At 69.1% G+C, this 112,049-nt stretch carries 115 protein-coding genes (2 of these 115 cut by a window edge); 67 read left to right on the forward strand and 48 right to left on the reverse strand.

Features of this window, described 5'->3' with window-relative positions; all coding sequences use genetic code 11:
- Both G7043_RS13725 and G7043_RS13730 read left to right on the forward strand, forming a co-directional pair.
- Window positions 1–1,566, forward strand: the 3' portion of a protein-coding gene (locus G7043_RS13725; RefSeq protein WP_313887853.1) for an AfsR/SARP family transcriptional regulator. It extends 1,194 nt beyond the left edge of the window; the window shows 1,566 of its 2,760 coding nt (coding positions 1,195–2,760); the start codon falls outside the window, past its left edge; its stop codon occupies window positions 1,564–1,566.
- A gap of 101 nt (window positions 1,567–1,667) precedes the next feature.
- The gene (locus G7043_RS13730) at window positions 1,668–4,670 is read left to right on the forward strand and encodes an AfsR/SARP family transcriptional regulator (protein WP_313887854.1); all 3,003 of its coding nucleotides are present in this window, start codon (window positions 1,668–1,670) and stop codon (window positions 4,668–4,670) included.
- A gap of 4 nt (window positions 4,671–4,674) precedes the next feature.
- On the opposite strand, the gene G7043_RS13735 is transcribed toward G7043_RS13730, so the two are convergent.
- Together G7043_RS13735 and G7043_RS13740 are read right to left on the reverse strand one after the other, a co-directional pair.
- Window positions 4,675–5,112 carry an HflX-like GTP-binding protein gene (locus tag G7043_RS13735; RefSeq protein WP_207311132.1) on the reverse strand — a complete coding sequence of 146 codons (438 nt, stop codon included), beginning with the start codon at window positions 5,110–5,112 and terminating at the stop codon, window positions 4,675–4,677.
- Between the two features lie 53 nt (window positions 5,113–5,165).
- Window positions 5,166–5,618, reverse strand: coding sequence for a hypothetical protein (locus G7043_RS13740; RefSeq protein ID WP_166045993.1), 453 nt, complete (start codon window positions 5,616–5,618; stop codon window positions 5,166–5,168).
- A 153-nt stretch (window positions 5,619–5,771) separates the two neighbouring features.
- Between G7043_RS13740 and G7043_RS13745 the strand changes: the two genes are divergently transcribed.
- Entirely contained in the window at window positions 5,772–6,626 is an 855-nt protein-coding gene (locus G7043_RS13745; protein ID WP_166045994.1) for a DUF4394 domain-containing protein, read from the forward strand.
- Between the two features lie 87 nt (window positions 6,627–6,713).
- Window positions 6,714–7,574 carry a DUF4394 domain-containing protein gene (locus tag G7043_RS13750; protein ID WP_166045995.1) on the forward strand — a complete coding sequence of 287 codons (861 nt, stop codon included), beginning with the start codon at window positions 6,714–6,716 and terminating at the stop codon, window positions 7,572–7,574.
- A gap of 24 nt (window positions 7,575–7,598) precedes the next feature.
- Here the strand turns inward: G7043_RS13750 and G7043_RS13755 are convergent, their stop codons facing one another.
- A complete protein-coding gene (locus tag G7043_RS13755; RefSeq protein ID WP_166045996.1) occupies window positions 7,599–8,477 on the reverse strand; it encodes a LysR family transcriptional regulator in 879 nt (292 codons plus the stop codon).
- 92 nt (window positions 8,478–8,569) lie between these two features.
- On the opposite strand from G7043_RS13755, the gene G7043_RS13760 reads away from it, so the two are divergent.
- The 5 genes from G7043_RS13760 (at window position 8,570) to G7043_RS13780 (ending at window position 14,659) form a co-directional block, all read left to right on the forward strand.
- Window positions 8,570–9,592: a pyridoxal-phosphate dependent enzyme gene (locus tag G7043_RS13760; protein WP_207311133.1), complete on the forward strand. Its 1,023-nt coding sequence runs from the start codon at window positions 8,570–8,572 to the stop codon at window positions 9,590–9,592.
- Window positions 9,589–10,719 carry a M20/M25/M40 family metallo-hydrolase gene (locus tag G7043_RS13765; RefSeq protein WP_166045998.1) on the forward strand — a complete coding sequence of 377 codons (1,131 nt, stop codon included), beginning with the start codon at window positions 9,589–9,591 and terminating at the stop codon, window positions 10,717–10,719. The genes G7043_RS13760 and G7043_RS13765 overlap by 4 nt, the downstream gene beginning before the upstream one ends.
- Before the next feature lie 73 nt (window positions 10,720–10,792).
- Complete coding sequence (locus G7043_RS13770) at window positions 10,793–12,826, forward strand: discoidin domain-containing protein (protein ID WP_207311134.1); 2,034 nt, start codon at window positions 10,793–10,795, stop codon at window positions 12,824–12,826.
- Between the two features lie 121 nt (window positions 12,827–12,947).
- Window positions 12,948–13,601 (forward strand): response regulator, encoded by a 654-nt coding sequence (locus G7043_RS13775; protein WP_166045999.1) that lies wholly within the window; start codon window positions 12,948–12,950, stop codon window positions 13,599–13,601.
- The gene (locus G7043_RS13780; RefSeq protein ID WP_166046000.1) at window positions 13,598–14,659 is read left to right on the forward strand and encodes a sensor histidine kinase; all 1,062 of its coding nucleotides are present in this window, start codon (window positions 13,598–13,600) and stop codon (window positions 14,657–14,659) included. Before G7043_RS13775 ends, G7043_RS13780 begins: the two co-directional genes overlap by 4 nt.
- 5 nt (window positions 14,660–14,664) lie before the next feature.
- Here G7043_RS13780 and G7043_RS13785 read toward each other — a convergent pair whose 3' ends face one another.
- The 5 genes from G7043_RS13785 to G7043_RS13805 all read right to left on the reverse strand — a co-directional run bounded on the left by G7043_RS13785 (window position 14,665) and on the right by G7043_RS13805 (window position 18,908).
- Complete coding sequence (locus G7043_RS13785; protein ID WP_166046001.1) at window positions 14,665–15,072, reverse strand: DUF5955 family protein; 408 nt, start codon at window positions 15,070–15,072, stop codon at window positions 14,665–14,667.
- A complete protein-coding gene (locus tag G7043_RS13790) occupies window positions 15,069–16,709 on the reverse strand; it encodes a hypothetical protein (protein ID WP_166046002.1) in 1,641 nt (546 codons plus the stop codon). The genes G7043_RS13785 and G7043_RS13790 overlap by 4 nt, the downstream gene beginning before the upstream one ends.
- Window positions 16,710–16,719: 10 nt before the next feature.
- Window positions 16,720–17,268 (reverse strand): hypothetical protein, encoded by a 549-nt coding sequence (locus G7043_RS13795; RefSeq protein WP_166046003.1) that lies wholly within the window; start codon window positions 17,266–17,268, stop codon window positions 16,720–16,722.
- A 103-nt stretch (window positions 17,269–17,371) separates the two neighbouring features.
- Window positions 17,372–18,136, reverse strand: coding sequence for an MHYT domain-containing protein (locus tag G7043_RS13800; RefSeq protein ID WP_166046004.1), 765 nt, complete (start codon window positions 18,134–18,136; stop codon window positions 17,372–17,374).
- A 220-nt stretch (window positions 18,137–18,356) separates the two neighbouring features.
- On the reverse strand, window positions 18,357–18,908 hold the full coding sequence (locus tag G7043_RS13805) for a DivIVA domain-containing protein (RefSeq protein WP_166046005.1): 552 nt from the start codon (window positions 18,906–18,908) through the stop codon (window positions 18,357–18,359).
- 90 nt (window positions 18,909–18,998) lie between these two features.
- Here G7043_RS13805 and G7043_RS13810 point away from each other — a divergent pair, with 90 nt between their 5' ends.
- The 4 genes from G7043_RS13810 (at window position 18,999) to G7043_RS13825 (ending at window position 23,492) form a co-directional block, all read left to right on the forward strand.
- Window positions 18,999–19,379, forward strand: a complete 381-nt coding sequence (locus G7043_RS13810) for a YchJ family protein (protein ID WP_390827114.1) — start codon at window positions 18,999–19,001, stop codon at window positions 19,377–19,379.
- Window positions 19,376–20,071, forward strand: a complete 696-nt coding sequence (locus G7043_RS13815) for a hypothetical protein (RefSeq protein WP_166046006.1) — start codon at window positions 19,376–19,378, stop codon at window positions 20,069–20,071. The genes G7043_RS13810 and G7043_RS13815 overlap by 4 nt, the downstream gene beginning before the upstream one ends.
- 119 nt (window positions 20,072–20,190) lie before the next feature.
- Window positions 20,191–22,638: a hypothetical protein gene (locus G7043_RS48280; RefSeq protein WP_242642244.1), complete on the forward strand. Its 2,448-nt coding sequence runs from the start codon at window positions 20,191–20,193 to the stop codon at window positions 22,636–22,638.
- Window positions 22,639–22,700: 62 nt separating this feature from the next.
- Window positions 22,701–23,492 carry a carboxylesterase family protein gene (locus tag G7043_RS13825; RefSeq protein ID WP_313887856.1) on the forward strand — a complete coding sequence of 264 codons (792 nt, stop codon included), beginning with the start codon at window positions 22,701–22,703 and terminating at the stop codon, window positions 23,490–23,492.
- Here the strand turns inward: G7043_RS13825 and G7043_RS13830 are convergent.
- Window positions 23,476–24,480: a GDSL-type esterase/lipase family protein gene (locus G7043_RS13830; RefSeq protein ID WP_166046008.1), complete on the reverse strand. Its 1,005-nt coding sequence runs from the start codon at window positions 24,478–24,480 to the stop codon at window positions 23,476–23,478. The genes G7043_RS13825 and G7043_RS13830 overlap by 17 nt on opposite strands.
- Before the next feature lie 81 nt (window positions 24,481–24,561).
- Here G7043_RS13830 and G7043_RS13835 point away from each other — a divergent pair, with 81 nt between their 5' ends.
- Together G7043_RS13835 and G7043_RS13840 are read left to right on the forward strand one after the other, a co-directional pair.
- Entirely contained in the window at window positions 24,562–25,524 is a 963-nt protein-coding gene (locus G7043_RS13835; RefSeq protein ID WP_313887857.1) for a GlxA family transcriptional regulator, read from the forward strand.
- Complete coding sequence (locus G7043_RS13840) at window positions 25,524–26,144, forward strand: DJ-1/PfpI family protein (protein WP_166046010.1); 621 nt, start codon at window positions 25,524–25,526, stop codon at window positions 26,142–26,144. Before G7043_RS13835 ends, G7043_RS13840 begins: the two co-directional genes overlap by 1 nt.
- Here G7043_RS13840 and G7043_RS13845 read toward each other — a convergent pair.
- Complete coding sequence (locus G7043_RS13845) at window positions 26,130–26,774, reverse strand: response regulator (RefSeq protein ID WP_166046011.1); 645 nt, start codon at window positions 26,772–26,774, stop codon at window positions 26,130–26,132. The two genes, G7043_RS13840 and G7043_RS13845, sit on opposite strands and share 15 nt — an antisense overlap.
- Window positions 26,775–26,940: 166 nt before the next feature.
- Here G7043_RS13845 and G7043_RS13850 point away from each other — a divergent pair, with 166 nt between their 5' ends.
- Window positions 26,941–28,122 (forward strand): RNA-guided endonuclease InsQ/TnpB family protein, encoded by a 1,182-nt coding sequence (locus tag G7043_RS13850; protein ID WP_313887858.1) that lies wholly within the window; start codon window positions 26,941–26,943, stop codon window positions 28,120–28,122.
- A gap of 29 nt (window positions 28,123–28,151) precedes the next feature.
- Here G7043_RS13850 and G7043_RS13855 read toward each other — a convergent pair whose 3' ends face one another.
- A complete protein-coding gene (locus G7043_RS13855) occupies window positions 28,152–29,201 on the reverse strand; it encodes a sensor histidine kinase (RefSeq protein WP_166046013.1) in 1,050 nt (349 codons plus the stop codon).
- A gap of 98 nt (window positions 29,202–29,299) precedes the next feature.
- On the opposite strand from G7043_RS13855, the gene G7043_RS13860 reads away from it, so the two are divergent.
- Together G7043_RS13860 and G7043_RS13865 are read left to right on the forward strand one after the other, a co-directional pair.
- A complete protein-coding gene (locus G7043_RS13860) occupies window positions 29,300–30,160 on the forward strand; it encodes an ABC transporter ATP-binding protein (protein ID WP_166046014.1) in 861 nt (286 codons plus the stop codon).
- Window positions 30,160–30,975: an ABC transporter permease subunit gene (locus tag G7043_RS13865; protein ID WP_166046015.1), complete on the forward strand. Its 816-nt coding sequence runs from the start codon at window positions 30,160–30,162 to the stop codon at window positions 30,973–30,975. Before G7043_RS13860 ends, G7043_RS13865 begins: the two co-directional genes overlap by 1 nt.
- A gap of 326 nt (window positions 30,976–31,301) precedes the next feature.
- Here the strand turns inward: G7043_RS13865 and G7043_RS13870 are convergent, their stop codons facing one another.
- From G7043_RS13870 to G7043_RS13885, 4 genes are read right to left on the reverse strand one after another with little or no spacing between them, the layout of a single operon-like run.
- Entirely contained in the window at window positions 31,302–32,345 is a 1,044-nt protein-coding gene (locus G7043_RS13870) for a molybdopterin-dependent oxidoreductase (protein WP_313887859.1), read from the reverse strand.
- Entirely contained in the window at window positions 32,342–32,941 is a 600-nt protein-coding gene (locus G7043_RS13875; RefSeq protein ID WP_166046016.1) for a class I SAM-dependent methyltransferase, read from the reverse strand. Before G7043_RS13875 ends, G7043_RS13870 begins: the two co-directional genes overlap by 4 nt.
- Entirely contained in the window at window positions 32,938–33,573 is a 636-nt protein-coding gene (locus G7043_RS13880; protein ID WP_166046017.1) for a TIGR04282 family arsenosugar biosynthesis glycosyltransferase, read from the reverse strand. Before G7043_RS13880 ends, G7043_RS13875 begins: the two co-directional genes overlap by 4 nt.
- Window positions 33,570–34,208 (reverse strand): glycosyltransferase family 2 protein, encoded by a 639-nt coding sequence (locus G7043_RS13885; RefSeq protein ID WP_166046018.1) that lies wholly within the window; start codon window positions 34,206–34,208, stop codon window positions 33,570–33,572. The genes G7043_RS13880 and G7043_RS13885 overlap by 4 nt, the downstream gene beginning before the upstream one ends.
- Window positions 34,209–34,329: 121 nt before the next feature.
- Between G7043_RS13885 and G7043_RS13890 the strand changes: the two genes are divergently transcribed.
- Entirely contained in the window at window positions 34,330–35,496 is a 1,167-nt protein-coding gene (locus G7043_RS13890; RefSeq protein ID WP_313887860.1) for a hypothetical protein, read from the forward strand.
- Here G7043_RS13890 and G7043_RS13895 read toward each other — a convergent pair.
- From G7043_RS13895 to G7043_RS13910, 4 genes are all read right to left on the reverse strand, one after another.
- Window positions 35,483–36,523 carry an NAD-dependent epimerase/dehydratase family protein gene (locus G7043_RS13895; RefSeq protein WP_166046020.1) on the reverse strand — a complete coding sequence of 347 codons (1,041 nt, stop codon included), beginning with the start codon at window positions 36,521–36,523 and terminating at the stop codon, window positions 35,483–35,485. The two genes, G7043_RS13890 and G7043_RS13895, sit on opposite strands and share 14 nt — an antisense overlap.
- Window positions 36,524–36,575: 52 nt before the next feature.
- Window positions 36,576–37,892 carry a HAMP domain-containing sensor histidine kinase gene (locus tag G7043_RS13900; RefSeq protein ID WP_166046021.1) on the reverse strand — a complete coding sequence of 439 codons (1,317 nt, stop codon included), beginning with the start codon at window positions 37,890–37,892 and terminating at the stop codon, window positions 36,576–36,578.
- Window positions 37,889–38,560, reverse strand: coding sequence for a response regulator transcription factor (locus G7043_RS13905; protein WP_166046022.1), 672 nt, complete (start codon window positions 38,558–38,560; stop codon window positions 37,889–37,891). The genes G7043_RS13900 and G7043_RS13905 overlap by 4 nt, the downstream gene beginning before the upstream one ends.
- A gap of 82 nt (window positions 38,561–38,642) precedes the next feature.
- Window positions 38,643–39,809: a beta-1,3-glucanase family protein gene (locus G7043_RS13910; protein ID WP_166046023.1), complete on the reverse strand. Its 1,167-nt coding sequence runs from the start codon at window positions 39,807–39,809 to the stop codon at window positions 38,643–38,645.
- Window positions 39,810–39,896: 87 nt separating this feature from the next.
- Here G7043_RS13910 and G7043_RS13915 point away from each other — a divergent pair, with 87 nt between their 5' ends.
- The 4 genes from G7043_RS13915 to G7043_RS13930 all read left to right on the forward strand — a co-directional run bounded on the left by G7043_RS13915 (window position 39,897) and on the right by G7043_RS13930 (window position 42,974).
- Window positions 39,897–40,868, forward strand: coding sequence for an alcohol dehydrogenase catalytic domain-containing protein (locus G7043_RS13915; RefSeq protein ID WP_166046024.1), 972 nt, complete (start codon window positions 39,897–39,899; stop codon window positions 40,866–40,868).
- 30 nt (window positions 40,869–40,898) lie between these two features.
- The gene (locus tag G7043_RS13920) at window positions 40,899–41,831 is read left to right on the forward strand and encodes a LysR family transcriptional regulator (protein WP_207311136.1); all 933 of its coding nucleotides are present in this window, start codon (window positions 40,899–40,901) and stop codon (window positions 41,829–41,831) included.
- Between the two features lie 107 nt (window positions 41,832–41,938).
- Window positions 41,939–42,640 (forward strand): SDR family NAD(P)-dependent oxidoreductase, encoded by a 702-nt coding sequence (locus G7043_RS13925; RefSeq protein WP_166046026.1) that lies wholly within the window; start codon window positions 41,939–41,941, stop codon window positions 42,638–42,640.
- A 1-nt stretch (window position 42,641) separates the two neighbouring features.
- The gene (locus G7043_RS13930) at window positions 42,642–42,974 is read left to right on the forward strand and encodes an SgcJ/EcaC family oxidoreductase (RefSeq protein WP_166046027.1); all 333 of its coding nucleotides are present in this window, start codon (window positions 42,642–42,644) and stop codon (window positions 42,972–42,974) included.
- 1 nt (window position 42,975) lies between these two features.
- Here the strand turns inward: G7043_RS13930 and G7043_RS13935 are convergent, their stop codons facing one another.
- From G7043_RS13935 to G7043_RS13950, 4 genes are read right to left on the reverse strand one after another with little or no spacing between them, the layout of a single operon-like run.
- Window positions 42,976–45,315 carry a glycoside hydrolase family 65 protein gene (locus G7043_RS13935; RefSeq protein WP_166046028.1) on the reverse strand — a complete coding sequence of 780 codons (2,340 nt, stop codon included), beginning with the start codon at window positions 45,313–45,315 and terminating at the stop codon, window positions 42,976–42,978.
- A complete protein-coding gene (locus tag G7043_RS13940) occupies window positions 45,312–45,989 on the reverse strand; it encodes an HAD family hydrolase (protein WP_166046029.1) in 678 nt (225 codons plus the stop codon). Before G7043_RS13940 ends, G7043_RS13935 begins: the two co-directional genes overlap by 4 nt.
- A 7-nt stretch (window positions 45,990–45,996) precedes the next feature.
- Window positions 45,997–46,215, reverse strand: a complete 219-nt coding sequence (locus G7043_RS13945) for a hypothetical protein (RefSeq protein ID WP_166046030.1) — start codon at window positions 46,213–46,215, stop codon at window positions 45,997–45,999.
- A 25-nt stretch (window positions 46,216–46,240) separates the two neighbouring features.
- The gene (locus G7043_RS13950; protein WP_166046031.1) at window positions 46,241–46,942 is read right to left on the reverse strand and encodes a VIT1/CCC1 transporter family protein; all 702 of its coding nucleotides are present in this window, start codon (window positions 46,940–46,942) and stop codon (window positions 46,241–46,243) included.
- 23 nt (window positions 46,943–46,965) lie between these two features.
- On the opposite strand from G7043_RS13950, the gene G7043_RS13955 reads away from it, so the two are divergent.
- The 3 genes from G7043_RS13955 (at window position 46,966) to G7043_RS13965 (ending at window position 49,264) form a co-directional block, all read left to right on the forward strand.
- Window positions 46,966–47,925 carry a zinc-binding alcohol dehydrogenase family protein gene (locus G7043_RS13955; RefSeq protein WP_313887861.1) on the forward strand — a complete coding sequence of 320 codons (960 nt, stop codon included), beginning with the start codon at window positions 46,966–46,968 and terminating at the stop codon, window positions 47,923–47,925.
- Window positions 47,926–48,025: 100 nt separating this feature from the next.
- Entirely contained in the window at window positions 48,026–48,670 is a 645-nt protein-coding gene (locus G7043_RS13960; RefSeq protein WP_166046032.1) for a hypothetical protein, read from the forward strand.
- A gap of 264 nt (window positions 48,671–48,934) precedes the next feature.
- Complete coding sequence (locus G7043_RS13965; RefSeq protein WP_166046033.1) at window positions 48,935–49,264, forward strand: iron-sulfur cluster biosynthesis protein; 330 nt, start codon at window positions 48,935–48,937, stop codon at window positions 49,262–49,264.
- A gap of 102 nt (window positions 49,265–49,366) precedes the next feature.
- Here the strand turns inward: G7043_RS13965 and G7043_RS13970 are convergent, their stop codons facing one another.
- The 6 genes from G7043_RS13970 to G7043_RS13995 form a co-directional block, all read right to left on the reverse strand.
- Complete coding sequence (locus G7043_RS13970) at window positions 49,367–50,311, reverse strand: C40 family peptidase (RefSeq protein WP_313887862.1); 945 nt, start codon at window positions 50,309–50,311, stop codon at window positions 49,367–49,369.
- Window positions 50,312–50,575: 264 nt separating this feature from the next.
- Complete coding sequence (locus tag G7043_RS13975) at window positions 50,576–51,544, reverse strand: C40 family peptidase (RefSeq protein ID WP_313887863.1); 969 nt, start codon at window positions 51,542–51,544, stop codon at window positions 50,576–50,578.
- A gap of 116 nt (window positions 51,545–51,660) precedes the next feature.
- Window positions 51,661–51,978, reverse strand: a complete 318-nt coding sequence (locus tag G7043_RS13980; RefSeq protein WP_166046035.1) for a hypothetical protein — start codon at window positions 51,976–51,978, stop codon at window positions 51,661–51,663.
- 30 nt (window positions 51,979–52,008) lie between these two features.
- Window positions 52,009–53,193 carry an MFS transporter gene (locus G7043_RS13985; protein WP_313887864.1) on the reverse strand — a complete coding sequence of 395 codons (1,185 nt, stop codon included), beginning with the start codon at window positions 53,191–53,193 and terminating at the stop codon, window positions 52,009–52,011.
- Window positions 53,190–54,257 (reverse strand): PLP-dependent cysteine synthase family protein, encoded by a 1,068-nt coding sequence (locus G7043_RS13990; RefSeq protein WP_166046036.1) that lies wholly within the window; start codon window positions 54,255–54,257, stop codon window positions 53,190–53,192. Before G7043_RS13990 ends, G7043_RS13985 begins: the two co-directional genes overlap by 4 nt.
- Before the next feature lie 97 nt (window positions 54,258–54,354).
- Window positions 54,355–54,702 (reverse strand): hypothetical protein, encoded by a 348-nt coding sequence (locus G7043_RS13995; RefSeq protein WP_166046037.1) that lies wholly within the window; start codon window positions 54,700–54,702, stop codon window positions 54,355–54,357.
- Between the two features lie 79 nt (window positions 54,703–54,781).
- On the opposite strand from G7043_RS13995, the gene G7043_RS14000 reads away from it, so the two are divergent.
- From G7043_RS14000 to G7043_RS14020, 5 genes are read left to right on the forward strand one after another with little or no spacing between them, the layout of a single operon-like run.
- Entirely contained in the window at window positions 54,782–55,774 is a 993-nt protein-coding gene (locus tag G7043_RS14000) for an ABC transporter substrate-binding protein (protein ID WP_166046038.1), read from the forward strand.
- A 4-nt stretch (window positions 55,775–55,778) separates the two neighbouring features.
- Window positions 55,779–56,978, forward strand: a complete 1,200-nt coding sequence (locus G7043_RS14005) for an MFS transporter (RefSeq protein WP_207311137.1) — start codon at window positions 55,779–55,781, stop codon at window positions 56,976–56,978.
- 12 nt (window positions 56,979–56,990) lie between these two features.
- Window positions 56,991–57,998 (forward strand): hypothetical protein, encoded by a 1,008-nt coding sequence (locus tag G7043_RS14010; RefSeq protein WP_166046039.1) that lies wholly within the window; start codon window positions 56,991–56,993, stop codon window positions 57,996–57,998.
- A gap of 14 nt (window positions 57,999–58,012) precedes the next feature.
- Window positions 58,013–58,930: a prolyl aminopeptidase gene (gene pip / locus G7043_RS14015; protein WP_166046040.1), complete on the forward strand. Its 918-nt coding sequence runs from the start codon at window positions 58,013–58,015 to the stop codon at window positions 58,928–58,930.
- Window positions 58,927–59,334: a DnaJ family domain-containing protein gene (locus G7043_RS14020; protein WP_166046041.1), complete on the forward strand. Its 408-nt coding sequence runs from the start codon at window positions 58,927–58,929 to the stop codon at window positions 59,332–59,334. The genes pip and G7043_RS14020 overlap by 4 nt, the downstream gene beginning before the upstream one ends.
- Here G7043_RS14020 and G7043_RS14025 read toward each other — a convergent pair whose 3' ends face one another.
- A complete protein-coding gene (locus tag G7043_RS14025; protein ID WP_166046042.1) occupies window positions 59,335–59,853 on the reverse strand; it encodes a lytic polysaccharide monooxygenase auxiliary activity family 9 protein in 519 nt (172 codons plus the stop codon). It abuts the gene before it with no gap.
- A 143-nt stretch (window positions 59,854–59,996) separates the two neighbouring features.
- On the opposite strand from G7043_RS14025, the gene G7043_RS14030 reads away from it, so the two are divergent.
- Window positions 59,997–60,179 (forward strand): hypothetical protein, encoded by a 183-nt coding sequence (locus tag G7043_RS14030; RefSeq protein WP_166046043.1) that lies wholly within the window; start codon window positions 59,997–59,999, stop codon window positions 60,177–60,179.
- A gap of 443 nt (window positions 60,180–60,622) precedes the next feature.
- Here the strand turns inward: G7043_RS14030 and G7043_RS14035 are convergent, their stop codons facing one another.
- The 3 genes from G7043_RS14035 to G7043_RS14045 all read right to left on the reverse strand — a co-directional run bounded on the left by G7043_RS14035 (window position 60,623) and on the right by G7043_RS14045 (window position 63,728).
- On the reverse strand, window positions 60,623–61,366 hold the full coding sequence (locus G7043_RS14035) for a class I SAM-dependent methyltransferase (protein ID WP_313887865.1): 744 nt from the start codon (window positions 61,364–61,366) through the stop codon (window positions 60,623–60,625).
- Between the two features lie 278 nt (window positions 61,367–61,644).
- On the reverse strand, window positions 61,645–63,000 hold the full coding sequence (locus G7043_RS14040) for a tetratricopeptide repeat protein (protein WP_166046045.1): 1,356 nt from the start codon (window positions 62,998–63,000) through the stop codon (window positions 61,645–61,647).
- A 71-nt stretch (window positions 63,001–63,071) separates the two neighbouring features.
- Window positions 63,072–63,728, reverse strand: a complete 657-nt coding sequence (locus G7043_RS14045; protein WP_166046046.1) for a DedA family protein — start codon at window positions 63,726–63,728, stop codon at window positions 63,072–63,074.
- 57 nt (window positions 63,729–63,785) lie between these two features.
- Between G7043_RS14045 and G7043_RS14050 the strand changes: the two genes are divergently transcribed.
- The 3 genes from G7043_RS14050 to G7043_RS14060 all read left to right on the forward strand — a co-directional run bounded on the left by G7043_RS14050 (window position 63,786) and on the right by G7043_RS14060 (window position 65,422).
- Window positions 63,786–64,544, forward strand: a complete 759-nt coding sequence (locus G7043_RS14050) for a cytochrome c biogenesis CcdA family protein (RefSeq protein WP_166046047.1) — start codon at window positions 63,786–63,788, stop codon at window positions 64,542–64,544.
- Between the two features lie 7 nt (window positions 64,545–64,551).
- Window positions 64,552–65,034, forward strand: coding sequence for a redoxin domain-containing protein (locus G7043_RS14055; protein ID WP_166046048.1), 483 nt, complete (start codon window positions 64,552–64,554; stop codon window positions 65,032–65,034).
- A 112-nt stretch (window positions 65,035–65,146) separates the two neighbouring features.
- The gene (locus G7043_RS14060; protein WP_166046049.1) at window positions 65,147–65,422 is read left to right on the forward strand and encodes an HPF/RaiA family ribosome-associated protein; all 276 of its coding nucleotides are present in this window, start codon (window positions 65,147–65,149) and stop codon (window positions 65,420–65,422) included.
- A gap of 46 nt (window positions 65,423–65,468) precedes the next feature.
- Here the strand turns inward: G7043_RS14060 and G7043_RS14065 are convergent, their stop codons facing one another.
- Window positions 65,469–67,697 carry a PEP/pyruvate-binding domain-containing protein gene (locus G7043_RS14065; RefSeq protein WP_166046050.1) on the reverse strand — a complete coding sequence of 743 codons (2,229 nt, stop codon included), beginning with the start codon at window positions 67,695–67,697 and terminating at the stop codon, window positions 65,469–65,471.
- A gap of 60 nt (window positions 67,698–67,757) precedes the next feature.
- Between G7043_RS14065 and G7043_RS14070 the strand changes: the two genes are divergently transcribed.
- Window positions 67,758–68,120, forward strand: a complete 363-nt coding sequence (locus tag G7043_RS14070; RefSeq protein ID WP_166046051.1) for a YciI family protein — start codon at window positions 67,758–67,760, stop codon at window positions 68,118–68,120.
- Between the two features lie 10 nt (window positions 68,121–68,130).
- Complete coding sequence (locus G7043_RS14075; RefSeq protein ID WP_166046052.1) at window positions 68,131–69,354, forward strand: RNA polymerase sigma factor; 1,224 nt, start codon at window positions 68,131–68,133, stop codon at window positions 69,352–69,354.
- Here G7043_RS14075 and G7043_RS14080 read toward each other — a convergent pair.
- Window positions 69,253–69,804, reverse strand: coding sequence for a copper resistance CopC family protein (locus G7043_RS14080; RefSeq protein ID WP_166046053.1), 552 nt, complete (start codon window positions 69,802–69,804; stop codon window positions 69,253–69,255). The genes G7043_RS14075 and G7043_RS14080 overlap by 102 nt on opposite strands.
- An 85-nt stretch (window positions 69,805–69,889) precedes the next feature.
- Here G7043_RS14080 and G7043_RS14085 point away from each other — a divergent pair, with 85 nt between their 5' ends.
- On the forward strand, window positions 69,890–70,399 hold the full coding sequence (locus G7043_RS14085) for a sigma-70 family RNA polymerase sigma factor (protein ID WP_166046054.1): 510 nt from the start codon (window positions 69,890–69,892) through the stop codon (window positions 70,397–70,399).
- Here G7043_RS14085 and G7043_RS14090 read toward each other — a convergent pair.
- Together G7043_RS14090 and G7043_RS14095 are read right to left on the reverse strand one after the other, a co-directional pair.
- The gene (locus G7043_RS14090) at window positions 70,340–70,840 is read right to left on the reverse strand and encodes a 2'-5' RNA ligase family protein (protein ID WP_166046055.1); all 501 of its coding nucleotides are present in this window, start codon (window positions 70,838–70,840) and stop codon (window positions 70,340–70,342) included. The two genes, G7043_RS14085 and G7043_RS14090, sit on opposite strands and share 60 nt — an antisense overlap.
- Window positions 70,837–72,006 (reverse strand): MFS transporter, encoded by a 1,170-nt coding sequence (locus tag G7043_RS14095; protein WP_166046056.1) that lies wholly within the window; start codon window positions 72,004–72,006, stop codon window positions 70,837–70,839. The genes G7043_RS14090 and G7043_RS14095 overlap by 4 nt, the downstream gene beginning before the upstream one ends.
- Window positions 72,007–72,143: 137 nt before the next feature.
- Between G7043_RS14095 and G7043_RS14100 the strand changes: the two genes are divergently transcribed.
- Window positions 72,144–72,539 (forward strand): ATP-binding protein, encoded by a 396-nt coding sequence (locus G7043_RS14100; protein ID WP_166046057.1) that lies wholly within the window; start codon window positions 72,144–72,146, stop codon window positions 72,537–72,539.
- Window positions 72,540–72,621: 82 nt separating this feature from the next.
- Window positions 72,622–73,023: an ATP-binding protein gene (locus G7043_RS14105; RefSeq protein ID WP_166046058.1), complete on the forward strand. Its 402-nt coding sequence runs from the start codon at window positions 72,622–72,624 to the stop codon at window positions 73,021–73,023.
- On the opposite strand, the gene bla is transcribed toward G7043_RS14105, so the two are convergent.
- From bla to G7043_RS14125, 4 genes are read right to left on the reverse strand one after another with little or no spacing between them, the layout of a single operon-like run.
- Entirely contained in the window at window positions 73,016–73,915 is a 900-nt protein-coding gene (gene bla, locus G7043_RS14110; protein ID WP_166046059.1) for a class A beta-lactamase, read from the reverse strand. The genes G7043_RS14105 and bla overlap by 8 nt on opposite strands.
- 4 nt (window positions 73,916–73,919) lie before the next feature.
- Window positions 73,920–74,288 (reverse strand): UTRA domain-containing protein, encoded by a 369-nt coding sequence (locus G7043_RS14115; RefSeq protein WP_166046060.1) that lies wholly within the window; start codon window positions 74,286–74,288, stop codon window positions 73,920–73,922.
- Window positions 74,177–74,440, reverse strand: a complete 264-nt coding sequence (locus tag G7043_RS14120) for an AfsR/SARP family transcriptional regulator (RefSeq protein WP_166046061.1) — start codon at window positions 74,438–74,440, stop codon at window positions 74,177–74,179. Before G7043_RS14120 ends, G7043_RS14115 begins: the two co-directional genes overlap by 112 nt.
- A 21-nt stretch (window positions 74,441–74,461) precedes the next feature.
- Window positions 74,462–75,580: an alpha/beta hydrolase family protein gene (locus G7043_RS14125; RefSeq protein ID WP_313887866.1), complete on the reverse strand. Its 1,119-nt coding sequence runs from the start codon at window positions 75,578–75,580 to the stop codon at window positions 74,462–74,464.
- A 133-nt stretch (window positions 75,581–75,713) separates the two neighbouring features.
- Here G7043_RS14125 and G7043_RS14130 point away from each other — a divergent pair, with 133 nt between their 5' ends.
- From G7043_RS14130 to G7043_RS14195, 14 genes are all read left to right on the forward strand, one after another.
- Entirely contained in the window at window positions 75,714–77,093 is a 1,380-nt protein-coding gene (locus tag G7043_RS14130; protein ID WP_166046062.1) for an extracellular solute-binding protein, read from the forward strand.
- Complete coding sequence (locus G7043_RS14135; protein ID WP_207311138.1) at window positions 77,086–77,964, forward strand: carbohydrate ABC transporter permease; 879 nt, start codon at window positions 77,086–77,088, stop codon at window positions 77,962–77,964. Before G7043_RS14130 ends, G7043_RS14135 begins: the two co-directional genes overlap by 8 nt.
- Window positions 77,961–78,782: a carbohydrate ABC transporter permease gene (locus tag G7043_RS14140; protein ID WP_166046064.1), complete on the forward strand. Its 822-nt coding sequence runs from the start codon at window positions 77,961–77,963 to the stop codon at window positions 78,780–78,782. The genes G7043_RS14135 and G7043_RS14140 overlap by 4 nt, the downstream gene beginning before the upstream one ends.
- The gene (locus G7043_RS14145; RefSeq protein WP_166046065.1) at window positions 78,782–79,765 is read left to right on the forward strand and encodes an ABC transporter ATP-binding protein; all 984 of its coding nucleotides are present in this window, start codon (window positions 78,782–78,784) and stop codon (window positions 79,763–79,765) included. Before G7043_RS14140 ends, G7043_RS14145 begins: the two co-directional genes overlap by 1 nt.
- A 4-nt stretch (window positions 79,766–79,769) precedes the next feature.
- Entirely contained in the window at window positions 79,770–80,456 is a 687-nt protein-coding gene (locus G7043_RS14150) for a phytanoyl-CoA dioxygenase family protein (protein ID WP_166046066.1), read from the forward strand.
- 98 nt (window positions 80,457–80,554) lie between these two features.
- A complete protein-coding gene (locus G7043_RS14155) occupies window positions 80,555–81,376 on the forward strand; it encodes an ABC transporter permease (RefSeq protein ID WP_313887867.1) in 822 nt (273 codons plus the stop codon).
- Entirely contained in the window at window positions 81,373–82,380 is a 1,008-nt protein-coding gene (locus G7043_RS14160) for an ABC transporter substrate-binding protein (RefSeq protein WP_166046067.1), read from the forward strand. Before G7043_RS14155 ends, G7043_RS14160 begins: the two co-directional genes overlap by 4 nt.
- Before the next feature lie 32 nt (window positions 82,381–82,412).
- Entirely contained in the window at window positions 82,413–83,201 is a 789-nt protein-coding gene (locus G7043_RS14165; protein WP_313887868.1) for an ABC transporter ATP-binding protein, read from the forward strand.
- Window positions 83,202–83,294: 93 nt separating this feature from the next.
- Window positions 83,295–86,201, forward strand: coding sequence for a PQQ-dependent sugar dehydrogenase (locus G7043_RS14170; RefSeq protein ID WP_166046069.1), 2,907 nt, complete (start codon window positions 83,295–83,297; stop codon window positions 86,199–86,201).
- Between the two features lie 162 nt (window positions 86,202–86,363).
- Window positions 86,364–88,367 carry a PQQ-dependent sugar dehydrogenase gene (locus G7043_RS14175; RefSeq protein ID WP_313887869.1) on the forward strand — a complete coding sequence of 668 codons (2,004 nt, stop codon included), beginning with the start codon at window positions 86,364–86,366 and terminating at the stop codon, window positions 88,365–88,367.
- Window positions 88,367–89,296 (forward strand): hypothetical protein, encoded by a 930-nt coding sequence (locus G7043_RS14180; protein ID WP_166046071.1) that lies wholly within the window; start codon window positions 88,367–88,369, stop codon window positions 89,294–89,296. The genes G7043_RS14175 and G7043_RS14180 overlap by 1 nt, the downstream gene beginning before the upstream one ends.
- A gap of 265 nt (window positions 89,297–89,561) precedes the next feature.
- A complete protein-coding gene (locus G7043_RS14185; RefSeq protein ID WP_166046072.1) occupies window positions 89,562–91,592 on the forward strand; it encodes a tetratricopeptide repeat protein in 2,031 nt (676 codons plus the stop codon).
- Window positions 91,593–91,679: 87 nt separating this feature from the next.
- Complete coding sequence (locus tag G7043_RS14190; protein ID WP_166046073.1) at window positions 91,680–91,916, forward strand: hypothetical protein; 237 nt, start codon at window positions 91,680–91,682, stop codon at window positions 91,914–91,916.
- Window positions 91,913–94,042, forward strand: a complete 2,130-nt coding sequence (locus G7043_RS14195; protein ID WP_313887870.1) for a TOMM precursor leader peptide-binding protein — start codon at window positions 91,913–91,915, stop codon at window positions 94,040–94,042. The genes G7043_RS14190 and G7043_RS14195 overlap by 4 nt, the downstream gene beginning before the upstream one ends.
- Window positions 94,043–94,046: 4 nt before the next feature.
- Here the strand turns inward: G7043_RS14195 and G7043_RS14200 are convergent, their stop codons facing one another.
- Window positions 94,047–95,222 carry an SGNH/GDSL hydrolase family protein gene (locus G7043_RS14200; RefSeq protein ID WP_166046074.1) on the reverse strand — a complete coding sequence of 392 codons (1,176 nt, stop codon included), beginning with the start codon at window positions 95,220–95,222 and terminating at the stop codon, window positions 94,047–94,049.
- Window positions 95,223–95,289: 67 nt separating this feature from the next.
- Here G7043_RS14200 and G7043_RS14205 point away from each other — a divergent pair, with 67 nt between their 5' ends.
- Together G7043_RS14205 and G7043_RS14210 are read left to right on the forward strand one after the other, a co-directional pair.
- Window positions 95,290–95,820: a class I SAM-dependent methyltransferase gene (locus G7043_RS14205; RefSeq protein WP_313887871.1), complete on the forward strand. Its 531-nt coding sequence runs from the start codon at window positions 95,290–95,292 to the stop codon at window positions 95,818–95,820.
- A gap of 97 nt (window positions 95,821–95,917) precedes the next feature.
- On the forward strand, window positions 95,918–96,310 hold the full coding sequence (locus G7043_RS14210; RefSeq protein ID WP_166046076.1) for a hypothetical protein: 393 nt from the start codon (window positions 95,918–95,920) through the stop codon (window positions 96,308–96,310).
- Here the strand turns inward: G7043_RS14210 and G7043_RS14215 are convergent.
- Window positions 96,307–97,125, reverse strand: coding sequence for a LysR family transcriptional regulator (locus G7043_RS14215; protein WP_166046077.1), 819 nt, complete (start codon window positions 97,123–97,125; stop codon window positions 96,307–96,309). The genes G7043_RS14210 and G7043_RS14215 overlap by 4 nt on opposite strands.
- 82 nt (window positions 97,126–97,207) lie before the next feature.
- Between G7043_RS14215 and G7043_RS14220 the strand changes: the two genes are divergently transcribed.
- Entirely contained in the window at window positions 97,208–98,077 is an 870-nt protein-coding gene (locus tag G7043_RS14220; protein WP_166046078.1) for an MBL fold metallo-hydrolase, read from the forward strand.
- A 27-nt stretch (window positions 98,078–98,104) separates the two neighbouring features.
- Here G7043_RS14220 and G7043_RS14225 read toward each other — a convergent pair whose 3' ends face one another.
- Both G7043_RS14225 and G7043_RS14230 read right to left on the reverse strand, forming a co-directional pair.
- Window positions 98,105–98,455, reverse strand: coding sequence for an MmcQ/YjbR family DNA-binding protein (locus tag G7043_RS14225; RefSeq protein ID WP_166046079.1), 351 nt, complete (start codon window positions 98,453–98,455; stop codon window positions 98,105–98,107).
- Window positions 98,455–99,612, reverse strand: a complete 1,158-nt coding sequence (locus G7043_RS14230) for a serine hydrolase domain-containing protein (protein WP_166046080.1) — start codon at window positions 99,610–99,612, stop codon at window positions 98,455–98,457. The genes G7043_RS14225 and G7043_RS14230 overlap by 1 nt, the downstream gene beginning before the upstream one ends.
- Window positions 99,613–99,973: 361 nt before the next feature.
- On the opposite strand from G7043_RS14230, the gene G7043_RS14235 reads away from it, so the two are divergent.
- Together G7043_RS14235 and G7043_RS14240 are read left to right on the forward strand one after the other, a co-directional pair.
- A complete protein-coding gene (locus G7043_RS14235; RefSeq protein ID WP_166046081.1) occupies window positions 99,974–100,669 on the forward strand; it encodes a carbonic anhydrase family protein in 696 nt (231 codons plus the stop codon).
- A gap of 133 nt (window positions 100,670–100,802) precedes the next feature.
- On the forward strand, window positions 100,803–102,029 hold the full coding sequence (locus G7043_RS14240; RefSeq protein ID WP_313887872.1) for an MFS transporter: 1,227 nt from the start codon (window positions 100,803–100,805) through the stop codon (window positions 102,027–102,029).
- Here G7043_RS14240 and G7043_RS14245 read toward each other — a convergent pair.
- A complete protein-coding gene (locus G7043_RS14245; RefSeq protein ID WP_166046082.1) occupies window positions 101,936–102,529 on the reverse strand; it encodes a DedA family protein in 594 nt (197 codons plus the stop codon). The genes G7043_RS14240 and G7043_RS14245 overlap by 94 nt on opposite strands.
- 186 nt (window positions 102,530–102,715) lie before the next feature.
- Between G7043_RS14245 and G7043_RS14250 the strand changes: the two genes are divergently transcribed.
- The 3 genes from G7043_RS14250 to G7043_RS14260 all read left to right on the forward strand — a co-directional run bounded on the left by G7043_RS14250 (window position 102,716) and on the right by G7043_RS14260 (window position 106,185).
- Window positions 102,716–103,498, forward strand: a complete 783-nt coding sequence (locus tag G7043_RS14250; protein ID WP_242642246.1) for a hypothetical protein — start codon at window positions 102,716–102,718, stop codon at window positions 103,496–103,498.
- A 91-nt stretch (window positions 103,499–103,589) separates the two neighbouring features.
- Complete coding sequence (locus G7043_RS14255; RefSeq protein ID WP_207311139.1) at window positions 103,590–104,942, forward strand: gamma-glutamyltransferase family protein; 1,353 nt, start codon at window positions 103,590–103,592, stop codon at window positions 104,940–104,942.
- A gap of 64 nt (window positions 104,943–105,006) precedes the next feature.
- The gene (locus G7043_RS14260; protein WP_166046083.1) at window positions 105,007–106,185 is read left to right on the forward strand and encodes a sugar efflux transporter; all 1,179 of its coding nucleotides are present in this window, start codon (window positions 105,007–105,009) and stop codon (window positions 106,183–106,185) included.
- Here the strand turns inward: G7043_RS14260 and G7043_RS14265 are convergent.
- Entirely contained in the window at window positions 106,163–107,269 is a 1,107-nt protein-coding gene (locus tag G7043_RS14265; RefSeq protein WP_166046084.1) for a hypothetical protein, read from the reverse strand. The genes G7043_RS14260 and G7043_RS14265 overlap by 23 nt on opposite strands.
- 361 nt (window positions 107,270–107,630) lie before the next feature.
- On the opposite strand from G7043_RS14265, the gene G7043_RS14270 reads away from it, so the two are divergent.
- A complete protein-coding gene (locus tag G7043_RS14270; RefSeq protein ID WP_166046085.1) occupies window positions 107,631–108,551 on the forward strand; it encodes a hypothetical protein in 921 nt (306 codons plus the stop codon).
- Window positions 108,548–109,078 carry a histidine phosphatase family protein gene (locus tag G7043_RS14275; RefSeq protein WP_313887873.1) on the forward strand — a complete coding sequence of 177 codons (531 nt, stop codon included), beginning with the start codon at window positions 108,548–108,550 and terminating at the stop codon, window positions 109,076–109,078. The genes G7043_RS14270 and G7043_RS14275 overlap by 4 nt, the downstream gene beginning before the upstream one ends.
- Before the next feature lie 53 nt (window positions 109,079–109,131).
- On the opposite strand, the gene G7043_RS14280 is transcribed toward G7043_RS14275, so the two are convergent.
- Window positions 109,132–110,286 (reverse strand): metallophosphoesterase, encoded by a 1,155-nt coding sequence (locus tag G7043_RS14280; RefSeq protein WP_166046086.1) that lies wholly within the window; start codon window positions 110,284–110,286, stop codon window positions 109,132–109,134.
- Window positions 110,287–110,486: 200 nt separating this feature from the next.
- Here G7043_RS14280 and G7043_RS14285 point away from each other — a divergent pair, with 200 nt between their 5' ends.
- The 3 genes from G7043_RS14285 to G7043_RS14295 form a co-directional block, all read left to right on the forward strand.
- Window positions 110,487–110,876, forward strand: a complete 390-nt coding sequence (locus tag G7043_RS14285) for a hypothetical protein (RefSeq protein ID WP_166046087.1) — start codon at window positions 110,487–110,489, stop codon at window positions 110,874–110,876.
- A gap of 18 nt (window positions 110,877–110,894) precedes the next feature.
- On the forward strand, window positions 110,895–111,332 hold the full coding sequence (locus G7043_RS14290; protein WP_166046088.1) for an SRPBCC family protein: 438 nt from the start codon (window positions 110,895–110,897) through the stop codon (window positions 111,330–111,332).
- 79 nt (window positions 111,333–111,411) lie between these two features.
- Window positions 111,412–112,049, forward strand: the start of a protein-coding gene (locus G7043_RS14295; protein WP_166046089.1) for an amidohydrolase family protein. Its footprint extends 2,383 nt past the window's final position; the window shows 638 of its 3,021 coding nt (coding positions 1–638); its start codon is at window positions 111,412–111,414; the stop codon falls past the right edge of the window.

Here is a 112,049-nt window from a genome sequence, read left to right on the forward strand (position 1 = left end):
CGTCCGCTGCTGCCCGGCACGTCGCGCAGCCTGACGCTGATCACGAGCCGGCGCCGCCTGGTCGACCTCGACGCCACCCAGGTCGTGTCGCTCGACGTGCTGCCGGAGGCGGACGCGGTCGCCCTGTTCACCAGCGTCGCCGGCGGTGACCGCGCGGACTGCCCGGTGCACGAGGTCGTCGCGTTGTGCGGGCATCTGCCGCTGGCGATCCGCATCGCCGCCGCGCGGCTGCGCGCGCGTCCCGCGTGGACGGTGGGCTATCTGGCGGAACGGCTGCGCCAGGCGCACTCTCCGCTCACCGAGTTCGCGGCGGGAGACCGCAGCGTGGCAGCCGCGTTCGCCCTGTCCTACGAACACCTCGGCGCACCGCAGCGACGCGTGTTCCGGCTGCTCGGCGTCCATCCCGGCCCGGACTTCGACGCGTACGCCACGGCGGCACTGGCGGGAGTGGACCTCCCCGAGGCCGAGCGGCTGCTGGAAAGCCTCGTCGACGACCACCTGCTGCAGGAACCCGCGCCCGGCCGGTACCGCTTCCACGACCTGGTCCGCCAGCACGCCCACGCCGTGGCGCTGACGGACGAGCCGGAACCGTTGCGGCACAAGGCACTGCGCCGAGTCGTCGACTACTACCTGCACACCGCGCACAACGGCAGCAGGCTGCTCGACCAGCAACACCCGCCGATCACCGTCGACCCGGCCGACTGCGTTCCGCACCCGCTGCCCGACAGCGCGGCCGCGATGGCGTGGTTCGACGCCAACCATCGCTGCGTGCTGGCGGCGCGGACGGCGGCCGAGGACGCGGGCTGGGACACGGTGGTGTGGCAGCTCGCCTGGTCGCTGGACAACTTCCACTACCGCCGCGGGCACCTGCACGACAACATCGCCTCCTGGCAGGTGGGGCTCGTCGCCGCCGAACGGCTGGGCGACCTGGCCGTGCAGGCGCGCGCCCACCGGCGGCTCGGTCTGGTGTACGCGCCGCTGGGCCGGGACGCGGAGGCGTTGCTCCACTTGCGACGGTCGCTGGTGCTGGCGGAGCAGGTCGGCGACACGCTCGGCCGGGCCGGCGCGCACCTCGTGCTGGCCCTGGCGCTGACCTGGCAGCAGGACGACCACGGCGTGCTCGCGCACCTCACCAGGGCGAGGGACCTGTACCACCGCATCGGGAACACCCAGTGGGAGGTCCGCGCCCTGAGCATGATGGGCGCCTCGTACACCCGCCTCGGCCACCACGCCCGCGCCCGCCGCTTCTGCGAGTCCGCGTTGACGTTGTGCTTGCGCCACAACGATGTCTACGGCCAAGCGGACACTCTCGACAGTCTCGGCGCGATCGCGGCCAACACCGGCGACCACCACCAGGCGCTGCACCACTACGGCCGCGCCCTGGCGTTGTGGCGCGACCTCGACAACACCTACCGGCAGGCGGGCACGCTCGCCGCGCTCGGTGACACGCATCGCGACCTCGGCGAACGCGAACAGGCGCGGCAGTGCTGGCAGGAGGCCATCGACCTGTACCGCAGGCAGAACCTCCACCTGGCGGCTGATCGCATCGCGCAGCGCTCGCAGTGACGGCGGAGGTTCGGTGATCGACGATGTTCGACCAATCAGACCGGTCGGTATGCGCGGAACAGTCCTTGTGGGGCCTTTGTCGGGGAATTAGTTTCGAACCAGTGGCGAACAAGGCTGTCCGGATCCAGGTGCTGGGTTCGACGCGGGCGTGGCGCGAAGGGGCGGAGCTGGAACTCGGCCCACCCGGACGGCGCGCTGTGCTGGGGTTGCTCGTGCTCGCCGAAGGGGAGTCGGTGGCCACGCCGGACCTCGTGGACGCGCTGTGGGGGGATCGGGCGCCGCGCAGCGCGGTGAACGTGTTGCAGACCCACGTCAAACACCTGCGGCAGATCTTCGAACCTGGTCGCACGTCACGCACCGGCAGTGATCTCCTGCCTTATTCGAACGGCGGCTACGCGGTCAACGTGGACGCCGTGGACGTCGATCTGATGTCCTTTCACCGGCTGGTCGCCGAGGCCAACGACGCCCAGCGGGACGAGAGTCAGGAGCGGGTCGCGGCGCGGCTCGGTGAGGCGTTGGGGTGGTGGCGCGGCCGGCCGCTCGCCGACCTGTCCGCGCTGACCGCTCATCCGCGGGTCGTGTCGCTGGTCGCGAAACACCGGGAGGTGCTGGCGCGGTACGGCGACGCGATGATCGCGATCGGCGCCGCCGCCGACGTGCTTCCCGGTATCGCCGAGGCCGCCGCCGACCAGCCGCTGGACGAGGCCGCCCAGGCCCGGCTGATCCGCGCCTACCACGCCGTCGGCCGCCGGGCGAAGGCTTTCCAGACCTACCACGAGGTTCGCGACCGGCTCGTGGAGGAGCTCGGCATCGACCCCGGTCCCGAACTCCGTGCGGCGCACGCGGCTCTGCTGCGCGACGACAGCGACGTGACGGTGGCGAGTGCGCGGTCCCGGCCCGCTCCGCGCGTGCCCAGACAGCTGCCGGCGCAACCGCACGGCTTCACCGGCCGGAGCACCCAGGTGTCCACATTGGACGATCTGGTGCCGGCGAGCACGAGCGGTGCGGTGACGATCGTCGCGATCTCCGGTACCGCGGGAGTGGGCAAGACGGCGTTGGCCGTGCATTGGGCGCACCGCGTCCGGGACCAGTTTCCGGACGGGCAGCTCTACGCGAACCTGCACGGGCATTCGAAGGGCGGGCCGACGTCGCCGATCGAGGTGCTCGCCCAGTTCCTCACCGCGTTGGAGGTGCCGGCCGAGCGCGTGCCCGTCGAGGTGGAGACGGCGGCGGCGATGTACCGGACGCTGACGACGGACCGCAGAGTGCTGGTGGTGCTGGACAACGCGGCCAGCCCGGACCAGGTGCGGCCGTTGCTGCCCGCCGGACCGGCGTGCGTCGTGGTGACCGCCCGGGACCGGATGACCGGCCTGGTCGCCCTGCACGGCGCCCGGCAGGTCACGCTCGACGTGCTCAGTCCCGAGGACGCCATGGAGTTGCTGGCGAGTGTCTTGGGACCCAAGCGGGTCCGGGCGGAACCGGTGGCGGCCGCGGAGCTCGCCAAGCTGTGCGCTCATCTTCCGCTCGCGTTGCGGATCGCGGCCGCGAACCTCGCCGACCACCCGCACCGCGGGATCGACGACCACGTCGCCGACCTGAGGGACAGCAACCTGTTGACCGCCCTTGCCGTGCAAGGCGATGAACACACCGCGGTGCGAACCGCTTTCGACCTCTCCTACGCCGCGTTGCCCGCCGAGACACGGCGGTTGTTCCGGCTGCTGAGCCTCGTGCCGGGAGCCGACGTCGGCGTCGAGGCGGTCGGGGCGCTCATCGGCGCGGAACCCGATCAGGCCGCGCGACTGCTGGACCGGCTGGCCGGCGCTCACCTCGTCGAACCGCGGGCGCCCGGCCGGTACGGGTTCCACGACCTGCTGCGCCGGTACGCCGCGGAACGCGCGGAGACCGACCAAGACCTGAGAGCCGCCCAGGACCGGTTGTACGACTGGTATCTGGGTGCGGTCGACGGTGCCGCCCGGCTGCTCTACCCGCACATGCTGCGACTGCCGGTGCCCGTCGCCGAGGCCAGGACCCCGGCGGGCGTCACGGCGCCGGCGGAGGCGTCGGCCTGGCTGGAGTCCGAACTGGGCAACCTCGTCGCGGCGGTCCGGACCGGGCCAAGACCCGCGGCCTGGCTGATCGCGGACGCCCTGCGCGGCTACTTCTGGATGTGCACGCGCCAGGTCGAATGGCTGGCCGTCGCGGAAGCCGCGCTGGCAGCGGCCGAGGAGGACGGCGGGGCGCGCGAACGGGCCGCCGCCCGGCTCAGCCTCGCCGACCTGTACTTCCGTCAGAGCAGGTACCGGGAGGCCGTCCACCACTACACGCACGCACAACTGGTGGCGCGGCAAGCCGGCTGGAGCGAGGCCCAGGCCGCCGTGCTCGGCAACCTCGGGTGCGTCTATTGGCAGTCCGGCCGGCTGGACGCCGCCGCGGTCCGCTTCAGCCGCTGTCTCGCGCTGAGCCGTGGCATGGGACTGCCCGCGGGCGAGGCCGTCGCACTCGGCAACCTCGGCCTCGTGCACTGGGAGATGGGCCGGCTGGCGCAGGCGGCCGAGCACTACACCCTTGCCCTGCACCGGTACCGGGAGATCGGGTCCCACTACGGCGAAGCGCTCAACCTCGGCAACCTCGGTGAGACGCAGCGCGCCCGCGGGCTGCACGCCGAAGCGGCCGAACTGCTCACCCGTGCGCTCGCCCTGCACCACGAGGCAGGCAACCGCAACGGCGAGGCCCTGGAGCGCAGCCGGCTGGCCGCGACGTTCCTCGATCTCGGCCGCCGCGCGGAGGCGCTCGACCACGCGCGTACCGGCCTCGCGCTGGCGCAGGAGACAGGTGATCCGCGGACCGAGGTGGAGGCGCTCGCGGCGTTCGCCGCCGTGGACCTCGCGCTCGGGCACCGGGCGGACGCGGTTCGCCGGTACCGCCAGGCACTCGAGGTGGTGCGCGGCACCGGCGACCGGTATCCCGAGATCGACATCCTCCTCGGTCTGGCGACGGCCACCGCGGACCTGGGAGTGGCGAGGCAGGCGCTCGTCCTGGCCGAGCGAGCGGGGTATCTCGGCCTGCGAGACCGGGCACTGTCCGTTCTCTCGGCTCTGGAGTGAGCGCTCAGTCGTCAGCGAGGACGTCGGAAAGACTCAAGGCGGGGCGGCCGAGCATCGCCGTGAGAGTGTGGCGCTGACGCTCGGTCAGCGCGGCAACGAAGATCACGGCTCGGGCGTCGGTCTGCTCGCAGGCCTCGGCCACCTCCCGGACCTTTCCGTAGCTCAGCAGCGTCCGCGACGAGAAGGGCAGGCTCATCTTGTGGACTCCGCCGTGCGAGACGCCCCGGCGCTGAACGAACTGCCCGACGACGTGCGCGCCGCGTGCTGCCAGTTGTTCGGCCGCCGACGCCATGAGCGTCGCGAAGTCCTTCTGCTTCGCGGAGAAGTAGCCCACCAGCACCACGCCCGCGCCCGCCGCGGTGAAGGGCGGAGCCTGGCGGCGGACCGGCTCCGATGGCGCCCGGCGAGCCGGGCGCCGGTCGCGCCTTCGCGGCTGATGCATGCGCCACAGGCTAGATGTCCGGTGTGCTGCGGCGACACGCGTTTTCGTCCGGTCTAGTCCACTACGACGTCACCGATGCCTTTGCGCATGACCTTGCTGGAGCCGTTCGGCCACACGTTGATGTAGGCCCAAGGATTGGCGGTTCCGTCGGTGCCGTCGCCGTTCTTGCACGAGAACTCGGACATGTTGAACGCCTCCCACGCCCCGGTGCCGTCGTCCAGCGGAACGTGCTTCTCCTCCGCGCTCGTGACCCAGTCGCACGTGGTGCCGTCGTCCGCATGCGTGATGTGCGGCGTGACGGCGGTGATCTCGCCTTTCACCACGCACCACGTCACGTGGTACTGGTAGGCCCACCGGCCGGGGTTGGCGAGCTGCGCGGACACGGACGTCAGTTCCGGCGTCGGACACTCGGCCTCGTCCGCGGCGCCCGCGGTACCCGTCGTGAGTCCGGTGGCGACCAGCATCGCGCATCCCACGACCGCTGTCGTTCTGCGGTTGAACCTCATCGCTGCCCCCTCGAACTTGCGTGCCTCCAATGTGGTGCCTGGGCCAGGGCGTCCGCAAGGTGCGTGCGCAGTAAGTCCAATCGACGTCCAACGGCCGTCCAGTCCAGCCGAATAGGTTGTGCCGCAAGGTTTTCCTACAGGGGAGCAGGACTGATGAAGGCACAGCTCAAGAGGGGTGTCGCCGCGGCGGCCGTGATGGTGTCGGTGCTGGCCGCGGTGGTCGGCGGCGGTGGGAGCAGCGCCGCGCAGCCCACGGGTCTGCGGGCGTTCGGGATCTCGGCCGACGGCACGTTGATGGCGACGTTCACGACCGATCGGCCGCAGGTGCTGGACTGGGTGCGGACGATCCAGGGTTTCTCGGGTGACACGGCGGCGATCGGCCTGGACCACCGGGTCCAGGACGGCCAGATGTACCTGGTGGGCAACCACGGCGGCGTCTACAAGGTCAAGCTCAACCCGCCCTACGACCCGGTCATCACGAAGGTCTCGCAACTGACCATCGCGCTGCACGGCACGAACTTCGGCGTGGACTTCAACCCGGCGGCCGACCGGCTCCGCATCGTCAGCGACCAGGGTCAGAACCTCCGCCACGACCTCAACACGAACACGACCGTCGCGGACACGACCCTGACCACTCCGCCGGCGGGGACGACCAAGGGCGTCACGGCCGCCGCGTACACCAACAACGACCTGAACGCGGACACCGCGACCACGCTGTTCGACATCGGCACGATGACCGACCAGGTGCTCATCCAGTCGCCGGCCAACAACGGCACCCTGGCGCCGACCGGCAGTCTCACCGTCGACGCCGCCGCCAACGCGGGCTTCGACATCTTCAGCACCCTGAGCAACGGGAAAGCGGTCTCCGCGGCGGGCTTCGCCACTCTCGTCGCACCCGACGGCAGCACGTCGCTCCACAGCGTCAACCTGCTCAACGGCTCGGCGACCGTCATCGGCAAGTTCCCGCTGTCGATCACCGACCTGACGATCTCGTTGAGCGGATACTGACACACGCTCTCACCACGGCCGTCCAGTCGACGTCCAGTCCCGATCAATACCTTGTGCCGCAGGCTTTTCCTACCGGAAGTGGGACTGATGAGGGCACAGGTGAAAAGGGGCGTCGCCGCGGCGGCCGTGGCGGTGTCGGTGCTGGCCGCGGTGGTCAGCGGCGGTGGCAGCAGTGCCGCGCAACCGGCCGGCCTGCGGGCGTTCGGCATCTCGGGCGACGGCACGTTGATGGCGACGTTCACGACGGACAAGCCGACGGTGCTGGACTGGGTGCGGGAGATCCAGGGTTTCTCGGGTGACACGGCGGCGATCGGCCTGGACTTCCGGGTCCAGAACGGGCTGATGTACCTGGTGGGCAACCAGGGCGGCGTCTACACGGTCAAGCTTCCGTCCACGCCGACTCAGGACCCGGTCGTCACGAAGGTCTCGCAGCTCAGCGTCCCGTTGTACGGCACGAAGTTCGGCGTGGACTTCAACCCCGCGGTCGACCGCCTGCGCATCGTCAGCGACCAGGGCCAGAACCTGCGGCACAACCTCGGGGACAACATGACGACCGAGGACGCGATCCTGTCCACCCCGCCCGCCCTCGGCCCGACCAGGGGCGTGACGGCCGCCGCGTACACCAACAACGACCTGAACGCGGACACCGCGACCACGCTGTTCGACATCGGCACGGCCACCGACGAGGTGCTGATCCAGTCACCGGCGAACAACGGCCTGCTGTCCGCCACCGGCAAGCTCACCGTGGACGCGGCCGACGCGGGCTTCGACATCTACAGCACCCTGAGCAACGGCAAGGCGACGTCCTCGGCCGGGTTCGCCACCATCGTCGCGGCGAACGGCGCGGCGACGCTGTACAGCGTCAACCTGCTCACCGGTGCGGCGACCAGCGTCGGCAAGTTCCCGGTGCCGATGGCGGACCTGACCATCTCGCTGACCGGCAGCTGATTTCCGTCCTGAAGGGACGGTCGCTCAGCCGTCCTGGCTCCGCAGGGCCGTGGTGAAGGCCTGGATCTTGGGCTGGCCGGTTGCGCCGCGCCGCACGGTGGCGAAGATCTGCCGCTCCGGACGGTCGGGCAACCGGCGCACCACGACGTCAGGACGGTTCCGGGCGCCGGCGAGGTCCGGGAGCAACGCCGCCGCGTGGCCGCGTTCGACCAGTCGCAGGTGGATCTGCAGATCGGTCGAGGTGTAGCGGACGTCGGGCTCGAAGCCCGCCTGCCGGCACACCGTGGTCGTCCAGTCCCTGGCGGTGGTGCCGACGGGTTCCATCACGAACGGGCGCGACGCCAGGCCGGCCAGTGATCGGCGGCTCCACCGGGCCGGGGTGACCAGGCGGAGTTCGTCGGTGAGCAGGTCCTGCCGTTCGGTCGCGTGCGGGCGGGGCAGGGGATGGCCCGGGTACTCCTCACCGAGGACGACGTCGAACTGGCCGGCCATGAGGGAGGGCAGGGCGACCTCGGGTTCCAGTTCGGTCACCTCGACGCGCAGGCCGGGGTGCTGGTGTTCCAACTGGGTGAGGGCGTTCGGCACGAGGGCGAGCACGGCGGTCTGGAAGGCCGCGACTCGCAGCGTGCCGACGTTCTCGCCCAGCGACTGGGCGAGTGCGGCTTCGGCCCGTTCCATCTCCTCCAGCAGCACCTCGGTGTGCGTGACGAGCAGGTCGGCCTGCGCGGTGAGCCGGACTCGGCGGCCGGCCGGTTCCAGCAGCCGCACGCCGGTCTCCTTCTCCAGTGCGGCGAGTTGCTGGGAGACCGCGGACGGGCTGTAGGACAACGCCTCGGCGACGGCGGCGATGGTGCCCCGGCGGGCCAGCTCGCGCAGCAGTCGCAGGCGCCGGAGGTCGAGCATCGCGGACTCCCTCAACGCAACAGTTCTGCTTCACATTATCGCGCTTGATTCCGCGCTGGACCTGTTGAGTCAACGGGCTGACGATGGTCCGCATGAAGTGGTACTGCTCGCCGTCCGCCCGGGACTGGACCAGCCCGTTCACACCGGGGAACGCCCACGCGTTCCACCGGTCGCTGCCGGGGTTCGCGCCGACGCCGCTGGTGTCCGTTCCCGAGATCGCGGCCGAACTCGGGGTCGGCCGCGTGCTGGTGAAGGACGAGTCGTGGCGGCTGGGACTGCCGGCGTTCAAGGTGCTCGGCGCCTCCTGGGCCTGTCACCAGGTGCTGGCGCGGCAGCCCGGCGTCGCGCTGGTGACCGCGACCGACGGCAATCACGGCCGTGCGGTCGCTCGCATGGCGGCGCACTTCGGTGTCGAGGCGATCGTGTTCGTGCCGGAGGTGACGCTGCCGCAGACCGCTGCCCGCATCGCCGAGGAGGGCGCGCAGGTCGAGCGGGTGGGCGGTGACTACGACGCGGCGGTCCGGCGGGCCGCCGAGTTCGCCGCCGGGCAGCCGGGCCGGGCGCTGGTCCAGGACACCGGCTGGGACGGCTACGCGCAGGTGCCCGCCTGGATCGTCGAGGGCTACCAGACCCTGCTGGAGGAGATCGACGCCGACCTCGGGGCGCCACCGGACCTGCTGGTGGTGCCGGTCGGGGTCGGGTCGCTGGCCGAGGCGGTCGTCCGTCACCACCGACGTCCGGGCGCCGCCCACCCCGGCGTCCTCGCCGTCGAACCGGACACCGCCGCGTGCCTGCTGGCCAGTCTGTCCGCGGGCAGGCCTGTGCGGGTGCCGACCGCGGCAACGGTCATGGCAGGCCTCAACTGCCCCACGGTCTCCAGTTCCGCCTGGCCCGTGCTGCGCGCGGGGTGCGACGCGGCGGTCGCCGTCAGCGACGCCGAAGCACTCCGCGCGGCCGACGACCTCGATCGGCTCGGCGTTTCCTCGGGACCGAGCGGCGCAGCCACCCTCGCCGGCGTCCGCGCCGCCCTCGCCGACCCACAGCGGCGGGCCGCTCTCGCCCTGGGCGATGACGCCGTCGTGGTCCTTCTCAACACGGAAGGACGCACCCGATGACCCGCACCGTTCTGGAGTTGCTCGACCGGCTGGTCCGGATCGACTCGGTCAACCCCGGCCTGGATCCGGCCGGCGCCGGTGAAGCGGAGATCGCGGGCTTCGTCGCCGACTGGGGACGAGCCGCTGGACTGCGGACCGAGATCATCGAGAACACCGCGAGCCGGCCCAGCGTCGTCCTGCACGGCGGGCGGAACACCGGTGGCCGCAGGCTGTTGCTCTGCGGCCATCTCGACACCGTCGGGCTGGCGGGCTCCCGTGACGCGCTCACGCCGCGCGTCGACGGCGACCGGTTCCACGCCCGCGGCGCGTACGACATGAAAGCCGGGCTCGCCGCCGCCCTCGTCGCCTGCCGCGACGCCGCGATCGCCGGCATCGACGGAGAGGTCGTCGTCGCCGCGGTCGCCGACGAGGAACTCGCCAGCCTCGGCGTCCAGGACGTCCTCGCCCACCTCGACCCGACCGGCATCGACGCCGCCGTCGTCACCGAGCCCACCGAACGACAGGCCGGCACCGCGCACCGCGGGTTCGTCTGGACCGAGGTCACCGTCACCGGCGTCGCCGCCCACGGCTCGCGCCCGCACCTCGGCGCCGACGCCATCCTGGCCGCCGGCCACCACCTCGTCGCCTTCGACCACCTGGACCGGCAGCTGCGCGACCGGCCGCACCCGTTCCTCGGTCCGGGCAACCTGCACGCCTCGCTGATCACCGGTGGCACCGAGGAGTCCACCATTCCCGACCGCTGCGTGTTCACGGTGGAACGCCGCACCCTGCCCGGAGAGACCCTCGAACGCGTCGAGGCCGATGTCGCAGATCTGCTCGAACGGTGCCGGCCCGCCGACCCGCGTCTTGAAGTCACCGCGCGAACCGTGCTGTACCGCCCCGCGATGGAGACACCGGTCTCCACCCCCGTCGTGCGCATGCTGCTCGACGCGGCGGGTCCCGGCACGACCGTGGCGCCGATGTCCTATTGGGCCGACTCGGCCTTCCTCTCCGACGCCGGCATCCCCACCGTCCTCTACGGACCGGAAGGGGAAGGAGCCCACGCCGACGTCGAATGGGTCAGCCTGTCGGGCACCAGCACGGTCGCGACCGTCCTAACTGGTCTCGCCCGGACGTTCTGCCGCTGAGCGGTGTTCGGCCGCATGATCAACTCCGAACGGCTGATTGAACGCGCGCAAGATCAAGATACGGTCTGCAGAAGTGAAGCGAAGACCACTGGTACGGCCCGTTTTCCTGGCGTTGATCGTGATCGCCGCCGCGGTCGTGCCCCAGGTCGCCAAGCCGGAGCACGGCGAGGGCGGCGCGCACGACCACCACCGGCACCTGGAAATCGCCGCGGCCGCAATGATTCCCACCGCGCCGAAGCTGCCGAGGGACGGCTGGGTCGCCACGGCGAGCAGCGAGGAGTCCACTGCGGACAACGCTGCCGCGCGGGTGCTGGACGGGGACCGGGCGACGATCTGGCACAGCCGGTGGAGGACGGCGTCGTCGTTGCCGCAGTGGCTGACGATCGACCTGCGGACGGCGCAACGCGTCTCGGGACTCGTCTACACGCCGAGGGCCGATCACCGGAACGGACGGATCGGCCGGTACGAGATCCGCCTGAGCCTGGACGGCACCGCTTGGGGCGCACCGGTCGTGACCGGCATGATGGCCGACGACGAGACGGTCAAGACGATCGGCTTCGCGGTGAGCAGCGCGAGGTACGTGCGGCTGGTGGCGTTGTCGGAGGCCGGTGACCGCGGGCCGTGGGCGAGCGCGGCGGAGATCGACCTGCTGGGTGATCCCGGACTGCCACCACCGACGCAGGGTGATCCGAGCGTGGCCGGGGTGTGGGGGCCGACGATCGGGTTCCCGCTCGTGCCGGCCGCGTCCGCGGTGTTGCCCGGCAACAAGCTGCTGACGTGGGCGGCCTACGCCGTCGACAACTTCGGTGGTGCCAACGGTTACACCCAGACCGCGGTCATGGACCTCACCACCGGGCAGGTCAGCCGGCGTCAGGTCGCCAACACCGGGCACGACATGTTCTGCCCCGGCACGTCGATGCTCGCCGACGGCCGCATCCTGGTCACCGGTGGCAGCAATGCGACGAAGTCGAGCATCTACGACCCTCGCACCGACGCGTGGTCCAGCGCACCGGACATGACGGTCGGCCGCGGCTACCAAGGCCAGACGACCCTGTCCACCGGCGAGGTGTTCACGGTCGGGGGTTCGTGGTCCGGTGGACGGAAAGCCAAGGCCGGCGAGCTGTACTCGCCCAAGACGAACAAGTGGCGATCGCTGCCGAACGTGTCGGCGGCGCCGTTCCTGACGGCCGACCCGGCGGGTGTCTACCGCGCGGACAACCACGCGTGGCTGTTCGCGGCGAGCGGCGGCCGGGTGTTCCACGCGGGGCCGAGCGCGAAGATGAACTGGGTCGACACCGCGGGCCAGGGGAAGGTCACCGACGCGGGCACCCGTGGGGACAGCCGGGATGCCATGAACGGCAACGCGGTCATGTACGACATCGGCAAGATCCTCACCCTCGGCGGGGCGCCCGCGTACGAGAAGGCCGATGCCACGAAGGCCGCGTACACAGTGGACATCACGGGAGGCACGCCGACTGTGCGCAGGACGGCTGACATGGCGGCGGCGCGGGCCTACGTCAACAGCGTCGTGCTGCCGGACGGCACCGTGATGGTGGTCGGCGGGCAGAGCTATCCGGTGCCGTTCTCCGACCAGACCTCGGTGCTGGTGCCGGAACTGTGGAACCCGGCGACCGGCAAGTTCACCAAGCTCGCCACGATGGCGACCCCGCGCAATTACCACAGCGTGGCGAACCTGCTGCCGGACGGCACCGTCTTCTCGGGCGGCGGCGGGCTGTGCGGCAAGTGCGCCACCAACCACCCGGACGGCCAGATCTTCGTGCCGCCCTACCTGCTCAACCCGGACGGCTCCCGCAAGCCCCGCCCGGTGATCACCGCCGCGCCGGTCGCCGCGGCCGGCGGAGCTGCGGTCACGATCGGCACGGACCGTGCGGTGAAAGGGTTCTCGCTGGTGCGCATCAGCGCGGTGACCCACTCGGTGGACAACGACCAGCGCCGGGTGCCGTTGTCGTCGACGGCGATCTCGCCGACTTCGCACCGGGCGGTGATCCCGTCCGATCCGGGGATCGCGCCGCCGGGGAACTACCTGCTGTTCGCCCTCGACAACGTGGGCACGCCCAGCGTGGCGGCGCAGCTCAGGATCGGGTGAGCCGGGCCGGCGCCACAGCGCCGGCCCCGCCACCTGGCTGGAACTCGCCGGCCGGTCGGGGGGACGGCCCTCGCCAGTCCCCGGATGGCACGTCCGGGCTGGTCTCGCGGACACTGGTGCCATGGTTCGCGTGATCGTCGTCGACGACGAGGAGCTGGTGCGTTCGGGGTTCCGCCTGATCCTGGAGGCGGCGGGGGACATCGAGGTCGTGGCGACGGTGTCCGGTGGGCAGGCGGTCAAGGAGGCCGCTCTGCACAAGCCCGACGTCGTGCTGCTGGACATCCGGATGCCCGACGTCGACGGCCTGACGATCCTGCGGCAGCTGCGCGGTTTTCCGAAGCCGCCGGCGGTGGCGATGCTGACGACGTTCGACTCGGACGAGTACATCGCGACGGCGCTGCGCTCGGGTGCGGCCGGGTTCATCCTCAAGGACACCGCACCCGACCAGCTCGCCCAGCTCGTCCGCACGCTCGCCGCCGGCGGTGTGGTGCTCTCCCCGAAGGTCACCCGCACGGTCGTGGACGGCTATCTCGGCTCCGGCGCGGGCTCACCGGAGGCGGTGCAGGCCGATCGGCTGACCGAGCGTGAACGCGCGGTGCTCGTGCTCATCGCCGAGGGACTGTCCAACACGGAGATCGCCGCCCGGATCCACATCAGCGTCGGCACGGTGAAGGACCACGTGTCCACCATCCTCACCAAGCTGGACGTCGGCAGCCGGGTGCAGGCGGCGCTCGTGGCACAACGCGCCGGACTGCTCGACGGCGGTACCGCGTGAACCGGGCACGGCTCGCCGACGCGGGGCTGATCGCGGTCGCCGCCGTCGAGTCCGCGCTCAACTGGCCGGTCGAACCGCTGGAGATCGCCGTGGCGGTCGTGGCCGTGGTGGCGCTGGCGTTCCGGCGGCGCTGGCCGATCGCCGCTTTCCTGGTGACGCTGCCCGCGCTGGCGTTCGTCGGCGGGGCGCTCGCGACCGTGTTCGCCCTCTACTCCGTCGCCCTGCGGCATTCGGACCGCTACCTGCTCACCGGTTGCGGCGTGCTCGCCGCCGCCGGATACCTGGTTCCCGGCGGGGAGTACGAGTTCTCGCGCATCGACTTCGTGCTGACCCTCATCTACGCGGTGATGACCTCCGCCGCGCCGATCTTCTTCGGCCGGCTGGTGCGCGCCCTGGACGACGTGCGGCGAGCCCACGAACACGAACGGGAGCTGGACGCGCAGGCGGTGCTGGCCAAGGAACGCAACCAGCTCGCGCGCGAGATGCACGACGTGGTCTCGCACCAGGTCAGCCTGATCGCGGTGCAGGCGGGCGCGCTCAGCGTGTCCACCACCGACCCGAACGCGAAGGTGGCCGCGGAGAACGTCCGCAAGCTGTCCGTCGACACCCTCGACGAGTTGCGGCACATGGTGAACCTGCTGCGCGCGTCGGGAAGTGCCGTCACCGAGCTGACCCCGCAGCCCACCCTGTCCGATTTGGACAGACTGGTCACCGGCAGCGGCATCGAGACCACCCTGACCGGTGCCGCGCCGGACAACGTCGACTCGGCGTTCCAGCGCACGATCTACCGCACCATCCAGGAAGCGCTCACCAACGTCCGCAAGCACGCTCCCGGCAGCACGGCCGCGGTCGAGATCGCGCACGACGACACCGATCTCACCGTCACCGTGACCAACACCGCGCCGACCCGTCCCACGCTGGCACTGCCGAGCGCGCGGCACGGCCTGGTCGGCCTGCAGGAGCGAGCGGCACTGCTGGGCGGCACCATCACGGCCACTCCGGTCGCCGGCGGCGGGTTCCGGCTCCAGCTGAGGCTGCCGCTCGCGCGTTCGAACTGACCGGGTCAGCTGCCGAACGCCGAGTCCACCGCCTTGGTCAGCTCGCCGACCGTCTCCACCAGCGGGGTGACGGGCCTGACCAGGTTGGTGATCCGCTCGAGGGTCCGCGCGATCACACCGCGGTCCGGCTCGTCCGACTCCAGCTCGTCCTGCAGTTCCGCGGCGGCCTCGTCGGCTTGCTCGGCCGCCGTGTCGGGGAGTTCCGCGCGGTGGTGTTCCAGCAGCGCCATCAGCTGGGCCATCAGCTCACCGGTCAGCTGTTCGCCGGTCGCCGGTGCGGTGGTGAAGCTCTGGCCGTGACTGATCGCGCGGGCGTTCTGGCCGACGGCCTGGTTGCCGACGTTGCTCACGCCGCCGGACTGTTGGATGCCGTAGTTCGGCGAGCTGTCCGGCATGGGTTTCCCTTCTGTCACGCCGGTTTCCCGGCGGCGGGTTCGGGTGTGGCGAACTGCGCCGTCGCGGTGGCCTCGCTGCCGACGGCCTGGTTGCCCACGTTGCTGGTGCCGCCGGTCTGGATGATGCCCTGGTTGAGGATCGTCATCTGGCGGTTGCGGAACTCGGTGGTGTCCACGCCGCGCTCGTCGAGGAAGTCCAGCAGCGTGGCCAGCACGTGCCGTTCGATCAGTTTGAGGTGCTTGGCGGCGTCGGTCTTCTGGAAGTAGTTGTGGTAGTTGGCATCCGTGGCTTCTTCACGAACGCTGAACCGGGCGCCGTAGCTGTAGCCGAGGTCCTGCTGGGCGATCGCCCGTTCCACGGTGCGGTGTCGCTGCCAGCGCCAGTAGAAGGTGGCGTCGCGCAGCACCCGGAAGGGGGCGCGTGGCACCGCGCTGGACACTCCGCTCGCCGCCCGTGCCAGCAGCCGGCCGATCGCGCCCGCGGTGAGCAGCGGGCTGATCCGGTCCACGTCGTGGTACTGCTGCCACAACGGGCCCAGCACGGTCCGGTCGCACTGCAGGTAGAGCAACCGCCCGTCGGTGGAGAAGTGCAGGAACGTGCTGGCGACCACCTCGCCGCCCCAGGAAGGGACCTGCGCGCACAGGTAGTGCCGCGCCGAGCCGTGCGGCCGCGCGGCGAGCCGGGCCAGGTCCGCTTCGGACAGGTGCTGCCCTGGCGCCTGGTCGCGTTCGGGCAGCAGGGCCGGATGCATGGTGAGCGCGTTGCCACTCACGAACGCCCGCTCGGTGAGGAACAGCCCGGGCAGCTCGTCCGGTTCCACCGCGATGCCGGCCAGCCGGTCCCGGACGTGAGCGACCAGCTCGACGGTGTCGAGCGGGACCACGCTCTCCTCATCGGAGTCGCTGCGCAGCAAGGGCAGGGCGAACGACCACGTCGACACCAGCGGGCCGTGACCGATGAACGGGGTGAAACCGTCGTAGACCGTGACGTTGCCGCGTTCGGCGTCGTCGATCGCCGCCAGCCGGTCGGACAGCCACGCCTGGGTGGCGGGCAGCGGCGGCGCGGCGTCGGGGCTGAACGTGGCGCGGGTGAGCTCGCTCAGCAACGTCTGGCGGATCTGCCACTCGCTCCACACCACCAGCCCGTACATCACCAGACCGATCAGCAGCGCGAGCCACGGCAGGCCGACCAGCCACTCCGCGACCGGTGGCTCCGGGTCTGGAGTTCTCCGCGTCGGCTCCGGGGCGTCGCCGAGCGCGGACACCGTCGTCACGGAGATCAGCAGCAGGATCACCAGCACCAGCAAGGCGAACACGGCGTCGCGCAGCCGGCGGGACGCCGCGGCGCGCCGGGCGAGACTGCCGCCGATCGGCAGGATCACCAGCAGTGCGATCAAAGTCCACAATGGAGAGAGGATCAGCGCGAGCGCCGTCGCCACGAGCAGGCACCAGTCCCGCACCCGGCGTTGCCGGAGCCCGGCCAGCGCGTGCAGCAGCACCGGCCGCGACGAGAACCCGACCGACGGCGCCGCCGCGTGCAGGTCCTCCGTCAGCAGTGCCCTGGTCATCCGCGCGGCGAAGCGCTCGTCGGTCCTGGCCGCGACGCACAGGTACCGGGTCGTGTCGTCGGGGGAGAAAGCGGTTGGCTGGCTCATCGATCCCTCTTCACCAGAACGACTTCGGTGCGTTGACCCGGCGTTCCCTGCCGGTGGGAGTCCGGCGCCGCATGACCTCGACGATGCCGAGCACCAGGCCGAACAGCACCCCGAACGAGGCAGACGCGCCGAATTGGCTCAGCAAGAACACTTCCGGCTCGTCGGTGTAGAAGTACTCGAGAGCCGATTCGTCGTTCAGCAGCACCATCGCCACCACCGAGGAGATCAGCCCGGCGCCCACCGCGCTGAGCGTCGTCAGTCCCAGAGTGGTGACGAACAGACCCGCGCCGCCCGTCCGCTCACCCAGCCAGCGCGGCACCTTGAGCAGCCCCGCGATCGCGAACGCCACGAACAGCACGGTCCGCAGGTTCCCGAACCAGAACAGGAACGGGCCGACCTGATCGACGTCCACGTGCCAGCGCGGGTAGGACATCAGCACGGTGACGAACCGGCCGGAGGTCTCGATGTCGGACAGCACGATGAAGATGTCCCGGTACAGCCACGGGTTTCCGACCAGCAGGACGAAGCCGACCACGACGGCGACGCTCGGTGTCAGCACACGCGGTAAGTGAGGTTCCCCCTGCCCGGCCACATCCAGCAACTTAAATCACGTGCCTGTGCCGCGGCGACGGCCGATCGGCGTAGGAGTGGCGCGGGTTTCGTCAGCGGCCCGATTCCGTGCGACGGAGAACTCGGTCGAGCAGTTCGGCGTCCTCGCTGCCTTCCTCGTCGGACGAGGTGAGGGCGAGCAGGAAGACGATCAGCACGCTGAAGCCGGCGCCGCCGATGATCAGGGACGTGATCAGGTCCTCGGAGTTGCTGATGACCACGGGGGCGCTGTGGTCGTGGGCCATGCTCATGGCGGACATGCCGGTGTAGTGCATGCCGGTGACGGCCAGTCCCATCACCAGGGAGGCACCCAGCACGGCGAGCGGGCCGCTGACCTTCCTCGTGAACCACAGCGCGGCGGTCGCGGCCACCACGGCGATCACGACGGACAGCGCCACGATCGCCATGTCGTAGCCGACGTCGGCACCGATCTCGATCGCCGCCATGCCGGTGTAGTGCATCGCGGCGACACCGAGGCCGGTGACCAGACCGCCGGCCACGAGCGGCCAGAGGCGCTCGTCGCGTTGCCGCAGGGCCAGGAGCAGGCCGATGCCGACGACCACGATGGCGACGATCATGCTCAGCAACGTGATGGGGATGTCGTAGGCGACGGTCGCGCCCATCCACGTGCCGAGCATCGCGGTGAAGTGCATGGCCCAGATGCCGAGGCCGCCGATCGACACCGCGGCCACCGTCAGCCACCAGTTGCGTGACGCGCCGGTCGCGTTCCGCGCGCGTTCACTGGACAGAAGTCCCAGCGCGGATCCCAGACAGGCAACGAGATAAGCCGTGATCGGTGTGAAAGTCCCCAGGTCCATGAATGGATGAAAACATTTCACATCTATGGAATCAAGACCACTGTGGACAGTCGACGGACGTCAAGATCCGGCCGGATGGCGTGGATCAGCGGTGATAGGACGGTCGCATGTGTCGTGAGGGCCTGGATTCGGTGCTGCGCATAGTGATGCTGTCCGTGCGCAGCGCGCGTCGCAGGCCGGATCGGGACTCTTTGGATGTCCCGGTCCGGCCGCCGAGTTTCTAGTCGACTCTGGCGCTTTCCACTTTCGCCTCCGCGATGATGCGCTCGGCCTCGTCGAGGGCCACGTTGCGCAGTTCCGCGAGGGCGCGCATGGCCTCGGCTCGGCGCGCCGACATGGCGAGCCGGAAGTCCTCGCGAATCTCCTCGCGCTTGTCCGCGGCCTCCTCATCGAGCTTCCTGGCGCGCTGCTCGGCCTCGCCGACGATCATCAACGCCTTGAGCTGCGCGTCCCGGACGACGTCACGGCGCTCTTCCTCGGCCAGGGCGACCATGCGGGCCAGCCGTTCGGGCAGGCCCTTCAGGTCGATCGGGGTGAGGCAGATGCGGTGCAGGCCGTCCTGCAGTGCCGCGTTCTCCTCCTGAATCGACATCAACCTGCTGGCCAGCGCGTCGGCCCGGGCTTCTGAAGCGTCCCGGTCCGCGGTGACCAGGCGCAGCTCGGCCTCCAGCTCGGCGACGTAGTCGTCCACCTCGTCGCGGTCGTAGCCGCGCCAGCGCAGTCCGAACCACGTGCGCAGCGGTACGAGCTCTGTCCTGCTTTCGACACTCACTTGCCGTCTCCTCTGCCTCCCGCGAGTCAGTCTTGACTGGGTGTACGTACGGGGTGCGGCATCGGTTCTAACGGGTTCACCAGGCATGATGTGTGCGTGAACAACAAACTGTGCCCCTGTGGTACCGGTCAGTCCTATGTGGACTGTTGTGGTGCACTGCACTCCGGGGCCCGCACCGCGGCCACCGCCGAGCAGCTGATGCGTTCGCGCTACAGCGCTTTCGCCGTGTCCGATGAGGACTACCTGCTGCGCACGTGGGCCGCGAGGAACCGCCCTTCGAGCGCGGGCATCGACGCGACCGACCGCTGGTTGAAGCTCGAAATACTGGCAACTGAGAACGGCGGAATGTTCCACAGCGAGGGTGTCGTGGAGTTCCGGGCGCACTACGTCGGGGGCGTCGTGCACGAGCGGAGCAGGTTCGTCCGGGAGAACGGCCAGTGGGTCTACCTGGAAGCCGAGGGCGACTCATGAAGGTCCTGAGCCGGTTCAACGGTCCACCCGGGATGGGCAACGGCGGCTACTCGGCCGGTCTGCTCGCCGCGCACGTCGACGCCGGCGCCGTCAGTGCCGTCAGTGCCGTCAGTGCCGTCAGTGTCCGTTTGCGCAAGCCCGTGCCGCTGGACCGCGAGATGGAGGTTCGCGACGGCCAGTTGCTCGACGGGGAGACCGTGATCGCGTCCGCCGAGCCTGCCACGCTCGATCTCGACGTTCCGGCCGCTCCGACGCTCGACGAGGCCCGCAGGGCCGCCGCGAAGGTGCCGTGGCGCGACCGGCACCCGTTCCCGACGTGTTTCGGGTGCGGACCTGGTCGTGAGGACGGCATCGCCGCGCTGCTCGGCCCGCTCGACGGGCGCGAGGAGTGGGCCGGCGTGTGGCGGCCTGCTGACCTGCTGCCGAACGACGGCACGAGCGTGCTGCCGGAGATCGTCTGGGCGGCGCTGGACTGCCCTTCGGCCCAGCCAGTCGCCCCGGACGGCGGTCCCGCGTTCGTCCTCGGCACGTTCGTCGCCCAGCTGGAGCGGCCGGTCGAACTGGGTGTGGACCACTTGCTCCTTGCGTGGGAACTTGGCCGCGATGGACGCAAGGCGTACTCCGCGTCGGCAATCATCGGCCCTCACGGTGTGTGCGGACGAGCACGCGCCGTGTGGGTATCGATCGGATGAGACCAAATAACCCGACTGGGTGACAAGAGTGCTCCGCGTCTTGATAGCGTGCACCACCGTTGCCCGGTTAAGCCGAAAGGGCGAGTGAACGGGATGGCACGGAGGTGATCAGGCGCTTGATGGGCCGACGTGCCGCCGCCCATGGCGACCAGCAAACACAGACCCAGACCGCGGCTCAGAGTTCGGAGCAGTACGCGAACCCCGCCCTCGACATGGATCTGTACCCCGTCGAGCAGCCACCGGCAGCAGCGGTACCGCAGCCGGAGCCACAACCCCAACGAACGCCGTTCGCGGCGAGTTTCGTCGGGGCGACGCTCGTTGTTTCCGCACCTGAGGGCCCGAGCCAGGCGGCTTCGGGACTCGCCCGCACGCTTCCGGTCGATCGTGGCCGGACCGTGGTCGTGGTCGACTTCCCGAGCGGTGACCAGAGCACTTTCTGGCCGCACGTCGTGTCCGCGCTCAGCGGCCGCGGGCCCATCCGGCTCGCGGTGTCGCACGCGGGCACGATGCGCCCGACCGCGCCCGCGCAGTGGCTCGCGGAGCAGCTCCAGGCCGAGGTCGTGGCCCCGGACGGGGTCCTGACCACGGTGCCGGGTGCCGCGTTCGTCGTGGGCACCCAGGGCTACGGCAGCTGGCTGCGGTTCCAGCCGAACGCGTCGCCGATGCCGTACGGGCGCCGCTTCCCGGTGCCGCAGTGGGAGGCGATGGACCCGAACTCGCCGTGGCCGACCGGCGAGATCGGCATCTCCGAACCCATTCCGTCCGGGCTGTGGTTGCGCGCGCAGCAGCCGCCGTTCGACCCGTCCGCGCAGGACTCGCGGCCGATCGTGGCGCTGCCGTGCCGCGACAACGTGCTGACCGTCGTCGTCGGCGGGCCCGGCCAGTCGTCGATCCCGACCGAAGAGGTCGTCCGCCTGCTGACCGCGCTGCCCCAGGCGGCTCGGTCGCGCGTGCGGCTCGTCCCGTACGGCATCGACACCGGTCTCGGACAGCTGGTCGCGGACCAGGTCGGCGAGCCGATCGCGATGTTCACCGGTCTGCCGACCGGCAACCTGCGCACCGGCGGGCCCGCCGTGATCGCGGTCGACCCGCGCGGGCAGCAGACGTGGCGGCCGTTCGTGACCGAAGTCACGTGCACGCCGAACGAGACCGTTCCGGTGGTCTCCGGCTACCGGACCCCGGTGCCGGGCCTCTCCGAGGTCGAGCCCGGTGTGTTCGCGCTCGGCGACGGCGTTGTGCTCGAGGTCGTGCCCTCAGGTCTGTGGGTGCGTGAGCAGGACGAGCCGTACAACGCGGCTGAGGTGCGTTCTCAGCCCGTCGACCCGGAGTGGGCACGTCTGACCGTAGGCACTCCTGGACGCACCACGCCCGGTGCGGTCGCGGTGCACGGCGCTGCTCTCGTGGAACGTCTTGAGCCCGAGGTGCGCAAGCTGCTGCGTCTCGTGTTCTGCGACGCCACGGTGTCGCCGCCCCCACCGCCTCCGCCACCCACCGCACCCGTTCCCGCGGCGTCCGTTCCCGCGGCGAGCGACGCGCTCACCGGCAGCCCCGCGCAGATCGCCTCGGCGCTGAGCGCGGCCGCGCACGCGATGTCCGCGCGTGACCCCCAGGACCACGGCACGGGCTTCTTCACCCCCGTCATCCCGGCCGAGTCCGAACCGGAACGGCCCGCCTACGCGGGCATCGAACCCGGCCCGGCCGTGGCGTCACACGCGCTGGACGACCCGGACGAGGCCGCCTTCCCGTCGGACGACCCGGACTCCGCTCCCGTCCGGTTCCGCGTCGACGGTCCGCTGCCGCCGCAGCCGCTGGCCTCGTGGGAGGCTCCGCCGGACGGCAGCGGCGAGCGCGAGACGGTGCCGCCGGACCACGACAGTTCGGACGCCGAACGCGACACGGTCCGCAGGGCCTTGGGCGAGCGTTACGGCGTGCACGCGGCGACGGTGTGCCGCCTGCTCGCCCAGCGTCCGGACGCCGAGGAGGACCCGACCGCGTTCGAGGCCATGGTCACCGACCTGACGGCGCTGCTCGCGTGCGTGTCGCAGGACGAGGAGATGGTCGTCGACACGCTGCGCATGGGCCGCCTCGGCCGGTTGCGCCCGTACGTCGCGTGCATCGTCTCGGGCCTGAACCGCCTGCCGGTGCACTACGGCGTGGCGACGGTGTGGGGCATGAGCGGCCCGACCGGCCCGCGTCGGTTCCGCAGCGGTGACGTCCTGGTCGAGCACGGCCTGCTGGACGCCATCGCGAACCCCGCCCAGCGCGTCGAGGGCGCCACCGAGTTCCTGCTGTGGTCGGTCACCGGCCGCCGGGTCGAGGTGGCGGACCGCGTCGCCGTGGCCACCGAGGAACGCGTGATCTTCGCACCGGGCACGCCGTTCCGGGTGCTCGCGGTGGCCGAGGCCGAGGGCGATCACCCGCAGCAGGTGCTGCTGCAGGAGATGGCCGGACCGGCGGCGGACCAGGAGATCGCCGGGATGCGGCCGAGCGTGCTGTCGAAGCTGGAGCGGGCGGCGGCGAACCTGCGGGTGCTGCCGGTGTCGCACCAGGTGTCGGTGCAGGCCTGAACGCACATCTGGGCATCAGGTACGCGGAACCGCCGGTCGGCCCGCTGCGCTTCCACCCACCGGTGGACTGCGACGGCGAGCCGACCGGCGCGTTCGGCGACGCGCACACGTTGAACGTCTGGTCCGCAATGGACGGACCGGTCATCCTGTGGATTCACGGCGGGGCGAACACCGTCGGCTCGTCCGCACAACCGGAGTACGCGGGTGATTTTCTCGCGAGCCTCGGGGTGGTGTTCGTGAGCTGCAACTACCGGCTCGCGGCCGACGGATACGGTGCCCTGGAAGGCTTTCAGCACAACCGGGGCCTGCGGGACGTCGTGTCCGCGCTCAGGTGGATTCAGCGCAACATCGCCCGCTACGGCGGAGATCCGGGCAACGTCACGGTCGCCGGCCAGTCGTCCGGGGCGCAGACCGTCGCGAGCCTGATGGTGATGCCCGAGGCTCGCGGCCTGTTCCACCGGGCGATCGCGCACAGCCTGGCCGGGCGGTTCTTCACCCCCGACGAAGCCGTCGAAGTGCAGCGGGCGGCCGAGCTGGACGTGCTGTACCAGCCGATCGTGGACGGCGACACGCTGCCGCGATCACCGCTGGAAGGCCCGTACGACGTCGATCTGCTGGTGTGCCACACCGCCGACGAAGATCCCGAACTGTTCCAGCGGCCGACCACACGGTTCGCGGACGAGCACGGGCGGGCGTTCCGGTCGATCTACGCCAGGACCCCGGCACATCACGGCGCGGACGTCCCGGACATGTTCCGCGGCGACATCGCCAGAGCGTGGGCGAGTTTCGCCCGCGACGGTGATCCCGGTTGGCCGCGGGAAGAGCTGAAGCGCTGGGTCAACTCTCCGTCGTGAGGCCGAGCGAGCCGTCCAGCCGCGGCACGCACGCGCCGTCACGCTTGTCGGCCGCCAGGAACTCGGTGAGGCACCGGCCGATCTGCTCGTGACCGCGCGCGTTGGGGTGGAACGACTCCTGCAACGCGTGCGACGAGCGTTTGTCGTCCTTCAAGCTGTCCCACTCGACGGTCAGCCTGGTGAACCACTCCTCGTCGGTCCTGGAGCCGCCCACGCACGCCTCGTGGCCCTCACCGGCGCGGGACAGGTCGAGGAACCGGGCGTTGACCTTCTCCGCCGCGGTGCGCAGACCGTTCGACAGCTCCGGCACGGCTTCGTCGACGACCCAATCCAGGTCGGTGGTGCGCAGCGGGCAGCCGGACAGGTTCTGCAGCGAGCGCGGCATCTTCGGTGACACCGGCGCCGCGTACGACTGCACGACGAGCTGGTACGACGAGTCGAGGTAGCTGGAGTCGCGCATGGTCTGGCGGATGGCCTGCAGCGTGTTCTCGACCTTGGGGACCATCCGCCGCACGCGCTTGGACCACTCCGAGGCGACCGACGACGTGCAGTCGCTGCGCTTGCCCCACGCCTCGAAGCACTTGTTGAGGACCTCGGCGAAGCGCGGGTCGTCGTTCGCGCCGATGGCCACGACGATCGCGACGACCTTGTTCTGCCCGGCGATCTGACGCAGCTTGGGCAGCTGCTCGTTGCGCAGCTTGTCGGAGTTCGCGCCCGAGCAGGCCAGGTTGATCTTCTGGTCGGCCTCGAACACGGTTCTCATGATCGACGCCTCGCGCGAGCGGTGGCACCAGTTGCCGCCGGCCTCACCGTTCGTGCCGGGCTCGTAGTCGCCGGCGCCCTCACCGGACATCGTGCTGTCGCCCAGCGCCACGACCGCGGTTCTGGTCTCGCGGTCCGGTTCGGAGGGTGGTGGGAACGGGTGGTCGCTCACGATCAACAGGATCGTGAGCAGGCTGATCGCCGCGAGGGGCAGGACTCTGCGCATCGCGCACCAGTTTACGGGGCTGGCCGAATGCGAGGGAGATATGGCGTTGCCGCCCCCACTTGTCGTGAGGAAAGTGGAGGTGTGGGGAATCTGAGGGAAATAGTGGTGGTCGGTTACGACCGCACCGCGTTGCTGGATCTGGCGGGACCGATCGAGGTGTTCCAGGCAGCGAACCACCGCGAACCGAGGTACCAGGTCACGGTCGCGTCGCTCGGGGGAGAACCGTTCACGGCGACCGCGGGGGTGCGGATCGAGGCGAGCGAGGACCTCTGCACGCTGGACCGCCCGATCGACACGCTGCTCGTGGTCGGCGGCTGGGGGTACGACGAGGCCGCGGCGGATCCGATGCTCACGACGAACCTGCGGCGGCTCGCGGCGAAGTCGCGGCGGGTCGCGGGCGTGTGCACGGGGGCCGTGGTGCTGGCCGGCGCGGGGCTGCTCGAAGGGCGGCGCGCCACGACGCACTGGGCGTTCACCGGTGAGCTGGAGAACCGGGGTGTCGAGGTGGAGCCGGACGCGATCTTCGTGTGCGACGGGCAGGTGTCCACGTCCGCAGGGGTGACGGCGGGCATCGACCTGTCGCTGGCCATGGTCGAGCAGGACCACGGGCCCGCGGTGGCCCGCCGGATCGCGCAGTACCTGGTCGTGTTCCTGCAACGGTCGGGCGGCCAATCGCAGTTCAGCGTGCACACCCGCACGCGTCCGGTGTCGGACGGCTCGCTGCGGGCGTTGCTCGACGACATCCACGCCGACCCGACCCGTGAGTGGACGGTGCCGGTGATGGCACGAAAGGCGATGATGAGCGTGCGGCACTTCGCCCGCGTCTTCTCGCGCAACGTGGGCGTCTCGCCCGCTGTCTACGTCGAACGAGCCCGCGTGGAGGCCGCCGCCGACCGGCTGGCTTCGAGCGGTGACTCGTTGGACGTCGTCGCCCGCTCCAGCGGTTTCGGCTCGGCCGAGACCCTGCGCCGGGCCTTCCTGCGCGTGCTCGGCGTGTCGCCGGGCAGCTACCGCGCCCGTTTCCGGACAACTGGGGTTGCCTGATGGAAGCCACATTCGTGCTCTACCCGAACATGACCGCTCTGGACTTCGTCGGCCCGTACGAGGTCCTCGGCTCGGTGCCGATCGTCTCGACGCGGTTCGTCGCCGCTTCTTTGGACCCGGTGAAGTCCGACAACGGGCTTTCGGTGGTGCCGACCGACACCTTCGCGTCGCTGAAGTCGACGGACATCGTCGTGGTGCCGGGGTCCGGGCACTGGCGTGAGTTGCTGAAGGACTCCGGCGGCGTCGTCGAGTGGCTGCGGGAGGTGCACCCGACGACGAAGTGGACGACCTCGGTCTGCACCGGGTCGACGCTGCTCGCGGAGGCCGGGCTGGTCTCGAAGGCGACGACGCACTGGGCCGCGCGCGAGGACCTGTCGGTTCGTGGGGTGGAGGTTTCCACAGATCGGGTGGTGTTCGACGGGAAGGTCGTGAGCGGCGCGGGCGTGTCGGCGGGCATCGACATGGCGTTGCGGCTGGTCGAGGCCGAGTTCGGAGAGATGGTGGCGCAGGCGGTGCAGGTCGGCATCGAGTACGACCCGCAGCCGCCGCGCGCCTACGACTCGATCCCGCCGGAGATCGCGCAGGGCCTCAAGGCCGCGTTCGAGTCACGTCAGGCCTGACTGGACGGCGAACACGACGAGCTGGGCGCGATCGCGTGCGCCCAGCTTCACCATCGCCCGCGACACGTGCGTGCGCACGGTCGCGGGCGAGATCACCAACCGAGCCGCGATCTCGTCGTTGGACGCGCCGGACGCCACGTGCCGCATGATCTCCCGCTCGCGTTCGGTCAGCTTGTCCAGGTGCGGCACGGGCCGGGCCGACGCGCCGGACGCGAACCGGTCGATCACCCGGCGCGTGACGGACGGCGAGAGCAGCGAACCCCCGTCGGCCACCACGTGCACGGCGCGCAGCAGGTCGGTGGGGTCGGAGTCCTTCACGAGGAACCCGGACGCGCCCGTGCGCAGCGCCTCGAACACGTACTCGTCGAGGTCGAAGGTCGTGAGCATGACGATCTTCACCTCGGCGCACGCGGGGTCGGCCGATACCCGGCGCAGGACTTCCAGGCCGTCCAGCAGCGGCATGCGGATGTCCAGGAACACCACGTCCGGCTTCACCGACTGGATCAGCGACAGCGCCTCGCGACCGTCGGCGGCCTCGCCGGCGAGCTGGACGCCGTCCTCGGTCTCGATCAACGTCCGCAGTCCCATCCGGACCAGCGGCTGGTCGTCGGCCACCACCACGCGAATCATCTGAAGTCCTCCGAGGAGACCCTGTCCTTCAGGACGGGGAGGAATCGGGCCCTGCGGAGCAGGGTAGGCAGGAGTAGTTGTTTCGTTGCCAGAGCGAAGCTGCGTCTGTCACCCAGCTGCATTGGGGTCCACAGTGGACTGATAGTATGGTGATGTGGGTGGGCAGGTGAAGCGGGCGTTCAAGTTCCGCTTCTATCCGACCGAGGCGCAGGCTGTGGAGCTGTCGCGCACGTTCGGGTGTGTCCGCAAGGTGTACAACCTGGCGTTGCAGGCTCGCTCGGAGGCGTGGACGCAGCGTGGGGAACGGGTCGACTACGAGGCCACGTCGGCGTTGCTGACCGCGTGGAAGCGCACCGAGGAACTCGCGTTCCTGGGTGAGGTGTCGGCGGTGCCGTTGCAGCAGGGGTTGCGGCATCTGCAGGCGGCCTTCGGCAACTTCTTCGCTAAGCGCGCCCGGTTTCCGCGGTTCAAGTCGCGGAAGAGATCGCGTGCTTCGGCGGAGTACACGCGGTCGGCGTTCCGCTGGCGGGACGGCACGTTGACATTGGCGAAGATGGCCGCGCCGCTGGACATCCGCTGGTCGCGGTCCCTGCCGGACGGGGTGGCGCCCTCGACGGTTACCGTGTCGCGGGACGCGGCCGGGCGCTGGTTCGTGTCGCTGCTGTGTGAGGATCCGAGCGTGGCGCCGTTGCCCGTCACGGATGCGGTGGTGGGGATCGATGTCGGTCTCGATCACCTGCTGGTGCTGTCGACCGGGGAGAAGATCGCCAACCCACGGCACGAGCGGCGGGACCGGGAACGCCTGGTCAAGGCGCAGCGGGCGTTGTGCCGTAAGCAGAAGGGCAGTAGCAACCGGGACAAAGCTCGCGTCAAGGTCGCCCGTGTGCACGCACGGATGGCCGACCGGCGTACTGACCACCTGCACAAGATCACTACTCGGCTCGTGCGCGATAACCAAACGCTCGTGATCGAGGATCTGGCCGTGTCGAACATGGTCGGCAACCACTGCCTGGCCCGCGCGATCGGTGATGCGGGCTGGCGGCAGTGCCGGCAGATGCTGGAGTACAAGGCACGGTGGTTCGGGCGGGAAGTGATCGCGGTGGATCGCTGGTTCCCGTCGTCCAAGCTGTGCTCGGTCTGCGGCGCGCTCGCGGCGGAGATGCCGCTGCAGGTACGCGCGTGGACCTGTGGCTGTGGCGCGACCCTTGACCGGGACGTGAACGCGGCACGCAACATTCTGGCCGCCGGGCTGGCGGTCACAGTCTGTGGAGCCGGTGTAAGACCTCAACGGAACACTCCGGGCGGGCAGTCGGTGACGAAGCAGAAAAACCTCCGGCGCGAGCCGTAGGAATCCCCCTCGTTCACGAGGGGGAGAAGTCAAGACGGCAAAGGTATCCGGGCGATCACCGCGAAGCCGTGCGATCCGTCGACCTCCAGCGTGCCGCCCAGAGCTTCGGCTCGTGAGCGCATGCCGGTGATGCCGTGGCCCTCGGTGAACGTGCTCGGCGTGCCGGTGTCGGTCACGTGCACGACGAGCTCGTCGTGCACGGCGTAGACGCGCACGGACGCGGTGACGCCGGGGGAGGAGTGGCGCAGGACGTTGGTCAGCGACTCCTGCACGATCCGGTACACGGCGAGCTGGTGGGCGTCGGGCAGCTCCACCTCGTCGACGTCGACCGACACCTCGAGTCCGGCCTCGCGCATCCGCGTCGCCAAGGCCGGGATGTCGGCCAGCGAGATCGTTGGGGTCAAAGGAGCCGATCCGCGCAGAGTGTCCAGTTCGGACCGAAGTCCGTCGAGCGCTTCCTTCGACGTGTCGCGGATCGCCTCCAGTGAGGCACGCGCTTTCGCCGGATCCTTGTCCAGCACGTACAGCGCGACCCCGGCCTGCATGGCGATCACTGAAAGCCCGTGGCCGACGACGTCGTGGACCTCCTGGGCGAGCCGCAGCCGTTCGGAGATCACGGCGCGCTCCCGTACGTCCACAACGGACCGGCGGCGCAGCCTCATCAGCACGCCGGCCGCGACGGGCAGCAGGATCCAGCCCGCGGACCAGGTGATCCACGACGTCACCGTGTCGTTCCACCACGGCAGGATCGCCAGCGCGTACAGCAGAGCGCAGCCGACCGCCAGTTCGATGCTCGCGTACGTCGCCACCGCGTACATCGCCGCGACACCGCTCACCAGGATCGGGCCGAACGGGTAGCCGAAAGCCAGGTAGACCACGATCGGGACGGTGGTGATCGCGACCGTCCACAGCGGACGGACCGAGCGGAGCAGCAGGCCCGCGGCCGCGACCGTGATGAGCAGGTAGGCGAGGACGTCGAGGGCTTCCGCGCCCTGCAGGCGTGCGGCGAACCGCGTCCCGGCGAGTCCGAAGAACAGCAGCGCCACGGTCAGCGCCACGTCCTGCCATTTGATCCGCATGCCGCTGACCATACGACCGGGGACGTACGCAGATGTGCGTATCTTCATGACGCTCCGGAGCGGACGACCCGAAGCGCTCGCGGGACCACTGTTGAGCCATGATCGTGACGACGGAGAAGCTGACGAAGCGCTACGGCGACCGCGCCGTGGTAGACGAGGTCAGTCTGTCCGTGCGGCGGGGCGAGGTCTACGGGTTCCTCGGTCCCAACGGCGCGGGCAAGACGACCACGATCCGCATGCTGCTGGGGCTCGTGCAGCCGACCAGTGGCTCAGCCCGGGTCCTCGGTGAGGCGCCGGGCACCCCCAAGGCGTTGCTCAAGGTCGGGTCGCTGATCGAAGGGCCGGGTTTCTACCCGTACCTGTCCGGCCGCGACAACCTGCGCGTGCACGCTCACCGCAGGGGAGTCGACAGGACGCACGTCGAGGCCGCGTTGGAGCAAGTGGACCTCGTGGGCGCCGCCAACGAGAAGTTCCGCCGGTACTCGCTCGGCATGAAGCAACGGCTCGGCGTGGCCGCGGCCCTGCTCGGACAGCCCGAGCTGCTGATCCTGGACGAGCCGACCAACGGCCTCGACCCGGCGGGCATGGCCGACATGCGCGACCTGGTGCGGGCGCTGGCGGCGCAGGGGCAGACCGTGCTGCTGTCGAGCCACCTGCTCGGCGAGGTCGAGGAGATCTGCGACCGGGTCGGCGTGATCTCGCAGGGCAGGTTGGTCGCCGAGAGCACGGTCGAGCAGTTGCGGGGCGACACCGTGCTGCTGATTCGCGCGGATCCGATCGAGAAGGCACACGTGCTGATCGAGGGCAGCGAGTTGCGCGGCGATGTGCTGCACGTGCGGGAGACGGACGCGGGGGCGTTGATCCGGACGCTGGTGCACGCCGACGTGGACGTGCGGGAAGTTCGGCCGCTGCGCCGGACGTTGGAAGAGGTCTTCTTCGAGATGACGGGAGTGGCGTGATGGGCAGCGTCAAGGCGGAGCTGCTGCGGCTCTGGAAGTGGCCGGCGACGTGGGTGCTGATCGGCGTGTGGCTGGTGATGTCGCTGACGTTCGGCTACCTGTTTAACTACCTCGCGCTGAACGGCGGCACCAACACGCGTGACCTCTCGCAGCAGCAGCTGATCAGCTCGATGCAGCCGGAGAACGTGGGCGCGGCGGTCGTGCGCGGGCTGCCGATGTTCGGTGGCGCGATCATCCTGGTGCTGGCGGCGCTGGCGGTCGGCAGCGGATACGGCTGGGGCACCTGGAAGACGACGCTGACCGCCGGTCCGCGGCGCGTCTCGGCGATGGCCGGCACGGTGGGCGCGCTGGCCGTCATCGTGGTCGTCCTGGTGGCGTTGACGTTCCTGGTCGACCTGGGGGCGGCCATCACGGTGGCGTCGCTGGAGGGCTGGGACTGGAGCCTGCCGGGTACCGCTGTCGTGGAGCCGCTGGCCGCGTCACTGCTGATCGCCGCCATGTGGACGGGGTTCGGGGTGTTCCTCGGCATCGTCACCAAGGGGCCCGCGCTGGCGGTCGGGCTCGGGCTGATGTGGGCGATCGTGACCGAGAACCTGTTGCGGGGCGTGGGAGCCCTCCTCGGGCCGGTCGAGTCGCTGACCAAGGTGCTGCCCGGTGGTTCGGCCGGCAACCTCGCCGGTGCCGTCGGCGGATCGGGTGCGCCCGGCGTGCTGAACGACCTGGGCGGCACGACTGCCGCGTTGTTCCTCGTCGGGTACGTGGTGTTCTTCCTCGGCACGGCGACGCTGCTGAAGGTGCGCCGCGACCTCGTATAGGGCGACGCCCGCCCAGATCAGGCCCAGCACGACCGCGACTCCGGTGGGGTAGTCGCGGTCGTGCAGTCCTGGGTTGACCGGGCCGCTGTGCTCCCGCCACAGCAACGGAACCGCGAGGAGGGCCACGATTCCCGTGGTGACCAGTCCGATGCCGATCGACGCGCGTGTGACGACGAGCCCGGACGCTCCGACCAGTGGAGCGATCAGGAGGTCGTGGAGGAGGACGCCTCCGCCGAACCAGGCCAGCAGTTCGACGGTGATCTGGGGGAGCAGCAGCCACGCGCCCCACGCGGTCAGTCCCACGCCGGCGATGCCGAGCAGGATTCTCATCGGACCTCCAGCGACGTGACCCACTTCGTCTGCAGCACACCCGGACGGTTCGGTGCGATGAGCCGGCACGGATAGCCGTGGTCGGGGGTGAGTTCCTCGCCGTTGAGCTTCAACGCCAGCAGGGTGAGCGGGTCCTGCGCGAACGCTTCGGGCAGCGTGGTGGCCCGGTAGAGGCCGTCGCGTTCCAGCGACTCGACCCTGACGTCGCCCTTGTGGACCAGATCGGCGACTCTCACACCGGTCCAGGTCGCGTTCTGGCTCCAGCCCTCGACACACGCGATCGGCAGTTCGACGGTGGTCTGCGGCATGGCTTGGAGTTCTTCCAACGAGTAGCTCTTCGGTCCGGCTTTCAGACGCCAGTCCGGTGGCACCACGATGTTCGCGGCCTTCGCCGTGCGGTTGACCGGTAGTGCTCCCGGTGACCGCCAGGCCAGCACCGAGATGTCGCGCAGCCACGGGACCGTGACGCCCGCCGTGGTGACGATCGCGACCCCCGTCGTCAACGCGGTCGTGCGCAGGAAAGCCCGGCGGGACAGGACGGTTCGTTCTTCGGACGGTGGTTCGAGGGTGCGTCGGACGACCGGGATCTTCACCGCGATGTGGATCAGCAGGGCGCCGATCGCGAGGTACGCGACCGCGTAGTGGGCGGTGGGGAAGTAGAACGACCACGGGTAGTTCTGGGCCGCGTTGAACAGCCCGGTCACCAGCTCGAAGAACGACGCCGCGACCAGCACGAGGATCGAGCCGCGTTCCAGCGCGTGCGGCACGTTCCGGACGAGCGGGCGTTCGAACAGCTTCGGGTAGACGCTCCACAACTTGGCCAGCAGCAACGGGATCGACGCGACCCCGGAGATCACGTGCACCCCCTGTGTGACCCGGTAGAGGTCGACCGGACGGGTCGGCCACGGCCAGTCGTGCTGCACGCCGTGGCTGAGCAGTCCGGTGACGAAGCACAGCCCGAACGTGATGCCGAGCCACGTGCCGACCCGGCTGGTCACGCCGATGTGGTGGGCGGGGGCTTTGAACGTCGGTGGTTTCACAGCCTCTCCCAGCAGGCGAACCGGCGGCCGGCGCGTTCTCGTTGCCAGAGCAGGAAGAACCCGTCGGCTTTCAGGGACTCCGCGTCGCTCCAGGCCCACGGGAACCACTGGCCCTCGGTCCCTTCGGTGCGCACCCGTGCCTGGCCGGTGGTCAGGCCGGAACCCGGCTGCTCGACCTCGACGACGACGGTTCCGCTGGGGCGGAGGAGCTGGTGTGCGCGGCGCAGGAGTGCGGCCGGGTCGCCGCCGATGCCGATGTTGCCGTCGGCGAGCAGCACGTGGTGCCAGCGTCCCTCGCCGGGCAGCGGGTCGAACACGTCGCGGCGCAGTGCGATGCCGCCTCGGGCCGTGGTCCGTCGGATGGCTTCCGGGGAGACGTCGACGCCCAGAGCCTGGACGTTGCGGGCCAGGAGGGCGGCGACCAGGCGTCCGGGGCCGCAGCCGACGTCGAGGGTGGGGCCGGTGCAGGCGTCGAGGAGGACGGAGTCGCCGCCGGCGGCGTCGGCCTGCCAGCGGGCGACACTCAGCTCGCGCGGGGTGGCACCGGACAGGTCGAGCCAGCTCGGGTTGCCACGAAGGGCTTGGTCGAACATCATCGGGGCACCGCCGCGACGTCGGCGAGAGCTGTGGCGAACCGGGTGCGCGGTGCTTGAGCCACCACCGCACGGGCGTCCACCATCGTGTCCACATCGGACAGGATCGGCAGCGTCCGCACCTTCAGGCCCTGCAGCGCGTCGAGCGTCCGCGTCCCCGTGTCCGCGCGGGACATCGGCACGTCCCGCAGCACCGAAGCGCGCGAGGGATCCCGCAGCCCGAGCGCCCACCAGCCGCCGTCGAGCGCGAACCCGAGCGCCGCCTCCTCGAACTCGGCGCACGACTCCAGCAGCGCGGGTGTCACCTGCGGGGTGTCCATCCCGATCTGCAGCACCGGCATCCCGAACCGCGCGATGTCGGCGTGCGCGTGCACCAGGCGTTCGGCGAACGTCCAACCGCGCTGCGGGATCACCACGCACTCGGCCAGGGCGTCCCGCACGTCCTCGCGCCGCACCACCCCGGCCAGCGCGACCACGGGCACGGCGCCGGGGGTCGAGAGCGCGGCGTCCAGGGTGTCGAGCAGTGAGGCCGCTGCCACGTCGGCGGCTTCCTCCAGCGAAAGAGGCGGGCAGAGACGGGTTTTCACCTGGCCGGGCACGGGTGACTTGGCCATGATCAGCAGGCAGAACCTCATCGCAGCACCCCCGCCATGTCCCGCGCCGCCCGCAGCGTGCCGCGGACCGAGCCGGACACCTTGGAACGCGTGCCGGCCGCGCGCGGGCCGTAGGTCACGTCGACCTCGCGCACCCGCCAACCCGCCGAAGCAGCGCGCACCAGCAGCTCGAGCGGATAGCCGAACGCGCGGTCCTGGACGTCCAGGGCCAGCAGGGCTTCCCGGCGACACACCCGCAGGGGTGCGATGTCGTGGACGTTCAGGCCACGGCGGCGCAGCAAACCGGAGATCACGGCGTTGCCCGCCCGTGCGTGCCACGGCCAGACGCCGGGCGAGACAGGCACCCGGCGGCCCACCACCAGGTCGGCGTCGGCGAGCAGGGCGGCCATTTCGGGCAGTTCGGCGAGGTCCAGTGAGCCGTCGGCGTCGGCGAAGGCGACGAGGTCCGAGGTAGCGGCCAGGAGGCCGGCGTGCACGGCGGCGCCGTAGCCGCGGCGGGGCTCGTGCACGACCAGCGCGCCGTGGGCCGAAGCAACCGCTGGAGAGCCGTCGGTCGAGCCGTTGTCCACGACTATCGCGCGGTGTCCGGGAGGCAGGGTGGCGAGAACGGCCGGCAGTGCGGCGGCCTCGTCCAGGCAGGGCAACACGACATCCATGCGTCCACCCTGGACCATCGGAAAGTCTTGTGGTGCTTAAGGAATTGTTACGCACGAAAGAGTTCTTACGGTTGTCTTGCGTGGTCGGCGGACGCCGCCGGAAGGCCCTAGGTTGGGCGCGGTGCGTCTAGTCATCGCCGGTCTGCTCGTCGCTGCCGCCGTCATCGTCGGGGTCGTCGTCAACGCCAACGATCCCCACGTCATCTTCGCCGCGGCGGCACCCCTTTTCGGCGACTGGCAGCCCCACCTCGGCCCCGGTACACCAGCAGCGATCCTCATCGCGTTCCTCGTCATCGCCAAGGGACCGGAGCTCGCACAGCACCGGTTCGCGTTGCCGATCGCCTATGCGACAGCAACGGCGTTCACCTTCAGCCTGGCGATGATCGACGGCTGGAGCCGGTTCGTCACCAGGCTGACGACCGAGGACGAGTACCTCCACGAGGTACCTCGAATCACCGACATCCCGGCCATGCTGCAGGGATTCGCCGCGCGCATCCCGGACTTCCAGCCGGACTCGTGGACCACGCACGTCTCCGGGCACCCGCCGGGCGCGCTGCTCACGTTCGTCGCGCTGGACCGCATCGGGCTCGGCGGGGGAGCGGCGGCGTCGATCTTCTGCGTGCTGGTCGGATCGCTCGCGGTCGTGGCCATCCCGCTGACCATCAAGAACAACGCGGTGCTGCCGTTCCTGGTGCTGTTCCCCGGAGCGGTGTGGGTCGGGGTGTCGGCGGACGGCATGTTCATGGGCGTCGCGGCGGTCGGGATCTACCTGCTCACCAGGTGGCCGCTGCTGGGTGGCGTCGTGCTGGGCTGGTGCCTGTTCTTGTCGTACGGACTCGTCCTGCTCGCCCCGCTGGCACTCGTCGCCGTCGGCAGAAAGGTCGGCTGGGCGCTCGCGGGCGCGCTGGCCGTGGTGGGAGCGTTCGCACTCGCCGGTTTCTGGTGGCTCGACGGCTACGAGCTCGTGAAACTCCGCTACTACCAGGGCATCGGCGACACCCGGCCGTACTGGTACTGGGTGTGGGCGAACCTCGCGGCGCTCGCGCTGGTGATCGGCCCGGCCGGGATCCGGGGTCTGCGGAGAGACAAGTGGGTCATCGCAGCAGCGGTTGCGATCCTGGCGGCCGACCTGTCGGGGCTGAGCAAGGCCGAGACCGAACGGATCTGGTTGTCGTTCGCGATCTGGTTGCTCGCCGGAACGGCGAAACTGGACAACCGGAGGAGGTGGCTCACCGCGCAGGCCGTCACGGCGCTGGCGGTGAACCACCTCGTGCTCACGAACTGGTGACCGGCTCCCGCTGCGCGGCGAAGGCGAACTCCCGCACGCCCTCGGTGAACCCCACCTGAGCCTCGAAACCCAGCACCTCCAACGCCTTCGCGGGCGACGCGACGACGTGCCGGACGTCGCCGGGCCGCGCCCCGCCCACGATCGCGGGCGTCGGACCGTCGCACGCCTCGGCCAGGGCGAAGGCCAGCTCACCGATCGTGTGCGGTGAGCCGGAACAGACGTTCACCGCCTCGAAGCCAGGCCGTGGTGAGGACAAGGCCAGCACGTTGGCCCGCGCCACGTCGGTGACGTGCACGAAGTCGCGCCGTTGCCGCCCGTCCTCCATCACGCTCGGGGGAACGCCGTTCCGCAGCGCCGACCGGAAGATCGACGCGACACCGGCGTACGGGGTGTCGCGCGGCATCCGCGGGCCGTAGACGTTGTGGTACCGCAACGCCCAGACGCTGCCGCCGGTCTGCCGGGCCCACGCCACGGCGAGGTGTTCCTGAGCCAGTTTCGTTGCGGCGTAAGTGCTGCGAGGCTCCAGCGGAGCGTCCTCAGGCACCAGCTCGGACACGACGAAGTCGCCGCAGAAGCAGCGAGGTTCGTACACGCCACGAGCGAGGTCATCGGCAGACCGTTCGGCACGCACGATTCCGTGTGACAGACAGCGGTAGCGCCCCTCGCCGTAGACGACCATCGAGGACGCCAGCACCAGCCGGGACACGCCGGCCCGGTACATCTCGGCCAGCAACACCGCCGTGCCGAGGTCGTTGTGCCGCGCGTAAGAAGGCGCGTCGAACGGATCCACGCCGTGGCCGACCATCGCGGCCTGGTGACATACTGCATCCACAGTGGACAGAAGAGGCCGCAGGACTTCGGGAGAAGTGACGTCGCCGACCACGAGTTCGTGGGTCAGCAGGGGAGCGGAGCCGTGTGCCTCGGGCAGCAACGCGTCGAGCAGGACGCACTCGTGGCCCTGTGCGGCCAGCTCGTCCGCGACGTGCGACCCGATGAACCCGGCCCCGCCGGTGATCAGTACTCGCATCCGTCGACCGTAGGACCATCCACCGCTCCGAGCGCCCTGAAGCGGTCGGCCGTCAGAACTCCGTAAGCTCCACGACGAACCGCGAGCCGTGCGGCGAGCGATCCTCCACCCACACCCGGCCGCCCAGTCGCAGCACGTGTTCGCGCACCAGCGCCAGCCCCAAGCCGCTGCCCGTGTCGTCACCCCGGCTGCCCGCCATGACGCCGCGCGCGAACCGTTCGAAGATCTGCTCCCGCAACGGCTCGGGCACCCCCGGCCCGGCGTCCTCCACCTCCAGCCGCACCCGCGAGCCGGAAACGCGCACCGCCACCAGCACCGCCCCGCCCGCATGGCGCTCGGCGTTGTCCAGCAGGTTGGTCAGCACCCGGTCGAGCCGCCGCCGGTCGCCGAGCACGACTGCGGGCTCGAGCGCAAGCGGAACCCCGGCACGGGTCGCGATCACGTTGCGCACCAACGCGTCCAGCGCGATCTCCTCCGGCGGTGGATCATCGGTCTGGTCCGCGCGGGAGATCTCCAGCAGGTCCACCACCATCCGCGCGAACCTGTCGACCTCCGAGGTCAGCAGTTCCAGCGCGGTCCCGGCGGTCCCCGGCAGGTGCTCGCGACGGCGGCGCAGGACCGCGCCCGCGTTCACCATCGTCGTCAACGGCGACCGCAGCTCGTGCGAGATGTCCGAGGCGAACCGGGCGTCCCGCAACGCCCGCTGCTCCAGCGCGTGCGCGGTCGAGTTGAACTTCGCGGCCAGCGCGGCCAGATCGGGGTCGTCCTGATCGGGCAGCCGGGCCCGGAGATCACCGCCGGCGATGCGCACCGCGGCGGAACTCAACTCCGCCAACGGTCGCAGCGCCCGCTTCGACGCCCACGAGCCCAGCGCCGCGCCGAGCAGTGCCGACCCGATCGTGCCGGCGATCAGCACCGCGCCGAGGAACCCGAACGTGCGATCCAGTTGCTGCAACGGGAACAGCTCCACGTAGACCGCGTTGCCCGCCACCGGGAGCGTCACGGCGATGACGGGCAGCCCGGCCACGGTGATCCGCGACCGGCCCGGCGGGTGTTCCACGAGGTCGGCGGGCAGCTGGGACGCCTCGACCTTGCGGCCCGCGTTCACCTGACCGTCCGGGCCGATCACCAGGATCGACGAGTCCGGCCCGGTGGTGAGCCCGGTCAGCAGCTCGTCCAAGCCCGGTGAGGACAGCGACTTCTCGACCAGCCGCACGTTGACCTCGGCCTGCCGGGTCGCGCTCGCCTCCCGTTGCCGCAGCATGTAACCGGAGGCGAGGTTCCAGGTCGCGAACGCCAGCACGCTCGTGACGACCAGCAGGCCGAAGCCGAACGAGAGGGTGATCCGGCAGCGCAGGGTGAGTCTCACGAGCGGATCCGATACCCGGTGCCGCGCACGGTGAGCAGCAACGCCGGATCGTCCGGGTTCGCCTCGATCTTGCGGCGCAGTCTCCTTATGTGCACGTCGAGCAGCCGAGTGTCACCAAAGTAGTCATATCCCCAAACCTTTTGCAGCAACTGTTCCCTGGTGACGATTCGGCCAGCCGCACCAGCGAGTTCCAGCAGCAGCCGGAATTCCGTTCTGGTCAGGTGAACGCGTTCACCCGCACGGTGTACGAGTCCTTCCTGCGGACGGATTTCCAGATCGCCGATCCGAACGGCTTCGCGACCGGGGCCACGCCGGCGCAACAACGCGCGGATGCGCGCGGCGAGAACGCTGGCCATCAACGGTTTCGTGACGTAGTCGTCCGCCCCGGCCTCCAGCCCGGCGATCATGTCACGGGCGTCGGTGCGCGCTGTCACCACGATTATCGGCAGGTCACCGCGTGCTCGGAGAGTCCGCACGACCTCCAGGCCGTCGATGCCGGGCAACGTCAGGTCGACCAGCACCACGTCGAACTGCTCCGTCTCCAAACGCCGAAATGCCTCTTCACCCGAAACCGCCTCGTCAACGGTGAAACCCTCATCGGACAAGGCGAGGCTCAAGGCCTGCCGGATTCGCTCGTCGTCTTCCACGAGCAGGACCCGTACGCACACAACGACTCCACTGTGTGAGAGCCGCGGCGACGGCGTCTCACACAGTGGAGTGAAAGTCGATCAAAAGCAAGAACGTTTCGGATCAGAATGCGGTTAGCGTGACTTTTGCCGAACGCGGGTTGGGTTCGTGGACAAGTGACTCGAACGCGCCGACGTCGTCGAAGGCGAACCCGTAGGCCTTCCCGTCCACCATGTTGGCGTGCACGATCTTCGAGAAGTGGTTCGTGGTCGCGCGGGTGTAGAACTCGCTTGCGTTGTACGTCGGCTGCGTGTGCAGGAAGCCGAGCGTCGACCGGTTGAGCGCGGCGCACAGCGACCGCGAGATCGCGCCGACGTCGTTGTTCGGTGCCGCGAGCCGGCCGTCGCAGTTGAGCACGTCCCGGGTGGACGGCTGCTGGAACGACGCGACCTGCTGGCCGGACGTGTTGGTGAAGTTGAGGACCCCGCCGCTGGTGCGGCCGGTGAACTTGCGGTTCGGCTCGTTCCGGTACGGCACCACCGTCAGCGGCGTGTTCTGGTACGTCGACCAGGTGCTGCTGACGTAGTTCGCGAAGTACGAGCCGGAGAACACGCCCGCGTCGAGGCCCTTGCTCGGGTTCAGCACGCGCAGCCGGGTGCCGTCTCCTCGCGTGTGGATCAGCCGCGCCCAGTCACCGCCGAGCTGCTGGTGCTGGTCGAAGACGCGGTTGCGGCCGTTGGACACCAGCTGGCCGGTCTTCTTCGTGGCACCGGCCTGCGAGGTCGTCTCGACCGCGTGGGGGACCGAGAACATGTCCACCTGCGAGCTGTTCAACCACAACCCGCCGCCGTTGTAGGTGAACTCGCTCCAGTCGAACAGGATGTCGCGGTTCGGGTCGCCCGGCGCCCACGGCGCGGGTTGCACCAGGCCGTTCGGCACCAGGGAGAACTTCAGCTTGTCCCGGAAGGACATGTAGAGCCGGCCGCCGGCCAGGTTGATCGGGATCTGCAGGGTCCGGCTGCCGCCGTTGCCGGGGCCGGGGATCGACACGTCCGGTGCCGGCGTCGGCGGGTTGCCGCCCCCGGACCAGGGGGTGAACTGACCACTGGCGTTGACGTACCCGAGCCGGCCGCCCATCTCGCCGAACACGTACAGGTGGACGGCGTCGCCGCGGCCCGAGTTGTTCGTGACGGTCAACGGGAGCAGGTTCGGTGGAGCCGCGTGTACAGGTGCAGACATCGTTGTCAGCCCAAGCAGGGCCGATGTCGCGAGCAGCAGGAGCTTGCGCATCGACTTATCTCCTCACTGAGACAGGGTTGTTCGTGAGAGCGCTCTCATACTCAGCGTGATCGTGTTGATGTGTCAAGAATGGTCTTCATGCGCGCACTGACGGTGGATCTTGCACGAGCCGGGTCCCTGACGTTGTCCGAACTGCCCGATCCTGAGCCCGGCCCGGACGAGCTGCTGGTGGAGGGGCTCGCGATCGGCATCTGCGGGACGGACCGGGAAATCGTGCGCGGTGAGTTCGGCGTCGGCCGAAGACTGGTGATCGGGCACGAGTCGCTGGGGCGGGTGATCAGCGGGCCGGGGTTCGCACCGGGGGATCTCGTCGCCGGAGTCGTCCGGCGGCCTGATCCGGTGCCGTGCCCGGCGTGTGCGCGCGGTGAGTTCGACATGTGCCTGAACGGGCAGTACACCGAGCGCGGGATCACCGATCTCGACGGCTACGGCTCGACGTTGTGGACGGTCCCGGCCGCGTATGCCGTCGGGGTCAGCTCTTCGACGGGTGTGCTCGTGGAGCCGGCCTCGGTGGTGGTCAAGGCGTGGGAGCGGCTGGACCGGCTGGCGTTGTTCGGGTTCGAGAGCGTGCTGGTGACCGGGGCGGGACCGATCGGGCTGCTGGCGGCGTTGATCGGGGTACAGCGCGGGCTCGACGTGCACGTGTTCGACCTGGCCGCGGACGGACCGAAGCCCGCGCTGGTGGAGTCGCTGGGCGCCACCTATCACCGGACGCTGCCGGACCACCGGATCGTGATCGAGGCGACCGGGGCGCCGTCGGTGGTCGCCCAGGTGCTCGGGCGGGACCTGGTGTGCCTGACCGGGGTGCCGTCCACTGAGGTCGTTCCGGTGGATCTCGGTCAGGTGAACCGGGATCTGGTGCTGCACAACGGAATCGTGTTCGGAACCGTCAACGCGAACGTGCGGCACTACCGGGAGGCCTCGGCCGTGCTGGACCGGGCGGACGACGCCTGGTTGCAGTCGATGATCACTCGGCGGGTTCCGCTGGAGTCCTATGCGGAGGCGTTCGAGACCCGGCCCGGTGACGTGAAGGTGGTGCTGGAGCTGTGATCGCGGCTGTGAGAGCCGCAGCCTCCTAGGATGCGGGACGTGGAACTGCGTCAACTCCGGTACTTCCTCGCGGTCGCCGAAGAGCTGCACTTCGGCCGGGCCGCGAGCCGTCTGCTGATTGCCGGGCCGTCGTTGTCGCAGCAGATCAAGGCGCTCGAACGCGATCTGGGCGTTCCGTTGTTCGCTCGTGACCGGCGCACGGTCGCGCTCACCGCCGCGGGCGCCGCACTGGTGCCCGAGGTGCGGGCGTTGCTCGAACGGGCCGAGGAGCTGCAACGGCACGCACGGCAGCTGTCCGGCTCACGGCCGGTGCGGATCGGGTACGTCAACTGGCTGCCGTCGGACCTCTCCGTACGCACGGCCGGTGTCGCGCAGCTCTACGTGGACGCGTGGGTCGTGCCGTCGCACCAACAGGCCGCACGGGTCGCCGACGGGAGCCTCGACCTGGCCGTGTGCTGGGTGCGCAACGACGACCTCGCCCAGTTGGGACTCACCGCGCGGCTGATCGGCGCGGACCGGCTCTACGCCGTGGCGGTCGGCACGGACACGAGTCCGGTGCGGGCCAAGGACATCGCGGTGCTGGTGGACGACGACGTCACGTCGTGGCAGTCGTGGAACGTCTACGCCGAGGAGTTCGCCCGCGACACGGGCGCCGTCGTGCGACGCATCCACAACGGTGCCATCACCGGGCCCGCGTTCTTCGACCACGTCCGGGTGTGCACGACGCCGGTGCTCAACTCGCCCAAGGGACAGACCACGCCGCTGCCGCCGGATCTGGTGCAGCGCCCGGTGATCGATCCCGAGGCGCTCTGGACGTGGTCGCTGGTCCGTCGCACCGACGAGGTCCGGGCGGACGTCATCGCCGCCGCGGAGGCGATCGCCCGCGACGTCGGTGATCTCGGGTTGGGGCGCGAGGGCGTCTGGCTGCCCGCGGACGACCCCTACCGTGCGCTGCGAGGCTGAGCCTCTCACGAAGGAGGAAACGGGTCGCAATTCCGCGAAATGAACTCGCGGGTGCGGGCCGTTGTGGCTGTCAGTTCCACTACTTCTCCTTCGAAAGCGAGTTGGAAATGAGCAGCAAGGTCGCCATCGTGACGGGTGCGTCGCAGGGAATCGGTGCGGCACTCGTCCCGGCCTATCGCAAGCTCGGCTATTCGGTGGTGGCGGTCTCCCGCTCCATCGATTCCTCGAACGACCCCGAGGTGCTCACGATCCGCGCTGATCTCTCGAAGCCCGGTGAGGGCGCGCGGGTCGTCGAGGAGACGCTGGCCCGGTTCGGCCGGGTCGACAGCCTCGTCAACAACGCGGGCATCTTCGTCGCCAAGCCGTTCACCGAGTACACCGACGAGGACTTCGCCGCCGTCACCGGCACGAACCTGGTCGGCTTCTTCGACATCACCCGCGCCGCCGTCGCGGCGATGGACACCACCGGCGGGCACGTGGTGAACGTGTCCACGAGCCTCGTCGACCACGCGTTGTCGGCGGTCCCGGCGGCGCTCGCGGTGCTGACCAAGGGCGGTCTGAACGCCGTCACGAAGTCGCTGGCGATCGAGTACGCGGCGCGGAACATCCGCTTCAACACGGTCGCGCTCGGCATCGTCCGCACGCCGATGCACGCCCCGGAGACCCACGACGCGCTGGCCGGACTGCACCCGGTCGGCCGCATCGGTGAGATCGACGAGGTCGTGGACGCGATCACCTTCCTGGAACAGGCCGGCTTCGTCACGGGCGAGATCCTGCACGTCGACGGCGGCCAGAGCGCGGGGCACTGACATGAGCGTCGAGAAGGTGCTGGACCGGTGGAAGGACGCCGTGGACGCGCACGATCCGCGGCGCGTGGCGTCGAACTTCACCGAGGACGCGATTTTCCAGGGGCTCAAGCCGTACGGGGTCGGGCGAGCGGCGATCGCCGCCTACTACGATTCCCAGCCGATCGGGTTGAGAGCCGAGTACAAGATTCTCGAAACCCGCGAGTTCGCTGATGATTTGACGCTCGGTCATGTGAACGTCGATTTCACGCGTCCCGACGGAACGGTGATCAACGTCCACCTGAGCGTGCTCGTGCGGGGAGACCTGATAGCGCACTACCAGGTCTCCCGGCTCTGAGTCAGTGCCTGCGCGGCTCCCGGCCGGACGGCGACTTCGGCCGTTCGAGCTCGGGAGCCTTCGGGATGGGCATGGTCACGGGCTGGTCCACCGTGATCGTGATCGGCTCGCCGTGGTGCTTCGTCCTGAGCTCGGTACCGTCCACGATCCGGTAGGTGGCCTCGGTCTCGCACACGTCGATCGCGATTCTCGTGCCCTGGAACGCCATCCGGAACGAGAACCGGGTCAGCGCGGCCGGCAGCCGTGGCGCGAAGGTCAGTTCGCCGCCGTGGTCGCGCATGCCGCCGAACCCGGCGACGAGCGCCATCCACGCTCCCGCGAGCGACGCCATGTGCAGGCCGTTGTCCACGTTGCTGTGCAGGTCGTGCAGGTCGGTGTAGACGGCCTCGATCAGGTAGTCGAACGCGAGGTCCAGGTGTCCGACCTCGGCCGCCAGCACCGCCTGCGTGCCCGCCGACAACGACGAGTCACGCACGGTCCGCGCCTCGTAGTAGGCGAAGTTGCGGGCCTTCTCCTCCGGCGTGAACACGTCACCGCGCACGTGCATCGCGAGCACGAGGTCCGCCTGCTTGATGACCTGACGGCGATACAGGTCGAAGTACGGGAAGTGCAGCAGCAGCGGGTACTTCTCCTCCGGTGTGTTCTCGAAGTCCCACTCCGCGTGCTTGGTGAAGTTGTCCGCCTGCGGATGCACCTGCAGCATCTCGTCGTACGGGATCGCCATCTCGTCGGCGGCCCTGCGCCACGTCGCGATCTCTTCCGCTGAAGCGTTCGCCTTGTCCGGGTGCCGTTCCGCGGCGTCGGCGGCGGCGCGCAGGTTCTGCTGGGCGATCAGGTTGGTGTAGACGTTGTTGTCCACGATCGCCGAGTACTCGTCCGGGCCGGTGACGCCGTCGATGCGGAACCCGTCGTGCCGGTCGTGGTGGCCGAGCGAGGCCCACAACCGTGCGGTCTCCACGAGGATCTCGGTGGCCTCGTCACGGTCGAAGCACTCGTCGTTGGTGGCGTTGAGGTACTGCTGGGTGGCGTAGGCGACGTCGCCCGAGACGTGGAACGCGGCCGTGCCCGCCGGCCAGTACGCACTGCATTCGGCGCCGTTGATCGAACGCCACGGGAACGCGGCACCCTTGAGCCCCAGCACCTTCGCGCGGTCGCGGGCTTTGTCCAATGTGGAGTGACGCCACCGCAGCGCGTCGCGGGCCGCGTCCGGCAGCGTGTAGGTGAGCACCGGCAGCACGAACATCTCGGTGTCCCAGAACGCGTGCCCGTCGTAACCGGGGCCGGTGAGACCTTTGCCGGGAATGGCCCGGGTCTCGCCGCGGGCCCCGGCCTGCAGGATGTGGAACAGGGCGAACCTGATCGCCTGCTGCAGCTCGTCGTCGCCCTCGATCTCGATGTCGGCGACCTGCCAGAAGTCGTCGAGGAAGTCCCGCTGCTCCTGGAGCAGCCCCTCCCAGCCGGTCTGGCAGGCACCGGCGAGCGCGGCCTCGACCTGGGCGCGAAGTGCTGGGGTGGAACGCTTTCCGGACCAGCCGTAGCCGAGGTACTTGGTGAGCTTGAGGCAGCTGCCCGCCCGGACGTCGACGGCCGCGGTGAACCGGGCCAGGTCGGCCTCGGCGCGGATCTCCGTGCGGAGGTCGTTGTACCGGTCGTGTTCGGGGCCGACGACCTCGATCTCGTGGTCCATCGCGGCGGCCATGCGCAGACCGGACGCCTTGGTGTGGTGGCACAGCACGGCCCGCGACTTCTCCGCCATCATGAACTCGTTGACCAGCGGGGCGTCCAGTGCCGCGGCGACGCGGGGATCGTTGGTGCGGTGGACGGTCGGCTCGTTCGCGAGCAGGTCGGACTGGACGACGAGCTGCAGGTCGTCCATTGGCTCGACCTCGTAGCGGATGGCGGCGACCGCGCGTTGGGTGAACGACACCAGCCGCTCGCTGCGGACGATCACGCGACGGCCGGTCGGCGACTCCCAGACCGTGCGGCGGCGCAACGTGCCGGAGCGGAAGTCGAGCGTTCGTTCGTGCTCGATCGCGTTGCCGTAGCGCATGTCCAGCGGCTCGTCCTCGACCAGCAACCGGATGATCTTGCCGTCGGTGACGTTGACGACGGTCTGACCGGCCTCGGGATAGCCGTAGCCCGCCTCCCCGTACGGCAGCTGGTGCTGTTCGTAGAACCCGTTGAGGTACGTGCCCGGCAGGCCGCGCGGTTCGCCCTCGTCGAGCGTGCCGCGGAACCCGATGTGGCCGTTGGACAGGGCGAACGTCGACTCGGTCCGGTGCAGCTGGTCCACCGCGAGGCCCTGCCAGCGCAGCTGCCACGGTTCGATCGTGTAGCTCATGACAGGAGCTCGTCGAGCTCGTTCACGACCACGTCGGCGCCATTGGTCTTGAGCGCTTCCGCCTGGTGGCCGCGATCCACCCCGACGACGAACCCGAAACCGCCGTCGTGGCCCGCTTTGACGCCCGCGAGCGCGTCCTCGTAGACCGCGGCGTGCTCCGGTGGCGTCTTGAGCCTTCTGGCGCCTTCCACGAACGAGTCCGGCGCCGGTTTGCCGTGCAGGTTCGACGCGGTGATGACGTTGCCGTCCACCAGTGCGTCGACGTAGTCCAGCAGGTTGCCCGCGCGCAGCACGCGCATGGCGTTGGCCGACGACGTGACGACGCCGATCGGCACGCCGGCCGCGCGGGCGGCCTGGAGGTAGCGGACGGAACCGGGGTAGGGCGTGATGCCCTCCTCGTCGATGATCTGGTTGACCAGGTCGTTCTTCTGGTCGCCGATGCGGCGGATCTCGTCCTCCGGCGGCGTGAGACCGCGTGAGGTGAGGAAGCTGCGCACGCCGTCGTAGCGCGGTTTGCCGTCCACGTAAGCGAGATAGTCCTGCTCGCTGAACGGCTGACCCATGCTCTCGAACGTCTGCTTCCACGCCTTGCGGTGCAGGACCGCGGTGCTGGTGAGCACACCGTCGAGGTCGAACAGCAACGCCGTGATCTTCTCCGGGATGCCGAGGCTCATGGTTCGATCATGCACCCGTCTCGCCGACATCGCTGCGTTCTTCTTTGAGGCGTTCGTCCAGCGGCCGCGGGTGGGCCTGCTCGTACTCGGTCATCCCGTACTTGTCGGACTCCGCCCAGCCTTCCTCCGGCTCGGTCTCCAGCGGGTCGTGCTTGATGTTGTCCTCGTCGAGGGCCTCGAAGCTGTCGGTGTCCTCGGGGATGTACGCGCCACGTTCTTCGCTCATGCCCGTGGCAATACCCAGTTCGGTCCTATCCGATGCTTTGGCCGACGAGCGAGCCGATGGCGTAGGTGACTCCCATGGCGATCAGTCCGCCCGCGACGTTGCGGACGATCGCGCGCCGTTTGCCCGCGCCGCTGAGCCTCGCGCTGATGAAGCCGGTCAGGGCGAGGGTGAGGACGGCGGCAAGGACTGTGACGGGTACGCGGAGGCTGGTCGGGGTCAGCACGATCGCGGCGAGGGGGAGCAGAGCGCCGATGGTGAACGAGAGGAAGCTCGCGATCGCGGCGCCCCACGGGTTGGTGAGCTCGTCCGGGTCGATGTGCAGCTCGGCGTCGGCGTGCGCGGCCAGGGCGTCGTGCTCGGTGAGCTGTCTGGCGACCTGTTCGGCGGTGTCCGCGTCGAGGCCTTTGTTCTCGTAGATCTCGGTGAGCTCCTCGAGCTCCTCCTCGGGCGTGTCCTTCAGCTCCTGGCGTTCCTTGGCGAGGAGAGCGCGTTCGGCGTCGCGCTGGCTGCTGACCGAGACGTACTCGCCGCTGGCCATGGACATCGCGCCCGCGAACAGGCCGGCGAGGCCCGCCACGAGGATCTGAGCCTTGTCGGTGGTGGCACCGGCGACGCCCACCACGAGGCTGGCGGTCGAGACGATGCCGTCGTTCGCGCCCAGAACGCCCGCGCGCAGCCAGTTCATCCGATCGCCGGTGACCTCGTCGTGGGGCTCGTGGTGGTCCATTTCCGCAGGCTAACCTGGGGATCGTGCTTTCGTGGCAGACCACGCCGCTGAGGTTGTCCGACGTGCCGGTGGCGTCACCCGCGCCGGGGGAGCTGCTGGTGCGGGTGCTCGCCTGCGGGGTGTGCCGGACGGATCTGCACGTCGTGGACGGGGATCTGCCCGTGCACCGCTTGTCGGTCGTGCCGGGGCATCAGGTCGTGGGTGAGGTCGTGGTCGCCGCTCCCGGGTTCGTCGTCGGGGAACGGGTCGGGATCGCCTGGTTGCGGCACACGTGCGGAGCCTGCCGGTTCTGTTTGCGCGGTGCGGAGAACCTTTGTCCGGCGTCGCTCTACACCGGGTGGGACGCTGACGGCGGTTACGCGTCTTATGCCGTTGTTCCTGCTGCTTACGCTTTGAGGCTGCCTTCCGGGTATTCGTCCGAAGCGTTGGCGCCGTTGTTGTGCGCGGGGATCATCGGCTATCGGGCGTTGAAGCTCGCCTCGGTGCCTGACGGTGGGCGGCTCGGCATTTACGGATTCGGCGGGTCCGCGCATTTGGCAGCGCAGGTCGCCGTTGCCCGCGGGTACGAGGTGCACGTCGTCACCCGGTCTTCGTCGGCGCGCGCGTTGGCCATGTCCTTGGGGGCGGCCTCGGTTTCGGCTGACGCGCCGCCGGTGCCGGTGGACTCGGCGGTGCTGTTCGCGCCGGTCGGGACGTTGGTGCCGCCCGCGTTGGAGGCGCTGGACCGGGGCGGCACGCTGGCGATCGCCGGGATCCACCTGTCCGACGTGCCCGTCCTGAACTACTCGCGGCACCTCTTCCAGGAGCGGGTGGTCCGGTCGGTCACGGCGAACACGCGGGCCGACGCCGCCGAGTTCCTGTCGTTCTGCGCCTCGCACCGGCTGTCGGTCGCCGTCCAGCCGTACCCGCTCGCCTCGGCGAACCTGGCCCTGGCGGACCTCCGCGCGGGCCGCGTGACCGGTGCGGCAGTGCTCGTGGCGTGATGTTTTGCCTGCTCAGAGGGCAAGTGTTCAGTTTTTGTCAGACCTCCGTGGCACCATGTCGAACAGGTGTTCGTGTGCGTGCTATAGGAGGTAGGTCCAGATGCAGATCGATCCCAGTCGCTGGCCGGGCCGCGTGGTGCCTTCCACCGACGCCGACGTGGACATCGCCGTCGAGTCGCTGTGCACGCGCGCCTCGTGGCCGGACGCCGACCGTCGCTGGGTGCGCCGCCTGCTCGAACCGTGGTTCAAGGCTGGTTGGAGCGTCGACGCGCTGCTGGTGGCCGTCGACACCCGCCCGGACGGCACGCGTCAGGGCCGCCCGCGCTCACGTGCCCAGGTGGCGCACGAGTTCCTGCGCGCACGGCTGATGGTGTGGACCGCGGACGGCGCGCGCCTCGCCCGCCCGCCGTTAGCCGGCATGTCGCTGGGCGAGTGGTTCCGCGTGAACCGCCGCAACGCCGCCCTGCACGCCCCGCGCTCCCGCAGCGCGCTGACCACGGAAGGCGAACGCGCGCGGGCGGAGTCGCGCGCCCTGGCCCACCGCCGCGACCCGGTGGAGCGCAGCCGCGAGAAGGGCCGCCGCCGGCAGGAGGTGCTGGACAGCCTGCTGGTGCCGGGACAGGAGGCGCCGTCGTTCGCCGACTCGTGGCGGCTGGTGGCCGAACTGGTCCCGGTGCAGCGGGTGTGCTCGCAGTGCGGTCACGTGCGGAGCGAGGTGTCGCGCCCGGCGCACCGGGTGGCGTGACCACCTGCTCCTGGTTCTGGTGGCCTCTGCGAGGACTCTGCCGGCCCTCATGTCTGCGAGCGGCGCCGGCGAGGGTTCGCCGACTCGTGGTGGCTGGTGGCCGAGCTGGCCCTGGTATGGCGGGTGTGCGCGGCGTGCGGTCGCGTGCGCAGCGAACGTGCTGGTCAGAGCGTTATTTGTCGGCGACTTCGGTGAACGGTGGTTGAAGCCGGCGCGGGCAGGGAACACCGAACGAGTTTCTTGTTTCCTGCTGAAGGGGCCGACATGCTCGAAGTGACGCCGATGGCTGCCGAGGTCATCAACGAGCTGACGTCACAGTCCGAGGGCACCACGGACGACGTCGGCCTGCGTTTCGCCGTGGCCGCCGACCACAACAGCCAGGCCGCCCTGGAGCTGTCGCTGGCCGAAGCCGTCGACGGCGACGAGGTGGTGGCGGCGCCCGCGGGTGCCAAGGTCATCATGGAGCCGGCCGCGGCCCAGTACCTGGAGGACAAGGTCCTCGACGTGCGTCAGGACGCCGAGGGCAACCCGGCGTTCGCCATCGCTCGCCAGGAGCAGGAGGGTGACCCCAGCCAGAACGGCCAGGTCACCTGACTCAGCGCTCCCTGCGGGGCGCGAAACGGGCCGGACCCCACAACGGTGTGGGATCCGGCCCGTTCTGCGAAACCTTGCGAAAAGCGTTCTGCGAAGAGCTCGTCAGCCCTCGATGCGCCGCACGACGCTGATCGGGCCGATCGACTGGATGTCGGCGATCTTCACCGGCACCCCCTCGGTCGACGCGTGCACCGCGCGGATGCCGTCCACCGCCATGGCCACGTGGGACTGGCTGGAGTAGTAGACGATGATGTCGCCGGCCTTGATCTCACTGACGCTGACCTGGCGACCGGCGGCCGCCTGGGCGTAGCTGGTGCGGCCGATGGAGACGCCCGCGTAGGCGTACGCCTTCTGGATCAGCGACGAGCAGTCCCACGTGTCCGGGCCGTTGGAGCCGTAGACGTAGTCCTTGCCGCGCTGCGCCAGAGCGAACTCGAGCGCCTTGCCCGCGGTGCCCGCCGGCACCGAGATGTTCGACATGTCGCCGGAGTTCGCCAGCTGCTTGCGGACGGACGCGCTCAGCGAGTTGTACTGCGCCTTCGCGTCGGCGAGCTGCTTGTCGAGTTCGGCCTTCTTGGCATCGATCTCGGCGAGCAGCTTCTTGGACACCTCGGTGGCCTCGTTGGCCGTCTTCGTCGCGTTGTCCGCGGCGTTGACCGCGTCCTGCAGCTTCTGCAGGGCCTCCGCGTTGTCCGCCGCCAGGATGTTGATGGCCGACATGCGGTTGAGGAAGTCCTGCTGCGAGTCGCTCACGAGCAGCGCCGAGATCTGGCTGAAGCGCGCGCCGGAGTTGGTGGCCTCGGTGAGGAGGTCGACCTGACCGCGGAGGGACTCCTCGGCCTTCTGGGCGACGGCGAGGTCGCCCTTGGCCTTGTCCAGTTCGCCCTGCTTGGCCGCGAGGTCGCCCTGGGCCTTCAGGTGGTCCTGGTTGAGCTTGGAAGCCTGCTCGGACAGCTCGTTGTACTTCTTGAGCGCGTCCGCGGCAGAAGGCTGTGCGGTGGCCGGTGCCGTGGGGAGTGCTGCCGCGACGACCGCTGCCGTCGCCACGAGTGCTCCACGCACGGTGCGGCGTGAGGGTTGCGACACCACGTCGCGGGTCCTCCTTTGTCCTGGCAGCCGCCCCGCGAGAACTACTGCGCGTGAGGCGGCAACCTTGGCGTGTGCCCCGAGTGGGTTAACTGCTGGGCCGAAGGTCTCGGACAGGTTACGGAACGACCTTGTGTTCGTCCACCGCCGGGTCCTCAACAGTTCACCGATCAGCACGCTCTCACAGACGCCTACATCGGTTTATCGCGGGGTGGGAGACAAGCGTCACCCGACAACCCGGCGAATCACCGAAATGGGTCCGATCGAGTCGATGTTGGCGACTTTCACCGGCACGCCTTCAGTGGACGCGTGCACCGCACGGGTGCCGTCGACGGCCATGGCCACATGCGACTGTCCCGAGTAGTAAATGATCAGGTCACCCGGTGCGACCTCGCCGCGACCGACCCCTCGGCCGACCTTCGCCTGGTCGTAGGTGACGCGGGGGATGGACACCCCGGCCGCCCGGTAGGCGGCCTGCATCAACGACGAGCAGTCCCACGAGCCGGGGCCGTTCGAGCCGAACACGTACGGCTTGCCCTGCTCGCCCAGCGCGAAGTTCAGCGCCACCCCGGCCGCGCCCGCCGGCACCGGCGCGGAGACCTTGGGGCCGGTGGCGGCCAAGGTCTTCTGCTGCGGCGCGGTCAGCGACTGGTACTTGGTGCGCGCGGCCGTCACCTGCTGGTCCATGGCGACCTTGCGGGTGGAGACGTCCGTCGCGAACTTCTCCGCCAGCGACGCGGCGGTGGTGGCGTCGGTGCGGGCCTTCTGCGCCGCGGTCAGCGTGGCGTTCATGCGTTCCACCGCGGCGTTCTGGTCGCTGGCGATGATGTTCATCGCCTGCATCCGTTCCAGGAAGTCCTGCTGGGAGGTCGACGTCAGGAACGCCGACAGGTTGGTGAGCCGGGCGCCCTCGAACGACGCCGTGGTCAGCAGGTCGACCTGGCCGCGGTACTGCTCGGACTCGGCCAGCGCCTTCTTCTCCGCCTCGGTGGCGGCGACCACGACGGCGTTCGCCCTGGACAGGTCGCTCTGGGCCTTGAGGTGGTCCTGGCTGAGCTTCTCGGCTTCCCGCGTCAGGTCGGTGTAGGTCTTCAGCGCGTCGTCGGCGGGCTGGGCGTGCGCCGAGGGCATCGACACCACCGTCGCGGCGATCACGGCAGCCAGGGCGGTGGTCCTTGCAGCGCGGCCGGGCACGCGGCCTCCTCAGAGTCGGAAACAACTTCTGAGGAGGCGTACGGCCGAACAGGGCAAAGGGTTCAGCTGCGGGGCGTCGCAGAGCGGTAGCAATGCGATGAATCACCCAAACCGCCCTAGGCAGCTCGGTTCGCCACGATCGAGGCACGGCACGCGGCGATCAGGCGGGCGGTGGCGGCGCTGCCCCCGCGCCCACAGCGGGGGCAGCGCATCGCGACATCACCGGAGAGCTCGTCGACCACCACGCCCAGTTCGGCGTCGCAGCCGCGGCACCAGCGGTGTCGCGTGACCGGGTTGACGTGCACGGGGGAGGCCACGCACTGGTGGATCCACCTCCCGTGCACGTGACAGGTCAGGCGGTCGTCGGGCGCCAGTGCGCCGTTGTCCTCGGCGTGGTCTTCCTCGACCAGCGTGGCGATGAGCGTGGCGATCATGGCGTCCTCCGATCCGAAAACCTGTCTCTGCTACCTCGTCGAACCGGCGAGCTCCGAATCGACACGGGACGCCGACTTCCGCAACGCCCACGCACACCCGAGCCCCACGGCCGTGAGAGCGAGCCAGGGCATCCATGGCACAGCCGCGCGCGCAGCGGCGTCGAACGCGATTCCGGTGAGCAGGTTCCCGAGCAGGATCCCGACGCCCACGATCGTGTTGTAGAGGCCGTAGTGCGTGGCCACGAGCCGGTCACCCGACAGCGAGACGATCTTGTCCATCTCGAACGGGAACACCACCATCGTCCCCAGCGCGAGCACCGCCGCGCACCCGAGCAGTCCGGCCCAGCCGCCGAAGACCGCGGGCAGGAACGCCAGCCCGAGGATCAGCACGCCCACCGTCAACGACCGGTCCGGCCCGAAGCGCGCTCGTGCCCACGCGGTCACGCGCATCTGGCCGAGCACCGCCAGCACGCCCGACACGGCGAACAACACCGCGGTCAGCACGGTCGACCCCGAAGCCAGCGGCAGCGCCAGGTAGACCTGGAACGACAGCACGTAGGACCCGGTCATCGCCAGCGCGAACAGCACGAACCGCCGGTTGCCGGCGACGACCCGCCAGTCGGCCAGCACCGAGTTCCCCGACGCCGACCCCGCCCGCGCCGGCAGCGATCGCCACTGCAACACCGTCAGCAGGAGGAACACGAGAGCCGCGACCAGGCACGTCAGCCGGAAGTCCACCGCGGTCAGCGCGAGCCCGGCCAACGGTCCCACCAGGATCCCGGTCTGGTAGAAGACGTTGAACAACGCGAAGGCCTCGACCCGCCGCGGACCGGCATCGGCGGCCACGTAGGCGCGCACGGCGGGGTTGAACAAGGCCCCGGCGAACCCGGTCGCGGCCGACGCGATCACCAGCGCCGGCAACCCGTCCACCAGCCCGAGCAACGCGAACCCACCGGTCCGCAACGCGCAGCCCGCCACGATCAACGGCTTGTACCCCAAGCGATCCGCCAAGGTGCCGCCGATCAGGAACATGCCCTGCTGCGCGAAGTTCCGCACGCCCAGGACAAGTCCGACGGCCCACCCCGCCAACGCCAGCGTCACCGAGAGGTGCGAGGCGAGGTACGGCATCAACATGTAGAAGCCCACGTTGATGCTGAACTGGTTGAGCAGCAACAACCGCACGCTGCGGTCGAACGAACGGAACTGCGTGATCACGCCGTCACCGCCAGCGGGTCCACCACGGACCGGCACATGCTCCACGACAGCACTTCGCGCTCTCCCAACGAAGAGATCTCCAGCGGATCCGAAGCCGGGACAACGTCCAGCAAGCCGTGCGAGGCGCAGTACTCGTCGCTGAACACCGTGTCGAAATACCGCTGTGGCCCGTCCGGGAACACCGCGGCGATCCGCGTGCCGTCCGGGGAGGTCCGCGCCAGCCAGGACGCCACCAGAGCGACCGCGCCGACACTCCAGCCGCCGCTCGCGTAGTGCCGCGAGGCGAGCGTCCGGCACGCCCACACGGCCTCGCCGGGATTCACCCAGTGCACCTGGTCGAACGCCGGGTAGTCGACGTTGCGCGGGAAGATGCTCGACCCGAGCCCGCGCATCAGCCGGGTCCGCGCCGGTTGACCGAAGATCGTCGAGCCGATCGTGTCGACCCCGACCAGCCGCAACGACGGGAAGTGCGGGCGCAACGCCGAAGCCACCCCGGCGGAGTGACCGCCGGTGCCTACCGCGCACACCAGCACGTCGACGTGCCCGAGCTGCGCGGCGAGCTCGTGCGCGAGAGGCGCGTACCCGGCCACGTTGTCCGGGTTGTTGTACTGGTCGGGACAGTACGCGCCGGGCAGCCCCGACAGCAGCGTCGCCACGCGCTCGCGGCGTGCCTCCTGCCAGCCTCCGGTCGGATGCGGGCTGTCGACGACGTCCACGGTGGCGCCGTAGGCGCGCAGCATCCGCCGGATGATCGGCTCGAGGCCCGGATCGGTCACCAGCGTGACGGGAACGCCGTGCACGACCCCGGCGAGCGCCAGCCCGAGGCCGAGCGTGCCGCTGGTCGACTCGACGACGTGACCGGTGGGAAGAAGATCACCGCGTTCGAGTGCGCGGCCGATCATGTGCAGGGCGGCGCGATCCTTCATGCCACCGCCGGGGTTGGCGCTTTCGAGCTTGGCCCAGAAGCCGGACGACGACGTGCGCGAGAGTTCGTCGATCCACAGCACGGGCGTGTTGCCGACGATGCCCGCGGGCGTGTTGCGATCGAGCACGGGAACAGACATGGGGGTCCCTCGGAAGAAGTGGTCACAGGCCGGTGCGAGAGCGCGCGCCGGCGAGACAGGACCGGAAAGCCCTGTCACAGCACGCGAAGAGGTCGGCCTACGTCCGGGAAATGCCGAGGTCGAGCAGCAGTGTTCGCCCGGAGCGGGACTGCGGGGAGCGCCACGGACACGACCGCGCCGTGGCGGTAGGACGTGCGGCGGGCGTGACGTCCGCGTCCGGCAGGGCGACCGAGGCCGCGCTTGCCTGCACGGCGGCCTGGGCGGGCGCCGCGGCGGACAGGTGGTGGGCGTCGCCGTGGTGGCAGAACTCCCCGGAGATGCCCGGCGTGAGCGCGCCGTGGTGGTCGGGCTCGGGCGGGCAGGCGGGGTGGAGCACGAACACCGCGATGAGCATCAGTGCGACGACGACGGCGAAACGACGCCCTGTCGTCAGTTGGTTCCGCACGGTCACCAACCTACCGGTGTGGCGGATCTTGTAAAGCGCCTTGCTAAGTTAGGTAAGCCTAAACTCAGGAGGTGGACAGGTGCGCAGGACAGTCGCCGCGGTTCTGCTGCTCGGCCTGGTGGCTGGGTGTAGCGGGAACGCTCCCACGGAGCAGCAGGGTGGCCAGTGGTCGTTCAAGGACGACCGCGGCAAGGAGGTCACCGCGCCCAAGCGGCCGGAACGCGTGGTCGCCCAGGTGTCCGCCGCCGGTGCGCTCAAGGACTACGGTGTCAACGTTGTCGGCACGTTCGGCCCGCTGAAGCGTCCGGACGGCAGCACCGACCCCGAGGCCGGCAGCATCGACCCGAGCCAGGTCACCGACATCACCGGCCCCGGCTACGGTGAGATCGACTTCGAGAAGTTCGCCGCGCTGAACGCCGACCTGGTCGTCGCGGGCTACTACCCGGAGGTCACCGGGCTCTGGCACCTCACCGCCGAGTTCGAGGAGAAGGTGCTCAAGGTCGCCCCGACCGTCGGCATCGGCCAGTCCAAGATCGGGTTGCCGGACGGGATCAAGCGCTTCCGCGAGCTCGCCAAGTCGCTCGGCGCGGACACCGAGTCCGCTCAGGTGAAGGCCGACGAGGAGGCGTTCACCAAGGCCGCCGACCGACTCAATGCCATCGGCAAGAAGATGACGGCCGCGAACCAGAAGATCCAGGTCGTCGGCGCGGACCCGAAGCTGTTCTACGTCGCGGTGCCGGCCCGCAACCCCGATCTCGACTGGTACACCGAGGAACTCGGCCTGCCGCTGCTCACGCCGGACAAGCCCGACACCGAGGGCGGCGGCTACTTCCAGTCGTTGTCGTGGGAGAACTCCGGCACCTACAAAGAGCACGTGATCATGTGGGACACGCGCGCGCACGTGCTCAACCCGGAGAAGATGAAGGAGGGCCACCCGGTCTTCCAGGCGTTGCCCGCCGTGCAGGCCAACCGGTTCGTCGAGTGGAACGCGGTCGCGCCGTTGAGCCACTCGTCCTACGCCAAGATCATGAACAAATTGGCTGACCAGCTCGAACAGGTGTTGGCACGATGACCGTGTGCTGACGCTTCTGAAAGAGAACGGCCCGTTGCGCGTGCTCAGCACCGCACGGGTCGTTTCCGTTGTGGGGGACGCGCTCAGCCTGGTCACGCTGATGCTGCACGTGCAGTCGGTCGCGGGGAAAGCGATCGCGGTGGCCGCGTTGCTGCTGGTCGGCGATTTCGCGCCGTCGTTGCTCAGCCCGGTCACCGGACTCATCAGCGACCGGTTCGACCGGCGCACCGTGATGATCGCCTGCGAGGTCGCCCAGTGCGCGCTGCTGGCGGTCATCGCGTTCACGTTGCCGCCGTTGCCGGTTCTGCTCGTGCTGGTCGGCGTGCGCGCGATGATCGGGCAGATCTTCATCCCGGCGTCACGGGCCGCCGTGCCGAGCCTGGTCGCGGAGAAGGACCTCCCGCAGGCGAACACGGTGCTGGGCTTCGGATCCAACAGCGCGGACGTCGTCGGGCCGCTGCTCGCCGCCGGGCTCCTGCAGTTCATGAGCACCCGAGGCGTGCTGCTGGTGGACGCGGTGTCGTTCGGTGTGTCGGCGCTGTTGCTGTTGCGGCTGCCGAAGCTGATCGTGCCGGCGGAACCGGGTGGTTCGGTGTTCGCGGACGTGAAAGAGGGGCTCGGCGCGATCTGGCACGCGCGGGCGCTGCGGATCGTCTTCCTCGGCTTCTGCGGAGTCGTCGCGTGCACCGCGATCGACGACGTCGCGATCATCCAGCTGTCCAAGGAGACGTTCCACGCGTCGGACAGCGCGGCCGGAGTTCTCCTTGCGTCGGTGGGCATCGGTCTGCTGGCCGGGTTCGCGTTGCTCGCCAGGGGAGCCACCCGGATCGGCATGGTCGCGTTGCTCGTGACGGGGTTCGTGGTCAGCAGTGCCGGCAACCTCCTGACCGGCTTCGCCTGGGGCGTCGCGGCGGCGTTCGCCGTGCAGACGGTGCGCGGGCTCGGCATCGCGGCGATGGACGTCGCGCACAGCACGCTCATCCAGCGGCTGGCGCCGGCCGACCGGGTGGGCAGGGTCTTCGGCAACTTCTACGGCGGAATCGGTGTGGCAGCGGCGATCGGCTACGTCGGCGGTGGTCTGCTGTTGGACGCCGTCGGCCCCGAGCTGACCTTCGTCCTCACCGGCGGCGCGGGCGTTTTGGTGGCGCTTTGGGTGGTTGCCGCTTCACGGGCAAGAGGTGTTGAGTGGGAATCAGCCTCTTGAGGGGAGAAGGCGATGTGGGGGAAACGCATTGCTGTCCTTGCTGTTTCACTGCTGTTAGCCGGTGGCATCACCTCCGTCGCGCGCGCCGCGACCGGGGTGGTGCCCGCGTCGACGTCGTGGGTGTCCGCTGATCGCGGCTGGGTGCTCGGGCTCGACATGCTGTGCCAGACCGCGAAATGCCCGCAGCTCGTCCGCACGCTCGACGGCGGGGCGTCGTGGACTCGGGTGAAGACCCCGGCGCTGTCGGTGCCGGAGACCGACCGGCTGCGGGTGAAGTTCGCGAACGACGCCGCCGGCATGGTGACCGACGGCGAACAGCTGTTCGTCACCAGCAACGGCGGTACCCGCTGGGAACCGTCCGGGATCAAGGGAACCGTGGGGGCGCTGGGGTTCGACCACTCCGGGTTCCTCGCGGTGATCTACGACGGCACGTCCTCGCGGTTGTTCCACCGCGACCTGTGGTCACCCAGCCCGTGGCAGCCGGTGCCGGGCATCGAGGTGAAGGGCCAGGCGTTCGGCGACATCGCGGAGGGCCAGGTCTCGCTGGCGACGATCGGCGTGGACAACCGGTACTGGACGCGGTCGCCGGCGGGCTGGATGGAAGAACCCGCGCCGTGCACCGAGTTCTCGGCCACCCGGCTCGGCACGGTCGGCACCAGCCGCTTCGCGTTGTGCAGCTTCGATCCCGGTTTCGGGAACATGACGAAGGAGCTGCGCAAGTCCGAGGGCGGCCCGTTCGAGACCGTGAGCGTGCCGCCGCGGGAGGGCATCACCACGGGCTTCGCGGTGTCGCCGGAGGCGGCGCTCGTGGCCGCGACCGGGCGGGACTGGTCGTTCGTGCACCGCGGTCCCGGTGAGAAGTGGGACACCCCGTTCACCTTGGGCGGGCCGCCGTTCGAAGACCTGGCGTTCTCCGACCCTCGGCACGCCACGCTGGTGCGCGGCGGGCCCGGCCAGGAGTTCGCCGAGGTCTACCGGTCCGATGACGCGGGTCTGACCTGGAAACCGCTCGACGTTTAGCTAGATTGAAGATCATGGAGCCTTACGAACACGGCATGCTCGACGTCGGCGACGGCAACCAGGTCTACTGGGAGGTCGTCGGGAACCCGGACGGCAAGCCTGCCGTGTTCCTCCACGGCGGGCCCGGCGCTCCGGCGAACGGTGCGCGCAGGGCGCTCGACACCGAGAAGTTCCGGGTGGTGATCTTCCACCAGCGCGGGTGCGGCAAGAGCACGCCGAACGCCAGCGACCCGGCCGTGGACATGAGCGTCAACACGACCGACCACCTCATCGCCGACATGGAACAGCTCCGCGAGCACCTCGGCATCGAGAAGTGGTTGGTGTGCGGCGGATCCTGGGGCGTCACGCTCGGTGTCGCCTACGCGTTGCGTCATCCGCAGCGCGTCTCCGAGATGATCCTGTTGTCGGTCACCCTCGCTTCTGCCCGTGAGCTGGATTGGCTCTACAAGGGCGTTTCCCGGTTCTTCCCGGAAGCCTGGGAGCGCTTCAGCGCGCACGTCGGCCACGCGCCGGACGTCGTGCGGGCGTACGCCGAGGTGATGGAGAACCCGGACCGCGCGGTGCGGGAGCGGGCCGCCGTCGAGTGGTGCCGGTGGGAGGACACCGTGCTGTCGCTGGAGGACCACGGCCGGCCGAGCCCGTTCAGCGACAGGGCTTCGGATGACGTGATCGCGCTCGTGCGGATCATCGCGCACTACTATGCGAACCTGGGTTTCGTCGACGATCTGCTGCGTGACGCAGGCAAGCTCGCGGGCATCCCGGCCGCGTTGATCCACGGCCGGCGAGACCTGAGTTGCCCGGCCGACACGGCGTACGCGCTGGCGCAGGCGTGGCCGGACGCGGAGCTGACCCTCGTGGACGACAGCGGCCACAAGGGCAGCCCCGCGTTCACGGAGGCGATGCAATCCGCGACCAGGAGGTTTTCCTCATGACACAACGGAAGCCGCCCGGCATGGGCTTCGAGTCGTGGATCGACAAGCAGATCCGCGAAGCCCAGGAACGCGGTGAGTTCGACGACCTGCCGAGCGCCGGGAAACCGTTGCCCGGCGCGGGTGAGCCGCTCGAGGAAGACTGGTGGATCAAGAGGAAGGTGCGGGAGGAAGAGGGCACTGCAGGGTTGCCCCCTTCCCTGGTGTTGCGCAGGCAGGCCGAGACCGCCAAGGCCCGTGCTCTGGCGGCCCCGGCCGACGCCGAGGCGCGCGCGATCATCGAGGAGATGAACGCGAAGATCCTCGACGCGCTGCGGAAACCGTTGTCCGGTCCGCCGTTGAACCTGATGCCGTTCGACGTCGAGCAGTTGCTGCGTGAGCGGAAGGGGACCTCACGCGGTCAATGATCAGCTCGCGTTGACGTCGATGCAGGAGTAGAAGGCGTTCGTGGTGTCGCCGATGTTCCAGATGGCGAGCACCTTGTGGCGTCCGGGGGATCCCAGGTTGACCTTGTGCTGCACGGTGGCCGGCGGCTGCTGGTTGTTGCCGCTGAACGTCGCGACCTTGCGGCCGTCGACGAAGTACTCGTAGTCACGAGTGCGGTGGCGCGCGGTGAACGTCCAGTTGAACGTGGCCGTGCGGCCGACGTTCGAGACCTTCCAGCCCTTGCTTTCGTTGCTGAGCACGGAGAACTGCTGAAGGTTGGCGTGGCAGCTGCGCAGGCCCTTCGGGCCCTCCACCGACTGCGGCTCCCACTGGATGGCGCCGCACTCCTTGACCGCGCCGCTGGCACATTGCGCCTGGCGGCTGGCGGGCGAGGACACGTAGCCGTGTGCGAACGCCGTGCCGGTCGGGACGGCGACGACGAGTAGTGGTGCAGCCAGAACGCCGGCCATGGCAGCCGCAACCCTGCGTCCAATTTTCATGTGACGTCCTTTGCCTTGATGTGCGTGAACGTGCGTACATCGCGGCGGCGGTTGAAGGTCTAGACCATACCGCGCGTAATCAAGGCGCCACAAGACGTGCCTGGCAGATCGGTCAGGAAGTGTCCTGTGTCGCTGAAGATGTCGTGTCCGGAGTACTGCTCACCCTGCAGTTCGCGGTCGAGGACGCGGAGGTCCTGGACGTCGCGACTCCCGTGGAAGTAGACCTGAGCGGCTCCGGGGTTGATGGCGTGGACCTGCCCGGACGGGATGTACGAGGGTCGGCAGCCCTGCCGGGCGTCGACCACCACTCACAACCTCTGATGTGACGGCGGACGCTGCAAGAACACGCCGAACCTCCACCGCTCTGTTCCCCGTGGCGCAGCCCGGCTCGCTCACGAGCGGTCAAGATCGCGGCGGAGCGCCTGCTGCACCGCCCTACCGGTCGGCGGCACCGGACCGCGTCTGCTCCTGCGGTTCCTGGTCCAGCCGAATCCGCCAACTAGGTCCGGACAACTTCTCCTGTCCACGTCCGCACTCACTTGGCGGATCGCTGTCCTGTCCAGCCGAACATTGCGGTGTTCAGGGCAAGTTTGCGGTGCTTGCTACGGCGTCCGAGCTAGTTTGCGGGCCGCCACACGTTCTGCCTGAAGTTGGCGCATTCTCACCAACCGCGTTGGTTCCTTGCCAACGGCCTGTAGCGCCTGTACGCAGCCTCAAGGTCAGGGCAAGCATGCCGCGACCTTGCGGCCACCCATGTGCCACGCCGTAGTCAGGCGGCCTCCAGGACGAAGAACATGAAGCTCAGGAAGGCCCCGGAGGGGAACCTCGCCATCTCGTCGGGAAAGAGTTCGTGGGCTTCCGGCGCCGGAGGCGGCTCGCTGATGACGGCGGTGCGGAAGCCTGCTGCGGTGAAGGCATCGGTCATCGCGTGCAGCGGCCGGTGCCAGTAGGTGAGCACGGCCTTCTGGCCGTTGAAGTCGTACTCGTCGGACCACTTGGTGGTCGCGAAGTAGTCAGTCTCGCGATGCACCATCTTGAGGAGGATGGGGTGGTTGACGACCACGATCAGCCGGCCACCGGGCTTCAGCACCCGCCGCAGCTCAGCCAGAGGTGCGGTCCAGTCCTCCAGGTAGTGCAGCACCAAAGCGGCGACGGCGTCGTCGAACGCGCCGTCGGGGTACGGCAGCGGGCCCGTTATGTCGGCGACCCGCAGGTCCACGTCGTCGCCGAGCCGCTGCCGGGCCAGCTCCACCATCTTGGCGCTGCGGTCGAAGCCGCTCACGACGGCTCCCCGATCACGTAGCGCCACGGACACAGGACCAGCACCGCAGCCGGCGTCGAGAATTCGTCGACCGGCCACGTCGCCAGCCAGGTCCACGATCGCGGGCCGGACGTAGTAGGCGTTGAGGAGGCTGGTCTCGTTCTCGGCCGTGTACGCCTCGGCGAAGCCGTCGTAGTCGTTCTCCACGGCCACATCGGCGATGACGGCGGAGCTCTCGGGAATGGCAGGCACGTTTCCCATACTGCCCAGTGATCAATCAGGGCGCCAGGAGATCATCTCCCTCGCCAATCGCCCGCTTGGGGTGCGGGCCGGCCCACCGCAAGCCCGACCAGCGCGGGATCGACTCGACCCCTGACGAGCCCAATAGTTCGCCGCCGACCGCAGCTCACAGATCTGCACCACCGCAAACTTCAGCTGGTCGAGACAATCGCAGTTCGGCGGCCTGGTCCTCCGACAGGTTCAAGTGGACAGGACAGTCCCCGCTGACGGGTGTGGCCCGCAGGGCGGTGTCAGAACGGGGGTTCGGCGGAGAAAGTGCCCGTCCAGACGGGCGCGACCGGCTCGGACTCGCGCTGCTGAAGGACTGCCACAGCGTCCTTGATCCGGCCGAGGTCGATGAGGTGGCCTGCCAGAGAGCGACTGTTGGCGGGGGCGTGTGCCTCCAGGACCGCGACAGCCTCCTCGATCCGGCCGGTCTCGGCGAGCAGGTCGGAGATGATCCAGGCCGCGTACCAGGTGTTGCCCTCGGGGTGCGCCCGCGCCTGCTCGAGTGCTTCATCGAGCAGGCCGCAGCCGGCCATGAGCGGAAGCCGCATCCTGAAGAAGTCCCACTCCTCCTCGCCGTCGCGGCGCGCCTTGAGGGTGTCGAGGTAGGCCAGGCCGTCCTGGGCGCGGCCGTGGTCGGTGTACAGGGTGCACAGCGTGTCGACGATCCAGTCCTCCGCGCCACCGGGAGAGTCCGCGAGCACGCGCATCACTTCGATCGCCTCGTCGCCCCGGCCATGCCTGGCCAGGAGCTGCGCCAGTTGGACCGAGCCGTGACACTGACGGGCCGGCGAGTCGCCCCGCTGCCGGTACACGGCGATCGCGCCTTCCACGTCACCGCGTTCCTCCAACACCTTGGCCAGGCGCTGCGCGGCGTGCCCGAGGTGCTCGGACGCCGCGTACTCACGCAGTTCCTCGATCCGGTTGTGCCTCGCCAGCAGGTCGGCCAACTGGTCGTGGTCGTTCACAGAGGTGATGTGCTGCCGGGTGTGCAGCAGGGCGATCGCTTCGTCGATGCGGCCCTGGCGCTCGCGGATCGCGGCAACCAGGCCGATTGCCGTGTCCGGGTCGAGGCCGCGGCAGCACCAGGGACCGTCGCATCGATGCTGGGCCGGGATCCGCGCGGCCAGCAGCGCGGCGATGTCGTCGTCCCTGCCTGCCCCCTCGGAAACCTCTACCAGAGCAGTGGCGAGGAACCAGTCCTCGATTCCGGCGCTCAGCAACACGAGCGCCTCGTCCTGGTGTCCGTGCCGGGCCAGCAGCCGCGCGAAAAACTCCAGCGGGAGCCTTCCCTTTGCGGACGGCCGGGCCAGCGCGATTGCCTCCTCTGCCCGCCCCCAGCTCTCCAGTAGTTCCGCCTGGGCCTGGGCGGCCGGCCACCAGCCCGTGGCGACGTAGGGAGCGATCACTTCCAACGCCTCGGCCTGCCGCCCTTGGTCACCGAGCAATCGTGCCCACTCACGCGCACAGAACCATTCCCCACGGCCTGCCTGGAACTCCACTTCTTCCCCGTGGCCGAGCTCAAGAAGCCGGGAGACCAGGAGCGGAGGAATACAGCCGGACAAGGTCCGGGCCCGATAGTCGAGATCGGCAGCATCCATGCCTGTGCACCCTAGCCACCACCCCGACATCGGCTTGCGGCCTCCGACAGAGTGACGGCCGCGGCCGGCGGCTACGCTGGCGTGACTTCCTCGGCCCCGAGCTTCTCCTCGGCCTCCAGCTTCTCCGCCGCGCGGGCCAGCCGGCGCTTCACCACGAACACGCCGGCCACGCCGAAGACCACGGCGATCGCCAGGCCCGCATAGGAGAAGCCCTTCAGCCACTTCTCGGCCACGACACCGAGGTAGTAGACGGCGGCTGCCGTGCCGCCCGCCCACACCACGCCGCCGAGTGCGTTCGCCACCAGGAACTTGCCGTAGTTCATGTGCAGCGAACCGGCCAGCGGGCCGGCGAGAATGCGCAGCAGGGCCACGAAACGGCCGAAGAACACCGCCCAGGCACCGCGTTTCTGGAACACCCGGCGGGCGTGCTCCAGCTGCGTTTCGCCGAAGTGCTTGGGGAATTTGCGGCCCATCCACGCGAACAGGCGAGGGCCGCCGCGCCGGCCGATGAGGTAGCCGAAGTTGTCGCCGATGATGGCGCCCGCGCTCGCCCACACGCCGATCCACAGCGGGCTCAGGTGGTCGTGCTGTGACGCCAGCAGTGAGGCCGTGACCAGCACGATCTCGCCTGGCAGCGGGATGCCGAGCGACTCGAAGCCGATCACCAGGCCGACGATGACGTACACGAGCAGAGGAGGAATGGCTTCGAGCCACTGTTCGATCGGCACCGCGCAAACACTACCGTCGCTGACGTGAACGAGCTCGCACTCGCGGTCGTCGCGGGAATGGTCGCCACGGTCAACCCGTGCGGATTCGCGATGCTGCCCGCCTATTTGGTGTTGGTGGCACGGGACAACCTCACGAGAGCCTTTATGTCCGGTTTGGTGATGACGTTCGGATTCGTCACCTTTTTCGGGCTGTTCGGCTTTCTCGTCACGCCGCTGGCGGCCACGCTCAAGCGCTACCTGCCGTTCGTGACGGTCGTGATCGGCGTGGGGATGCTCGTCGTCGGTGTCCTCCTGGTGATCGGCAAAGACCTCTACCTCAAGCTGCCGAAGCTGCAGGCGGCGCCGAAGAGCCTGTGGTCGATGTACGGCTATGGCGTCGCGTTCGCCATCGCCTCTCTCTCGTGCGCGATCGGCCCGTTTCTGGCCGTGGTCGGTGCATCGCTGCAGACCGGTGGAATTGCGTTCCTGGCCTATGCACTCGGTATGGGGCTCGTTGTCACCACACTGGCCGTTGCGGGTTCGGCGCTCGCACCGCATGTCCGCAAGGTCCTCCCACACGTCGGCCGCATCGGCGGTGTGGTGCTGATAGCCGTTGGTGCGTATGTGACCTACTACGGCGTCTACGAGCTGCGGCTGTTTCTCGCCAACGGCAGTGCGATCGACCCGGTGGTGCAGGGCGCCGGACGGTTCCAGGGCACGCTCGTGCAGATCATGACGGCGCTCGGGCCGTGGCCGTTCGTGATCGTCCTGGTCGCAGCGGGGGCGTGGTGGCTGAACCGGAGGAGGCGCAAGGCCGTACGCCCGGACAGGAGGTGAGGAGCCGATGCGCTTGCTCGGAGTCCTGCTGGGAGTCGTGCTGCTGCTCGCGGGGTGTGGCGAGAAAGCGCCGCCGCCCGAGAAGTTCCAGTTCACCGCCAAGACCCTGGAGGGCGCGGAGTTCCGCGGCGACAAGCTCGTCGGCCAGCCGGCCGTGCTGTGGTTCTGGACGCCCTGGTGCCCGTCGTGCAACGCCGAGGCGAAGACCGTCGCCGAGATCGCCCAGCGGCACGACAAGATCCAGTTCGTCGGCGTCGCGGCGGAGGACCAGCTGGACGCGATGAAGAAGTTCGTGGCCGACCACCAGATGACGGGGTTCCCGCACCTGGCCGACCTCGACGGGTCCGTGTGGAAGCGGTTCGGCGTGACGGCGCAGCCCACTTTCGCCTTCGTGAAAAGTGATGGCTCGGTGGAACTTCTCACCGGCGCGCCCACCAAGGAGCAGCTCGACGAGCGCGTATCCGCTTTGACACCGAAGAATCAGCCCTAGGACAAAGTCCCTGCGCTGTCGGGACCAACGCCTGGTTCGGCGTGGCGTTCGAATTCGTATCGTCGAACCGGCCACGTGGCCATGCCGCGTGCCTTGAAGGAGGCAGGTGTCGATGGACTACATCCAGGTCTCGCTCGCGGAGGCCATTCCCGAGCAGGCCAGGGACTACGCGTCTGCGCGGATCGGGTCGCTCGACCGGTACGCGCCCGACCGCGTCGACTTCGCCTGGATCAACCTGACTTCGGACAAGTCCGTGATCCACGCGCACGCCCGCCTCGACCTGAAGTGGGTCGAGGTGCAGGCCTATGCGGAGGCCAACACCGTTACCGAGGTGATCGATCTGCTGCGCGAACGCATGCGCAGACAGCTCGTCTCGATGCACAACTGACCTCGGTGAGCAGAACCCACCACTCGGCGGCGGACGGGTGGTGGGTTCACCTCACCCTTTTCACGGTTCCGCGTGCTCCGTCGACTTGGACGACGTCTCCCGTGGTGATCCGGGTCGTGGCGTTCCCGCAGCCCACCACCGCCGGAATTCCCAGTTCCCGCGCCACGATCGCGGCGTGCGAGAGGGGCGCGCCCACATCGGTCACGACCGCGGCGGCGCGGGTGAACAACGGCGTCCAGCCGATGTTCGTCACCGTGGTCACGAGAATTTCGCCCTCCAGCAACGATTCGCCGTCCTCGACGCGGGCCAGCACCCGTGCGACACCCTCCACCACACCCGCCGAACCGGGAAAACCGGTGACGTCCGACGGCATCGGCACGTCCGCGGCGGCGTCGTACAGATCAGCTCGCCGGTCCGGTGAGGCGGCCCAGGACTCCGGATCGAACCGTCCGCGGATCACCGCCGGATAGGGCGGCAGCGCGCGATAACGCTGGTACGCGGTCCGTTGCGCATGAACTCGGTCCAGCAACGAGGTTTCGCCGCCCAGCACGCGCAGCACGTCGTCGATCGGCAGGAAGAACAGGTCGTCACCCGACGACGTCAGCTCGCCAGCCCGCAGCACGAACGCCCGCATCACCCAGAACGCCCGCACCATCTCCGACCGGGCCTGCTCCCGCGCCCGCGCGCCCGCACCGACCCGGTCGAGCTGCTCACGGATCTTCGGGGCAGCCGCGGGATCCTTCGCCACCAACCGATCCCACGCCTGCGCCCGCAGCGATGCCTGGCGGGCCAGCAGGCTCTCGGGATCGGCCAGCGTCGCCAGCTGCCGGGAGATCCACTCCGGATCCTCCGCCGGTCGCGGCGCGTGAATCTCGAACTCGTTGGCGGACCGGTGACCCCACGTCCGGGCGAAGGTGTCCCGGTCGATCTCACCGGATCGCAACCGCGCGAGCCCGACCAGCGGACCCAGGCTGGCGAGCCCCGCGCCGTCGTGGAACCCGGTCAGCAACGTGGCCGCGTCCTCCTCGCCGACCAGCGCGACGAGCCTGCGCCGCAACGCCGCCGGCCCGCCCGCGATCATGCGCGCACCGGCGTCCAGGATCGGGCAGACGAACCGCAACAGCTGGTCGAGATCACGCCGCCACAGGTCGAGCAACGCCGCCGGCGACGAACATCCCGCGATCGCCTCACGAGCAGCGGCGCACCGTCCGGGGTTGTCGCGAACCAGCCGCGGCAGCCGTGTCCGGTAGAGGATCTGCTGCTTCAGGGGACCGCCCGCGCCGCGCAGCACCGCGCCCAGGATCGCGAGGCGGGACATCGGCAGCGGAGGCACCGTCACGCCGGCCGGGATGCGCCCGAACGTCTCCTCGCCCGCGCGCAGCATCTCGTCGGCCTTCCCGATGGCCGTGCCCAACGCGGAGTAGGTGCTGATGTTGAGGTAGAAGCGGCCACCGATGTTGCCGGAGATCCGGTGCGGCCCGATCGCCGCGCTCGACAGCACCCGCACCAGCGACCACGTCACCGGCGTCATCACCTCGGGGATCGCCTCGCCGACGTTGCCGTTGGACCACAGGTAGTCGCCGTCGAGCGAGTCGTTCCACTCGACCCGCAACGACGTGATCGGCCGCGCCTGCAGGATCTGGAACTCGCCGCCGGCCAGCGCCCACTCGACGTCCATCGGCATCCCGAACAGCGCCTCGATCCGCGTGCCCAACGCGAGCAACGACGCCTTCTGCTCGGCCGAGAGCAGCTCCTCCGGGTCCGCCTCGCCGCTGACCAGCGCCTCACCGAGCCCGCGCACCGCGTTGATCACCGGTTCGGGCCGCCCGGTCACCGGGTCCGCCGTGAACAGCACACCGGACACGTCCGCGGGCACCATCCGTTGCACGACAACGGCCATCTCGGCGGACTCGATCCCGTTGCGCGCGCGATAGGCGACGGCCCGTTCGGAGCGCAGCGAGTCCCAGCACCGCAGGACCGCGTCGAACAGGCCGCTCTCGTCGACGTTCAGCACCGTGTCGTGCTGGCCCGCGAACGACAGGTCCGGCAGGTCCTCGGCGGTGGCTGACGACCGCACCGCCACCGGTCCGCCCAGCGCGCGGAACGCCTCCAGCACGCCCTCCATCGACCGCTCGCGGTAGGCGCGGGTGGTGAGGTGGAACCCGGCGGGCACCGGCAGCCCGGCCCGCGTCAACCGGGCCAGCGACGCGCCCTTGCCGCCGACCGCGGCCAGGCTCGCGGCCGAGTCGTCGAGCGGGAGGATCAACGGGAACATGTCGCCATAGTTGTCGAAACCCGCCGCCGCCGTTCGTACAAAGGGCGAAAGGAGTCCACCATGCCTCAAGAAACGACACAGCAGTACCTGCTCAGCATCTACCAGCCCGACGGTGAGGCCCCTCCGCCAGAGGTCCTCGACCCGATCATGGCGAACCTGCAGGCCCTGAACGAGGAGATGCAGGCCAAGGGGGCGTGGGTGTTCGCTGTCGGCCTGCACCCGCCGTCGACCGCGACCGTGCTCAGGGCGAAGGACGACGACGTGCTGATGACCGACGGGCCGTTCGCCGAGGGCAAGGAGCACATCGGCGGCTTCACCGTCGTCCAGGCGGCCGACCTGGACGAGGCGCTGGAGTGGGGTCGCCGGCTCGCGACCGTGCTCAGCCCGCTGTCGGTCGAGGTCAGGCCGATCGTGTCCGAATGATCGTGTCCGGATGATCGAGGAGATCTTCCGCGCGGAGTACGGCCGCGCGGTGTCCGTCCTGACCCGCGTCCTCGGCGATCTCGACCTCGCCGAGGAGGCGGTGCAGGACGCCTTCACCACGGCTGCCGAGCAGTGGCCGGTCAAAGGTGTTCCACCGGCGCCTGCGGGCTGGATCATCACGACCGCCCGCAACCGCGCGATCGACAAGCTGCGCCGCGAGTCCAAAGGCCACGAGAAGCTCGCGCAGGCCGCGTTGCTCCAGCACGAACCGGAGGAGGAGGTGGGGGACGTGCCCGACGACCGGCTGCGGCTGATCTTCACCTGCTGCCACCCGGCGCTGGCGCTGCCGGCCCAGGTCGCGCTCACCCTGAAGCTCCTCGGCGGTCTCACGACGGGGGAGATCGCCAGGGCGTTCCTGGTGCCGGAACCGACGATGGCGCAACGGATCGTGCGCGCGAAGGGCAAGATCCGCGCGGCCCGCATCCCGTACCGGGTGCCGCGTGACGCCGACCTGCCCGAACGCCTGAAAGCTGTGCTCGCCGTCGTCTACCTGATCTTCAACGAGGGCTACCTGGACAAGGTTGGTCTCGAGGCGGAGGCGATCCGGCTCGGACGGGTGCTGGCCCAGCTCATGCCGGACGAACCCGAGGTGTGGGGGCTGCTGGCGTTGATGCTGCTCGTCGCGTCCCGCCGGGAGGCCCGGCTGCGCGACGGCGAGATCGTCCTGCTCGCGGACCAGGACCGGTCGAGGTGGGACGCGGACCTCATCGCCGAAGGCCAGGACATCGTGCGCCGCTGCCTGCGCTGGAACCGGCCCGGCCCGTACCAGATCCAGGCCGCCATCAACGCCGTGCACAGCGATCCGCCGACCGACTGGCATCAGGTCGTGGCGCTCTATGACCAACTACTTGCCGTCACACCGAGTCCGGTCGTGGCACTGCATCGCGCCGTTGCGGTCGCGGAGACCGACGGCCCGGAGAAGGCGCTGAGAGAAGTCGACGCGCTCGATCTCGACCGCTATCACCTGTTCCACGCCGTGCGCGCGGAACTGCTGACACGGCTCGGCCAGGACCCGACCGCGGCCCTGGAGGCCGCGCTCGACCGGGCGGAACACCCGGCCGAGCGCGCTCTCCTACGCGGCCGGCTTGCGGCGGCGGACCAGCAGGATCACGCCGACGAGCACGATCAGCACGACCACGATCCACAGCCAGGCCGGGACACCACCGGACTCTGACGTCGTGCTGGCGGGCGCGTTGGACACCGGCGCGCTCATCGTCACCGACGAGGGCGGCGGCTCCGAGGCGGACGTCGGCGCGGCGATGTTCATGGTGAAGGCGAAGGTGCCCTGGACGAGGTCACCGTCCTCGGACACCGCCTTCCAGGCGAGCGTGTGCGGGCCTGCCTTGGCCGCGGTGGTGTCGAACTTCGCCGTGATCGTCTTGTCGACGACCGCCGACTGCGTGATCGGCCACTTGGCGCCGTCCGGACCCGTGATGGTGATCGCGTCGCCGTCGGGCAGGCTGATGACGTCGCTGAACGTCAGCTCGACCTGAGGGGGAAGGGCGTCGAGGGTCGCGCCGGACGCCGGGTTGCTGCTCTTGAGCTCGGCGTGGGCCTGCGCGGGGACGGCCACGGCCGTCGCGGCGAACAGTGCCAGCACGAGCGCGCTGAAGAAACGCCTCACCGGCCGCAGCGTAGTGGTACGAGGTTCCTTATCGGATCAGACAGGTTCGTTGCCAGCCGACGCAGCGTGGATTTCACTCACCCGCATGCACGACTTCCTCCGCGTGCTCTACGACGATCATCACCACTGCCTGCTCAACTACGCGACCCGGCTGACCGGAGATCGCGCGCTGGCCGAGGACGTGGTGCAGGAGACCTTCCTGCGGGCGTGGCGGCACCCCGAGTCGTTCGCCGAGGGCACGTCCGCCCGCGGCTGGCTGATCACGGTGGCGCGCAACGTCGTCATCGACCGGGTGCGGGCGGGCAAGGTGCGGCCGCACGAGATCGGCGAGCACGAACCGGAACCGATGCCGGATCACGCGCAGCACGTCGTCGACGCGGTGGTGATGGAGACCGTGCTCGCATCACTGTCCTATGAACACCGACGCGTGCTCACCGAGCTCTACTACAACGGCCGCACGTACACCGAGGCTGCTGTGTGTCTAGGCGTGCCGACCGGGACCGTGAAGTCACGCACGCACTACGCGTTGTGCGAGCTACGCCGGGCGTTCCAGCTCGAAGCGGGCCAGGTCTTCGAACCGCGGCCGGCCCGGTGAGCTTCGATCCGCCACCAGCGCGATCCGGTCGGCGACCCACGACGCGCTGATCGGCTGACCTGCCTGCCCGGCGGGCACCCGGCCGCGCGCGAGGACCACGAACGTCTGGAACGGCTGGGGATGCGTGACCGGCACGACCGGTGCGGTCGCCTCGAACACGACGGCTCCCAGATCGTCCAACCCGGACACCGGAACGCTGATCCACCCGCTGAGCGGCCGCGTTTTCGGCCCCAGGACGCACCGGGTCGCCGGCGCGCCGTCCAGTTCCTCGGTCAGCGCCTCGACCAGGTCCGGCACGACCCGCTCGGGCACCGTGCCCAGCGGCCGCACCTTGATCAGCCACTGGGCGGGCGACGACCACGCGATGCCCGGCGCACGGTCGAGCGCGCCGAGCGCCTCGACGACCGAGGGCGGCGGCCAGATCGCGACGGACAGCCTCATGCCACCGATTCTGGGACACGCGGCGCGAGTCGGGGCAGCGACAACACCCAGGCGAGAGCGGCGGCCAGTCCGGCGGCGATCACCGGCGCGATCGGTTCGAGGTCGTACAGCAGACCGCTCAGCGTCGTCCCGACGAGGACGGCGAGCCCGGTCGTGGCACAGACGAACCCGGCGACCAGGCCCTGGTGCCGCGGCGCGACGCCGAGCGAGGCCGCCGCGGCGAACCCGGTCACCGCGAACCCGAGCCCGACCGCCACCAGCAGGAACGCCAGCGCGGCCAGCCACAGCGACTGCCCGACCGCCAATACCGCGTAACCCGCCAGCGCGATCGGCGCGCCGGTGCGCATCAACCGGGCGGCGGGCCACCTCAGCAGCGGCACGACCACACCCTGCGTCACGACGAGTCCGAGGGCGGAGAGCAGCATGACCCCGCTGATCGCGTACAGGCTGGTGCTGACCTCCAGCTGTGCTTTGACGAGCAACGCGACGATGGCCTGGGAAAGCGCGAACGCCAGGTACATCAGGAACCCGACACCGAAGGCGGGCAACAGCTCCCACGGCCGTGTGGGGATCGTGTGCTGCGGACGTTCGACAGGCTTGACGGCGAGAAGAACCACGATCGCGACCAGCAGGGCGATCGCGGGCGCGAGGTAGAGCGGCAGCAGCAGCGAGACGACCACGAGCACGCCACCGATCGGCGGTCCGATCAGCGTCGCCAGTCCCTGCGCCGCCCAGACCAGGCCGATCACGCGGGTGCGGTCCCCTTCCGCCACCGTGCCCGCGACGGCCAGTGCCGCGACGGGGAACACGGCGAGTCCGGCACCCACCAGCACGCCGCGGAAGACCAGCACGAACGCGAACGACAGGTCCGGGGTCAGCGTCTCGTCGAGGCCGAACGTCACGGCCGCGGCGAACCCGGCCAGCCCGGCCACGCTCAGGGCGAGTCCGGCGATCAGCACCGCGCGCAACCCGACGGAGTCGAGCGCCCAGCCCCAGAGCGGGCTCGACAGGGCGAGCGCGGCGGACCCGATCGTGAGCACGAGCCCCAGCTGCGTCGCCGAGAGACCGACGTCGGTGGACAGCGGGGTGAGCGCCGGGACGATCAGGTGCTGGGTCAGCAGCATTCCGAGCACGGCGAGCAGCAAGGGCAGCAACGATCTGGGCACGCGGTTCCCCCTCGAGTGCGATGGCAGTGAGGGTAGTTGTTCAGCCGGCTGAACGGTTGGTTTGGTGGCTGATGGAGTTGGGTAACCCGGCCGCGAACTGATCAACTGCTGGAGAAGCACGGGACAAGAGGAGCGGTTTGGCCCACGACCAGGCAGCGACGACGGGTGACGCGGCTCGTCTGCCTCTGGGCAGGCAGCGGCCGTCGCTCGCGGCGGTGCGGCGCTGGGTGCGGCTGGAGCTGATGAGGGAGGACGCCGACAGCGTGGCCGACGTGCTGCTGGTGGTGAACGAGCTCGTCAGCAACGCCTACCGCTACACGTCCGAGCCGTCGTTCCTGCGCGTCGTCGTGGAGAAGTCCAAGATCCGCGTCGAGATCGCGCACGACGCCCGCGCTCACCCCCCGTTGCGGAAGGTCTCTCGGCCGCAACGCGGATATGGCCTGGTCCTGGTCGCCCGGCTGTCCGACAGGTGGGGTGTGGACCGCGCGCACGGCGGCACGGTGGTGTGGGCCGATCTTCCGAGGTTCCCGTGATTCCAGTTCGGTGGGTTTCGATCTGCGCGCGCCTGGGTACGGATCCTCCTGCCTTGAATGAACAGGGCGCGGGGAGATGCTGATGGGTATTGCAGGACGGTCCAGCGAACGACTGGACCTCGTCCTACCGGAGGGGAACATGCCGCTCGCGAACGTGCGAGCGGAGGTGCGCCGACTTCTGCTGGGGATGCACGAGAACGTCGTGGTCGACGTGATGGTGGTGGCCACGGAACTCGTGAGCAACGCCTACCACCACGGTGCGCCACCACGTCGTGTCCGGATTCTGCGTCTGCCCGAACGTGAGGTCGTGCGGGTGGAGGTCGACGACGGGACGCCAGGCCGGTTCCCGCAACTCGGCCGGATGGGGTTCCTGGGACGACGACAGCGCGGGTTGTTGCTGGTCAACGGCTTGGCGCAGGTGTGGGGGCACTACCGGTACCCCGACCTCAAGACGGTGTGGGCGGACGTGTCCTCGGTCAGATGAGGGTCTTGACCACGTAGGCGGTGGCCTCGGCGATGAGGGCCTCGTCGTACTTGGCGTCCGCGGACGACCTGCTGGACATGATCGCGATCAGGATCGGTTCCCGGCCGGGCGGCCACACGACGGCGATGTCGTTGGCCGTGCCGTAGCTGCCGGTGCCGGTCTTGCTCGCGACCTTGCTGCCCTGTGGCACGCCCGCCCGGATCCGCTTGGCGCCGGTGACCGAGCGTTCCAGCAGGTCCTTCAGGAAGTCGCGCTTCGCCGGTTCGAGCGCGTCGCCGAGGACGAGCCGCTGGTAGTCCGTGCCGAGCGAGCGCGGCGTGGCCGTGTCGCGCGGGTCGCCGGGCGTGGCCGAGGTGATGTCGGGCTCGACGCGGTCCATCCTGGTCTCGTCGTCGCCGAGGTCGCGCAGGTACCTGGTGAGTTCGGCGGGGCCGCCGAGGGCGCGCAGCAGCAGGTTGCCGGCCGTGCCGTCGCTGTGGCGGACCGCGGCGTCGCACAGGTCGCGGAGCTTCATGCCGGTCTGGACGTGCTGCCTGGTGATGGTCGAGCTCTTCATCAGGTCGGCCTCGGTGTAGGTGACCACGGTGTCCAGGTGCGTCATCGGGTTGCGGTGCAGCACGGCCGCGGCGGCGAGGCCCTTGAACGTCGAGCAGAACGCGAACCGCTCGTCGGCCCGGTGCTCGATCGTGCCGACGCCCGCCGCGTAGACGCCCAGCCGTGCGTCGAACTTCTTCTCCAGCTCGACCAGCGCGTCGTGCTTCACGGGCGCCGCGCTGGTGGTCGTGGTCGTTGTTGCCGGTGGCGGGGTGGTCGTCGGTGTGGCCGGGGTGGCGGCGCAGCCGGCGAGGGGGAGCAGGGCGAAGGTCTTCAGCACAGCACGTCGAGCGGTCACGCCCTCACGCTATTCGATCTCCGCCCGCGACCTTCCACGCGTGATCGGCTCGCGGCAGGTGCATCGTGAGGTGCGCGCGATCGCTCCGCAGGACGACCCACGACCGTTCGACCGGCAGACCGCGGAAGTCGTGGCCCATCCACGAGACCGACAGCACCGGTGTGGCGGGGCGGAGGTCGAGCATTCCGGCGAGGCGCGGTGTGGCGAGCGTGGTGGTGCACCACGGGTGCAGCTCGCCGAACCGGATCTTGTACCGGTCCGTCAGGAACTTCCGCAGCGGCGTGGTGCGGTCGTAGGCCTGCCGGCCTTGCGCAGCGCGGACACGGCGTTCAGCAGGATCCCGCGTGCCGTCGGCGGGTGCCCGTCCGGCCACAACGCCTCGGTGAGCTCGCTGATCGACACGACCCGGCCCGCGTTGAGCAACAGGAAAGCCAGCGCGGCCCGGCGGGTGAACCCGCCGACCGCCTGCTCCCTGCCGTCCACGCGGACCTGCAGCGGTCCGAGGACGGCGAACTCGACAGACATCGGTTCGGACCATACCGCTGGTCAGCCCACCAGACGGATCCCCGGATGGCGCGGCCGGTCGAACAACGTCGTCCCGCGATGCTTCAGGTGGAGATCGAAGAACGCGGCCACGTAGTCGTGCTGGGCGTCGAGCGCGTCCTCCGGGTTGATCGTCCCGATGAGATCCGCGCGGCGTTGCGGTGAGATCTGGGCGATCTGCGGCAGCGACCACTGCATGTCGCTGAAGCCGAGGTGGGCGCCGTTGTCCAGGTGCACGTCCCGCTTCCAGCCGCGCTGCTTCGGCCAGAAGTCGGCCCACGTCCTGGTCAGGCTCGTGTCGACGTGCGAGAGCTCGCGGTCACCGAGATCGCCGCCGAACAGCAGGAACGGCCGGTCGAGCCCCTTGGTGACGACCTCGCCCGGTGCGTAGGTGCCGCCGTCGCCGGTGTGCTCCATCGCGCCGTCGATGTTGATGCCCGCGTCGAACCTGCGGTCGTGCGCCATGGTTTCGCCGGCTGTGTAGCCACCGTAGGAGTGCCCGGCGATGCCCACCCGGCTCGTGTCCGCCCACCTGTGCAGCCGCGGGAGTTGCGTCAGCACGAACCGCATGTCGGCCACGCGTGCGTCGATGGCCTTCTTCATCGTTTCCGGCTTGCTGTCCGGCAACAGGCCCCACTCGAGCCGGTTGCCGGGGAACTCCACGGCCACTGACTCGTGGGTGTGGGAGACCGTCACGACGACGTAGCCGCGGCTCGCCAGATCGTCGGCGGCGCCCGCGTAGAACTCGCGGGGCGTCTGCAGGCCCGGCGAGAACAGCACGACTGGCCACTTGTTCCTGATCGGTGGGGCGTCCACCCGGGCCTGCCGGAGCGTTTTCGCCCAGTCGACCGTCCCGGCTGGGATGTCGAGGTAGTCGGGGCTGGAGATGATCGGGTCGATGGCCGTCGCGAGGCCTTCCGCGAGCCAGGGCGCCTGCTGGCCGCGGCGGTGGGCCGGGTAGCTGACGGTGACCATCAGTTCCCGGTTCTTCGACGGCTGGAACGGGTCGAGTCGCGTCGAGTCGACGAGGTGAGCGCCCAGGGTGCCGACTGGGAAAGGTCCGGTGAGCTGCGGGGACACCAAGGTCGAGGCGGCCAGGACAGCCGCCATGAGCAGTTGCACGTTGATCTACCCCCTTCGCGCGCCAGCCTCGCAGCCGCCCACTGAGAGGGTGCTGAGAACTTGTGGTCGAGGTGATCCAGTGCCAGGTTGGAGGTTGACGTACCAGCTGGTCCTCTGGGTGGGGAGATCACGGATGCGGCGTACGAAGGTGTTCGGGTTGCTGGCGGTGTGCGGACTGCTGGCGGGCTGTTTGGGGCAGACGCAAGAGGGTGATCAGGCGCAGAACGCCGACGCCAAGGAGATCACGCTGACGATCGTCGCGAACGCGGCGGCGGGCGGGAAGAACGCCCGCGGGGCGAACTGGCTGCAGAACTGGGTGATCCCGAGGTTCACCGAACTGCAGAAGGCCAAGGGCGTCACCGCGACGATCAAGTTCGAGCAGAACGGCGCCGGCGACGAGGACTTCAAGACCAAGGTCGCGCTGGACCTCAAGACCGGTGGTGGCGGCGACATCATCGAGATCGACGGCATCTGGCTCGGCGAGTTCGCGCAGGCCGGGCAGATCAAGCCGCTGAACGACGTGGTCGGCAACACCGACTGGGACGGCTGGAACCAGATCCCCAAGGCCGTGCAGGGCCTCGGCGAGTTCGACGGCAAGCGCTACGGCGTGCCGATGGGCACCGACGGGCGTGTGCTGTTCTTCAACAAGAAGCTGTTCGCGCAGGCCGGGTTGCCCGCGGACTGGCAGCCGCGCAGCTGGCAGGACGTGCTGGACGCGGGTGCCCGGTTGAAGGCGCTGCCCGGTGTCACGCCGATCCAGCTCAACGCCGGCACCGCGATGGGCGAGGCCACCACCATGCAGGGCGTGCTGCCCCTGCTCGCCGGCGCCGGCAAGCCCGTCTACGAGAACGGGAAGTGGCAAGGGGACTCGGCCCAGCTGAAGGACGTTCTGGGGCTGTACCAGAAGGTCTACGGCGGCGGGCTCGGCGATCCGGTGCTGCAGCAGGAGGCCAAGGGACGCGACCGGTCGTTCACGCTGTTCGGCGAGAACAAGATCGGCATTCTGCTGGAGAGCGACTACTTCTGGCGTTCGGTCGTAGAACCCCGCAACGGCGTGGCGAAGATGGCCGACCGCGACACCGCTGTCGGCTGGGCGCTGGTTCCCGCGAAGCAGGCCAAGGCGGGGGTGGGCGGACAGGACTTCGTGAGCATGTCCGGCGGCGGTGTGCGGGTGATCAACCCGAACACGAAGTACCCGAGGCAGGCGTGGGAGTTCATGCAGTTCCTGAACTCCGCGGAGGCCGTGAAGGAGTCGCTGGCGGGTGCCGCGCAGCTCACCCAGCGGCAGGACGTCAACGACGAGGTGCTCAAGGGCGACCCGATGCTGACGTTCATCTCGGAGAAGGTCCTGCCGATCACCCGTTACCGGCCGGGGCTCGCCGACTACCCGAAGGTGTCGGCGGCGCTGCAGCAGGCGACCGCGGACGTGGTGGCGGGCAAGAGCCCGGACGACGCCGCGAAGGCCTACCGCGACGCGCTGGTGAAGGCGGTCGGTGAGGGGAACGTTGGCTAGCTCCCTGGACAGCTCCGGGTTGGGCGTCCGGCGCGCGGTCGGGTTCGTCGCGCCGGCACTGGTGCTGATCGGGGTCTTCCTGGTCTTCCCGGCGCTCTGGACGCTCTACATCGGGATCACGAACTACCAGCTCACCGGACCCGCGGCGGCCAACCCGCGGGTCGTCGGGCTGGACAACGTCGTCGAGGCCGTGCGCGACCCGTTGTTCACGAACTCGGTGTGGCTCACGGCGTTGTTCGTGCTGGGCTCGGCGGTGATCGGGCAGAACGTGCTGGGGTTCGGGCTGGCGTGGCTGTTGCGCGCGGTCCGGCCGTGGCTGCGCCGGACCGTCGAGGGCCTGGTGCTGCTGTCGTGGATCCTGCCGGGCACGGTCGTGGCGTACCTGTGGTTCGCGGTGCTGAGCCGCGACACGGGCACGCTGGGGTTGCTGCTCGGCTCGCCGGAGACCGCGTGGCTGGTGCAGTACCCGATGACCAGCCTGATCATCTTCAACGTGTGGCGCGGCACGGCGTTCTCGATGCTGCTCTACACCTCCGCGCTGGCCGCGGTGCCGCCGTCGCAGCTGGAGACCGCGCGGCTGGTGGGTGCGTCGGGGTGGCAGACCGTGCGGGACGTGGTGTTCCCGCACATCCGCGGGCACGTGCTGACCAACACGTTGCTGATCAGCCTGTGGACGGCCAACGACTTCACGCCGTTCCTGCTCACCGCGGGCGGGCCGAACCACCAGTCCGAGGTGTTGCCGGTGCTGATCTACCGGCAGGCGCTGGAGAGCGGGCAGCTCGGGTACGCGTCCGCGATGTCGATCCTGTTGCTGCTGGGCAACCTGGCGATCGCCCTGGTGTACCTGAGGTTGCTGCGGAGGCGGGCATGAGTCCTCTGTGGATGGTGCGGCGGATCGGCTTCTACGTGCTGATCACGCTGGTGCTGGCGTTCTTCGCGGTGCCGATGCTGTGGCTGGCCTCGGCGCCGTTCGACTCGAAGCCGGGTCTCGGGTTGCGGTGGCCGGACTGGACGTTCTCGAACGTGGTCGCGACCTTCGAGCATCCCTATGCGCTGACGTCGTTGGTGAACTCGTTGGTGCTGTGCGTGGTCGCGACGGTGGTGACGACGGTGCTCGCGGCACTGGCGGCCTATGCGTTGTCGCGGGTGCGGATTCCCGGCCGGGATCTGTTGCTGTACCTGCTGTTGCTGTTGTCGTCGGTGGTGACCGGCACGGCTGCGATGGTGCCGATCTTCGTGATGATGCTGCAGCTCGGCCTGATCAACTCGCAGTTCGGGACGGCGCTGGTGATCGCGGGCGGCATGTTGCCCGCGGCGATCTTCATCCTGAAGGACTTCATGGACGCCGTGCCGCGCTCGTACGAGGAGTCGGCGCGGGTGTTCGGCGCCTCACCGCGCCAGGTGCTGAGCCACGTCGTGCTGCCGGTCGCCCGGCCCGGTGTCGCGACGATCTTCGTGTGGGCGTTCGTCAACGCCTGGGGCAACTTCCTGCTGCCGTTCCTGCTGCTGCGCGACGTCGGCCAGCAGCCGGCGGCGGTGCTGCTGCGCACCCTGTACGACGAGGGCGGCAGCGCCAACCTGACGGTGATCCCGGTGTTCTCGCTGCTGTACTCGATCCCGGTGGTCGTGCTGTACCTGTTCGTGAGCAAGCGGTACGGGTTCCGATTCCACGGAGGCATCAAGAGCTGATGGCGGGCATCACTGTCGAGGGTCTGTCGACCGTCTACCCCAACGGGGTGCGGGCGGTGGACGAACTGGACCTCGAGATCGTCGACGGCGAGTTGTTCGCCCTGCTCGGCCCTTCCGGCTGTGGCAAAACCACTCTGCTGCGCACGATCGCCGGGCTGGAGGGCGCTTCCGAGGGCGCGGTGTCGATCGGGGCGCGGGACGTGACGCGGATGCAGCCCGGTGATCGCCGGGTCGCGATGGTGTTCCAGGACTACGCGTTGTTCCCGCACATGACGGTGTCGGAGAACATCGCCTATCCGCTGCGAGTGCGCGGGGTTCCGAAGTCCGTGCAACAGGAGACCGCGGTGCGGACCGCCAATGGCTTGAGTCTCGGTGCGTTGCTGGATCGGCGCCCCGGACAGCTTTCCGGTGGGCAGCAACAACGGGCGGCGCTGGCTCGTGCGGTGGCCGCGTCCGCCGAGGTCCTGCTGCTGGACGAACCTCTGTCCAACCTGGACGCCCGACTGCGGCTGGAGGCGCGGACCTTCCTGAAGAAGCTGCAGCGAGAACTCGCTTTGACGACGGTGTTCGTGACGCACGACCAGGCCGAGGCGCTGGCACTGGCCGATCGGATCGCGGTGATGGACTCCGGCCGGATCCGGCAGCTCGGCACCCCGCGCGAGGTGTTCCAACGACCTGCGGACACGTTCGTCGCGAACTTCATCGGATCGACGCCGATGAACCTGGTACCGCGCGGGGACGTCATCGTCGGCGTTCGACCCGAGTACCTGGTGCCCGCTTCCGAAGGTTTGTTCACCGGATCGGTGTCCATTGTGGAGAATCTCGGCGTCACGTCGCTGGTGACGCTCGACTGCGGCGAGGACCAGATCGGCTACGTCGTGCCCGAGGACGACGAGCCCGAAATCGGCGTGACCGTGACCGTGGACGCCCCGCCCGCACGCGTTCTGCGCTATGACAAGGAGACCGGCCTACTCGTGAGGTGACGCGATGTTCCAGACCGACGGCTACGAGACGCGTGCCAGTGTGCTCGCCCCCGCGAAGTTCGAGGCGCTGGCGCGGCACTTCGAGGCCAAGCTCGCGGCCCTGCCGGAAGACCAGCGGCCCGAGCACATGGACGTGCCGCACCTGACCGACCCGGCGCTGTTCGAGTGGCTGCTGGACCCGGACGTGCTGGACCTCGTCGAGTCGCTGATCGGCCCGGACATCGCGTTGTTCTCGTCGCACTTCATCTGCAAACCCGCCGGTGACGGCAAACCCGTGCCCTGGCACCAGGACGCGCACTTCTGGCGCGACACCATCGCACCGGCGGGCGACGCGATCACCGTCTGGCTCGCCATCGACCCGTCCACCGTCGAGAACGGCTGCCTGCGGGTGATTCCCGGCAGCCACCTGGCGCCCGTCTCACATCGCGGCAACGACGACTCGTTCTTCAACCAGGAGACGGAGGTCGACGAGGCGCGGGCGGTCGACGTGGAACTGCAGCGCGGCGCGTGCAGCATCCACTCGGCCATGCTGGTGCACGGCAGTCCGCCCAATCGCAGCAAGCAGCGGCGCTGCGGTTACACCATGCGGTACATGCCGACAACCGTCAGGTTCCTGAAGTCGGGCGATCATCGGATCTATCTCGCGCGCGGCCGCGATCACGCGGGCAACGTCTACGCCCCGGTGCCCTGACTCAGTGGTCTGGTCCACCTTGATCGGTCCACCTGCCTTGACCGGTAGGTGGACCGGACATAGCGTACGGGAAAGCGCTTTCCGACGGAGGGAGCTTCGTGAAACCGGTTTCGGGGGACCGTTGGCGCGGCGTTGTGGAGCGAACGTGGCGTCCCGCAGCGTTGTTGGCCACCTGTCTGGCGATCTGGCACCTCATCACCGTCAGCGGCCTGGTCGAGGCCTATCTGGTGCCGTCGCCGAGCAAGACCTTCCAGCTGCTCGTCGACAAGTGGTCCTACCTCTGGGGCCACACCTGGGTGACGACCTACGAGACGATCCTGGGCTTCGTCATCGCCGGCATCCTCGGCGTGCTCGTCGCCGTCGCCATGGTCTACTCGCGGACGATCGAGAGCACGGCGTACCCGCTGCTGCTGTTCGCCCAGGTCATCCCCAAGATCGCGATCGCGCCGCTGTTCGTGGTGTGGCTCGGTTTCGGCTTCGAGCCCAAGGTCGTCGTGGCCGTGCTGATGGCGTTCTTCCCGGTCGTCATCTCCACCGTCACCGGTCTCAAGTCGGTCGACACCGAGATGCTCGAACTCAGCGCCACGATGGGCGGTGGCCCGATCAAGACGTTCGTGAAGATCCGCTTTCCCGCCGCGCTGCCGCACCTGTTCGCCGGCCTCAAGGTCGCCGTGACGCTCGCCGTCACCGGTGCCGTGGTCGGTGAGTTCGTCGGTTCCAACGAGGGTCTCGGCTACGTGATCCTGCAGGCCAACGGCAACATGGACACGCCGATGCTGTTCGCAGGGCTGATCGTCATCTCGGTGGTCGGCATCCTCCTCTTCCTCCTGCTCGACCTCGCCGAACAGCTGATGCTGCCGTGGCACTCCAGCAGGCGTGGCGCCGCCGTCACAACCCTTCTCGCGAAAGGTGGGACATGAAGAAACTGCTCGCAGGCCTTCTCCCCGCGATGCTGGTGGTTGCCGCCTGCGGAGGCGGTGGCGGCGGTACGACAGCATCCGGTGGTGAGGTCAAGGACGTCACGCTCACCCTCAACTGGTACCCGTACGGCGAGCACGCGCCGTTCTACTACGGGGTCAAGCAGGGCATCTTCGAGAAGCACGGCATCAAGCTCAAGATCCAGGCGGGCCAGGGTTCCGGCAAGACCGTCACCGCGACCGGCGCGGGGCAGACGGACTTCGGCTGGGCCGACACGTCCGCGCTCGCCACGGCCGTCGAGCAGGGCGTGCCGGTCAAGAGCGTCGGGGTGTTCCTGCAGACCACGCCGGCGTCCGTGCAGTTCTTCTCGGAGAAGAACATCAAGAAGCCCGCGGACCTCAAGGGCAAGTCGGTGGCGACGACCGCGGGGGACGCGTTGACGAAGACGTTCCCGGCGTTTCTCAAGCAGAACGGCATGCAGGACTCCGACGTCTCGATCCAGAACATCGACCCGGCGGGCAAGATGGCCGCGGTCATCTCCGGGCGGACCGACGTGCTGCTGGGCTTCGCGTCCGACCAGGGGCCGACGATCAAGGAGAAGTCCGGCAAGGACGTCGGCTACCTGCGGTTCTCCGAGTTCGGGTTGAACTACTTCAGCAACGGGCTGCTCACCAGCAAAACCATGCTGCAGAAGGATCCCGAGCTGGTGAAGAAGATGGTCGCGGCCACTCAGGAGGCGTGGGCGGAGGCCGAGAAGGCGCCGGACGCCGCGGCCGAGTCGATGAAGGGCGCCGCCGAGCAGCTGCCGTCGCCGACGGTCGTGCTGGAGCAGTTCAAGACGACGCTGACGTTGCTGCACACCGATGCGACGAAGGGCAAGGCGCCGGGCGTCAACACGGTCGACGACTGGAAGAAGACCATCGACACCTTCCAGAAGACCGGCATCATCAAGCAAGCTGCCGAGCCCTCCGCCTACTGGGAAGAAAGCGTTGCCCCGAAGGGATGAGCGCAGCGGGAATGAGCACAGTAGGGATGAGCGTGACTCTGGGAACCACCACCTCCGCCGTCGCGATCGACGACGTCTCCGTGCGCTTCCAGTCGAAGCGCACGGAGGTGACGGCGATCGGGCAAGTCTCGCTCGACGTCGCACCGGGCGAGTTCGTGTCCATCGTCGGCCCGTCCGGTTGCGGCAAGTCGACGTTGCTGAAGCTCGTGTCCGGGTTGTTGAAGCCGTCCTCGGGGTCGGTGACGTTGCTGGGGGAGGAGGTGCGCGGCCCGCGGCACGACATCGGGTTCGTGTTCCAGCGGGCGGCGTTGCTGGAGTGGCGGTCGGCCAGGAAGAACATCCTGTTGCAAGCCGAGATGCGGGGCATGAACGCGGCTGAGGCGGGCAAGCGCGCCGACGAGCTGATCGAGATGACCGGGCTGGCGGGGTTCGAGAACGCCCTGCCGCACGAGTTGTCCGGTGGCATGCAGCAGCGGGTGGCGTTGTGCCGCGCGCTGCTGCATCAGCCGCGCGTGCTGCTGATGGACGAACCGTTCGGCGCGCTCGACGCGTTGACGCGGGAGCAGATGAACGTCGAGCTGCACCGGGTGTGGCGGGAGACCGGCACGACGGTGCTGCTGGTGACGCACTCGATCGCGGAGTCGGTGTACCTGGCGAACCGGGTGATCGTGCTGACGCAACGGCCGGCGGTGGTCAAGGAGGTCATCGAAGTTGACTTGCCGGCGGAGCGCGACTACTCCGCGACGATGGCGAGGGCCGAGTTCGCCGCGGCGACGGCGCACATCAGAGACTTGCTGGGGGCCGTGACAGGACATGACTGATCCGGTCTTGTGAGCGGGGACACCCGTGGGTAGTCTCGGGTGAGTCGCCGCGTGGTAAGCGCTTTCCCAAGCCGATCCACGAGGTGATGTGCGATGTCCGGACGATCGCTCTCGGTCCTTGCCGTGCTGGCCGTGGTGGCCGCCACCCTGGTGCCCCAGGCGGCGGCCCAGCCCGGTCCCGTCTCCGATCCGCTTCCCACACCCGCCCCGTCCGGCGTCGGGGTGAAGCTGCAGGAGATCGCGCGGCTGCCGCAGTCGTCGACCACGCCGGCCGCCGGTGACAGCCGGCTCAAGCAGTACAACCGGGTCAACTACCTGGGCGAGATTCCGGACGGTTCCGGCAGGTTCTTCGTGCCGGACATGAACGGCAAGCTGTACACGCTGAACCGCGACGGCAGCGGGCAGCGCGCCTACCTCGACGTGCGCGCGACGATCGGCGGGAACTTCCACAACCACCAGGGGCTCGGCAGCGGGTTCGGGTTCGTGGCGTTCCACCCGCAGTTCGCGACCAACGGTAAGTTCTACACCGCGCACACCGAGGCGAAGGACGCGCTGAAGAACCGCAAGCCGGATCTTCCGTCGTCGTCGAACGCGGTGGTGCACGGCGTGATCACCGAGTGGACGGCGACGAACCCGAAAGCCGCGACGTTCGCGGGCAGCCGGCGGGAGTTGTTGCGCATCGGGTTCGAGATGTACCTGCACGGCTTCCAGGAGATCGGCTTCGGCCCGGACGGCCTGTTGTACCTGGCCGTGGGGGACGGCGGCATCGGTTACCGCTCGGACGTGCCGCAGGACGTGAAGGTGCCGCAGGGCAAGATCCTGCGCATCGATCCGGCGGGATCCAACAGCGGCAACAGGAAGTACGGGATCCCGCCGTCGAACCCGTTCCTGGGCAGGCCGGGCGCGCTGGCCGAGCTGTACGCGATCGGTGTGCGCGACCCCTACCGGTTCAGCTGGGACAACGGCAGGATGTTCCTGGGGCACATCGGTGAGAAGGTCGTCGAGTCGGTCTACGAGGTCAAGCCGGGCGCGAATCTCGGCTGGGGCCAACGGGAAGGCCACCTGACCTACCGCCGCAACGATCCCAAGTGCCAGCTCTACCCGTTGCCCGTCGACGACGCGAAGTTCGGTTACACCTATCCGGTCGCGGGCTTCGACCACAACCGGCCCAACGGTGGTTGTGGGGACAGCGGCAACGCGTTGATCGGCGGCTTCGTGTACCGCGGCACGGCGATTCCGGCGTTGCAGGGCAAGTACGTCTACGGCGAGGGCGTGAAGGGACTGCTGTACTACGCCGAAGAGAAGGACATGCGGGCCGGCGCGCCGATCGCGAAGACGTTCGAGCTCGCGGTGTACGACTCGGCGGGCAGGCGCACGACGATGAAGTCGTTGACCGGCAAGAGCCGTGTCGACCTGCGGCTGGGCACGGACGCGGCCGGTGAGCTCTACGTGCTGGCCAAGGCGAACGGCAAGATCTGGAAGGTCACCGGGACGATCGGGACCTTGGAGGCCTGCGAGTCCGGCAGCGAGGTCGTCAGCGGGGTCAACGCCGCCGCTGACTGGAAGCCCGTCACGGCGTCGCGCTGGCGGTTCCCCGGCAACGAGGTCGTGCTCTCCAAGGCTGGGTCCGCGAGGCCCGGTCCGCGGCGGCCAAACGAGTACGCGGTCGTCACCAAGGGGCCGGCGTTCGGCAACGTGACGGTCGACGCGCAGGTGCGGCTGGACACGCCGGTCTCGCAGAAGGACCGGGACGTGGTGATCGTGTTCGGCCACCAGTCGGACACGCGTTTCTACTACGTGCATCTGTCGTCGGACAACAAGATCTACCCGCACAACGGGATCTTCCTCGTCGACAACGCCGATCGGCTGCGCATCGACGACCAGTGGAACGGCTCGATCGGTGCCGCGCCCGCCATCACGGACATGAAGTGGCACCGGGTGCGCGTCACGCATTGCGTCGACACGGGCGTGATCGCGGTTTACGTCGACGGTTCCTCACAACCGTTGATGACGGCCACGAACACCGTGCTGAAGTCCGGACGGGTGGGGTTCGGTTCGTTCGACAACATCGGCCGGATCGCGGACCTCAGGATCACCGGGAAAGCGGCACCCACCGTGCTGTCCTCGCCGGACGACGTCTCTCCCGGCATCGCCTCGGCGGTCGTGAACCACTACGACTTCGAGCACCCGGTCGCCGGTGATCCGAAGAAGGAGGACGACATCGGCCGGGCCGACGCGCGCACGCCGATCTCGTTGGTCAACGGTGGTGCGGCGATGCGCACGGCGGACGGCGCGTTCCCCGGATCGACGACATCGTTGCAGCTCAAGCAGGTGCGGCCGAACAACAAGAGCAACGACGACTGGAAGGCCGGCGTTTACAACTCCGGCGGTGTCGCGTCGATGAAGGCGTTCAGCAAGGCGCGCGGCCTGTCGATCATGACGTGGGTGAAGGTCACCGGTGAGGCACCCGCGCGCAACTCGAACTCGTCCGGGACCGGTGACTTCTACGGTGCGATCGGGTTCGCGGGGATTCTCGCGGGAGATTCCGACGGTCACGCCGCGCGGGCGTTGCTGGAGACGGAGAACCACGACGGCGCGATGCGGCTGATCGCACTCGGCCGCCGGGTGGACGGCAGCGACAAGCAGTACTGGGTGTCCAGCGCAGACTGGAAAACGCTGATACCAGCTGGCAAATGGGTGTTTCTCGCGGGCACGTTCGACTTCGACAACGGCACGATCGGCCTGTACGTCGACGGCAAGCCCGTACCGGGTTCCTATGCGGTCAAGGGTGATCCGTGGAAGATCATCGGCGCTCCCGAACCCGATCTGACGTCCGCGGCGAACCCGCGCGGGATCAAGATCGGTGGCAGTCATCCGCAGAACAACCGCGAGGTCAACGCGTGCAACTGCCGGTTGGACAGCCTGATGCTGCTGGACCGCGCGGTGACGGCGGACGAGGTGCGCGGGCAGTACGAGTGGGTCGCCAAGGGGCGGAGGTGAGGGGTTGTAACCACCCTATTAGCTAGGTAGATTTCGGGTGCCGCTGCATTGGAAAGCGCTTTCCGCTGCCGTGCTGGCACGGCCTGGCCCACGGGGTGGTGGGGGATGTACAGACGGTTCTCTCGTTTGGCTGTCACAACATTCGTGCTATCAGCGTTGTTCGTGCCCATCGCATCGGCACAGTCCGATGCGCCGATCGCCGATCCGTTGCCGACGCCGGGTGCGTCCGGCATCGGCCTCGAACTGACCGAGGTCGCGCAGCTGCCGAAGTCGGAACCGGTTCCGCCACCGACGGACGCACGCCTGCGCCGGTACAACAGGATCAACTACCTCGGCGAAATTCCGGACGGGTCGGGCCGGCTGTTCGTGCCGGACATGAACGGCAAGCTCTACCTGCTGGACAACGGGGTTCAGCACGCGTTCCTGGATCTGGGCGCGGCCGTCGGCCCCGACTTCCACAACCACCGCGGCCTGGGCAGTGGCTTCGGGTTCGTGGCGTTCCACCCGAACTTCAAGCGCAACGGCAAGTTCTACACCGTCCACACCGAAACCGGTTCCGCGCTCACGACGAAGAAGCCGGACTGGTCTTCGCCGGTCGACAACGTGGTCCACGGCGTGATCACCGAGTGGACCGCGGCCGACCCGCGCGCCGACCTGTTCTCCGGCACGCACCGCGAGATCATGCGCGTCGGCTACGCGTCGTACATCCACGGCTTCCAGGAGATCGGCTTCAACCCGAACGCGCGCCGGTGGAACGAGGACTACGGCCTGCTGTACCTCGCGGCGGGCGACGGCGGCATCGGCGTCTCGACGACGTTGCCGCAGGACTTGGCGCTGCCGCAGGGAAAGATCCTGCGCATCGACCCTGATGGCCGCAACAGCGGCAACGGCCAGTACGGCATCCCGCGCACGAACCCGTTCGTGCACAAGGAAGGCGCGCTCGGCGAGATCTACGCGTACGGCATGCGCGACCCGTACCGCTTCAGCTGGGACTCCGGCGGCTCGCACAAGATGTTCCTCGGCCACATCGGCGAGAAGGCCGTCGACTCGGTCTACGAGGTCCGCAAGGGCGCCAACCTGGGCTGGAGCGAACGCGAGGGCATCTGGTCGTACCGCCGCGGTGACCCGTCGTGCGGCGTGTTCCCGCTGCCCGCCGACGACGCGAAGTACGGCTTCACCTATCCCGTCACCGCGTTCGACCACAACCGGCTCTCTTCCCAACGGCCGTGCGCGGACAGCGGCAACGCATTGATGGGCGGCTTCGTCTACCGCGGTTCGAAGATCCCTTCGTTGCGCGGCAAGTACATCTACGGCGAAGGCGTGAAGGGCCTGATCTACTACGCCGAGGAACGCGAGATGCGTGCCGGCAAGCCGATGGCCACCACCCGCGAGATGATGGTGTACGCCAACGGCCGGCTGACGACGATGAAGGCTCTGGTCAACGACCCCAACCGGGTCGACCTGCGCTTCGGGCGGGACGCCGAGGGTGAGCTCTACGTGCTGGCCAAGGCGAACGGCAAGATCTGGAAGGTGACGGGCGCGCGCACCTTCGCCTCCTGCCGCTCCGGCCACGACTTCGTGAGCGGGGCGACCTCGGCCCGGTCGTGGGAGCCCGTGACGCCCGAGCTGTGGCAGTTCCCCGGCCGTGAAGTCGTGCTGGCCCAACCTGGTGTCGCCCGTCCCGGCCCGCGCCGGCCGTTCGAGTACGCCGTGCTGAAGAAGGGCCCGGCGTTCGCGTCGGTGCAGGTGGACGCGCGGGTGCGGCTGGACACGCCGGTGGCGGAGTCGAACCGGGACGTGATCATCGTGTTCGGGTACAGGTCCGACACCGAGTTCTACTACGCGCATCTGTCGTCGGACAACAAGATCTATCCGCACAACGGCATCTTCGTGGTCAACAACGCGGACCGGCTTCGGCTCGACCACCAATGGGACGCCACGCGGTCCGTCGGTGCCCCTCCGGCGGTGTCGGACACGGCCTGGCATCGCGTGCGGGTCAGGCATTGCGCGGACTCGGGCGAGATCGCGGTGTACGTGGACGGTTCGCCGTACCCGTTGATGACGGCCGTGGACAAGACCTTCTCGTCGGGCCGCGTCGGGTTCGGCTCCTTCGACAACATCGGCCGGCTGCGCGACCTGCGCGTGCAGGGCAAGGGAGTGCGGTGATGAAACGACTGTTCGTCCTCGGTGTGACCGGGTTGCTGTGCCTCGGCCTCGCTGCCCCTGCCCAGGCCACGTTCGGCACCGTGCTGCCCACCCTGTCCCGCAACCTGGTGTCGTACTACGACTTCGAACACCCGGTGCGCGCCAACTTGGCGTTAGAACAGGACAGCGGCCGCTCCGGCACGCAGCTGTCCCTGATCAACGGCGGCGCCGACATGCGCGTCCGGGACGGCGCCTTCCGGCGGAGCCGCAACTCGGTGCAGCTCAAGCAGATCAACCCGACGGTCGCGGGCAACGACGACTGGAAGGCGGGGCTGTACAGCGAAACCGGTGTGCCGTCGCTGAAGGCGTTCAACGGCGTGCGGCAGACGTCGATCATGGGCTGGGTGAAGATGACGGGCCAGAACCCTGCCCCGAACTCCAACTCGGCCAACCCCGCCGACTTCTACGGCGCGATCGGCCTGGCGGGCGTGCTGTCCGGTGACTCCAACGGTCACGCGGTGCGCGCATTGCTGGAGCTGATCCAGGTCGACGGCGAACTGAAGCTGGTCGCGCTGGCCCGGCGGATCGACGGAGGCGAGTCGCAAACGTTCGCGGCCACCGAGGACTGGCAGAAGTTGTTGCCGCATAACGAGTGGGTGTTCCTGGCGGCCACGTTCGACTTCGACACCGGCGCGATGGTGCTGTACCGCAACGGCAAGCCGCTGGCCGGCAAGTACGTCGTGGCCGGTGACCCGTGGAAGCTCGAAGGTGAACCGGAGCCGGACCTGGCGTCGGCGACCGATCCGCGTGGGATCAAGATCGGCGGCAGCTACCCGCAGAACAACCGCGAGGGCAACGCCTGCAACTGCCGGATGGACAGCCTGATGTTCCTCGACCGCGTCGTGAAGCCGTGGGAGGTGCACCTGCAGTACCTCTGGATGAAGGGCTGATCTTCCCTTTCGCGTGGAATCCCGGTAATACCAAGGAGTCTCGGAACGAAAGTCCGAAGGCGCCGTGGTTCTCGCCCGCCGGGCGAGGGCCACGGAGGCCTCGGGTTGGCCCGCGTTCCGTGAGCGGTGATTTTCGTGCGCCGAGCGGACCGAGGCCATTAGTCCCGGCCGATCACCTTCACCGAACCCCGTCGGTTCCTCCTTTGGGGTGACGTCGTAGATCCGCTAGCGTGCGGGCTTCCGCCGAGTCCAACGGAGTGCCCGCGTGAATGTTGGAGTGCCGCCGGAGCGCGGTACCACGACCAACAAGGTGGACGGCGCCGGCAACGTCGTGCAGGCCGGCGAGATCCGCGACGTGCACTTCCACGGTGTGCCGGACGGCGGGTCGCAGCCGGGTCTGGTGTCGACGATCGCACCGACGGATCTGCTGCCGGGCAAGGTGTTCGGCCGCGAACAGCTGGTGACCCGGCTGGTCGAAGTGACCCAGCGCGCGGACGGCACGCGGGTCGTCCTGCACGGCACGGGCGGCAGCGGCAAGACGGCGGTGGCGCTCGCGCTGGCGGACCGGCTCGACCGCGAGTTCCCGCGCACCCGCGTCTGGTGGGTCGACGGGTCGTCGGAGTACAGCCTGTCGGCCGGGTTGCGCGAGGTCGTCTACGACGCGGATCCGCACCATCGCGTCGAGGAGGTCATGCGGGCGTGGCGCGGTGAGGGATCGGCGCCGAACCTGTTGAAGAGGGTGCTGGCGGAGATCCCCGGACGCTGGACGCTGATCATCGACGGCGCCGACGACCAGCGCGTGCTGGCGCAGTGGCGGTCGGCGCTGCAGCACGACACCGGCACGGTCGTCCTGACGACCCGGAACGGCAAGGCGAAGGAGTGGAGCCGCTGCGCCGAGGTGCACCAGGTGAGCACCCTGCACGCGGATGCCGCGGTCGAGATGCTGCGGACGCTGGCTCCCGGCTCCGGCACGGCGGAGCAGGCCCGCGAACTGGCCTGTGCGCTGGGGTACCTGCCGCTCGCGCTCCGCCTGGCCGGGAGCTACCTCAACACGGTGCCCACGCTGCCCACCACCGGCGGACTGGCGTTGCCGCAGAGCTTCGAGCAGTACCGGCTGGTGTTCCACGAACGGTTCGTGGAGCTCGACCAGTTGCACGAGATCGGCAGCGGCCTGGCCGAGCGCGAGCTGTTGTCGCGGACGTGGGAGTTGTCGCTCGACCTGCTGGCGGATCTCGGCATGCCGTGGGCTCGCCCGTTGCTGCGCTGGCTGTCGTGTTTCGAGCAGGCCCCGATTCCGTGCGACCTGGCGAACTCCGAGATCCTGACCCGCTCGACGTTGTTCAAGGGCATCACGGGCATGGACCTGATCCACGCTTTCGTGTTCCTGACGAACTTCGGCCTGGTCGAACAGGTTTCGGTGTGGGGCATGCGGTCCTCGTCGGTCACCACGAAGTGCTGGGTGCTGCACCCGGTGATCCGCGAGGCGAACCGGCACCAGCCCGATGTTCAGCGAGACCTCCAGGCCTACCTCGCGCTGTGCTACGCGACGCTCGACGGCTACACGAGCTTTCTGTCCGCCGAGGTGCAGGAGGACCTCTCGACGTGGGCGGTGCTGAGCCCGCACTGCGAGTTCGTGGTGGAGTGGATTCACCGCGACCGGGCGAAGCTGCCCGTGCCGGAGGACTGGGAGCTGCTGGGGACGAAGCTGTCGTGCGTGGTCGCCAGGTTCTCCGCCCTGTCCGGTCAGCACGACCGCGCGGAGGCGATCTTCCGGCACGCACTGGTCGTGCGGCTGCGCCACCTGGGCGAGACGCATCCGGAGGTGCTCGCCGCCCGCCGCAACATCGTGCTGCTGCGGTGCCAGCGGCACCGTTCCGAACAGTCGCTCGCCGAGCTGGTGCTGTTGGTCGAGGACACCAGATCGGCGTTGGGAGAACGGGATCCGCTCACGATCACCTGCCAGCTGGACCTCGCGCTGGCCCAGGCCCAGTTGGCTGAGGAAGACGCGGCGGATCGCGTGGTCGACGACTACCGCGCCATCGTGCGACTGAGCCGTGAGCTCTACGGCCGGACCGACACCACCGCGTTGTCGGCGCAGATGAACCTGGTCACCGAGCTCGGCCGGCGCGAGGACGAGTCGTGCCCCGCCGAGTTGCTGCGGCTGCTGACGATGATCGAGGAGGTCGAGAACGCCCCTGACGTGGCGATCCAGGTGCCGTTCAGCCTCGGTCGGCTGCGTGCCGCGGTGATGAACCTGCTGCAGAACAGCCGGGGCTGGAGCGAACCGCAGGACTAGCCGGTCAACTGCGCCCCTTCCGCACTTGCGGCGACAACCGCCGAACAGTTTGGTGTGGGGGCCAGCAGAGACTGAGGGGAGAGCGTCATGAAGGACTTCACGGCCGAGCTCGAGCAGGTCTTCGGCGTCGCACCGAGCCGGGAGACCGGACTGCTGATCGACACGTTCGACGGCGCGGGCATCGGCTTCGGCGGGGAAACGCGGGACACCTGGACCCGCGTCGACGCCGCGTTCTCCATCTGCATCGCGCCGTTCGGCGACCCGTCCGTCAGTCCCTGCCGGGTCGCCAACACCGGCGTCTGTCGCGTCGTCGTTCCGGCGTGACGTCGCGACACATCGGGTTCAAGCGGCACCTGCGTGCCGAGGTGGTACCGGGCGACGCGGTGTACGTGTTCTCCGAGGAGGACACCACCGCGTTGCGCGGCCCTCACGTCGAGGCGCTCGCCCCGCTGCTCGACGGCAGCCGGGATCTCGCCGCGGTGCGCGCCGAGTTCGACGCGTCCCCCGAACAGGCTGCCGGTCTGCTGACTCAGCTCGCGCACGCGGGGCTCATCGGTGCGCGCACGTCCGGCTCCGCCTACTGGGACGCGCTGGGTGTCGAACCCGCCGGCACACCGGACGTCGAGGTGATCACCCTCGGTGTCGACGCCGAGCTGCCGCCGATCGCCGAGGGCGACGGCGCGCTGACCGTCGTGCTGGTGTCCGACTACCTGGTCGACGGTCTGTCCGAGGTGGACGAGAAGCTGCGGGCTGCCGGCCGTCCGTGGCTGCTGGCCAAGCCGGTCGGTGCCAAGGTGTCCATCGGCCCGTTCTTCACGCCGGGCTCAGGTCCTTGCTACCGGTGTCTTTCGCATCGGTTGTGGGCGAACCGGGCCGCCGAGGCCCACGTGTGTTCCGCCCTCGGTCTGCCGGGCGCGGTGCCGAGGTCTCCTGTGGTTTTCGAGCCTCTGCAGGCGATCGCGCTGAATTTGGTGGCTCTGGAGGCGGCCAAGTGGGTCGCCGGTCACCGCTACGACGGTCAGCGGGCCATGTGGATGTTCGACAGCCGCGACCTCACCGGCAGGCGCCATGCCGTCACCGCTCGCCCGCAGTGCCGTTCCTGCGGCGATCCGTCCCTGATGAGCGAGAAGGCTTGGCGTCCCGTGGAGCTGTCGTCTCGCCCGAAGGCGCACACGTCGGGCGGCGGACACCGTTCCGTTGCGCCGGAAGAGGTGCTGTCGACCTACCGGCATTTGGTGAGTCCAGTGACCGGTGTCGTGAAGGACATCGTCCGTGACGATCGCGGCCCTGCGTTCTTCAACGTCTTCCGGTCCGGTCCGAACCTCGCCCTCGGCAACCGCGGCGCGGCCCACCTCCGTTCGGCCCTGCGCTCCCACAACGGCGGGAAGGGCGTCACCGCCCTGGACGCCGAGGTGGGCGCGTTGTGCGAGGCGCTGGAACGGCACAGCGGGTACGCCGACGGTGACGAGGCCCGCGTGCGCGGCAGTTACCGTTCGCTTGGCGCACAGGCGATCCATCCGGACACCGTGCAGCTGTACGACCCGCGTCAGTTCGCTGATCGCGAGGCCTGGAACGCCGCGCACTCGGACTTCCAGCACGTCTGCGCGCCGTTCGACGACGACGCCGAGCTCGACTGGACACCGGTGTGGTCGTTGACCCGGGGCGAACACCGGTTGCTGCCAACGGGTCTGCTCTACTTCGACGCGGCGGACGCGCGGCTGATGGCCGACTCGAACGGCAACGCGGCCGGGTCGTCACTGGAAGACGCTGTCCTGCAAGGAATGCTGGAGCTCGTCGAGCGTGATGCCGTCGCGTTGTGGTGGTACAACCGGACTGCGCAGCCACCGGTGGACCTGGCCGGGGACCCGTGGATCGACTCGCTGCGGTCCGTGCACGCCGGACTCGGCCGCGAGGTGTGGGCGCTCGACCTGACGTCCGACCTCGGCGTGCCGGTCGTGGTGGCACTGTCCAGGAAGGTTTCCGGTGAGCGCGAGGACATCATGCTGGGCTTCGGCGCCCACCTCGACCCGGCGCTGGCGTTGCGTCGCGCGCTGACCGAGATGAACCAGATGATGCCCGCTGTGGTGGAGGGCGGCGACTGGGAAGACCCGGACCTCCAGCTCTGGTTCTCCACGGCCACCGCGGCGAACCAGCCCCACCTGCTGCCGGTGGGTGCGCCGGTCCGCCACTCGTGCACCGCCTCCGATGATCTGCTGTCCGACGTGCTGGACGTTCAGGCACGGCTGGAGAAGGCGGGTCTGGAGGTGTTCGTGCTCGACCAGACCCGGCCGGACATCGGGTTGCCCGTGGTGAAGGTGATCGTGCCGGGGCTGCGCGGGTTCTGGACCCGCTTCGCGCCCGGCCGGCTGTTCGACGTGCCGGTTCAGCTCGGCCGGCTCGCTGCCCCGACTCCGTACACCGAGCTGAACCCGATTCCGATCTTCCTCTGACGGTCTAGAGCGTGGCGATCCGTACCGCCTTCGCCATCGCCTCGAACCCCTTGTCACCGGGGTGCAGGTGGTCACCCTGGTCGTAGTCCGGCCTGATCCGCTGCGGGTCGGCCGGATCGCGGATGACCTGGTCGAAGTCCACGACCGCGTCGAACTCGGAGCTGGTGCGGATGTAGGAGTTCACGGCCTGCCGCACCGCTTCGAGTTCCTCGGTGTAGCTGCGCCAGCCCTTGAACGGCGTGATCGTCGCGCCGATCACCCGCAGACCGCGGTCGTGCGAGCGCTGGGCGATCTGCTTCAGCGCCGCGATGATCTTGGCCGGGTCGGTCTCGTGCGGGGTCTGCTGGATGTCGTTGATGCCTTCGAACACGATGACCGAGCGGACGCCGGCCTGGGTCAGCACGTCGCGGTCCAGGCGGGCCTGCGCGTTCACGCCTGCTCCTCCGCCGTCGAGCAGGAGCCGGTTGCCGCTGATGCCCGCGTTCAGCACGCCCAGGCGGGTGTTGATCCGGTCGGCGAGCTGGTCGGGCCAGCGCAGGTTCGCGCCCCAGGTCGAGTTGGCGCCGTCGGTGATCGAGTCGCCCAGCGCGACCACGCTGCCCTTCAACGTCGACGAGCGCACGTCGACGCCCGAGACGTAGTGCCACTTGGTGGTGCGTTCACCGAACGCGGCGGCGGACTCCTCGGCCGCGTGGTTGCCGTCGCGGGTGAGGTACGAGTTCTGCATGGTCAGGTTGTGGTGGGTGACCGGACCGCCGGACGTCGGCGTGTAGACGCTCACCAGCAGGTCGGAGTCGGCGGGGACGTTCAGCGCCACGCCGTCGCTGATCACGTCGGCACCGGGCGCGGCGGTGATCGACGGGGAGCCGCCGAACGTCAGCGTGCGCATGGTGCCGGGCAGCGCGAGCGGCGTGTCCGGGCCGGCCGCGCGGGCGACGGTCACCGAGCCGAACAGGGTCGGGGTGCGGCCGAAGGCGTTGGAGAGCCGGACGCGGATCTCCTTGCCGCCGGCGCTGACGTGCACGATGTTGCGGATCGTGAAGTTCGGAAGGCCGTTGTCGGTGCCGGGCAAGGCCGACGAGGGCGCGGAGGCCCAGGTGCCGACCCAGCGGGCCGGTGCGGCCTGGGCGGGGGAGGCCGCCGCCACGAGCAACGCCACTGCCAGCAGAAAGCGCGTCATGTCTTCGACCTTGGCAGCGCTGCAACTCCTCCGGTATCCGCCGATCTTCGGATCTATGCTTCACCCCGTGTGGAACGGGGCTGAGTACCAGCGCAGGTTCGACTCGCTCGCCGAGTCGGGTATGGACGTGCACGGCGAGGCGACCTTCGTGCGCGCGTACGAGCCGAAGACCGTGCTGGACGCCGGGTGCGGCACCGGGCGGGTCGCGATCGAGCTGGCGAAACACGGCATCGAGGTCGTCGGCGCGGACCGGGACACCTCGATGCTCGCGCACGCGGCCGAACTCGCGCCCGGCATCACCTGGGTGTGTTCCGACCTGGCCGAACTCGATCTGCGCCGCACCTTCGACGTCGTGATCATGGCCGGCAACGTGCCGCTGTTCACCGAGCCCGGTACGCAGGACAGGCTCGTGGCGGGGGTTGCCCGGCACGTCGGGAAAGTCCTGATCGCCGGGTTCAGTCTGAACCGCGGCTACACCGTCGAGGAGTACGACGAGCACTGCGCACGGGCTGGGCTGAAGCTGGCCGAGCGGTTCGCGACGTGGGATCGGGAAGAGTTCCGGGGCGGCGACTACGCGGTGTCCGTTCACCTGTCCTGATCTCGATTGACGCGCTTCGAGAGTTTCTCGGCGTGGCGGCTCGGTTGCGGCGCTACGGTGTGGCCAACCGCAGCGGTGTGAAGGGCAGGAGCCTGGCGTGACGTCGTGGACCGAAGTGATCAACTATGTTCGGGTCCGGTACGAGGTGCTGGAGGAAAGCGACGAGTGGCTGCGCTTCCGGCTCGACACCGCGGGCGGCCGGACGCAGCAGGTCTCCGTGCATCACCTGCCCGACACCGACGGCCAGGCGTGGGTGGAGATCTCCTCACCCGTCGGCCGCGCCGACGAGGTCGACCTGCGCCGCTTCCTCGAGCTGGCCGGTGCGCCGGAGCTCGGTGGTGCGGCGGTCGTGGACGGCATCGCGCTGCTCAAGCACGTGGCGCCGCTGGAGGAGCTGAGCATCCGGGAGGAGTTCGAGCGCCCGCTCACCCTGCTCGTCTCCCGTGCTGATGTGATGGAGCACGAGCTGACCGAGAACGACCACTTCTAGCCGTACGCCTTGATCGCGGCCTCGACGAACGCTCTGGTGAGCGGGTCGTCCCTGGTCCACGCGATCACCACCGGGCTGGGCGGCATGTCCCGCAGCGGCACCACTGTCACCTCGCCGAGGTCGTGACCGAGCGGGGCCAGGCCCACGGTTCCGTTCCACAGCACGGATTGCACGCACTCCTGAACCGCGCGGACGACGGGGCCGCGGCGGGGTTCGCCGCCGTTCCAGTAGTTCTGCCAGATCTCGTCGGTGCCCGCGGGGAACTGGAACCAGTCGCGGCCGGCGAGGTCGGCGGTGCTCAGGTGCTCGCGCTGGGCGAGCGGGTCGTCTTTTCGAAGGACCGCACCGACCGGGTCCAGGCGCAGGATCAGGGTTTTCAGGCCGGATTTGTCGAACGGGCCGCGCGTCAGGGCGACGTCGACCTGGTTGGTGCGCAGGCCGCAGGTGGGGTCGGTCAGGTCGGTCCCGCGGATGTGGATCTCGACGTCCGGCCGCTGCTCGCGGAACGCGGCGGCGACCTTGGCCGCGCCGTGGTCGCCGAGCAGGCCGACGGTGATGGTCGTGCGGGTGAGCTTGGCGCGGACGCGGTCGGCGTGGTCGAGCAGGGCCCGTGCCTCGTCGAGCAGCGTGCGGCCGGCCTCGGTGAGCGTGACGCCGGCGGGCGAGCGGTGCAGCAGCGTGGTGCCGAGATCGTTCTCGAGGTGTTTGATCGCCCGGCTGAGCGGTGGCTGGCTCATGTGCAAGCGGTGCGCGGCCCGGCCGAAGTGCAGCTCCTCGGCGACCGCGACGAAGTAGCGCAGCGTCCGCAGCTCCATGATCAGGCACGATACTCGCTCGGTATCGGCTGTACCGAGCCGGTCTTGGACTCGGGGCCGGGGGCGGCGGTGGAGTGGGAGCATGAACCTCCCAGACCCCGTCGTCCAGGTTTCCGGCGCCGTCGACGTCGCGTCCGACGTCCTGGTGATCCCGAACGACCACGTCGGTCTCGTGCCCAACATCGGCGTCATCAGCGGCACGGAAGCCGTCCTCGTCGTGGACACGGGACTCGGTGTCGCCAACGCGGCCGCGGTCGCCGAGTTCGCGTCGGAAGTCGCGCGCGGACGGCGGATCTACCTGACGACAACGCACTTCCACCCGGAACACGCGTTCGGCGCGTCCGTGTTCGACGGCTCGTACGTGGTCAACCGTGCGCAGGCGGAAGACTTGCGGCGCAAGGGAACCGGCTACCTGGAGATGTTCCGCGGGTTCGGCGGCGCGATCGCCGAACGGCTCGCCGAGACCGAGGTGCCGGTGCCGGACGAGGTGTTCGACGGGGTGCACGCGCTCGATCTCGGTGGCCGGACGGTGGTGCTGCGGCCGACCGGGCGCGGGCACACGTCGGGGGACCAGGTGGTCGAGGTGCCGGACGCCGGCGTGCTGTTCACCGGCGACCTGGCCGAGACCGGGCAGTTCGCGATCTTCCCGTGGTTCCCGCCGCACGACACCGACGTGTCCGGTCTCGCGTGGATCGAGGTGATGGACCGGTTGATCGCCGCGGCGCCCCGCGTGGTCGTGCCCGGCCACGGGACGACCGGTGGGGTGGACGTGCTGGAGGGCGTGCGGGACTACCTGCGCGAGTTGCGGGACGAGACGTGGCGGCGGCGCGACTCGGCGATGGAGCTCGCGGAGATCGTGGCCGAGGTGCGTGCGGTGCTGATCGACAGGCATCCCGAGTGGGCCGGGCAGGAGTGGATCGAGCGCGGGATCGGTTGTCTGTGCGCTGAGTGATAGTGTGCTTAGTGGTTTCAGTGTTGACTAAATGTAGTCCTCGCCGAGGCGCGCGCGGATGACCTTCTTGGGCACGCACATGACCCAGGCACCGATGACGAGCTCGGTCATCTCCTCGACGTCCAATTCGGCCATCGAGGCGTGCACCCACTGGAACCGCATGTCGGACTGGCTCGGGAAGGCGAACTTCACCGGGTCGCTCGCGACCAGCGCTTCCCGTTCCTCGCGCGGATAACCGAAGCCCAGCACGGTTTCGTCGCGGGACAGGGCCGCGTAGACGATCTGGCCCACGCGGAACTTCACGCGGTCGCGGATGAGGTGTTCGGTGGTGCGCGGCAGCGACAGCGCCACGGCGCGGATGTCGGCGACGGTGACCATCAGGCAATCCTCCACGCGGCGGCGCCGTTGTGCAGGAAGTTGGCGCGACCGCGTTCGTCGGATCCGACCAGTTCCATGACGTGGTGGCCGTCCGGCTTCGGTTCGGCGGTGATGATCGTGTGGTCGCCGTGGCGGACGACCTCGACGCGGTCCTTGCGGTGGAACAACTCCGTGCGCGGCTCGTAGGTCAGGAACGTGCGGCCGTCGTCGGTGGCGAGGGTGATGTCGTACAGCGTGTTGCGGTAGGTGCCGCACATCCAGTCGTCGACCTGGGCGGGGTTCGTCGGCGGCAACGGTGGTGGGGTGGACCCGATGCCCGCCGCGGTGAAGACCTCGTGGGCCAGCGGGGCGCCGTTCGCACTGTTGGTCAGGACGGCCACCGCCAGTCCGGTGGACGGGTCGACGCGCAGGAAGCTCTTCTGTCCCTTGGAGACGCCGGTGTGGCCGACGATGCCGCCGGGGTAGCGCATCCAGCCGAGTCCCCAGGCGGTGATGCCGTCGCCGAAGTCCGGGATGTCGTCGAGCTGGGGTTCCCGCAGCGCGGCGAGGGCCGGGTCGGTCAGGTGCAGGCGGACGAACTCCAGCAGGTCGCGGGCGCTCATCACGAGGTGTGCGCTGCCGGGTGCGGCGACGCACGTCGAGACGGTCCGCAGGCCGAGCGGCGTGACCAGCTCCGCGTGCAGCACGTCGTCGAACGGCTTGCCGCGCAACACCTCCACCAGCCTGGCGAGCACCACGAACCCGCTGTTGGAGTACGAGAACACCTCGCCCGGCGGGAACCAGTGGTCCGCGTCGGCGAGCGCGGCGACGAACTCCTCGATGGTCCTGGTGCCGGTGAAGTGATTGCTGTCGAGACCGCCGGTGTGGGTGAGCAGGTGACGGGCCGTCAGGGAGTCGGCGGCCCGGTCGCGCAGCCGGAACCCCGGCAGGTATCCGCTGACGGGGCGGTCGAGGTCGAGCAGGCCTTCGGTGACCAGCCGGTGGATCAGGGTGGCGGTCCAGATCTTGGTGATCGAGCCGATCCGGAACCCCGACTCGGTGGTGGTCCCGGTGTCGGCGTGCTGCCCCGCGGCCTCGTCGCGGATCTCCCCGCCGGCCAGCACGGCGACCTGCGCGCCGGGGACGTCGTGCTTCGCGATGAGTTCGGCGAGAGGCATCTGCCAATCCTGCCGCACGCTCGTCGCGATTCGCGTGCCGCGAGGTCGCTCAATTCGCATTGCGGTAAAGAAGAACGAATCGGACAATCTAGATAAAGAACGACTTCGTTCACCAATTTACCCGCCGAAAGTAGGGTGTTGTCTCAATTCGTGCGTGCTCGCCGCGCGGTTCTCGGCCTCGCTGTTGACTGATGCTGTGACCTGCGCGCATGGGTCGTAGTGGCGCTGTCTGACCGGTTCGTTATCGAATTGAATTCCGGATCGGTGAGAGCGTGGCCACACTTGAATGTTCTTTTCACTCGATCGGGTGAAAAGTGGCGCAATGAACCTAAGACGGTCCCTTCCGGCTTTACTTCCGCTCGTGATCGCCGCGTCGTTCGTCGCGGTCGGCACGGCTGAGTCGGGGACACCGAAGCAGAGCCCCGTGAACGTCACGCCCGGCGCGATCCGGTTGGATCCGCACGCGCCGAAGCTGGACGTCACCTACGGGAGCTCCGCGCTTGAACTGAAGTACATCCGCAAGGACGCGGCAGACCCGAACGGTTGCGCCACCCGCAACCACGAGGAGACCGAGGAGGCGGAGGTCCAGCCGGGAGCTGGCCACGTCACCGTCGCGGGCACCCGGTACGACCTGGTGCAGTTCCACTTCCACACGCCGTCGGAGCACCAGTTCGGCGGCCGCAACACGCCGCTCGAGATGCACCTCGTGCACCGCAGTGCGGAAGGCAAGTTGCTGGTGGTCGGCGTGCCGCTGGTCGTCGGCTCCCACTCGGTCGTCGACGACGTCCTGGCGAAGCTCTCGCCGGAGTGCGGTGAGCCGGTGGAGATCGAGCCGATCGACCTCAACCGGTTGCTGCCGGCCAGTCATGACACGCTGCACTACACCGGTTCGCTCACCACGGCGCCGTTCACCGAGGGCGTCGAGTGGTACCTGACCTGTGAGCAGCACGTGTCGGCCGCGACGATCGCGCGCTTCAAGGGGATGTTCACGGCGGGCAACGCCCGTGCGACGCAGCCGCTGAACGGGCGGACCATCGTCGAGGTCCCGCGGATCTGAGCAAGTCCTCGATGAGGGGAGCTTTCATCAACCTCAGGTTGATGAAAGCTCCCCTCATCTCGTTGGAGCGTGTGAGCAGAGGCACCGCTCCAGGGCTTCTGAAGCGCGTCAGAAAGACCGTAAAATCGTTTCAGTGAACACCACCCGCGCGATGACCGCGCTCGCGCTCGGCGGGTTCGGCATCGGTACGACCGAGTTCGCGACGATGGGGCTGCTGCCCCAGATCGCGGAGACCTTCAAGATCCCCGACTACGAGGCCGGCCACGCGATCAGCCTCTACGCCGCCGGTGTCGTCGTCGGTGCGCCGTTGATCGCGGTGCTCGGCGCCAAGCTGCCGCGCAAGGGCATGCTGATCGGCCTGATGCTCGCGGTGGCGCTCGGCAACGGGCTGTCGGCCGCCGCTCAGGACAAGACTCTTCTGCTCGTTGCCCGGTTCGTCGCCGGGTTGCCGCACGGCGCGTTCTTCGGCATCGCGGCGGTCGTCGCCGCCACGCTCGTTGCTCCTGAACGGCGGGGGACGGCGGTCGCGCGCGTGATGGTCGGACTGACCGTGGCGAACCTCGTGGGCGTACCGCTCGCGACGGCGGCCGGTCAGCAGATCGGCTGGCGCACGGCGTACTTCGCGGTCGCGGTGATCGCCGTGATCACGGCCGGGGCGATCGCGGCCTGGGTGCCGCGGGTGCCGACGGTCGAGGGTGCGTCGATGAAGGGCGAGGTCCGCGCGTTCCGGCGGCCGACGGTCTGGTTCGCGATCTTCACCGGCATGATCGGCTTCGGCGGCATGTTCGCCGTCTACTCCTACGTCGCCCCGCTGACCACCGAGGTAGCAGGGCTGCCGGCGAGCGTGGTGCCGTGGATGCTCGCGGTGTTCGGGCTCGGCATGACGCTCGGTGCGACGTTCGGCGGGCGGTTCGTGGACCGGTCCCCGATGGGGTCGGTGTTCGGCGGCCTGGTCGCGGTCTGCGTGATCCTGGTGCTGTTCGGGCTGACCGCGTCGATCCCGGCGTTCATGTTCGTCTTCCTGTTCCTGCTCGGGTTCGTCATCCAGATCCTGGCGGCCGCCCTGCAGATCAGGCTGATGGACGCCTCTCCGGACGCGCCTTCGCTCGCGTCCTCGTCCAACCACTCCTCGCTCAACGTCGCCAACGGCGCGGGCGCGTGGCTCGGTGGTCTGGCGATCGCGGCGGGCTGGGGCTACACGTCCACGGCGTGGGTAGGCGTCGGGTTGTCGTTGGCCGGCTTGGCGATCGCGGCGGCGTCGGTGGTCTACGAACGGCGTGCCTTGACGCGCGAGATCACGAACCAGCCGATGGCGATGGCGAGCGCGGCCAGCACCGCCGTCGACACCCACCCCAGGTAGCGGTCGACCAGTTCGTAGTTCTCGCCGAGCGCGTACCCGGCGAGGATCAGCGCGCTGTTCCAGACGAGACTGCCCGCCGCGGTGTAGAGGGTGAACTTCAGGATCGGCATGCCGGACACCCCGGCGGGGATGGAGATCAGGCTCCGCACGACCGGCACCATCCGTCCGATGAACACGGCTTTGGTGCCGTGCTGGTCGAACCACGCGTCGGACTTGTCCACATCGGACACGGTGACGAACGGGATCTTGTCCGCGAGCCTGCGCAACCGCTCCAGGCCGAGCCACGCGCCCAGGCCGTAGAGCACCAGCGCGCCGGCGACCGAACCCGCGGTGGTCCACAGGATCGCGGCGATCAGCGAGATCTTGCCCTGGCCCGCGGTGAACCCGGCCAGCGGCAGGATCACCTCGCTCGGCACCGGCGGGAACACGTTCTCCAGCGCCACCGCCAGTCCCGCGCCGGGTGAGCCCAGCGCCTCCATCAGCCGCGTGATCCACTCCATGGCTGTCGAATTACCCGTTTTGCCCGGCACCTCAACCTTGATCTCCGCCGCAGCGTGCGCTCAAGCTCCGATGAATCGAGTCAAATCCGGTCATTCCATGTCACTTTAGTTGACACCGTAGGTCGAGACCTCCTACCTTCGTGCAGTGTTCCCCTGTCGAATCGCCGCCAGGAAGGACACCGAACGATGGAATCGCGCATCACCCGCAGAGCGGCACTCGCAGCCGCCGCCCTGATGTTCGTCACCGTCAGTCCCGCGCACGCGGCACCCGCGTGGAGCCCCAACCCAGGGACCGACGGCCTCAAGGCGTTCGAGGGCATTGAGGTCGACCGAGGCAACAAGTTCCCCGAACGCAAGGGCAAGTACATCGTCGTCGAGGGCGACCACTACCGGTTCAACATCTGGAAGAACGACCGCGACACGACCGGTGGCGGTGACCGGCAGCGCACCGAGTCCAAGGGCATGGTCACCAACGGCAGCGCCCTCAAGCTCAAGAACGGCGAGACCTGGGTCATCTCGTACGAGATGTACATGCCGTCATCCCTGCACGGCACGAGCAAGTTCACGCACATCTTCCAAACCAAGACGCCCAAGACCAACGGCGGACCGTGGACCACCCTGTCGTTGAGTCGCAGCGGTAGCACCGAAACGATCCGAGCGCGCGCGTTCAGCACGTCCGGTGCGCCGGACATCGCCTCGACCAACCTGGCCCCGTTGCGCGACAAGTGGGTCACCGTCGAGTGGACGATCACGCCCGGCGCCAGTGGCACGGTCGGGTTCGTGCTGCGCAACGGCACGGGGGCGAACGCGCCGATCGCGGTGCAGGGCAAGCGTTCCGGTGTGCGGATCCCGGACGAGGGTGACTACATCCGGCCGAAGTGGGGCATCTACCGCTCGGTCGAGAGCGCCTCGTCGGACATCCTCGACACGTACATCAACTTCCGGAACTACACCGCGACCAAGAAGTAGGACGTGGGGCCGGGTGGCCCGCTGATCGCCCGCAGGTCTACCGTTGTCTGCCTTCACTTTTCCCGAAGAGGAAAAATCCCGGAGGTCAACGGTGCGAGGCGCGATCGCGGCGGGCCACCCGCTCACCGCCCAGGCGGGCGCGGCGATGCTGCGCGCCGGAGGAAACGCGGTCGACGCCGCCGTCGCGGCGATGCTGACGTCCTGCGTCACCGAACCGCTGCTCACCGGCCTGGGTGCCGCCGGGTACATGATGATCGCGCCGGCCGGTGAATCCCCTGTGCTGCTGGACTTCTCGGCCGAGGCGCCGGGACGCGGCAGGACGGGCGCGAGGGCGCCGCTCGACCCCATCACCGTCCACTTCGGTGACGCGCAGCAGGAATTCCACGTGGGACCGTCGTCGGTCGCCGCGTTCGGCATGCCCGCCGGTGCCGCGAAGGCCGCCACTTACGGCCGGGCGCCACTCGAAGAACTCGTGGCCGTCGCGGTGACGCACGCCCGTGAGGGCCATCGGGTGAACCAGTACCAGGCGTACGTGACGTCACTGCTGCTGCCGCTCGCCCGGAGCGCGGGCCTCAACGCCTTCGCGGAAGGCGAACTCCTCGTCCAGCCCGAGCTCGCGGACGCCCTCGAACGGCTCGGCCGTGACGGCGCGGAGCCCTTCTACACCGGCGACATCGCGGCCGCCATCGCCGACACGATCAGCGCGCACGGCGGTGACCTCAGCCGAGCGGATCTCGCGGCTTACGAAGTGATCGAACGCGAGCCGCTGCACGTGCGGCATCGCGGCCGTGACATCCACACGAACCCACCACCCGCGGCGGGCGGTGCGTTGCTCACGCAGATGCTGGAAGCGTTGCCGGACAACCCGTCGCAGCAGGACCTCATCCGTGCGCTGGCCACCCCGAAGGCGCACCTGAACCGGCTCGGCTCCACCACGCACATCTCGGTGCTCGACGCCGACGGCACGGCCTGCGCGGTCACCACCACGAACGGCGCGAACTCGGGCATCTCGATCGCCGGCGTGCACCTCAACAACATGATGGGGGAGGAGGACCTGTCACCGGACGGGTTCTTCAGCCACGCGCCCGGCGACCGGCTGCCGTCGATGATGTCGCCGACCGTCGTCACCCACCGCGGCCACACCCAGCTCGTGCTCGGCAGCGCCGGGTCGAGCCGGATCTGCGGCGCGATCCTGCAGGTGCTCGTGAACGTCCTCGACCGCGGCATGCCCGCCCAGGACGCCGTCGACGCGCCCCGGATGCACCTCAGCGGAGACCACCTCCACGTCGAACCGGGAATTCGACCGGAAAGCGAACTCCCGGTCACCCGATTCCGCGCGCCGAACATGTTCTTCGGTGGTTGCCAGGTGGTCGAAATGACCGGATCCGGCCTGCTCAGTGGTGGTGCAGATCACCGCAGAGGCGGTGCGATCGTCATCGTGTGATATGTTGCCCGCATCCTGGGATATCTAGTTTCCTGATTCACGGATCAACGCGCACGATGGCTGGGTGACGGTCCTCAGCGAGAGAAGATCCTCGCCGCTCCTGTCCCGTACGTTCCTCCAACTCTCCGTCATCAGCGTCGTGTCCGGGCTCTCGATGGCGTTCGCTCTACCGTTCGGCTCGCTCTTCCTCACGACCGAGGTCAAGGTCACGCCGTTCCAGCTCGGCTTCTTCCTGATCGCGAGCCCGCTCGCGTCGGTCGTGGCCAGCACGATCATGGGCAAGCTGTCCGACGGCCGGGTGCAACGCCGGTACATGCTCGCCGCCGGCGGTGTGGCCGGCGCGATCGGCTACAGCCTGTTCGCCGTGCTGCGCGACTACTGGTTCTTGCTCGGCACGTCCGTTGTCTTCGTGGCGATCACGTCGTCGTTGTTGCCACAGCTCTTCGCATACGGCCGTCAGGTCTCACAAGGACCGTCGATGGTCGTCAGCGTTCTGCGCACGCTGCTGTCGGTCGCGTGGGTCGCCGGACCGCCGGTGGCCGCGTTGCTCGTCGCCAAGACCGGCTGGGTGGGCTTGTTCGGGTCCACCGCCGTCCTTCAACTCGGTGTCGCGGTACTCGCCCTCACACTGCCCGTGCCGGCCGCGGAACCCGAAGAACCAGCACAAGAAGAGGTGGCCGGACCGGCGCGCGGCAACATGGCGGTCGTCTCCGTCGCGTTCACCTTCATGCAGGGCTCCGTCGCGCTCGCGGTGAGCGGCCTGCCCCTGTTCGTCACCACCGAACTGCAGGGCACCGCCGGTGACGCCGGGCTCGCGATGGGTCTGTGCGCGGCGCTGGAGATCCCGATGATGCTGTGGTTCGGGTCGCTGGCGAACCGGATGTCGCAGCACAAGCTCATCCTCATCGGCGCCGTGATCTCGTTGAGCTACCACAGCCTGATGGTGTTCACGGACTCCGTCTGGCAGGTGATGGCCGCGCAGCTGCTGCACGCCACCGTCATCTCGTTGGTCATGGGTGTGGGCATCACCTACTTCCAGAGCCTCGACCCCGGCCGTCCCGGCCACGCCACGACGATGTTCAGCAACACCCAGATCGTCGGCAGCATGATCGCGGGCGCGTTGCTCGGTCTCTCCCAGGAGCTGGGTTTCCGCTGGGTCTACGGCTTCAGCTTCACGATGTGTGTGTTCGGGCTGGCCTTGTTGCTGGTGGTCGGCAGGCTCACTGGATCGTCGAGGCGGTGACCTTCGGCTTCTCGCCCGCGCCGAGGTAGAAGATCCCCTTGATGGTTTCGAACCCGAGGCTCGGGTTGCGGCGCAACGTGGAACCCTCGACGGACATCGAGCCCGACTTGTCGTTGCTGACGAAGAACACGGCGCCGCCGCCCTCGTTGGCCTGGTTGTCCTCGATCAGCGACCCGGCGACCCGCAGCGTGAACGTGTTGCCGTCGTTGTAGATCGCGCCACCGCTACCGCCGCCCGGCGTGCCGTCGCGCGCCGGGTTGGCGCCACGGCCGATGGCCTTGTTGCCCTTCATCAGGCAGTTGAGCACCACCCAGTTCGTGGCGATGCTGCTCAACGCACCACCGTTGGAGCACACACCGCCGTCGAAGGTGCTGCTGGTGATGTAGACGGGTGCGGTGCTGGGCCGGTCGACCACGCGGATCGCGGCGCCACCGAGGTCGGGCCCGTTGGCGTCGCACTTGTTGTTCGCGAACCGGGAGTTCACGACCTTCAGGTTGCCGCCGCGCACGATCACGGCGCCGCCGCCTCCGCCGTCGCTCGTGTCGCCGGTCGAGTTGCCGTCGGCGAGGGTGATGTTCTGGACCACCAGCCCGCCTCCGTCCTGATCGAGCACCCGGCGCCGGCCCTGGCCGCTCAACGTGATCCGGCCGCCGCCGTCGAGGACGACCTTCGCGCGGACCTTCGCGGTCGCGGCCATGGGAATGGTGAGCGGGTTCGGCCCGCAGTTGAAGGTGATGACCCCGCCGGCGGCGACCGCGTCGACGACGGCCTGCGAGGTGCAGCCGGCGGGCGCGCCGGTGCCGATCACGCGGGTGGGTTTGGAGGTGTCCTCGGCGGCGGCCTCCGGTGGCACGGCGGCACCGCCGGGGTTGCCGAACTTCGCGGGAGGAGGCGGAGGCGGGGGAGCGGGCGGCGGGGGAGCGGTGCTGCTGCTCGGCGGAGGTGTCGTCGTCACGACGCTCACGGTCTGCGATGCGGAGGTCGTGGGCGACTGCGGTGCGGCGACGGGGTTTCCGGTGACGGCCGTGCCGCAACCCGCCACGAGGACGGCCAGCAGCACGACGACCTGTCTACCTGAAGACATGGCGGGCACCCTAGGCGCGTCGCGGCCGGTCCGCGAGGAGGTCGGCCCTCCTGAACCGTTTTTGTTGCCCTGAAACGCCATGAGACCAACGTGTGCTGCAGGTGTTTCCCGACTGTGACCCGCGTGCCGAGACGAGATCCGGTTTTTTCGGTCTGGTGACCGTGGTGTGCGCAGGTGCGGGACGGTCCTTAGCTTGACTCACGAGTCAGGAAAGTGAATCCGTCCGGACCAGCGGTTGTGACGGAACGTAGACGAAACGGGTTAACCGTCAACACAGCGTGCGTTGAATTGAGCTCAAACGACCCGTTCGTGAATGAGCCACACGTTCGGGTGACCGTCTGGTCCTGGCACACTGCGCTCCGTGCCCACCGAGTTCTCCGACGAACCGACCGAGCGTCATCTGGCGCCCGACCCAGCGTTGATGGAGGCTGCCCGCGCCAGGGGCCGCGAACGCTGGGCCGCCGCCGGTGATCTGCCGCCGCAGGAGGAGAAACCGCCGACGAGTCACCCGCTCAACCGGCGTGTCGCCGTGATCGCCGCCGTGGCCGCGCTCCTGGCTCTCTCGGGGATCGTCATCGTGACGCTCAGCGGTGGTTCGGGCGACGGCGGCACGGACGTGGCGTCGCCCTCGCACAGTTACGTGCCCGGTCTGATCACCCCGCCGGAGGAGCTGCCGGAGGAGTCGGCGTCGAACGGCATGAACCCGACGCTCGCGTCCTCGGCACTGGGCCTGATCCCGACGGCGACGCAGACCGTGCCCCCGCCGCCGGTCGGCAACGACACCGGCAACCGGGCGGTCACCGGCGGCAAGTCGCTGACCATGGGCCCCGGCTGCGGTGGCTACAGCAACGTCGGCCTGTACCGCGACGGCCGCAAGGGCTGGGTCGACCACGGCGACGGCAAGTGCGGCACGGCGTTCGTGTCGATCCCGATGTCCGGCGACGCGCGCCGCGACGACGCCTCCGCCTACGGCCAGTGGACTTTCACCGTGTCCGGCACGTGCGACGTCTCCGTGTTCATCCCAAACGGCAACCTCGAGGAGGTCGGGGGTAACCCGACCGTGTACTACGTCTTCGACCGCAACGGCGTCGACGGCACCCCGATGGCGTCGTTCGCGATCAAGCAGGTCGACAAGCGCGGCCAGTGGGTCAACGCGGGCAAGTTCAAGTCCAGCGGAAACCTCACCGTGCAGCTGCTCACCCGAGGTCAGGACTGGAACAACTCCGGACCGACCTACGCCCATCACGCCGCTAGTGCCATCAAGGCAGACTGCACGGCGTGACGAGAGATCTGCACCTGGTCCGGCACGGCGAGGCGACGAAGGACGAATCGAGGTTGACCGCACGCGGCCGCAGGCAGTCCGAGCTGCTCGCGGAACGGTTGCGGGGAACGGGTTTCGCGGCGGTGCACCACGGTCCGTTGCCGCGTGCCGCCGAAACCGCGTCGATCATCGCCGAGGTCCTGAAGGTGCCCTGCCGGGTCGAGGCGGCGGCCGACGACTTCGTGCCGCATTTCGTTCCCGACCACGACGAGTTCTTCGACCAGTTCCCCGAGTCGGAACGCACCCGTGGCCCGGCGCTGGCGCACGAGGCCGAGACGCGGTTCGCGCGCCCCGGCGACGGCCCGGTGCTGGTGGTGACGCACGCGTTCCTGATCAGCTGGCTGGTGCGGGACGCGCTGGACGCGCCGCCCGAACGGTGGCTGACGCTGAACCACGACAACGCCGCGCTCACCGTCATCCGCTACACGGCGAAAACGCCGCCCAAACTGGTCAGGTTCAACGACTCAGGGCACCTCAACGGGCTTTAGCGTGAGCCGGTCTTCAAAGTCAGCACAGTTCAGGTTCAACGACTCAGGCCACCTCAGCCGGCTTTGAGCGTCAGCAAACTGATCTCGCTGGGGGCGAACACGCGCATCGGCGGGCCCCAGAAGCCGGCGCCGCGGCTGGTGTAGAGCTGGGTGCGGTCGCTGTGCCTGCTCAGGCCGGCGACCACCGGCTGCTGCAGCCGCACCAGGTAGTGGAACGGCCAGATCTGCCCGCCGTGCGTGTGCCCGGACAGCTGCAGGTCGACGCCCGCCTCGACGGCCTTGCGGATCTCCGACGGCTGGTGCGCGAGCAGCACGACCGGCGCGGCGGAGTCGGCGCCGCGCAACGCGAGCGCGAGGTCGGCGGCGTGGCCGGGTTCGCCGGAGTGGTCGGCGGTGATGTCGTCGATGCCCGCGAACACCAGGCGGGCGCCGCCGCGTTCCAGCGTCTCGTGCTCGTTGTGCAGCGCCTTCCAGCCGAGGCGCGTCATCAGGTCGATCCAGCCCTGCGCGTTCGAGTAGTACTCGTGGTTGCCGGTGATGTAGAAGCGGTGCTTCGTGTTCACGTCGCCGAGCGGGGTGGCCTGTTCGAGGCGCTGCTCGGCGGTGCCGTCGGCGATGTCACCGACGTGCACGGCGACGTCGGCGTTGAGCTCGTTGACCGCGTCGACCATGCCCTTGGACCACTTGGCGCGGTTGATCGCGCCGTAGTGGGTGTCGGTGATGACGGCGATGGTCAGGCCGTCGAACGCCGGGTCGAGACGGGGGATGGTGACGTCCTGGCGCTTGATCCGCGGCACGCGCATGGCCTCGTAGACGCCGTAGACCGTGACGGTGACGATGAGGACGGCGAGCAGGACCGCGATCAGCCGGGAGCGCAACGGGTTCTCGACGCCGCCGAGGGCCAGGGCGAGCCTGAGCACGTCGGAGATCAGCGTCCAGACGAACGCGATCCACACGAACCCGAGCAGGAACTGGGAGATCCGCGCGGCCCGGTCGCTGTGTCGCCGGGTGAACAGCACGATCATGCTGACGGCCGCGCCGGCGAAGAGGATCGCGGCGATCGGGCGGACCGGGTCTGGCCATTCCGCGCTTGCCGCGAACAGGCCTTCGAACGGCACCCAGAAAAGCAGCGTGGTGACCGTGAGGAGGACGAGCGTGAATACCACCCGCCGTACCGTGATGCGGGGGCGTGCCGCGGTCGTCGTCATTCGTCCATCCTCCAGAATCACTGCGGTCAATCCATCTCAACGCACGGACGGCGCACTTTGTTCGCCCGAGCCGGCGTAGACGTCCGTCACATGCGTTTTCGAGGCATTTCACCCTCGCGCGACGCAACCGCCGACCTGGTCGGGAGTCCTCATATCAGCACCTCCGAGACCGCCTGACCCGACGACTTAGAGTGGGACCCATGATCTTTTACACCGACGAGGAGAGCCGCACGCTGCGCACCGCCGTGTACGGCGCGATGCTGCTGGTCTCCCACGCCGACCCCGGCCCCGTGCTGGAGGAGCGGTTCGCCGGCCTGCGTGCTCTCGCGAACCTGTCGCCGGACCTGCGCGGTGTCCTGGGCGCGGCTCGTCCGTCCGTGCCCGCCGGTACCGACGAGGAGATCGAGCCGGTCGTCCTGGAGGCGCTGCGCTCCTCGATGAAGACCCTCACGGCCCGCTCGCCGGAGGACGCGGCCGACTTCCCGCGCGCCGTGCTGGCGATCTGCCGCGAGGTGGCGGAGGCCGACGGCGTGGTCGTGGACTCCGAGGACGCGATGGTGGCCCGGATCGAGGGAGCGCTCGCGCTCTAGCAGGTCTAACCTCCGTCCATGAGCGTGGACGTGCGGCCCGAGGTAGTCGTGCACCGGCCGCGGGCCGAGGTGGCGGCGTACATGTTCGATCCCGCCAACGACCTCGCGTGGACGGGCGGGATCACCGCGAGCAGGCCTGACCAGCCGGGGTTGCTGGTGCGGGGCGCCACGGTGGTGCGGACGGCGAAGTTCCTGGGGCGCACGTTCGACTACGGCTACGTCGTCACCGCGCACGAACCGGACCGGCTGATCGAGATGAGGGTCGAGAAGCCGTTTCCGATGACTGTGCGGTACGAGCTGGAGGACGCGCCGGGCGGGACGAACGTCGCCATCCGGGCCACGGGCGCGCCGGGCGGGTTCTTCGCGGTCGCGGAACCGTTGATGCGCTGGCAGGTGCGGCGGAGCATCACCGCGGATCTAGGGCGTCTCAAAAAGAACCTCGAAGCGCTTCGCTAGGCCGAACGGTCGATAGCGCGCGGCTTCTTCAGTGGCAGGCTGATCTCGTAGGGATCAACACTGGGGGAGTACCGCCGCCATGGAACTGTCGCGTCGTGAACTGCTGACTCGCACCGGTCAGGCCGCTGCCGTCGCCACCGCCGCGTCCACGCTGACGATCGGTGCCGCGCAGGCCGAATCCGGCGGCGGCGCGGGTGTGAAGTTGACGCAGGGCACCAACATCTCGGTGGCGCGGTCGCGGGACGGCAAGTGGCTGGCGATCGACCTCGTCACGGCGATCTGGGTGTTGCCGGCCGCGGGTGGTGAGGCGCGGAAGCTCACCGATGAGTTGCAGGACGCCACCTTGCCGTCGTTCGGGCCGGGCAACGAGATCGCGTTCCAGTCCTATCGAGACGGCAACTACCACCTGTACGTGACGGGGCTCGACGGCGGTACGCCGAGGCAGCTCACGAGCGGGAAGTTCGACCACCGCGAGCCCGCGTTCTCGCCGGACGGCACGAAGATCGCGTTCGTCAGCGACCGGGCCGGGAGTTACGGCGTGCACGTGCTGGACGTGAAGTCCGGTGCGATCACCCAGCTCACCGGGGTGCCGGACGAGGCCGCGGCACCGCAGTGGTCCGCTGACGGCACGCGGATCATCTTCACCGTCGGCAACGCGGCGGTCGACGTGGTGTCGTTGGACGGCAAGCGCGAGCGGCTGGTCACGGCTCCGGCGGG

This window comes from Lentzea alba (genome assembly GCF_011067745.1).
Classification (GTDB): Bacteria; Actinomycetota; Actinomycetes; order Mycobacteriales; family Pseudonocardiaceae; genus Lentzea; species Lentzea alba.

Excerpts from the sequence above, each read along its gene's own strand:
- G7043_RS14085 (WP_166046054.1), top strand. The coding sequence starts at position 69,890 with ATGCACGACTTCCTCCGCGTGCTCTACGACGATCATCACCACTGCCTG.
- G7043_RS13990 (WP_166046036.1), bottom strand. The coding sequence starts at position 54,257 with ATGTCTGTTCCCGTGCTCGATCGCAACACGCCCGCGGGCATCGTCGGC.
- G7043_RS14220 (WP_166046078.1), top strand. The coding sequence starts at position 97,208 with ATGAACCTCCCAGACCCCGTCGTCCAGGTTTCCGGCGCCGTCGACGTC.
- G7043_RS13790 (WP_166046002.1), bottom strand. The coding sequence starts at position 16,709 with ATGAGCCAGCCAACCGCTTTCTCCCCCGACGACACGACCCGGTACCTG.
- G7043_RS13740 (WP_166045993.1), bottom strand. The coding sequence starts at position 5,618 with ATGAGGTTCAACCGCAGAACGACAGCGGTCGTGGGATGCGCGATGCTG.
- G7043_RS14070 (WP_166046051.1), top strand. The coding sequence starts at position 67,758 with ATGCCTCAAGAAACGACACAGCAGTACCTGCTCAGCATCTACCAGCCC.
- G7043_RS14180 (WP_166046071.1), top strand. The coding sequence starts at position 88,367 with ATGAAACGACTGTTCGTCCTCGGTGTGACCGGGTTGCTGTGCCTCGGC.
- G7043_RS14290 (WP_166046088.1), top strand. The coding sequence starts at position 110,895 with ATGAGCGTGGACGTGCGGCCCGAGGTAGTCGTGCACCGGCCGCGGGCC.
- G7043_RS14265 (WP_166046084.1), bottom strand. The coding sequence starts at position 107,269 with ATGTCTTCAGGTAGACAGGTCGTCGTGCTGCTGGCCGTCCTCGTGGCG.
- G7043_RS13760 (WP_207311133.1), top strand. The coding sequence starts at position 8,570 with ATGAAGTGGTACTGCTCGCCGTCCGCCCGGGACTGGACCAGCCCGTTC.
- G7043_RS13745 (WP_166045994.1), top strand. The coding sequence starts at position 5,772 with ATGAAGGCACAGCTCAAGAGGGGTGTCGCCGCGGCGGCCGTGATGGTG.
- G7043_RS14020 (WP_166046041.1), top strand. The coding sequence starts at position 58,927 with ATGACACAACGGAAGCCGCCCGGCATGGGCTTCGAGTCGTGGATCGAC.
- G7043_RS13750 (WP_166045995.1), top strand. The coding sequence starts at position 6,714 with ATGAGGGCACAGGTGAAAAGGGGCGTCGCCGCGGCGGCCGTGGCGGTG.
- G7043_RS13855 (WP_166046013.1), bottom strand. The coding sequence starts at position 29,201 with ATGCGGATCAAATGGCAGGACGTGGCGCTGACCGTGGCGCTGCTGTTC.
- G7043_RS13800 (WP_166046004.1), bottom strand. The coding sequence starts at position 18,136 with ATGGACCTGGGGACTTTCACACCGATCACGGCTTATCTCGTTGCCTGT.
- G7043_RS14060 (WP_166046049.1), top strand. The coding sequence starts at position 65,147 with ATGGACTACATCCAGGTCTCGCTCGCGGAGGCCATTCCCGAGCAGGCC.
- G7043_RS13735 (WP_207311132.1), bottom strand. The coding sequence starts at position 5,112 with ATGCATCAGCCGCGAAGGCGCGACCGGCGCCCGGCTCGCCGGGCGCCA.
- G7043_RS13765 (WP_166045998.1), top strand. The coding sequence starts at position 9,589 with ATGACCCGCACCGTTCTGGAGTTGCTCGACCGGCTGGTCCGGATCGAC.
- G7043_RS14145 (WP_166046065.1), top strand. The coding sequence starts at position 78,782 with ATGGCGGGCATCACTGTCGAGGGTCTGTCGACCGTCTACCCCAACGGG.
- G7043_RS14140 (WP_166046064.1), top strand. The coding sequence starts at position 77,961 with ATGAGTCCTCTGTGGATGGTGCGGCGGATCGGCTTCTACGTGCTGATC.
- G7043_RS14130 (WP_166046062.1), top strand. The coding sequence starts at position 75,714 with ATGCGGCGTACGAAGGTGTTCGGGTTGCTGGCGGTGTGCGGACTGCTG.
- G7043_RS13945 (WP_166046030.1), bottom strand. The coding sequence starts at position 46,215 with ATGAGCGAAGAACGTGGCGCGTACATCCCCGAGGACACCGACAGCTTC.
- G7043_RS13950 (WP_166046031.1), bottom strand. The coding sequence starts at position 46,942 with ATGGACCACCACGAGCCCCACGACGAGGTCACCGGCGATCGGATGAAC.
- G7043_RS13875 (WP_166046016.1), bottom strand. The coding sequence starts at position 32,941 with ATGATGTTCGACCAAGCCCTTCGTGGCAACCCGAGCTGGCTCGACCTG.
- G7043_RS14105 (WP_166046058.1), top strand. The coding sequence starts at position 72,622 with ATGGGTATTGCAGGACGGTCCAGCGAACGACTGGACCTCGTCCTACCG.
- G7043_RS14215 (WP_166046077.1), bottom strand. The coding sequence starts at position 97,125 with ATGGAGCTGCGGACGCTGCGCTACTTCGTCGCGGTCGCCGAGGAGCTG.
- G7043_RS14200 (WP_166046074.1), bottom strand. The coding sequence starts at position 95,222 with ATGACGCGCTTTCTGCTGGCAGTGGCGTTGCTCGTGGCGGCGGCCTCC.
- G7043_RS13965 (WP_166046033.1), top strand. The coding sequence starts at position 48,935 with ATGCTCGAAGTGACGCCGATGGCTGCCGAGGTCATCAACGAGCTGACG.
- G7043_RS14075 (WP_166046052.1), top strand. The coding sequence starts at position 68,131 with ATGATCGAGGAGATCTTCCGCGCGGAGTACGGCCGCGCGGTGTCCGTC.
- G7043_RS14170 (WP_166046069.1), top strand. The coding sequence starts at position 83,295 with ATGTCCGGACGATCGCTCTCGGTCCTTGCCGTGCTGGCCGTGGTGGCC.
- G7043_RS14280 (WP_166046086.1), bottom strand. The coding sequence starts at position 110,286 with ATGACGACGACCGCGGCACGCCCCCGCATCACGGTACGGCGGGTGGTA.
- G7043_RS14040 (WP_166046045.1), bottom strand. The coding sequence starts at position 63,000 with ATGGATGCTGCCGATCTCGACTATCGGGCCCGGACCTTGTCCGGCTGT.
- G7043_RS13880 (WP_166046017.1), bottom strand. The coding sequence starts at position 33,573 with ATGAGGTTCTGCCTGCTGATCATGGCCAAGTCACCCGTGCCCGGCCAG.
- G7043_RS13920 (WP_207311136.1), top strand. The coding sequence starts at position 40,899 with ATGCGGGACGTGGAACTGCGTCAACTCCGGTACTTCCTCGCGGTCGCC.
- G7043_RS13925 (WP_166046026.1), top strand. The coding sequence starts at position 41,939 with ATGAGCAGCAAGGTCGCCATCGTGACGGGTGCGTCGCAGGGAATCGGT.
- G7043_RS13845 (WP_166046011.1), bottom strand. The coding sequence starts at position 26,774 with ATGATTCGCGTGGTGGTGGCCGACGACCAGCCGCTGGTCCGGATGGGA.
- G7043_RS14285 (WP_166046087.1), top strand. The coding sequence starts at position 110,487 with ATGATCTTTTACACCGACGAGGAGAGCCGCACGCTGCGCACCGCCGTG.
- G7043_RS13935 (WP_166046028.1), bottom strand. The coding sequence starts at position 45,315 with ATGAGCTACACGATCGAACCGTGGCAGCTGCGCTGGCAGGGCCTCGCG.
- G7043_RS14050 (WP_166046047.1), top strand. The coding sequence starts at position 63,786 with ATGGTCGCCACGGTCAACCCGTGCGGATTCGCGATGCTGCCCGCCTAT.
- G7043_RS13775 (WP_166045999.1), top strand. The coding sequence starts at position 12,948 with ATGGTTCGCGTGATCGTCGTCGACGACGAGGAGCTGGTGCGTTCGGGG.
- G7043_RS14010 (WP_166046039.1), top strand. The coding sequence starts at position 56,991 with ATGTGGGGGAAACGCATTGCTGTCCTTGCTGTTTCACTGCTGTTAGCC.
- G7043_RS13885 (WP_166046018.1), bottom strand. The coding sequence starts at position 34,208 with ATGGATGTCGTGTTGCCCTGCCTGGACGAGGCCGCCGCACTGCCGGCC.
- pip (WP_166046040.1), top strand. The coding sequence starts at position 58,013 with ATGGAGCCTTACGAACACGGCATGCTCGACGTCGGCGACGGCAACCAG.
- G7043_RS13930 (WP_166046027.1), top strand. The coding sequence starts at position 42,642 with ATGAGCGTCGAGAAGGTGCTGGACCGGTGGAAGGACGCCGTGGACGCG.
- G7043_RS13830 (WP_166046008.1), bottom strand. The coding sequence starts at position 24,480 with ATGCGCAGAGTCCTGCCCCTCGCGGCGATCAGCCTGCTCACGATCCTG.
- G7043_RS14190 (WP_166046073.1), top strand. The coding sequence starts at position 91,680 with ATGAAGGACTTCACGGCCGAGCTCGAGCAGGTCTTCGGCGTCGCACCG.
- G7043_RS13865 (WP_166046015.1), top strand. The coding sequence starts at position 30,160 with ATGGGCAGCGTCAAGGCGGAGCTGCTGCGGCTCTGGAAGTGGCCGGCG.
- G7043_RS13755 (WP_166045996.1), bottom strand. The coding sequence starts at position 8,477 with ATGCTCGACCTCCGGCGCCTGCGACTGCTGCGCGAGCTGGCCCGCCGG.
- G7043_RS14150 (WP_166046066.1), top strand. The coding sequence starts at position 79,770 with ATGTTCCAGACCGACGGCTACGAGACGCGTGCCAGTGTGCTCGCCCCC.
- G7043_RS14120 (WP_166046061.1), bottom strand. The coding sequence starts at position 74,440 with ATGTCTGTCGAGTTCGCCGTCCTCGGACCGCTGCAGGTCCGCGTGGAC.
- G7043_RS14065 (WP_166046050.1), bottom strand. The coding sequence starts at position 67,697 with ATGTTCCCGTTGATCCTCCCGCTCGACGACTCGGCCGCGAGCCTGGCC.
- G7043_RS14160 (WP_166046067.1), top strand. The coding sequence starts at position 81,373 with ATGAAGAAACTGCTCGCAGGCCTTCTCCCCGCGATGCTGGTGGTTGCC.
- G7043_RS13980 (WP_166046035.1), bottom strand. The coding sequence starts at position 51,978 with ATGATCGCCACGCTCATCGCCACGCTGGTCGAGGAAGACCACGCCGAG.
- G7043_RS13915 (WP_166046024.1), top strand. The coding sequence starts at position 39,897 with ATGCGCGCACTGACGGTGGATCTTGCACGAGCCGGGTCCCTGACGTTG.
- G7043_RS14245 (WP_166046082.1), bottom strand. The coding sequence starts at position 102,529 with ATGGAGTGGATCACGCGGCTGATGGAGGCGCTGGGCTCACCCGGCGCG.
- G7043_RS13960 (WP_166046032.1), top strand. The coding sequence starts at position 48,026 with ATGCAGATCGATCCCAGTCGCTGGCCGGGCCGCGTGGTGCCTTCCACC.
- G7043_RS14250 (WP_242642246.1), top strand. The coding sequence starts at position 102,716 with ATGGAATCGCGCATCACCCGCAGAGCGGCACTCGCAGCCGCCGCCCTG.
- G7043_RS14090 (WP_166046055.1), bottom strand. The coding sequence starts at position 70,840 with ATGAGGCTGTCCGTCGCGATCTGGCCGCCGCCCTCGGTCGTCGAGGCG.
- G7043_RS13940 (WP_166046029.1), bottom strand. The coding sequence starts at position 45,989 with ATGAGCCTCGGCATCCCGGAGAAGATCACGGCGTTGCTGTTCGACCTC.
- G7043_RS13815 (WP_166046006.1), top strand. The coding sequence starts at position 19,376 with ATGAAGGTCCTGAGCCGGTTCAACGGTCCACCCGGGATGGGCAACGGC.
- G7043_RS48280 (WP_242642244.1), top strand. The coding sequence starts at position 20,191 with ATGGGCCGACGTGCCGCCGCCCATGGCGACCAGCAAACACAGACCCAG.
- G7043_RS13895 (WP_166046020.1), bottom strand. The coding sequence starts at position 36,523 with ATGCGAGTACTGATCACCGGCGGGGCCGGGTTCATCGGGTCGCACGTC.
- G7043_RS14025 (WP_166046042.1), bottom strand. The coding sequence starts at position 59,853 with ATGAAAATTGGACGCAGGGTTGCGGCTGCCATGGCCGGCGTTCTGGCT.
- G7043_RS13910 (WP_166046023.1), bottom strand. The coding sequence starts at position 39,809 with ATGCGCAAGCTCCTGCTGCTCGCGACATCGGCCCTGCTTGGGCTGACA.
- G7043_RS14230 (WP_166046080.1), bottom strand. The coding sequence starts at position 99,612 with ATGCCTCTCGCCGAACTCATCGCGAAGCACGACGTCCCCGGCGCGCAG.
- G7043_RS14225 (WP_166046079.1), bottom strand. The coding sequence starts at position 98,455 with ATGGTCACCGTCGCCGACATCCGCGCCGTGGCGCTGTCGCTGCCGCGC.
- G7043_RS14055 (WP_166046048.1), top strand. The coding sequence starts at position 64,552 with ATGCGCTTGCTCGGAGTCCTGCTGGGAGTCGTGCTGCTGCTCGCGGGG.
- G7043_RS13860 (WP_166046014.1), top strand. The coding sequence starts at position 29,300 with ATGATCGTGACGACGGAGAAGCTGACGAAGCGCTACGGCGACCGCGCC.
- G7043_RS13840 (WP_166046010.1), top strand. The coding sequence starts at position 25,524 with ATGGAAGCCACATTCGTGCTCTACCCGAACATGACCGCTCTGGACTTC.